We start from the raw sequence: 89,622 nt of genomic DNA, 5'->3' as shown, positions 1-89,622 counted from the left end.
TACCGCACCGCACTGCGCAACGTGCTGGCCCACAAGGGCCGACTCCTGATGACGGCCCTCGCCGTCATGCTCGGCACCGCCTTCGTCGCCGGCACGCTCGTCTTCACCGACACCCTCGGCAACGCGCTGCGCTCCCAGAGCACCAAGAGCTACACCGACATAGCCGTCACCATCAGTGACCGCAGCGCCGTCGACCGGGGGTACGACCTCAGCGGCGGGAGCACCACCGCCCCCACCCTGACCGAGTCCACCCGCAAGGCGGTCGCCCTGCTGCCCGGCGCCGCCGAGGCCCGCGGCGTGGTCACCGGCTTCGCCGGCATCGCCGACCGCAAGGGCGCGCTGATCGGCGACGGCTTCTCGACCACCGGCACCAACTACGTGCCGGGCGCCGACGGCACCGACCCGCGCTACCCGCTCGTCGACGGCCGCGGCCCGCGCGGCTCCGGCGAGGTGGCGCTGGACGTGAAGACCGCCGACAAGGGCGGCTACAAGGTCGGCGACACCGTCCGGGTGGCCGTCAACGGCCCGGTCATGGAGCTGAAGCTCACCGGCACCCTGCACACCAACGACCCGCGCGTCGTCTCCGGCGGCTCGCTCGCCGCCTTCGACACCGCCACCGCCCAGCAGCTCTACCTCAGCCCGGGCCGCTTCGCCGAGATCGACGTCAAGGGCCGGCCCGGCGCCGACGACCGCGCGCTGCTCACAGCCGTCCGGCAGGCCGTCCCGCAGGACGACTCGATCGAGGCGAGGACCGGCCGCGAGCTGGCCGACGAGCAGGACCGGATGATCCAGGAGGGCACCAAGGGCATGAGCGGCGTGCTGCTCGGCTTCGCCGCGATCGCGCTGTTCGTCGGCATCTTCATCATCGCCAACACCTTCACCATGCTGGTCGCCCAACGCACCAAGGAGCTCGCCCTGCTGCGCGCCGTCGGCGCCAACCGCAGGCAGGTCACCCTCTCCGTGCTGGTCGAGGCGCTGCTGGTCGGCCTGACCGCCTCGGTGGCCGGACTGCTCGCCGGCATCGGCATCGCCACCGGCCTGCGCTCGCTGCTGAACGGACCGATGGAGGCCAACCTGCCGGACGGCCCGCTGGTGGTCGCCCCGTCCACGGTGCTCGTCTCGGTCGCCATCGGAGTGCTGGTGACGGTGCTCGCCGCCTGGCTGCCCGCCCTCCGCGCCTCCCGGATCGCCCCGGTCGCCGCGATGAGCTCGGTCGAGCAGCCGGCCACCCAGAAGAGCCTGCGGGTGCGCAACACGATCGGCCTGCTGTTCGCCGCGGCCGGCGTCGGCGGCCTGCTGGCCGGCGCCGCCGGCAAGGAGGGCAAGCTGGTCGGCGCCGGCGCGGGCGCGCTGCTGATCGGCGTGTTCGTGCTGACCCCGCTGCTGGCCCGGCCGCTGATCGCGCTGTTCGCCCCGCTGCTGCGCAGGCTGTACGGGACGCCGGGCAAGCTGGCCCGCGAGAACGCCGTGCGCAACCCGCGCCGCACCGCCGCCACCGCCTCGGCCCTCACCATCGGCGTCACCCTGATCACCGCGCTGACCGTGATCGGTGCCTCGGTGAACAAGGCCGTGGACGAGGAGACCGAGAACGACACCAAGGCCGACTACACCGTCGCCATGCAGAACTCCTCGATGCTGTCCCCCGAGGTCGCGACGCAGGTCGCCCGGACTCCGGGCGTGAGCGCGATGAGCGTGGTGCGCACCGTCCTGGTCGGGACCGGCGCCGGCGACGCGGCCGGCACCGGCGACCGCGACGACCGCGAGGTGGTCACCTCGGTGGACGCCGCGACCATCGACCAGCTGGCCACCATCACGGTGAAGGCCGGTAGCGCGGACGCGTTGAGGCGGGGCGAGCTACTGGTCGGCTCCGGCACCGCCGACCGCCTGCGCCTGAAGCCCGGTGACCCGCTGGCCTTCACCTACCCGGACGGCGCCAAGGGCTCGCTGACCGTCGGCGGCGTGCTGGAGGCCGGCACCGCGCTGGCCGGTCTGGTCGCCCCGGACTCCGTGGTCGGCCCGCACGCCGCACCCGGCACCGGGCCGCAGAAGGTCCTGGTCAAGGGCGTGAACGGCGCCGACGCCAAGCTGAAGCAGGCCCTGCGCGACGCCACCGGCGGCAACCCGCTGATCGCCGTCAAGGGCGAGAAGGACATCAAGGCGGAGAACCGCCAGCTGGTCACCGCGGTGCTGAACATCATGTACGGCCTGCTGGGGATGTCCGTGGTGATCGCCGTCCTGGGCGTCGTCAACACCATGGCGATGTCGGTGTTCGAGCGCCGCCGGGAGATCGGCATGCTGCGGGCGATCGGCCTGGACCGGCGCGGCATCGGCCGGATGGTCCGGCTGGAGTCGCTGATGATCGCGCTCTTCGGCGGCGTGGTCGGCGTGCTGCTCGGCATCGTGACCGCCTGGGCGGGCACCCGCACGATGGCGGACACCTTCAAGGGCATCACCACGGTGGTGCCGCCGGTCCAGATCCTGGGCTTCCTGGTCGCCGCCGCCGTGATCGGCCTGCTCGCCGCCCTCTGGCCGGCCCGCCGGGCCGCCCGGATGGACATCCTGGGGGCGATCAAGAGCGAGTAGCGCCCCGGGAGGGCCACCGACACCGAAGAGCTCCGCCCGCCGGGAAGGACACCGGCGGGCGGAGCTCTGTGCATGAACGATTCGTCAGCGGTGGGTCCGGTCAGCAGCCGTTGAGGATCGAGGAGAGGGTGCTCTTCTCGGCGGTGTCCACGGAGAGGCCGTAGAAGTACTTCACCTGCACCCAGGCGCGGGCGTAGGTGCAGCGGTAGGAGGTCTGCGGCAGCCAGTGGGCCGGGTCCTGGTCGCCCTTGGAGCGGTTGGAGCTCGCGGAGACGGCCAGCAGCTGCGGGCGGGTCAGGTCGTTGGCGAAGGCCTTGCGCTGGTCCGTCGTCCACGCCCAGGCACCGGAGCGCCAGGCCTCGGCCAGCGGCACCAGGTGGTCGATGTCGAAGGAGGAGGCGTTGGTGGTGGTCGCGTTGTCGTAGACCGAGGACCAGGTGCCGCTGACGGAGGCACAGGCGGAGTCGGTGACCACGCCGCTGCCGTCGCGCTTGAGGACGGTCTCCCGGGTGTTGCAGGTGCCGGCGATGGTGATCCAGTGCGGGAACAGCGTCCGGTCGTAGGTGTCGTCGTGGGTCTCGGCGCCCGTCGCGATGGAGGCCAGGTAGGTGCGGGCCGTCGCGGCCGAGACCGGGGTGGGCAGGGCGGCCTGGGCGGTGCCGGCGCCGGCCAGCAGCGCGGTGAGGGCGAGCAGCAGGGCGCCGAGGGCGGCCGGCAGGGCGCGGTGCGGCGTGCGTATCGCAGGCATACGGGGACTCCAGGGTCGGTGTGAGGGCAGGCGGAAGCCCCCGGGCGGAAGCGGCCCGGGCTGGCAACCAGCATGGCGCGTCGGGGGTTTACGCGGGTAGACCCTGGGATGAACTTTTTGACCGGTGGTCAGCTCGGCGCGGGGTACCACGCGGGCGCCGCGCGGCGCGGGGCGCGGCCGCACGGCGCTGTGCGGTGCCGTACGCGGTGGGAGCACCGGGCGGCCGGCACGCCGGGCGGCGCCCCCGGGGGTGATGACGGGGATCGGTCCCGCCGCCCTCGCGGTCCTCCTCCTGGCGTACGGGCCGCCGCGGTAGCGCGGCAGTCCGCGGCACCGTGGCCGGACGGGACCCCGGACATGCCGAACCGCCCCGCCCGGCGGGGGCCGGGCGGGGCGGTTCGGGTGCTGTGCGGTTGCTGTGCGGGTGGCCGCCGGTGGGCCGTCAGGCGGCGGTCTTCGCCGGTCCGGCGTTCGCGAGCGGCTTGGCCGGGCGGCCGCCGAAGAGACCGAAGAAGATCGCCAGGGTCGGGATCAGGTAGGCCGCCCAGACGACCAGCTGGAGGACGGTCGGGTCGGGCTGGAAGTTGAAGACGCCCTTCAGCAGGGTGCCGTACCAGCTGTCCTTGGGGATGGTGCTGCTGATGTCGAAGGCCTGGCTGTGCAGGCCGCCGAGCCAGCCGGCCTCCTGGAGGTCGTGCACGCCGTAGGCGAGCACGCCGGCCGCGACGACGACCAGCATGGCGCCGGTCCAGGTGAAGAACTTCGCCAGGTTGATCCTCAGCGCGCCCCGGTAGAACAGCCAGCCGAGCACCACCGCGGTGGCCAGGCCCAGGGCCGCGCCGATCACGGGGTTGTAGCCGTCGTCGGTGGCCTGCACCGCCGACCAGATGAACAGCGCGGTCTCCAGCCCCTCCCGGCCCACGGCCAGGAAGGAGGTGACCACCAGCGCGAAGGTGCCCATCGCCATCGCCGCGTCCAGCTTGCCGTGCAGCTCGGCCTTCAGGTGCCGGGCGGTGCGCCGCATCCAGAACACCATCCAGGTGACCAGACCGACCGAGATGATCGACAGCGAGCCGCCGAGCGCCTCCTGCGCCTCGAAGCTCAGCTGCGAGGAGCCGAACTGCAGGACGGCGCCGAAGGCCATGCTGAGGACGACGGCCGCCACCACGCCCGACCAGACCGGCAGGAGCTTGTCCTTGCGGCCGGTCTTGACCAGATAGGCGATCAGGATGCAGACGACGAGGCTCGCTTCGAGGCCCTCGCGCAGGCCGATCAGGTAGTTGCCGAACACGCTGGCTCCTGGGGGTGAAGAGGTGGTACGCGGGTGGGCGGGAGCGCCAGGTCAGCCGAAGAGGGCCTGGCCCCACCACTCGCCGGGCTTGCGGACGCCCGCCGGGCAGGCGAAGTGGGCGGAGCCGACGTGCTGGATGTACTCGTTGAGCTTGTCGCTGGAGGCGAGGCGCTGCTGGAGGGGGACGAACGCCTTGCGGCTGTCCCGCTGGTAGGCGAGGAAGAACAGGCCGGCGTCCAGGCGGCCGAGGCCGTCGGTGCCGTCGGTGAAGGAGAAGCCGCGGCGCAGGATCATCAGGCCGCTGTTGCTGTCCGGGTGGGCCAGGCGCACGTGGGAGTCCTCGGGCATCGCCTTGAGGTCCGGCGCGTCGTGCTCCTTGGGCTTGCCGTACGGCGCGCCCTCGCCCTTGGTGCGGCCGAAGACGTCCTCCTGCTCCTTGAGCGAGGTACGGTCCCAGGTCTCGATGTGCATCCGGATCCGGCGGGCGACCAGGTAGGAGCCGCCGGTCATCCAGTCCGGGCCCTCGCCGGGGGCGACCCAGACGTGCTCGGCGAGCTTCGCCGTGTCGCTGCCGGCGATGTTGTGGGTGCCGTCCTTGAACCCCATCATGTTGCGCGGGGTCTGCGCGTCCGGGGTGGTCGAGGACGTCTTGCCGAAACCGAGCTGCGACCAGCGGATGTTGACCGTGCCCATGCCGATCCGGGCCAGGTTGCGGATCGCGTGCACGGCGACCTGCGGGTCGTCGGCGCAGGCCTGGACGCAGAGGTCGCCGCCGCTGCGCTGCGGGTCGAGCTTGTCGCCCTTGAAGTTCGGCAGGTCGATCAGGGCCTCGGGGCGCCGGGCCTTGAGGCCGAACCGGTCCACGCCGTCCTTCTCGAACAGGCCGGGGCCGAAGCCGATGGTGAGGGTGAGCCGGGAGGCGGGCAGGCCCAGGGCCTCGCCGGTGTCGTCCGGCGGTGCCTCGGGCAGGCCGCTGGCGGCGCCGGTGCCGACCTCGCGCCCGCCCGTCATCGCGGCGGCCGCCTTGGACCACTCCTTGAGCATCTTGACCAGCGACTCGCGGGTGGCGGTCGCCGAGACGTCGAACGCGGCGAAGTGCAGCCGGTCCTGGACGGGCGTGGCGATGCCCGACTGGTGCTCGCCGTAGAAGGGGATGTTCGCGGGGGTGGCCGCCGGCGCGGGGGTGTCGTCGTCCTGCCGGGTGGCGGCGGCCACCGAGCCGACCCCGGCGGCGCCGATCGCGACGCCCGCGCCCGCCCAGCCGATCACGGCCCGGCGGCTGATCGGGCCGCGGTCGGCGCCGCCCCGCCCACTCGCGGCGGCGTCGGCGTCGCTGCCGGCCGGCGTCCCGCTCTGCTGCTGGTTCTCGGCGTCCATCGACGGGCGGCCCTTCTCTGCGCTGACTCACGGATGCCGTGGCGGCCACGGGGGCCGCCACGGCGATGTGGTGGAGGCTAACCCGGCTACGGGAGCCGACACCTCCTGGGGTCCTGCTTGTCGACCGGTACTGCGTGTCGACCGTTACTTGACGACGACCGCGGCGGCCAGCTTCGACAGCGGCTCGCCCAGCGAGTTCACCGCGTCGGAGAAGGTCTTGCGCTCGGCCTCGGTGACCTTGTCGTAGGAGGTGTAACCGCCGTCGGCCTGCTTGTACTTGGCCAGCAGCGCCTGGATCGCGGTGAACTCCGCGTCCAGGGTCTTGGCCAGCTCGGCGTCCTTCTCCGAGGCGACCGGCTTGAGCAGCTCGTAGGCCTTCTGCGCACCCTCGACGTTGGCGGCGAAGTCCGCCAGGTCGGTGTGGCTGTAGCGGTCCTCCTCGCCGGTGATCTTGCCGGTGGCGACCTCGTCCAGCAGCTCCTTGGCGCCGTTGGCCATGCTGGTCGCGGTGATCTCGGCCGCCGGGATCTTCGTCTGCCAGTCCTTCAGGTCCGTCACCAGCTGGTCGGCGAGCTTCTTCTCGTCGTCGCCGATCCTGGCGTCGGCCCAGAGCGACTTCTCCAGCTTGTGCCAGCCGGTCCACTCCTGGCCGGGCTCCAGGCCGTCCTCGCGGGTGTCGGTCTTCGGGTCGATGTCGCCGAAGCTCTCGGCGACCGGCTCGGTGCGCTCCCAGCCGGTGCGCGACGGCGCGAAGAGCGACTTGGCCTTCTCCAGGTCCCCGGCCTTGATCGCGTCGGCGAACTGCGTGACCACCGGGATGGTGGCGTCGGCCTGCTCCTGGGCGTACGTGCGGTACGCGTCCACGGCGGCGGTCAGCCGCGGGTCGGTCGAGGCGCCGGAGGCGGCGGCGTCACCGGTGACGGTGATCTTCTGGCGGATGCCGTCGCCGACCATGCCCGGCTTGCAGGCGATCTCGTACGAGCCGGCCTTGATCTCGGCGGTGATCGACGCCTTGGTGCCGGGGCCGATGTTCTCGCGCTCGGTGATGATCTTGTCACCGTCGCCGTAGACGTAGACCTCGGTGGTCTTCGAGCCCTTGTTCGCGATGTCGATCACGACGTGGCCGGCCGGGAAGCTGGTCTTGGAGACCTCGCAGGCGCTGTCGGTGGCGTTCACCTTGACGGCGTCGGCAGAGGCCTTGTCGTCCTTCTTCTGCGAGCAACCGGCCAGCGCGGCGGTCGCCACAGCGAGGGTGAGCAGCGCGGCTGCGGTGGAACGACGGGCGGACATGAGGGCTCCAGCGGGGAGGACAGGCGGTTCCGGGCATGGCTGAGCGTGGGTACGGGAACCGGGGCCACCGGTGCCCCCCACCCACTTAGCTAAGGCATACCTTAGGGATATCTGATTTTGCCGTCTACACCGGGGCCGCCTTCGATCCGCGCAGGTGGGGGCGGGCCAGGCGGCCACGGTGCCGTCAGCCCACCGACCAATTCCGGCCACCGCCGGTGGCCCGTCCCACGCCCCGCCCCGCCCGGGAGCCGCCCGGCGCGCGGGCTCAGCGGCCGGGTGCCCGGGGCACCGAGGTGCTCAGCGGCCGGGGGTCCGGCGGGCGGCCGCGCGGGCGCTCCAGCGGCCCTCGTGCCGGCTGATCCGGATCGGGTGGCCGAAGCAGGCGCTCACCAGCTCGGTGGTCATCACCTCGTCCACCGGCCCGGCCCCGACGCACTCGCCGTCACGCAGCAGCAGCGCGTGCGTGGTGCTCTCCGGCAGCTCCTCCAGGTGGTGCGTGACCAGCACGCTGGCCAGCTCGGGGTGCTGATGGCGCAGCAGGTCCAGGCTGCCGAGCAGCAGCTCGCGGGCCGTGAGGTCGAGCCCGGTGGCGGGCTCGTCGAGCAGCAGCAGCCGGGGGCTGGGCATCAGGGCGCGGGCGATCAGGGCCCGGCCGCGCTCCCCCTGGGAGAGGGTGGGCCACGGGGACTCCGCCATGGCCGTCATGCCGAGGGTCTCGATCAGTCGCTCACAGCGGTCGAGCTCCTCGGGGGACGGCTTGCGGTGCAGGTCCGGTTCGATGGTGTTGGTGAGGCCGGTCAGCACCACCTCGCGGACGGAGAGCGGCGAACGCAGCGGGTGGCGCGGGTTGACGTGACCGAGGTGGGCGCGCAGCTCGCGGATGTCGACCCGGCCGAGCCGGCGGCCCAGCACGTCCACCGTGCCCCGGGTGGGGTGGGAGACCGCGCCGAGCAGCGCCAGCAGCGTGGACTTGCCGGCGCCGTTGGCACCGAGCAGCGCCCAGTGTTCGCCGGGCTCGATGGTGAGGTCGATCCCGCGCAGCAGGTAGCGGCCGTCCCGGACGACGTCGACGTCCCGGGTGCGCAGCAGCGGGCCGGCGGGCAGCGGTTCGGACGTGCTCATGGCGGGCGGGCCTCCGTGGGATCGGCGCCGGACAGGGTGCGGGCGCGGCGCCGCACCGGGCGGGCTGGCACCGGCCGTCCGCGTGCAGAGTACAACCGTCGGAGCGGCGGCGGCCCGGGGTGTCCGAGGTGTGGACCGGCTCCGGCGGTCGCCCCGTTCCGGGGCGCGCGGGGGCGGGCCGGGGCGCGGACCGACCGGCCGGTCCGCACGCCCCTGTTGGTGGCGGGCAGTTGGCGGGAGGATCGGAGCGGAGCACGATGCGAAGGGGGCTGGACGGATGGGGTGGGACGCGGAACCGGCGGGGCGTGCCGGAACGCTGCACGGGCGGTTCGAGGAGCAGGCGCGGCAGACGCCCGACGCGGTCGCCGTCCGCTGCGGCGCGCGGGAACTGACCTACGGTGAGCTGGACGCGCGGGCGGACCGGCTGGCCCGCCACCTGGCGGCGGCCGGGCTGGAGCCCGGCGGCCGGGCCGCGGTGGCGCTGGGCCGGGGCACCGAGGTGTTCGTCGCCCTGCTCGCCGTGCTGAAGGCCGGTGGCGCGTACGTACCGCTGGAGCCGGGGGCGCCCGACCCGCTGCTGCGCCATGTGCTCGCGGAGGCCGATCCGGCCGTGGTGGTGACCGAGGAGAGCCACCGGGTCCGGCTGACGGACGCCGGCGGGCGGGCCGTCGTCTGCGTGGACGCGCCGGCCGGGGCGGGCGAGGCGGCGACGGTCGGAGCGGGCGAGAAGCTCGGAGCCGTCGGGGCTGTCGGGGCCGTCGCCGCAACCGAGGCGGTCACCGCGCTGCCCACCGGCCCGCCGGTGGTGGCCACCGGCCCGGACGACCTCGCCTGCGTCTTCTTCACCTCCGGCTCGACCGGACTGCCCCGGGGCGTGCTGATCGAGCACCGCAACCTGCTGGCCGCCTACCGCGGCTGGCGCTCGGTCTACGGGCTCCGCGCCTCCGACCGGATCCTGCAGACGGCGAGCCTGGAGTTCGACGTCTTCACCGCGGACTGGGTGCGCGCGCTCTGCACCGGCGCCACCCTGGTGGTCGCACCGCGCAACCTCACCCTGGACCGCAGCGCCGACATCGCCGACCTGCCGGCCCTGGTCACCGCCGAGGGCATCACCGTGCTGGAGCTCAACGTCCGCACGGCGCGCCGCCTGCGGGCGCACCTCACGGCCTCGGGCGGGTCGCTGACCGGTGTTCGGCTGCTCACCGTGGGCGCCGAGAAGTGGTACCTGGACGAGCAGTTGGGCCTGCAGGGGCTGCTCGGCGCGGACGTCCGGGTGCTGAACGTGTACGGCCTCGCCGAGGCCTCCGTGGACAGCAGCTACTTCGACGCGGCCGGGGCGACCGGCGGCGAGGGCAGCGAGCGGGTCTCGCTGGTCGGCCGGCCGTTCCCCGGCGCCCGGGTCCATGTGCTCGGCCCGGACGGCGAGCCCGCCCCGAGCGGGACGGTCGGCGAGATCGCGGTCGCCGGCGCGGGCCTGGGCCGGGGCTACCTCAACCGGCCCGAGGAGACGGACCGCCGGTTCCGGCCCGCGGCCTTCGACCCGGACGGCCGGGTCCTGCTGACCGGCGACCTCGGGCGGATCCGCGCGGACGGCGTACTGGAGTTCACGGCCCGCGCCGAGGCCGTGGTGGGGCCGGTCGACTCCGCCCGGGCCACCGCCGTGGTCGAGCGGGTCACCACGGCCGCGGCCGCCGAGGGCGTACTGCGCTCGCACCCGGCGGTCCGGGAGGCCACCGTCGCCGAGGTGGAGCCGGAGCCCGGGCGGCGGGCGCTGGTCGGGTACGCGGTGACCGACCCGGAGGCCGAAGGGGCGGACGCGTGGTCGCTCTCCGCCTACCTGACGAAGCGCCTGCCCGCCGGCGACCTGCCCACCGCGGTGGTGCCGCTGTCGGCGCTCCCCCGCACCAGGGCCGGCAAGCTCGACCGCGGCTCCCTGCCGCTGCCGGCGCCGCGCGACTCCACCGGCCCCCGGGCCGGGAAGGCCGGCACGGGCGGCTCGGCCGGTCACAAGGGCGCCGGCTTCAAGGGCGCGGGCGGGGGGACCGGCTCCGGCCGGGCGGCCGGCGCCGGCGGGCCCGGCCTGTCCGGCTGCGGCTGGCTCCTCATCGCCCTGCCCTTCGCCTTCGCGGCCTGGCTGCTCACCGACTCGCTCTGGCCGGGCTCCACCGACCTGTCCCGGGTGCCGGACCCCTTCGCCTCCTACTTCCACGCCCTGTACATCGCCGAGTGGCTCTCGTTCGGGCTGGGCGCGGCGTTCCTGCTGGCCGGATGGCCGATGCTCACCGCGCACGGCAGGCCGCGGGGACTCACGCTCGCCACCCACCTGTCGGTGTTCTGGCTGCTGGCCTCCTGGTGGCCGCAGGACAACCTGTACCGGACCAGCTCACCGGTGGACTGGTCGCGGCAGTCGCTCCTGGTCTACGTCTTCAACGTCGCGCTGATGATCGCGGCCGTGGTCGTGGTCCGCTTCCTCGCCTGGCACCCGCCGTCCGCGCGGAGGTGAGGCGGCGGCGGGTCGAGGCACGCGGGCCCAGCCGGTCCGGCACCCCTCAGCGCAGGGCCTCGAACATCCGGCCCAGCGCGTGGTTCCCGGCTCCGATCAGCGCCTGCGCGGCCTCCAGCGCCTCGGCCTCGCGCGCGGCGAGGGCCAGTCCGACGGCGGGCTCCCGCTCGTAGCCCGCCGTCGCGACCAGCGGCAGGACGGTCACGCCGAGGCGGGCGCAGCGCGGGCGCAGCCGGTCCAGGTGGTCGTGGAGCGCCTCCTGGGAGATCCGGGCGCCGAGCGGCAGCGCGTCCAGGGTGCGGACCAGGTGGCCGGGGCCGCGGACCAGGTCCAGCCGGGCCCGCAGCACGAAGGCGATCGCCGGGCCGGTGAGCCGCAGGTTGATCTCGGTGGGGGCGAGCCGGCGGTCCCGGTCGGTGACGAAGTCGACGTCGTACCAGCCCCGGTGGCCCTCGGCGGCGAGCCGCTCGCCGACCGCGAGGCCGAACCGTTCGGCGATCGCCGCCGCGCCGGCCGGCACCACCCCCGGGCCGACCGTCACCCCCTGGTAGCGGGTGCCGTGCACCGCCATCTCGCCGACGCCGACCGGGTGGACGCGGCCGTCGTCGCCGACCACCGCGTCGAAGGTGAGGTCGCGCAGCCGGTCGGCACGGCCGCCGTCGATGTACTCCTCCAGCAGCACGTCCCCACCGGGCGCCGGCAGTTCGGCCCCGGTCAGCCGGCGCAGCAGGGCCCGGCCGCCGCCGGCCGTGAACACGTCCTGCGGGGTCACCACGACCGTCCCGTAGCCGCCGACGCCGTGCGGGCTCTTCAGCACGGTGGTGAGGCCGCGGCTCGCGCGGGCGGTCAGCCGACGGGCGGCGCGGCGCCGGGAGCCCGGCTGCTCCTGGTGGGGGACGACGATCCCGTGGTGTTCCGGGGCCAGTTCGGTGAACAGGGCGTGCGCGGCGGCCTTGGACTCGTAGCGCCGGACGGCCGCGAGCTCCGCGCCGTCACCCTGGGCCGCCGTCCGTCCCCACGGCAGCACCGGGAGACCGGCGGTGGCGATCCGCTCCGCCAGGGCCGGCCGGTCGGCGAGGGCCTGGGCGAGCGTCCGATCCGGCGCGATCCCGCTGTACAGCTCGACCGGCCCCCACTCCAACTCCCGGGCGAGCCAGTCGATCCAGGCCCGCTCGACCTCCCCCGGCAGGACCAGCAGCGCGGGCTCGGGGCTGTAGCAGCTCGCCATCCCGGCGTAGTGGTGTGCCTGCCGCAGGCGCCGGGACCGCTGGTCGGGGTCCGTCCCCGGCGCGAGGAACTGTTCGTTGAAGTCGGCGACGTTCCCGAGGTGCACCGCCCGCCGCCCGCCCGTCCAGGCGCCCAGCCATCCGTCCATCCCGCGAGCGTACGGGCCGGCGGGACCGCCCGCAGGGGATCGGCGACACCGGGCGACGGCGCTCGCGCCCGGTCCCGCGCGGAGGGGCAGTCGGAGGGGCGGGTCAGGGGCACTGGCCGGAGGCACCGGTCAGAGGCGCCGGTCAGAGGCACGGGTCAGCGGCACCGGTCAGCGGCGCGGGAGGCCGGTGCCGGCGGGGGGCCGAACCCCTCCGCATGCAGAGCGGCCAGTTCACCGTTGGTGAAGGCGCGGCGCCAGAGGTACCGGGTCGTCACGGTGGGCTCCTGCGGCATTTGTTCACTACCTATCAAGTTCGATCAGGATAGAACACGGAATGGTCAAGGTCTCTTCAAATATCTAGCCAACGTTGTCAGTTCACCGTCAAACTCTGACCCAGCTCGTATCCCTGCAGCTACCCCCGACTGGAGTCAGAGTGAGCCCCATCTCCTCTCACCGCCGCAACCTCGCGGCCGGAGCCATAGCGGTCACCGCCGCACTCGTGGCCGCCACCTTCCAGACCGCCACGGCGTCGGCCGCCCCCACCGACCACGCCGCCGCGATCGCCCAGGCCAGGGCCAACGTCACCCGCAACGCAGGGGTGTTCGGCTTCGGCGACGGCCAGGACCTCCAGGTCAAGGACGTCATCATCGACGCCGACGGCACCCAGCACGTCCGCTTCGACCGCACCTTCCAGGGCCTGCCCGTGGTCGGCGGCGACCTGGTCGTGCACCAGGACGCGCGCGGCCGGCTCAAGGACTCCTCCCGCGCCGCCGCGCACGAGGCCGCGGTGGCGTCCATCGTCCCGAAGGTCCCGGCGCAGACCTCCGCGAGCCGCGCCCTCCAGTCCGCGCCGTCCATCGGCTCCGCGACCAGCTCCCCCGAACTGGTCGTCTGGGCCGCCGACGGCACGCCCCGCCTCGCCTGGAAGACCACCGTCGCCGGTGTCGGCGACCACGGCCAGCCCGCCGGGAAGGTCGTCGTCACCGACGCCTCCACCGGCGAGCAGATCGAGAGCTACGACTCCGAGCACCAGGCCAGCGGCACCGGCCACTCCGAGTACACCGGCGACATCACCATCGACACCACCGCGCAGTCCGGTGGCTTCGCGCTGATCGACCCGGTGCGCAAGCACACCACCAGGGACGCGCACAACGTCTCCGCGGGCTCGCTCAAGGCGAGCTCCGGCACGCTGTTCACCGACACGGACAACACCTGGGGCGACGGGAAGAAGTTCTCCACCGACCGGGCCACCGCCGCCGTCGACGCCCACGCCAACACCGCCTGGACGTACGACTACTACAAGAACACCTTCGGCCGCAGCGGCATCAAGAACGACGGCAAGGGCGCCACCGTCTTCGTGCACGTCGGCACCGACTGGGACAACGCCCAGTGGTCCGACAGCTGCTTCTGCATGATGACCGGTGACGGCGACGGCTCCAAGGACCCGGAGCAGGTCGACCTCGACACCATGGGCCACGAGATGACCCACGGCGTCACCAGCGCGACCGCCAACCTGCGCTACAGCGGCGAGTCCGGCGGCCTCAACGAGTCCACCAGTGACATCTTCGGCACCATGGTCGAGTGGTACGCCAACAGCAAGGTGGACACCCCCGACTACCTGTTCAGCGACCAGTCCACCCCGCCGTGGCTGCGCCGGATGGACAAGCCCTCGCTGGACGGCGGGTCCGCCGACTGCTGGACCAGCAAGGTCGGGCAGCTCGACGTGCACAACTCCTCGGGCGTCGGCAACCACTTCTTCTACCTCGCCAGCGAGGGCAGCGGCAGCAAGACCATCAACGGGTTCACCTACAACAGCCCCACCTGCAACCAGTCCACGGTGACCGGCATCGGCAACCAGAAGGTCGCCAAGATCTGGTACCGCGCGCTGACCGTCTACATGACCTCCACCACCAACTACAAGGCCGCCCGCACCGCGACCCTGAGTGCGGCGAAGGACCTGTACGGCGCGACCAGCACCGAGTACAAGGCCGTCGCGGCCGCCTGGAGCGCCGTCTCGGTCAGCTGACGACCCGCTCCGCGCACCAACGGCGGCCCGTCGCCCCGGGGTTTCCCGGGGCGACGGGCCGCCCCGGCGTGCCCGGGCCGGCGTTCCGGACCCGCCGGGGTCTCAGCCCAGGACGCGGACCGGGGAGCCGGCCAGGAACGCCGCGATGTCCTCCACCGCCTGGCCGTAGAACGTCCGGTAGGTGTCGCCCGACACATAGCCGAGGTGCGGGGTCGCCAGCAGCCGCGGCGCGGTGCGCAACGGGTGGTCCGCGGGCAGCGGTTCGACGTCGAAGACGTCCACCGCCGCACCCGCGATCCGGCCCTCGGCCAGGGCGGCGAGCAGCGCGTCCTGGTCGACGATCGCCGCCCGCGAGGTGTTCACCAGGTACGCCCGCGGCTTCATCGACGCGAACTCGGCCTTGCCCAGCAGGCCCCGGCTGCGGTCGCCCAGCACCAGGTGGACGGAGACGAAGTCGCTCTCCCGCAGCAGCTCCTCCTTGGTGGCGGCGCGCCGGACGCCGACCTCGGCGGCCCGCTCCTCGGTGAGGTTCGGGCTCCAGGCGACCACGTCCATGCCGAAGGCGAGGCCGACCCGGGCCACCAGCGCCCCGATCTTGCCCAGCCCGAGCAATCCCAGCCGCCGCCCGGCCAGGTCCGCGCCGAGGGTGCTCTGCCACGGGCCGCCCGTGCGCAGCGCGTCGTTCTCGGTGACGATCCCCCGGGCGAGCCCGAGCAGCAGCGCCCAGGTCAGCTCCACCGGCGGCGTGGACGAACTCGCCGTCCCGCAGACCGTCACCCCGTGCGCGCGGGCGGCCGCGTAGTCGATCACCGTGTTCCGCATCCCGGAGGCCACCAGCAGCCGCAGCCGGGGCAGCCGGGCGAACACGGCCGCCGGGAACGCCACCCGTTCGCGCAAGGTCACGATGATGTCGAAGTCGGCGACGGCGTCGACCAGTTCGTCCTCCGAGCCGAAGTGTCCTGGGAAGGAGGTCAGTTCAACCCGGTCGGTGACCGGTGACCAGTCGACGATGCTCGTCGCGACACCCTGGTAGTCGTCGAGTACGGCGCAGCGAAGTTTCATACCGGCACTCTCGCAGACCCGTTGGGCCGGGGGGACAGGGGCCGGGCCGTCCACCCGACCGGGGCCCGCGTCAGACCCCCCCCAGCACCGTCCGGATCACGTGCCGGGCGTTGCGTGCCATCGCCGGATTGGTGCTCCGGTAGTACGGCAGCGCGATCAGCGCCTGCGAGAGGGTCCGCCCGCGGCCGCGGATCCAGGTCGCGTCGTCCACGCCCAGCGCCTCGCGGAAGACCTCCCGCGCCCGGGCGGGCAGGAGATTCCACGCCGGGAACAGGTCGCAGGCGGGATCACCCGTCCCCAGGCAGCCGAAATCGATGACCGAGGTCAGCCTGCCGGCTTCCACCAGCAGGTTGCCCGGCATGAGATCGGCATGCAGCCACACCGGCGGCCCGTCCCAGCCCGGGGTCCGCAACGCCTCCTCCCACACGGCCGTGGCGGCATCGCAGTCGACACCCTCCTGCGGGATCCCGCGCAGCTCCTCGATCGCCGCCCTGGTCTCCACGTCGAGCGAGGCGACCGGCCCGCCGCGGTGGGCCGGTGGCGCACCGGGCAGGGTGATGCTCCGCATCGCCGCCACGAACCCGGCCAGGTCCTCGGCCAGCAGCACCGGTTCGCTCAGGGCCTCCACCTCCGGGTTCTCCCCCGCCAGCCACCGGTAGACCGACCACGGCCAGGGGAAGCCCTCGGCGGGCACCCCGTCACCGAGCGCCTCGGGGACGGGCCGGGGCAGCTGGGGCGCGAGCCGGGGCAGCCAGGCCCGCTCCAGCAGCACGTCGCCGGCCCCGCCCCGCGTCAGCGGCAGCCGGACGACCATGTCGTCGCCCAGCCGGTACATCGCGTTGACCGTCCCGCCGGACGGGAACCGCTCGACCGCCAGCCCCGCCCACTGCGGGAACTGCCCGGCGATCAGCCGCCGTACGAGGTCGACGTCCGTGGGGTAGGTGCCGGGATGCATCTGCCCTGTACTCATGTTCATGGCAGGTAATCGAACGGCCTGACGCCGGCGGACGTCAACCGCTTTCCGGCGACCGCGGCTGCGCGGCACACCCAGCGGGGGTCCGCTCCACTGTCGGCCTCGCCGCTCCCAGCCGCCGCACCCAGCCGCCGCCCGGCCGGTCGCGCCGGCGTCCCTGCCGACCTGCCGACCTGCCCGGGCAGCGGGGCCTCGGGGTGTACTGCGGCTCAGCCCCGTTCGAGGGCCGTGGCGCCGGCGACGATCAGCCGAGCGCGGTCGCCCGGACGGACCGGCCGCAGGCGCGGCGTCGGGGTGAGGGGCGTCGGGGTGAGGGGCGTCGGGGTGAGGGGCGTCGGGGTGAGGGGCGACTGTCCGGTGGACATCCGGGCCGGCCTGGTGCTGGTGACCGTGTGTCATGCCCGACAGGCTGGGAACGTAACCGGACCGGAAGCCACGGATCCGTCAATCGCCCATGACCATGGGGCGTGCGATTGCCACCCATGGTGGATTCCTTGCGCGCAATGGCCGGTTCGCCTCCGCACGGCACCGGTTCACATGGCGGCGGGGTACGCGCCCCCGAGGGCGCCCGGGCCCCGGTGCCCGGTGCTCGGTGCCCGGTGCCCGGTGCCCGGTGCCCAACAGGGCGTCAACGCCCGATCCCCCGATGAACCGGTCACCCGGCTCGAAGGTCGACAGGAATATACAGACCGGTCTACTGTTTCCACATGGGAGTCAAGGGAGAAGAGACCCGCGCCCGGCTGATCGCCGGCACGCGCAACCTGATCGAGGCGCAGGGCTACTTCGGTACCGGCCTCAACCAGATCGTGGCGGAGAGCGGCGCACCGCGCGGCTCGCTCTACTTCCACTTCCCCGAGGGCAAGGACCAACTGGTCGCCGCCGCCCTCGTCCAGGCCGGGCAGGAGGTCGAGGAACTCCTCCGGACGCCCGTCGGCCGCAGCCCGGAAGCGACGGCATTGGTCGACCGGCTCGTCGAGGTCTTCATCGCCCGCCTGGAGGAGTCCGACTACAGCAAGGGCTGCCCCGTCGCGACCGTGGGCCTGGAGGTGGCGGGAAGCAACGAGCCTCTGCGCCGCGTCTGCGCCGAGGTGTACGCGAGCTGGCAGCTCGTGCTCACCGAACGCCTCACCGCCCAGGGCTTCGGCCCCGCCGAGGCGGAGACCGCTTCGGGCCAGGCGCTCGCCGTACTGGAGGGCGCCGTACTGCTCGCCCGGGTGCGTCGCGACCGCCGCCCCCTGGAGGACGCCCGGCACGCCGTCCGCCACCTGCTCGGCGCGAAGAAGAAGTGACCGACCGGCCGCGCCCGTCCTGCCCTCAGGTGCGCGGCCCACCGGACCACCGGACCCCGCAGTCGGCCGAGCTCCGATCGGCTCCGCTTGATCGTCGCCTGAAAATATACCGACCGGTCTACCGAATCTCAGCTGACGCATTGATTCCACCCCAGGCCACCGAGGAAATCAACCGACCGGTCTATCGACTCTGAGCCCTCAGCCTCCCGCCACCGTAGGCCGCGCCTGGAAATCTGCCGACCGGTCTACATACTCATCTGCCCTCCCCGCCTCCTCACTCCCACCCAGGCATCTCCCAAAAATATGCAGACCGGTCTACAGAAAAGGACCTCCAGATGAACTCCACCACCCCGCCGCAGCACCGGCTACCCCAGCCCCTGCCGCGCACCCTGGTCCTCGGCGCGACCGGTTTCCTGGGCCGCTGGCTGGTTCTCGAACTCCTCGACCGCGGCGAGCCGGTGGCCGCCGGCATCCGGGGCGGGCACGGATCCGCACGGGACGGGCAACTGCGCCACTGGCTCCGCGAGCACGGCGCCGACGACACCGCACTGACCACCGTCGCCGCCGACCTCACCCGCCCCGGCCTCGGCCTCGGCCCGACGGCCGAAGCCCGGCTGACGGACATCCGCGACATCCACAACCTCGCCGCCCTCTACCGGTTCGGCCTGGAGCGCACCGAGGCGGACGCCGCCAACGTCGACGGCGCGCTGCACGTGCTGCAGTGGGCCGCCACCCGTCCGGGGCTCCGGCGGCTCATCCACCTCTCGGGCTACCGGGTCGGCCGGGACACCACGCCGCGCTACCCACTCCCGGCCGCCGAGACCGACGCGCTCTACACCCGCCTCGGCGCCTACGAGGCCTCCAAACTGGTGGGCGACGCCGCCGTCCGCGTCACGGCCGCCCGCCTCGGCGTACCGCTCACCACGGTCAACCCGAGCAGCGTGGTCGGTCATTCGGTCACCGGCGAGGCCGGACAGTACCTCGGCCTGGCCGAGCTGGTCCGCCAACTCGCCCATCGGCGCCTGCCGTTGCTCCCGGGTTCGGCGCGGACCTTCCTGCCGGTGGTCGCGGTCGACCACCTGGCCCGGTTCCTCGCCGCCGTACCGGAGTTCGACGACGGTCCGGCGCACTCCCACACCGTGCTCGACCCCGCGACGCCTCCGCTGCCCGAGCTGATCGGTCTGCTGGCCGACCACCTCGGAGTGCCCGCACCCCGCGCCCTCGTCCCGGTCGGCCTGGTCCGCCGGTTGCCCCGCGCGCTGACCGGCGCCGACCCCGAGACGCTCAGCTTCCTCTCGGAGGACGGCTACGACACCACGTCAGCCGACCGCCTGGCCCGCGCCGCCGGTCTTCACCACCCACCCGTCGCCGACGTCCTGCGCCGCTGGGCGACCCGCCTGGTCGCCGACGGCTTCGGCACCACCGCCACCGCCACGGACCCCCTCGCACCAGGCCGACCGAACCCGGATCGCGCCGCTTCCCGAACCGGCCGGTCCGCCAGGTTCGGCCGGTTCGCCAGGTTCGCCCGGTTCGGCGCCCGGCGCCGCTGACCGGGTCGGCGGCACGGTTCACCCCCGGCTCGGGCCGCATCGGGGGGTGAACCGTGCTGCCGCCGTCCGAGCAGCGGACGCCCGGCGGCCTCAGCCCTCCCCGGCGCCTGTCCGTTCGAAGGCGAGCAGGGTCCAGGTCACGCCCGGGCGGGCGTGGAGGTCGGGACGGGTGACGTGGGTCAGCAGGGTCAGGCCGTGCCGGTCGGCGAGCGCGACGGTCTCGTCGGCCTGGACGTCGAACATCCGGCGGCCGGGCGGGACGGGGCCGTGGCGGAGGGAGAGCATCACCCGACCGGCGGGCGCGAGCAGACGGGCGAGCGCTGCCATCGCCAACACACGCTCCCGGTCGGCCAGATGCATCCAGACGGCGGTCAGCAGGACCAGGTCGAAGCGCTCCTCCGAGGCGGTGACGGCAGCCGCTTCGGGCAGCGCGTCGTCCACCCAGCGGATGTCGCTGTCGGCGTGGATCCGCTGCCCGATCCGGCGCAGCTCCTCGGTGGGCTCGGCGGCGACGACCCGGTGGCCGAGGGCCGCGAGGGCGGCCGCGTCCCGGCCGGTGCCGGCACCGAAGTCCAGGACGGTGCTCGGCGCCCCGGGGAAGAGGTGCAGCAGTTCGCGGTGGACCTGCTCGAAGGTCACCTCCTCGTACTGCACGGCCAGTTCAGCCGCCGCCTCGGCGTAACCTGCGGTGCCGGCCGGTCGGTTCACGTGCCCCCCTGGTGTGTCGGACGGCTCCGGTCAGGCCGGATCGCCCGCCACCGCCGGGACGATCTTCCCCCGATTGCCGCAGCGCTCCAAACCGCGCTTCTTCGCTTCGGCGGCCACCACCGGCGCGAACGCCCGGCAGCCCCGAAGCAGGTGGCGGCCCGCATGCCCTCACGCCCCAGCGCCGGTCACCCGGAGCGCCCCACACCTGGAGCACCCCCAGCCGGAGCACCCCACGGCCGGAGCACCTCCTCCACCGCGGCGTCCTCCGAATGGACGGCTGATCCGACGACAGCGCGCGCCCCTCCCCCACCGCTCACTCCACCCTGCTGCCGCCTCCGCACCGCCGACCCCGCCGCCGGCCGCCCGCCGGCCCGCCCGCCGCCCGGTGACGCCCGTTCCTCAGGCCTCGCCGGCGTGCCAGGCCGGCCACTGCCAGGGCCGGTCCACCCAGTGCACACGGGACTCGTCGCGTGGATCGAGGTCGGGGAAGAGCTGGTGGATCCGTGGCTCGAACTCCTCCGGGGCCAGCGGCTCCCAGCCGTGGCCCTCGAAGTGGACCAGGCGGTAGCGGCTGTCGGTACGGAACTCGGCGACCTCGACCAGGGGCTTTGACGTGCTGTTCGTTTCCATGCCCCCAGCATGTGGCGGACCTCCGCCGCCCGCACCCGGGGTACGGCCGGCAGCGTACAGCCGGGAACGGAGTGCGGAGCGAAGTGCGGAACGGACGGCGCGACAGACCCTCTTCCGAGTCATGTCCCGCCGTCGGCGCGCTCGTTGAGTACGGCGAACGGGTCGCCGGACGAGGCGGACGGACTGCACCGGGATCGAGGTCGACCCGGGCGGTGGACCCGGCAGTGGCGCAGCGGCGATTCGGCGGCGGCGGATTCGGCAGCAGGAGGACGACGGCATGAGCGGGCAACCCGGCGATGGACAGTGGCAGTGGCCGACGCAGGCGTGGGAGCCACCACCGGTACCCGTCGCACCCCCGGTCGCGTCGCCCGTCGCGCCCCCGCCCGCCGCACCCGTGCCGCCCCCGGCCAGGCCGCAGCGCCGGGCGTGGGCGGCAGCGGCCGCCGGGATCGTCGCCGTGCTGGCGTCCGTCCTGGTGATGTGCGGCCCCGGATCGGGCGAGGAGTCGTCCGGCGTGGTGGCCTTCCCCGGCACGTCCCCGTCGCCCTCACCCTCGCCGTCGGTGCCCTCGGTCCCCGACCTGCTGCCGGCACCGGCGCCGCCGACCACCACCGCCCCGGCCTCGGCGGACGCGGCTCCGGGCGGCGCCGCGGGCCCGACGGCCGGCCCCGGCACGGCGTCCGAGGCCTCGCCGGGGGCGGAGCGGTCGGGCGTGGACGGCTCGCCGGGCGCGGCACGCTCCGCTGCCGCCCGGGCGAGGCAGAGCCGGACGCCCCGCCCGGCACCGGCCCGGAGCCCGGAGGCCCCGGGGGCCGGCGTGTCGGCGCCCCCGGGGCCGTCGGCCGCCACGGGGACCCCGGGTGCGACGGGCGGCGGACCGGCCACGACCGGCGGCGGCTCGATCTGCGACCAGGCCGAGCGCTTCGGCCGCTGGCCCGCCGGCTCGGAGCAGGCCAGGCTCTGCCACAACATCTACGGCTGACCGGTCGCCCCAACGATCTTTCCCCGACAGCCCGGCCCGCCACCACCCCCGGGGCCGGGCCGGGTGCCTCACCCCGCCGGCAGCAGCCCCTTGTCCAACCGGGGCGCCAGCACCTTCGCCAGCGTGTCGGTGATGTGCCCCGCGTCCCGGTAGAGCACCACCCCCTCCAGGACCGCCGGGCAGTCCGGACCGGTCCCGGGGCAGAGCAGCGGCCCGAGGTCCAGCACCCGGACGCGGTAGCGCTCGGCGAGCCCGCCGGCGAGCAGCGGGTCCTGCTCGAAGGCCGTCTCCCGGGGGAAGAAGCAGGCGTCCGAGCGGCCGTCCGAGGCTGCCAGGCAGGTCGGGATGTCCTTGCCGGGCATCGGCGTGTCGCCGAGGTAGGCGAGCGGCGCGCCGATGGCCGAGAGGCGGTCCAGCGTGCGGCTCCAGCCCTCGGCGCGCTCCGGCCCGCTGCCGTACCGGTTGAGGCCGGCCATCACGATCAGCCGTGGCTTGGGACCGGTGGCCAGCCGGGTGAAGGTGTTCTCGCGCCAGCGGTCGCACTCGTCGAAGGTCCGGCCGAGGACGTTGTTGCGCACGGTCAGGGTGGCCAGCGGGCAGCCCGGCTTGACGAGCACCTCCAGGGCCCAGTTCCGCTGCCCGGCCAGGGCGAGCGCGCCCGAGATCCACTGGCCCGCGTGCGAGTCGCCGATCAGCACGATCCGGTCGGGGCTGTCCTCGGCGCCGAACAGGCAGCGCGGGCTGTTCTCGGCGCCGAGCGGGATCTCGCAGCCGTGCCCCGGGGGGAAGTCCTCGCGGGCCCGGGCCAGCGAGGGAGTCAGGCTCAGGACCCGGCTGCCGGGGGCGAGCAGGGCGGGGCCGTCGACCGCGCCGGCCGGGACGGCGATCGGCCCGGTGGTGTCGCCGAGGGCCCGGACGGTTCCGCCGCCCAGGGTCAGCCCGGCGATCAGCGGGATCACCAGCGCGCTGGCACCGACCGCCAGACCCCGGCGGGGGGCCGGGCTGCTGCCGTAGCGCAGCGGCTGTTCGACCAGCCGCATGGTCAGCCAGGCCGGGACGGCGCTCGCCGCCGTGAGCGCGACCAGGGTGGTCCAGGGCAGCGCGCCGTAGCGGGCCTGGGCGATGGTCAGCACCGGCCAGTGCCAGAGGTACCAGACGTAGGAGAGCCGGCCGGCGGCTCGCAGCGGACGGGCCGCGAGCAGCCGGCCGACGTCGGTGGCGCCGAGCGCGCGGTGCGCGGGTCCGGCGAGCAGCACGGCGGCGGTGCCGAGGACGGGCAGCAGGGCGGCGCTGCCGGGGAAGGGGGTGTTGCGGTCGTACCGGAGGACGGCGACCACGACCGCCGCCGCACCGGCCCAGCCGAGCAGACGCAGGGCCCGGCCGACCGGCCGTCCGGAGCGGCCGGCCCGGGGCAGCCACCCGGCGAGGGCCGAGCCGAGCATGGCGGCGCAGGCACCGGCGGCGAACTCCCAGAGCCGGCTGGCGGTCGAGAAGTAGCCGAGCGGCGCGGAGCCGGCCGTCCAGCGGATGCAGAGCAGGAGCGAGACGCCACCGATCGCGGTGGTCGCGACGGCGGTCGCGGCGGTGCGCCGGCGGCCCCTCAGGTAGCGGGCGAGGCCGAGCAGCAGCACGCCCCAGAGCAGGTAGAACTGGTTCTCCACGCCGAGCGACCAGAAGTGCTGGAGCGGGCTCGGGTCGCGCTCGGCGCCGAGGTAGGCGGTCTGCTGGCCGACGAACCGCCAGTTGGCGAACTGGCCGGCCGAGGCGATCAGGTCCCGGGCCAGGTCGGTGCCCCGCAGCGGGTCGAGCAGCGCGCCGCCGGCCAGTGCGGTGGCGACCAGGACGACCGCGGCGGCGGGCAGGATCCGGCGGGCGCGGCGGGCGGCGAAGTCCCGGAGGCCGATCGGTCGGGCCAGCAGCAGGCCGGTGATGAGGAATCCGGAGATGACGAAGAAGATGTCGACGCCGACGTAGCCGCCGGTGAAGGCCGGCACGGCGGCGTGGAAGGCGAGGACGGCGAGCACGGCGACGCCGCGCAGTCCTTCGATGTCGGGGCGGAAGGCCGCCCGCTCCCGGGGCTCCTCGGCCGGCTGCGCCTGCGCCGCCACGGCGGTGCCGGCTGCCGTCAGCAGCACGAGGTCGGCCGCAGGGTCGGGGTCGGCGGCCGCACCGCCGGCACTCGGCGCGGCGGCGGTGGCGGCGGTGGCGGTGGCGGTGGCGGCGAACACCGTAACCGCACCCGGCTCACGAACACGATCCGGGACAGCAACAGGAACAGGGACAGGAGCGGTAACGGGAACAGCAACAGGGACAGGAACGGGAACGGCGCGCGGCGGTTCGGCGTTCGGTGGTACGGCCGTTGACACGGCGGGGCTCCTTGCAGGGCTGGCAGCGGCGGTTCGGGGGCCGCGCGGCCGAGTGGGGCGGCCTGGCGGGTGAGGTCGTTCCGCGCCGGTGGGGCGACGCGCAAGGGCAAAGAGAGATCAACTAACAGACGAACTAAGCTCATTGATGGAGCATCAGAAGAGCAGCGGGTCCGCCCAGCCGGAGGCCAGCAGGCCGCAGAGCAGCAGGACGGCGGTGACGGCGACGGCCTCGGCGCGCCCGAAGCGCAGATCGGCGGCCGCCCGCTCGGCGGCGGTTCCCCGGACGGTGCCCCCGTCCGCGCCGGTGGCGCGCCGGACGGGGGCGGCGACGTCGCCGCCCTTGCCGCCGCGCAGCAGCGGCCAGAGGGACCGGACGAGCGGGATCATCGTGTGGCCGGTGAGCCCGAGCAGCCCCACCAGCGCCCAGTACGGCTGCCAGCCGTGCAGCGCGACGGCCCGGCCGAGACCCACGGCCCCGGCGACCACGACCAGGCCGAGCCAGCCGACCCCGATCCGGGCGACCGTGCGGGCCAGCGAGCTGCCGCCGGAGACGGCACCGGTGGGCACCCAGTCGGCGCTGCGGCGGCGCAGCGCGTGCGCGATGGCGACCACGTGGCAGAGCCCGCCGAGGAGTTGGACCCGGGTGACCTCGAAGCGCCAGCGGGTGCGGGACATCGCGGGCAGCAGGACGAGGGCGACCCAGATCGGCGGCAGGAACGGCAGGACCTGCCAGGGCTCGATCTCGTCGGGCGCGAAGAACAGCATGATCAGGGCCGGCAGCGGGATGGCGAAGACGTTCACCGCGCTGGTCAGGTAGCCGAGGATGCCGTTCCAGAAGCAGAGCCGGGCCGAGCGGCTGAGCGGCCCGCTGCGGAAGCCGGGATCGCCGACCAGGGCGAGCGAGCCGAGGCACCAGCGGTACTGCTGGCTGATGAAGGCGGGCAGGCCGGTGGGCGACATGCCCTTGGCGACCAGCGCGGGGACGTAGCGGGTGGTCCACCCGGCGCGTGCCAGCGAGAGGCCGGTGTAGAGGTCCTCGCTGTGGTCGATCTCGGCGAAGCCGCCGACCCGCTCCAGCGCGGCGCGCCGGTAGAGCGCGTTGGTGCCGCAGCAGACGGTGCCGTCCTGGGCGTCGCGGGAGGGCTGGATCCAGCGGTAGAAGATCTCCTGGGTCGCGCCGGCCGCCCGCTCCAGCCACGACATGTCCGGGTCGGTGTCGAAGCACTGGGGGCTCTGCACGATGCCGACCTCGGGGGTGTCGAGGTAGGGCACCAGGTGGTGCAGGAAGTCGGGGCGCGGGCAGAAGTCGGCGTCGAGGACGGCGATGATGTCGCCGTTGCCCTCGGCCAGGCCGTGGTTGAGGTTGCCGGCCTTCTTGAACCGGCCCCGGTCGGGCCGGGCCCGGTACTGGAAGCCGTAGGACTCGGCGAGTTCGCGCACTTCGGGACGGGCGGCGTCGTCCAGGACGAGGACGGTCAGCGCGCCCGGCCAGCGGACGGCGGCGGTGTGGCGGTAGGCGTTGTCCAGCACGGCCAGCGGCTCGCCGGCGGTGGGCAGCAGCAGGTCGACGCCGGGGTGGCGGGCGGGCTGCCAGGCGCGCAGCAGCAGGTCGTGCGAGTCACGGGTGAACCGGCGCGCCCGCTGGCCGTCGGCCAGGGAGAGCACCCAGGTCACGGCGTTGAGGACGGTCAGCACCAGGAAGGGCCAGAGCAGCGGCCGGCTGAGTGCGAAGAGGCCGAGCGTGACGGTCGCGCCGGTGTAGGAGAGGGTGGCGCAGAGCAGCACCCAGCGGCGCTGCGGGCCGAAGTACCAGTAGAGCTCCTGATCGTCGGGTGGGCTGGGCAGTCGCAGCGAGTCGTCCGCGACGGCGAGGCGCGGACCGGTGTCGGATGCGGGCATGGCGGTGCCATGGAGTACGGGCATGCGGAGATGGCCCCCCTGGGCTCGGACGGAACGTGGCCGTTCGTTCCGCCAGCCTCTCACATTGGCCTAGACCAATAATGAACGAGGTGTGACATCTCCACATCGCCGCTGGTCAGGACTTTGACATTGCGTCACCGCACTGATGGAACGTCATCATTACTGCTCGGTAAGGTCCTTCACCAGCTTCTCGAACCGCAGGTCGGGGCGGCGCGGGACGCCGAAACGCTCGTCGCCGTAGGGGAACGGCGAGTAGACGCCGGTGCGGTGGAAGCCCCGGCGCTCGTACCAGGCGATCAGGTCGGCACGCTGCTCGATCACCGTCATCTCCAGCTCGACGGCGCCCCACTCCCGCGCGACGAACCGCGCGGCCTCCTCCAGCACGGCCCGCCCGACGCCGCCGCCCTGCCGGCCGGGGCTCACCGAGAACATGCCGAAGTAGGCGGTCGGGCCCCGGCGTTCGAGCTGGCAGCAGGCGACCAGCTCGCCGGCGCGCTCGACGAGCAGCACCACGCCGTCGGGGTGGGTGACGGCGGCGGTGACGCCCTCGACATCGGTGCGCTGGCCGTCCAGCAGATCGGCCTCGGTGGTCCAGCCCGCCCGGCTGGCGTCGCCGCGGTAGGCGGACTCGACGAGGGCGAGCAGCGCGGGCACGTCGGCCACGGTCGCGGTACGGAAGTCGAGGCTGTCCGCCTCGGGCCGGGCGGTGTCCGGGGTGGTCGCGGGCACGGTGGTCCTCTTCTCATCGGTAGGGCGGCGGCCGTTCGGGTGCCGACTCAGGCATCGTGCCACAACGGCACCGCACCCCCTGGTGGCCGAGGCCGCCGCCGCAGCCCGGCCCCGACGGAGGCGCCCCCGCCTCACCCGGGCCCACCGCGCGTCACGGCGCGCAGGGCGGCCCGGGCCGCGTTGGCACCGCACATGCCGTGCACCCCGGCGCCCGGCGGGGTCGCCGCCGAGCAGAGGTAGACGCCCGGAATGCCCGTGTCGTACGGGTGCGGCGTGGTTCTCGGACGCAGCACCGTCCGGACCGGGCCGTTGGCGCCGGTGCAGATGTCCCCGCCGACGTCGTTCGGGTTGCGGCGCTCCAGCTCACCGGGGCCGGTGGCGACGGAAGCGAGGATCCGGTGCCGGAAACCCGGTGCGAACCGCTCGATCCCGGCGACGAGCAGGCCCTCGACGTCACCGGGGTAGCCGTGCGGCACGTGCGCGTAGGCATGGACGGGGTGGACGTCGCCGGCCGAGCGGCCGGGGTCGGCGAGGTACTGCTGGGCCACCACCAGGAACGGGCGCTGCGGCATCCTCCCCCTCGGCGAACGCCACCTCCTCCAGCGTGCCGCCCACGTGGACGGTGCCGGCCCGGCGGCAGTCCGCGTTTCGCCACGGGATGCCGCCCGCCACCGCGAAGTCCACCTTGAAGGCCGCCGGCCCGTGCCGGTAGCGCAGGTACGCGCGCCGGACGGGGCGCGGCAGGGCGGGCCCGCAGATCGCCGCGGCCGCGCGGGGGGCCACGTCGAGCAGGACGACCGGGCACGGGCGCAGCTCGGCCAGCGAGGTCACCCGCACCCCGGTCTCGATCCGGCCGCCCAACTCGCGCAGCCGCCCGGCCAGGGCCGCCGTGATCGCGCCCGAGCCGCCCTCGGCGACCGGCCAGCCGCGGTGGTGCGCGGCGGCGATCAGCAGCAGTCCGGCCGCGGAGGTCAGCGGCCGGTCCAGTGGCTGGAAGCTGTGCGCCGCGGCCCCGGCGAACAGGGCCCGGGCCCGTTCGGTGTGCCAGCGGCGGGCGAGCACGGTCGCCGGCAGGAGGGCCCGGCTGCCGAACCGGGCGAGCCGCACCGGGTGGGCGGGTACCCGGACGATCGGGCGCAGGGTGTCCTCGGCCAGCTCGTCGAAGCCTTCCGACAGCTCCCCGAACAGGCGCAGCCAGGCCGCGCCGTCCGGCCCCAGGGCGCGGGCGGTGACGCGTACGGACCGTCCGGCGGTGACGGCGTCGCCGCCGTCCAGCGGGTGGGCCAGGTCGACCTCGGGCAGCCGCCAGCGCAGGCCGTGGCGGGCGAGGTCGGCGGAGCGCAGGAACGGCGAGGCGATCCCGAAGGGGTGCACGGCGGAGCAGTGGTCGTGCAGCACCCCGGGGAGGGTGGCCTCACCGCTCCGGGCGCCGCCGCCGATCTCCGCCGCCGCCTCCAGGACGGTGACGGCGAGGCCGCGTTCGGCCAGGGTGACGGCGGCGGCGAGGCCGTTGGGGCCGGAGCCGACCACGATCGCGTCGCTCATCACCGGGCCTCCCGTCGAGGTGCCGCCGCGCCCTCCGGGTCACGGGACGGCGGTTCGCGAACCCACGATGCCAGCCTGGCGGACGGCCCGGTCCGGCGCACCCGCTGGCGTAACCGCCGGGCCGGGCCCGACGGTGCCACGGCCACCCGGGGGCCGCCCCCACGAGGTGTCCGGACCTCTGGCCACCCTGGCGGGTACATGGCTACTCTGCTCTCCGTCCGGGTCAACTCCCGGGCACCAGAGGCCTCATGGGCCCTCACCGGACCATGACCGGATCAGAGGAGTGTTCATGCTCAGCACGTCCCGCTCCGCAGGCCCCACCGGTACCGCCGCACCCTCGAAATCCCGCCGTCTACCGCTCCTGGGCGCACTCGCCGCAGCCGTCGCACTGGTCACCGGCGTGACCGCGCCGGCCTACGCGGCCGAGCCCGCGCCCGCCCCGACCACCGGCGGGCAGGCGGACCGCCACCTGCCCGCCCTCCACCCCGAGCTCGACTTCGCCGGCTCCACCGTGGCCGCCCACGAAGGAAGAGCGAGCACTGCGGGCGTCGCCGCCCTCGCCGCCACCCAGACCCCCGGGCTGGACGTCTCCAGCTACCAGGGCAACGTCAACTGGGCGTCGGTGAAGGCGAACGGCGCCCGCTTCGGCTACGTCAAGGCCACCGAGGGCACCACCTACACCAATCCGTACTTCGCCCAGCAGTACAACGGCTCCTACAACGCCGGCCTGATCCGCGGCGCCTACCACTTCGCCCTGCCGGACCGTTCCTCCGGCTCCGCCCAGGCCACCTGGTTCGTCAACCACGGCGGCGGCTGGTCCCGCGACGGCAGGACCCTGCCGCCCGCCCTCGACATCGAGTACAACCCCTACGGCGCCACCTGCTACGGCCTCGGCCAGAGCGCCATGGTCAGCTGGATCCGCTCCTTCAGCGACACCGTCCACGCCCGCACCGGCCGCTACCCGACGATCTACACCACCACCAACTGGTGGTCCCAGTGCACCGGAAACAACGGCGGCTTCGGCACCACCAACCCGCTCTGGCTCGCCCGCTACGGCTCCACCGTCGGCACCCTCCCGAACGGCTGGGGCTACCAGACCTTCTGGCAGTACGCCGACTCCGGCACGTTCCCCGGCGACCAGAACCTCTTCAACGGCGCCTACGACCGCCTCCAGGCCCTCGCCAACGGCTGACCCACCGGCGCCCCACCGCGGGTTCCCGCCACTTCACCGCGGCGGGAGCCCGCTGCCCCTCCCGGGCGGTTTCCTCTGATTTCTCCCCCACCCCGCATGAACCCGGCGAGGCGGGGCAGTCGGGGTGGCGAGCGCCGCCGGGGCATTCCCGGCGCAGCACACCGTGCGGAAGGGAGAGAGTCGTGAGCAACGACGTCAACATCTGGGAGTTCCGCTCCACCTCCGGCTACGTCACCGGGTCCGACCTCGTCGACTTCCGGGTGGAGGCCGTGGACGGCCACATCGGCAAGATCGACAAGCTGTCCGAGCAGGCCGACGCCCGGTACCTGGTGGTCGACACCGGGCCGTGGATCTTCGGCAAGCACGTCCTGCTGCCCGCCGGCACCGTAGTCCAGGTCGATTTCGAGGAGCGCAAGGCGTACGTCGACCGGACGAAGGACGAGATCAAGAACGGGCCGGAGTTCGACCGGGACCGACACGACCACGGCGACACCGACTACCAGGAGAAGTACGCCGGGTACTACGGTCCCTTCTACGGCGGACCGGCGATCTGACCCGCCCGCCCGTACCCGCGGGTCGACCCGGCCGCGAAGCCCGGCCGGCACGGACGAGCCCGGGCGGCCGCCCCCGACACCAGGGGGCGGCCGCCCGGCTGTACAAGGGGAGGCAGGAATGGCGGAGATCCTCGGGGCGGACGGGCACACCGTGGACCTGACGGGCTACCGGGTCGAGGGGCCCGACGGGAAGATCGGCCGGGTGGACCGGCACTCGGACTACGTCGACGAGCGGCACCTGGTCGTCGACACCGGCTTCTGGGTGTTCGGCCGGGAGGTGATGGTCCCGATGAGCGCGGTCACCGCCGTCGACGAGGACCGCCACACCGTGCTGCTCTCCCTCTTGCACGCCGAGATCGACCGCCTCTACCGCACCGAGACCTCCGGCTGACCCGGCCGGCGGGCCCGGGGCCCAGGGCGGGCGGCGGCGCTCCCCCGAACGGGGGCGGCCCGAGCGGGGGATCTCCCGGGGGCACGGCGGCGCAGCACCGGGGGCGGGCCACCGGGCGTGCTCTGCTGGCGGCAGGACCGCGAGGTCCGTCCCCGCCGCACTCCCGAACGTTCGAGGAGAACCCCATGCCCCGCCGCCTCGCCGGACTGCTCGGCACGGCCACGGCCGCCTCCGCCGCCCTCGCCCTGCTGGCCGCCACCCCGGCCGTCGCCGTGGCGCCGCCGCTCACCGCGCCCCGGATCATCGCCCACTTCGACCTGGCCCAGGGCCTCCAGCCGGAGAACATCGCCCTCGAACCGGACGGCTCCGCCGACCTCACCTTCTCCTTCGCCCGCGCGATCGGCCGCGTCGACCCCGACGGGAACCTCACCCTCCTCGCCACCCTGCCCGCCCCCGCGGACCCGAACACCCCGGTGCTCGGCGCCGCCGTCGTCAGCGGTATCGCCCGCGCCCACGACGGCACCCTCTACTTCGGGTACGCGACCGGCACCGCCGATCTGACCGGGATCTGGCGGCTCTGCCCCGGCGGCGCACCCGAGCGGATCTCCGCCTTCCCGGCGGACAGCCTCCCCAACGGCCTCGCCCTCGACGAGCGCGCGGGCCTCCTCTACTCGGCCGACTCGGCGCTCGGCGTGATCCGCACCGCCCCCGTGGCAGGCGGCGACCCGACGGTCTGGTCCGACGACGCGCGGCTCAGGCCCACCGCGGCCTTCGGCGCCAACGGCCTCAAGCTCCACCACCACGCCGTCTGGGTCGGCAACACCGACACCGGCACCCTTCTGCGCATCCCGCTCGGCCGGAACGGGACCGCGGGCCCGGCCGAGGTCCGCGCGACCGGTCTCCCCGGGCTGGACGACTTCGACTTCGCGGGGCACGGCGACGACGTGATCGCGGCCCTCAACAGCGGCAGCGAGGCCGCCCACATCGCGGCGGACGGGACTCATCACACCGTCCTCACCGGTGCGGACGGCCTCTCCAACCCCACCTCGGTGGCCGTCCGCGGGGACACCGTCTACGTCCCGAGCGCGGCCTACTTCACCCGGACCGACCCGAACCTGCTGCTCGCCACGGTGGAACGGTAGCGGTCGGCCGGCGGCCCGGACAGGCCCCGGCACGCCCCGCACGGACCCCGCACAGCACCGCCGGAAGACGGCTCAGCCGGGAGACGGCTCACCCGGAAGTAGCTCGCGCGGGGGATGCCGATCGTCTCCGGGGAGGACGCCTCCTCGCCCCGGCCGCGCCACGGTGGAGCCATGACGATCAAGCACTGCGGGCCCGGCCCGACCCGGCCGGACCTGCGTCGGACGCCCCTACCGACCCCGGGCGGGAGGCCGGCCACCGGCCGGCGGCCCACCCCGGACGGGTGGCCCGGGGCGGTCGCCGCGGCATGGGGGCTGCTGTTCGCGGTACCCAGCTTCGTCTGGGCTGCGGGCAGCACCCTCGGTGCCCGGTCGACGGTGTCGCCGTCCCTGCTGAAGCTGGCCGACGACCGGGTCACCTGGTTCGTGGCCGTCCTGTGGGTGACCGGATTCCTGAAGCTCTTCGGGGCGCTGCTGGGCGTCGGCCTGACCCGCCGCCGGCGCGGCGGGCGGACCAGCCGCCCCCTGGTGCTCTGCGGCGGCGGAGCGGCGGTGCTGCTCCTCTGGCACGGCGCTCTGTTCGTGGGCCACGGCGTGCTGGTGGAGGCCGGGGCGCTCACCCCCGCACCCGACCTGGTCGGGCTGACCCGCTGGTACCTCTATCTGTGGGGGCCGTGGTTCGTCGGCGGAGGCCTGGCCTTCGCCGCCGCCACCACCCGGTACGTCCGCCGCCACGAGGACCGGCGCGGGCTGCGGCGCTACGGCGCCGCGGGGGCGCTGGGCGCGCTGCTCCTGTCGTTGGCGTCGACCGTCACCGGGATCGGATGACGACCGTCGCGCGGCCACCGGCCACGCGACGGTCCACGACGGCTCGGCGGGGGCGAGCCCCCGCCCGCCGGTCACAGCAGGCGCTTGATGTCGCCGCGCGCCCGGTAGAACCCGCCGTTGCCCGACTCCAGCACCTCCGCCACCACGTAGCGGGCCCCCGGCACCCGGATGTCCTTGGGGAACTGCACCCGGCGGTTCCGGTCGAACCCGGCCGACACCACCCGCACCCGCACCCGGGTGCCCTCCTGGACGCACTCCACCTCGATGCCCCCGTCCGCACCGGCCGAGCCGGCCACCACTACCTCCAGCTCGGCGCCCGCCACCGCCGCCTGCCACCCGCTGCCGTCCACCTCGGCGGCCTGCGGCACCTGGCCGCCCTCGGCCGCCTGGACCGCCTGCTCGCTCGCGTCCAGGCAGGCCAGCGAGCCGTCGGTGGTCACGATGTAGAGCCGGCCGTCGCGGTACTGCATGCTGTAGGCCGAACCGCAGCCCGTGCCGAGCTTCCACAGGCGGGTGCCGTCCGCGGCGAAGCAGTAGACCGAGGAGTGGTTGTCCCCGGCGAAGACGTACCGGCCGTCGGGCGAGGACGCGCAGGAGAACACCGCGGCGTCGCAGCGGTAGCGGGCGGCCTCGGAGCCGTCCGCCTTGCGCAGCCGGTGCACCCAGCCGCGCGAGGTGCCGGCGAACACCTCGTCGCGCTCCTGCCAGCCGAACAGCACCTCGCCCTCGGTCGGCGTGTGCCAGACCGGGTCGCCGCTGCGGGCCGCGTAGCGGGCGACGCCGCGCGAGTGACCGTGGAAGACGCCGTCGTCGTCGCAGCGCACCATCCAGCCGTCGGAGCCGGTGGCCTTGCGGCGCCACTGGAACTCGTCCTCGTGGTCGACGGTGGTGATGCCGCCGCGCGCGTCGGCCACGCCGAGCACCCCGTCGTGGATGTCCAGCCAGTAGATGTCCACGTCCTCGGCGATCTCGTACGCCACCCGCGGCACCTTGCCGCCCAGGTCGTACACCTTGCCGTCGTCGCACCCGGCGTAGATCCACCAGTCGTCGGCCACGATGCACTTGACCCCGTCCGGCAGCCCGTACCGGCCGGTGACCAGCCCGTCGTGGGTGAGGGTGTAGACGTCGCCGCGCTCGTTGCCGACCCAGGCGTGCTCCTCCCCGACGAAGATCCCGAACGCCGCGGCGCCCGAGCTGAAGCGCCACAGGACCGGCGCCTGACGGGCCGTCGACCCGCTGCTGACGATCGCCCGGCGGGTGACCGCCCGTCGCTGCCGCACCCCGCGCACCGCCGGGGCGTAGCCCTTGCGGACCTTCTCCCCCAGCTTCTTCGCCGCGGCGGCGGCCGCCTTCTCCACCGTCGGGTAGGAGGTGCTCTTCTCCTGGCCGCTCTCACCGATCCGCCCGTACCTGACCGTCACGACCACGCCGGCGACCCGGACCTCGTAGAACTTGTGCGCGCTGCCCGCGTCCTCGGACAGCTCCAGATAGGTGACCTGCTCGTCGGCGGCGACTGGCATGGCAAGGGCCCCTTTCGGGCGACGTCGGAAGCGTCGTCGCACGGGCCGTACCCGCCGACACCGCACAAGCTAGCCATTGCCACCGACAACGCGACGGGCACCCCCGCCCACGGCCCCGCGGCCGGGCTCCACGGGCGGCGGCCGTACCGACGGACGGCCGCCGCCCGGGTCGTCCGGCGGCTCAGCCCAGCCGGGCGGCCAGCCGGCGCAGGGCCGAGGAGAGGGCGGACGGCCGGGTCGACGAGCGGGCCGACGGCCCGCGCCGCGCCCGGTCGGTGTCGCACGCGGTCGGACCGCCGCCGAACTCCTCCGCAACGGGGGGCAGTTGCTCGGCGGACGAGGCGGGCGGGGCGGTCGCTGTCGGCGTGGCGGGCAGGGCAGGCGTGGTGGTGCGGCAGGCCTCGGCGCGCACCAGCGCGCCCATGGCGGTGTAGACGTCGAAGGGCATGGTGGATCTCCTGCGGTGTGAACCCGACGGTGGACACGGGCGGGACCGCGCGGGGGCCCAGGACCCCCGAGCACGGCCCCGGGGCCGGTCAGCAGCGCAGGACGGTCCCTCGCCCGGCCCCGTCGGGGCGGGCGGGATCGGTGCCGGGGCGGCCCGCGGCGCGACCGGGCGGGGCGCCGGCCACGAGGCCGGCCACCGTCCGTGGCGCCGGGGGCAGCAGGCCCGGCAGCGGAGCCCGGGTGTGGTGACCCGCCCGGTGGGTGGAGGCGGTGCCCGAGGTGCTCCCGTGGTCGCGCCGGCGTTCGCCGGGCTCGGGGCAGGTGTCCGGGTCGAGCGGCACGGCGGGCGCGGCGGGCGTCTCCTGGACCGTCACACAGCGCTCCAGGGCGAGGCGGTGGAGGGAGTCGACGGTCCCGGCCCCGGTCAGCAGGGCGAGGACGGCGGCCAGCAGGACCGCGAGCACGCAGCGGGTCGCGACGTCACCGTGCCGAACCGTACGCCCCATCCGCGCCCTTCCGAACGACCCCCGTCGTCCAGCTAACCGCCGCCTCCGCCCGACACCCGCCCGCCCCCACCCGATGGAGTGAAGGACTTCACTCACCCGGCGGATCCGGAAGGCGGGCGGGGCGCGAACCCGGCGGCGGACGGATCGGTCGGCGGCGGACGGACCGGCCCGGGAGTGCCCGGAGGCGCCGGACCGCGCGTGCCTACCCGATCTGCACCACGGCGGCCCACTCCGGCGGGGCCTCCGGTTCGTAGTCCGGGTCCTCCTCGTCCAGGTGCGAGTCGGTCCGCGCCCGGGGGAACAGCCCGACCACCGTCCGGCACGGCGGCCGCGACTCCGGCCAGGGCGTCTGCCCGTCCGTCAGCACCACGACGACGTCCGGCCGGGACGGGCCCCGCAGCGCCCGGGCGAAACCCGTCCGCAGGTCGGTGCCGCCACCGCCCACCAGCGGGATCCCCTCGGCCCGGCAGAGCGGGTGCGCGACCCGGGCCGCCGCGTCGCACGGGAGCACGGTGACCAGGTCTCGGCGGCCGCCCACGGCCCGGGCGATCGCGGCCACTTCGAGCAGCGCGCTGCCCAGTTCGGCGTCGCTGACCGAGCCGGAGGTGTCGATCACCACGGCGACCCGGGGCGGTCTGCGCCGCAGGCTCGGCAGCACGACGCCGGGCAGCCCGGCCGAGCGCCGCGACGGCCGGCCGTAGGTGTAGTCCTCGCCCGCGCCCGAGCCGGCCGCCGCCGTGCGGACCGCCGCGCCCAGCAACTCCCGCCACCGCTGCGGCGGGTGGAAGGCCTCCTCGGCCCACCGCTGCCACGCCTGCGGCGCGCTGCCCGGCCGGGCGGTGATGCCCTGCGCCACCCGGAACCGCACCGCGTCTCGCTCCTGGGCGCTCAGCCCGTGCGCGCCGTCCGGCCCGAACTCCCACTCCCGCTCCAGTCCGTCGGCGCCGCTGCCGCAGTCCAGCCAGATCAGGCTCTCGGTCAGCGGCCCGAGGCTGAACAGGGGCAGGTAGTCCTCCATCAGACCCCCGTCGGGGAGCCCGAGGGAGGTCGGGCGGACGGCGCCCTCGGGCTCGACCAGCCCGTCGCCGAAGGCATCGTCGTTGATCTCGCAGTCGGCCGCGATGTTCATCCGCAGCCGCTCCCCCGGGCCGGTCAGCCCGCGCTCCTCGGCGACCCGGTCGCTGCGCCCGTGGTGGTCCCGCAGCAGGTGCGAGACCTCGTGCACCCAGACCGCGGCCAGTTCCTCCACCGGCGTGCGGTCCACGAAGACCGGTGAGACGTAGCACCGCCAGTGCCGGTCCACCGCCATCGTCGGCACGCGCCGCGACTCCACGGTGTGCAGCGCGAACAGAGCCGTCGCCAGGTAGGGCCGGACCTTCGCCGCGTGCAGCCGGGCGGCGAACAGCTTGTCGAGGTCCAGCCCCCGGGGCCCGTCCGGCACCGCCACCCGGCCCGCACTCATCGAACTCCCCGGACTCATCCGGCTGATCGGGCTCCCCTGACTCCCCTGACTCATCGGCCCGCCTTGGCGGCGACCCGGGCCACCGACCGGTCGGCCCGGTTCGACAGCGAGACCACCCCGGCCAGCCGCTCGATCGCGGCCGGGACGTCCCAGTCCGGCCGGCGCAGCGAGGCGAGCGTGGTCGCCGGGACGACCACCAGGTCCGGGGCGCCGGTCTCGGTCGCCCGGACGAGCAGCGTCCACGCCGCGTCCCAGCGGTCCTTCTCCGGCCGCTTGCGGACGGCGGCCACCACCCCGTCGAGCACGGCCTGGCGGAGGTCCCCGCGCTCGGGCAGTTCGGCGCCGGCCGGATCGGCCAGCAGCTCCTCCGGGTCCGGGAGGTCCATCCGGTCCAGGCTCGCCAGCAGCTCCAGCCCGGGTCCGTCCCCCACCGTGCCCCTGACCAGCAGGGAGAGGACGTCCCGGGAGGAGCCGGCCGCGGTGGCGAAGGCGACCAGGCAGAGCGCCGTCTCCCAGCTCCGGGGCGACGGCCAGGCGCCGCCCCGGCGGGTCTCGTTGGCGGGCAGCCGGTGGACGAGCGCGGGGCGGGCGGCGAGCAGGCCGCAGACGGCGCGCCGGGCGAAGGCGACCGACTCCGCCAGCCGCCGCGGGTCGAGCCGCGGCAGGGTGGCCCGGGGCCACGTCCCGCCGAGACCGCGGACCACCACGTCGTGGTCGTGCACCCACTGGAGGTGGACGAAGCGGTTGGCCAGCGGCGGGCTCAGCTCCCAGCCGTCGGCCGCCGAGGCGCGCGGGTTGGCGGCGGCCACGATGCGGACCTCGGGCGGCAGTTGCAGCGCGCCGATCCGCCGCTCCAGGACGAGCCGGAGCAGGGCGGCCTGGACGGCCGGCGGCGCGGTGGACAGCTCGTCGAGGAAGAGCAGCCCCCGGCCGGCCCGGACCAGGCGCACGGCCCAGTCCGGCGGGGCCATCGGGACGCCCTGCTGCGCCGGATCGGAGCCGAGGACGGGCAGGCCGGAGAAGTCGGACGGCTCGTGCACGCTGGCGATCACGGTGGTCAGCGGCAGGTCCAGGGTCTCGGCCAGCTGGGTCAGGGCGGCGGTCTTGCCGATGCCCGGCTCGCCCCACAGCAGGACGGGGCGGTCGGCGGCCACCGCCAGGGTGAGCGCCTCCAGTTGGTCGTCGGGGCGCGGTTCGGTACCGGTCTCGCGCAGCAGGGCGAGCAGTGCGTCGGCGACGTCGAGCTGGGAGGCCCGGTCCGGGTCGGCGAGGGTGGCGGCCGCCGAGAACGGGACGGCCGGGGAGTCGGACAGGGACGTGGACAGGGACGTGGACATGGGCATGTTCGATCACCTCGGAGTCTGGGGGGAGTACGTGAATGTGGGGAAAGGGCGGCGGGCGAGGCCCGGGATCAGCGCGCGGTCGCCCCGAGGGCCCCGGAACGGCGGTCGCGCGGGCGGCGGCGGTCCGGGCTCGGGCTGTGCTCGACCAGGCCGGCCCGGAACAGCCCGTAGCTGATCCGTCGCCGCGCGGCCGACTCCAGCTCGTCCCGCAGCGCGCCGCCGCGCAGCGGGGCGTCGGGGCCGAGCAGCCCCTCGACGACCGCCAGCGCACCGGCGGTGTCCCCGTGGTCGAGCCGCTCACGGACACCGTGGAGGCCGGCGGGGCGCCGGTGCGCCTCGTCGATGGCCTGCAGGCAGGGCAGCGGTGTGCCGGTCAGCGCGACCAGCAGCTCCTCCCGGCGGATCTCCGCCGGGTCGTGGTCCAGCGCCGTCAGCACGCCGTCGACCAGGCCGATCCGGTGCCGGGCCCCGCGACAGTCCACCGGGCGCGGCTGCCCGGGCCGGTCCTGGAGCGGGGCCGGTCCGGCCGGCGCGTGGCCGGGCGCGAGCGCCGCGGCGACCAGCGGGTGCAGCCGGTCGGCCCCGATCGCACCGGTGCGGAGCAGATCGAGGTCGGGGAGCACCCAGGTCGCCGCGTCGGGCAGCACCGGCAGGACCGGGCCGGCGCCGCCGACGGGCGCGGCGACGATCCGCCGGGCGGGCGGCCCCGGGCCGTCCCGGTCCGCGACCGGCTCCAGGAGCAGCCGCCGCCGCGCTCCCAGGCGGACGCCCACCGGCCCGGCGGCGCGCCCCTCGGCGGCGAGCAGGATGTCGGCCTCGGCGGCCCAGCGGTCGACGGCGCAGCGGAGCCCCGGTGCGTCCGGCAGGGGCGGCGGCTCGCCCCGCGGACCGGGCTCCCGGTCCGGCCGGGAGCGGCCGTCGGCGCCGGACCGGTGGCGCAGTTCGCCGCTGCGGTGGGCGTCCCACAGGTGGCGGTGCAGGTCGAGACGGAACCGCCGGTCGGGGCGGGGGTGGGGGTAGCGGGAGGCACCGGCCGCGCGGTGGGAGCCGTCCCAGAGGGCGAGGCTGATCCGCTGGCCGGCGTCCGCCCAGGCGGGCGGCGTCCGGGCGACGAGCCGCACCGGGGGCCCGCCGTCGGGCCGGTGGGCGTCGTAGCGGGCCAGGGCGACCGTCAGGCCCGGGCGCAGCAGACCGTCCGGGGCGATCCTCGGCAGATGCCAGCGGAGCAGGTCGGGGGCCAGTCGGCGCAGGTCGGCGCGGAGTTCGGCGGCGAGGGCCCGGCCGTGGGTGCGCGTGACGGTGCGCAGGTCGAGGTCGACGTCGATGTTCGCGGCGGCGCAGGCTCCGGCCCAGTCGCCGGCCTGCCGGCGGGCCGTCGCGGTCTCGATCATGGACGGCGGCACGGCGAACTCGCGCACGCGCAGCCAGAGGGAAAGGCGGGAAGGCCTGTTCGCGGGCGAGGTGAGCATCAGCACTCACCTTGCGCGGACGGGGCCCCCAATCCGAATGCGGAAGGAGTAGTCATCGCGGGGAGCGTAGCGCTGGTGCCGTCGGGCTGTCAGCCGCTTTTCCGCAGGCTTGCCCCGACGGACCGGGCGCGACCCGACAGACCGGGCGCCCCGACAGACCGGGCGTGCCCCGGACCAACCGGTCCGGGGCACGCCGTCGGCTCGGCTACGGCACCTTGGCGTCGGGCAGCCGGACGCCCTTCACCAGGCAGTCGCGGAACTCGTACCAGGGCGCGGGGCCCGTCCAGCGCAGGAAGCCGGCGGCCCCGGTGCCCTCCGACCGGTTGGCGAACCGGCTGCCGTCGTACAGCAGCTTGCCGGCGGTGGTCGCGGTGCCGGAGGTCACCTGGTGCGACCCGAGCAGGGCGCAGTCCTGGTAGCGGATCACCGGCCCGCGCGAGGGGTTGACGGCGTCGAAGCGGTACACGTGGGGGACGACGGTGTCGTCCACCCAGGACTCGAACGAGCGGGCCGTGTCGTCGCAGGACACGAAGGTGATGCTGCCCTTGTACCAGGAGGAGTCGATCACCTTGTGGCCCGGGCCGCGGATCTCGAAGCGGATGCCCTGGGCGTACAGGCGCATCACCGAGTCGGCGCGCGGCGAGTTGGCGCCGAGCTTGAAGAAGGTGCCGGTCGACTTGGCGTCGACCAGGATGTACGACCCGCCGATGAAGTTCATCGAGCCGCCGCGCTCGTTGCGCACGAAGACGCCGGACTGGAACTCCACCTTGCAGTCACGGAAGGAGAAGTTGAGGAACTGGTCCTGCTGCTGCTCGGTCGGTGTCCCGCCCATCACCAGGAAGGCGTCCGCGTAGCTGCCGCTGATCTGGCAGTGGTCCCAGCCCATCTCGCTGTTGAGGTTGGAGTTGGCGGTGGGGCCGTCGAGGACGATGCCGGCCTTCCAGGTGCCGCGCCAGTCGACGTCGGTGTACCAGGTGTCCTGCACGCCGAAGGTCTTGGAGGAGTACGAGTAGTTGAACGTCGCGGTGGCGTCCTGGCTCTCGAAGGTCAGACCGCTGATCCGGATGTTCCGGTAGCGGTCCATGTTCCGCCAGAACACGGTGTCGCGGACCGTCGGCGCGTACACGATGCGGGAGAGGCGCTTGCCGAACCCCGTGATCGAGATGCCGTCGATGACGCTCTGCTTGGTGCGGTCGGTGTTCTGGGTGGCCGGCAGCAGGCTGTCGGGCTGGGTGAGCAGGTAGGTGCCCGGCGGGATCAGCAGGACCTTCTTCGGGGTGACGCCGGTCTCCGGCGCACCGGCGAGGACCTCGGCCACGGCCTCCCGGAAGGCGGTGTCGCTGGGCGTGGCCCCGGTCGGGTCGGCGCCCTTGGCGACCACGTCGACCACGTACCCGCCCGCACCGGCCGCCACCGCGGCGGGCGCGGCGAGGGCGCTCCGGCCGCCGAGCGCCAGGCTCCCGGCCACGGCGCCCGCGCCGGTCAGCCCGGCGAGCAGGGCGCGCCGGCCCGGACGGCGCCCCGGGCCGCCCTCGTCCTCGGGCCCGGAGGCCCCGGACCGCGTGCCCTGCGTGGAATGTGTGGACATCGCCAACCCCCGTCGATCAGAACTGTCGGGGCCACGACCCTTGAGTGGATCATGACCGAACACCGTGATCATCTGGCATGTCCCGGCCCCGGCACAAGACTCCGGACCGCCCGGATCGGCCCGCCCGGCCCGCCCCGGCCGTCCGGGGCCCGGACCCGGGCCACCCGGGCGGGCGCACCGGACGGCGGGCCCAGTGCCGCGTCGGTAGCTTGGGCGGGACAGCCGCGGCACGGAGCAGCTGGGCCGCGCAGCAGCGCAAGACCGGGCAGGTTCAGATGGTCAGTGGCGAACTCGATCTCACCGGGCTCCGGCGGGTGTACGGGCGCCCGGGGAGCAGGCTCTTCTACACGCTCGTCTGTCGCAACGCCCGGCACTGGGGGTGGACCGAACCGGGCCAGTCGAAGTGGCGGTGCTGGCAGGCGCAGCGCCGGCTGGAGGGCGTCCTCGGCCGGAAGCTGTCGCTGCCCGCCGGGTCACGGGTGCTGGACGCCGGCTGCGGCGCCGGGGTGGTGGCGCGGCAGATGGCCTCCCGGTTCGGCCTGCGGGTCACCGGCGTCGACGTGCTGGACTTCCACGTCCGCGAGGCCCGCCGGCTCAGCGCCCGCGCGGCGCTGGAGGAGCGGACGAGCTTCCTCTGGGGCGACTACCACGACCTGGAGTTCCCGGACGGCTCCTTCGACGGCGTCTACTCGATGGAGACCCTGGTGCACGCCTACGACCCCGAGCGGGCGCTGGCGGAGTTCCACCGGGTGCTGCGGCCGGGCGGGCGCCTGGTGCTGCTCGGCCCGGTGGGCGCGCCGCCGGAGGAGATCAGCCCCGAGGGGCACGCGGTGCTGGACCCGTTCATGGACGCGATGGTCTTCCCCGGGGCCAAGCGGTACGACTCCCGCAGCCTGAGCGTGCTGCTCGCCCGGGCGGGCTTCCGGGTCGAGGAGGCCCTGGACGCCACCGCCCGCTACCGGCCGACCTCCGACGCGCTCTACGCCTACTTCCGGCTGCCGTACGCCCTGCTGCGGCTGTTCGGGCCGGCCGAGAAGTGGCTCAACCTGCGGTCGGTGGTGGAGATGTACCAGGTGCGGGAGTACGTCTCGTGGTTCGTGCACACCGCCGTGAAGCCTTAGTCCCGCGCACCCGACCCGCGCACCCGACCCGCGCCCCGCCCTCAGCCGACCCGGGCGCCGAGCATCCGCAGCACCAGCTCGCCGTAGCGGCGCCCGAGTTCCTCCGGGCTCTCGCTGCTGCGGTCGGTGTACCAGCGGGACACGTCGATGCCCAGCGAGGTGACGGCGCGGGCCGCCGTGCGGACCTCGGCGACCTCGAAGGCGCCGGCCGCGACGCCCGCCGCGATGAGGGAGCTGACCTCGCGCTCGATGTCCAGCCGCAGCGCGGCGACCACCGTGTAGGCGTCCTCGGGCAGTGCGTGCAGCTCGTAGTTGACCACCCGGCCGACCGTCCGCGCCCGGGCGTGCCAGGCCGTGAACTCCTCCACCAGGCGCCGCATCCGGGCCACCGGCTCGCCCTCGCCGGCCACCGCGTCGCGGACCAGGGTGAGGGTGGCCGCGTGGCCCGCCCGGCTGATCTCGGCCAGCAGGGCGGCCTTGGACGGGTAGTGGATGTAGAGCGCGGCCGGGCTCATCCCGGCGGCGGTGGCGATGTCCCGGGTGGTGGTGGCGTGGAAGCCGCGCTCCGCGAAGGACTCGACGGCGGCCTGGAGCAGCCGGAACGCCGCCTCGGGGCGGGCGTCGGCGGCGCCGGGCAGGGCCGGCCAGAGCTCGGCGATGGGCGTGCTGGTCATGGCGCCATCCTCGCAGATGAGTCGTACCGGAATTCCGGCTGCGCCGGCCGGGAGGCCCGGCCGACTGTTGACAGGGTCCCGCACCGACAGCATGCTAAGCAAGCGCTTAGTCACGAGCCCGGTCGGGTGGTCCGTCCGGCCGGCCCGGCAACCCTTGGCGGCCGGGCCGGCCGGACGGCGCGGGACCCGACAACTCCGCAGAACCGTGCGAAAGGACCCTCCGTGGTGCACTCCTTCAAGGGCCAGGTGGCCGTCGTCACCGGATCCAGCCGGGGCATCGGCCTCGGGATCGCGCGCGAGCTGGTCGCCCGCGGGGCCCGGGTCTGCCTGACCGCCCGCACCGCCGAGCCGCTCGCCGAGGCCGTCCGCGACCTGGGCGGCCCCGAGGTCGCCATCGGCGTCGCGGGGAAGGCGGACGACCCGGCCCACCAGGACGAAGCGGTGGCCCGCACGATGGAGGCCTTCGGCCGGCTGGACCACCTGGTCAACAACACAGGCATCAACCCGGTCTTCGGCCCGGTCCTGGACACCGACGAGGCGGCCGCCGCCAAGATCCTGGCCGTCAACGTGCTCGCCCCGCTCGGCTGGACCCGCCGCGCGCACGCCGCCTGGATGGGCGAGCACGGCGGCTCGGTGGTCAACGTCGCCTCGATCACCGGTATCCGCGCCTCCCTGGGCATCGGCATGTACGGCGTCTCCAAGGCCGCCCTGATGCGGCTGACCACCGAGCTGGCCGCCGAACTCGGTCCCTGGGGCATCCGGGTGAACGCCGTGGCGCCGGCCGTGGTCAAGACGAAGTTCGCCGCGGCGCTCTACGAGGGCCGCGAGGAGCAGGTCGCCGCCGCGTACCCGCTGGGCCGCCTCGGCGTCCCGGAGGACGTCGCGGGCGCGGTCGCCTTCCTGCTCTCCTCCGACGCCGCCTGGATCACCGGCCAGACCCTGGTCGTCGACGGCGGCGTCACCCTCGGCGGCGGGATGTGACCGCCGTGACGGACGAACACGGGAGCCCGGCCGCCGAGTACGCGGGCCAGGGCGTGGTGGTCACCGGCGCCGGGCGGGGGATCGGGGCCGCGCTGGCCCGCGCCTTCGCCGCGGCCGGTGCCCGGGTGGTCGTCAACGACCTCGACGCCGCGGCCGCCCGGAAGGTGGCCGCGGACTGCGGCGCCGCCGCGGTGCCCGGCGACGCGGCCTCCGCCGAGGGTGTCGCCGCGCTGGTCAGCGCCGCCCGGGCGGCGCTCGGCGACATCGACGTCTGGTGCGCCAACGCCGGCGTCGCCCCGGTGGGCGGGGCCGGCGCGCCGGCCGCCGCCTGGGCGAGCGCCTGGGAGGTCAACGTGCTCGCCCACGTACGCGCCGCCGACCTGCTGCTCCCCCGCTGGCTGGAGCGCGGCGGCGGACGGTTCGTGGCCACCGTCTCGGCCGCCGGGCTGCTCACCATGCTCGGCTCGGCCCCGTACGCCGTCACCAAGCACGGCGCGCTCGCGTTCGCCGAGTGGCTCGCCGCCACCTACCGCCACCGGGGCGTGCGGGTGCACGCCCTCTGCCCGCAAGGGGTGCGCACCGACATGCTGGCCTCGACCGGCGCGGTCGGCGAGGCCCTGCTGGCACCGACCGCGCTGGACCCGGAGGACGTCGCCGGGGCCCTGCTGACCGCGCTGCGCGAGGACCGCTTCCTCGTCCTGCCGCACCCCGAGGTCGCCGAGTACTACGCAGCCCGCGCCACCGAGCCGGACCGCTGGCTCGGCGGCATGAACCGGCTCCAGCGGGAGCTCGAAAGGAACGAGGCGCTGTGAGGGCCTGGCAGGTCACCGAGCTGGGCGAGCCGCGCGAGGTGCTGCGGCTGGCCGAGGACGTACCGCGCCCGGCTCCCGGGCCCGGGCAGCTGCTGGTCCGGGTGAAGGCCGCCGCGGTCAACTTCCCGGACGCGCTGATGGTGCGCGGCCAGTACCAGGTCCGCCCGCCGCTGCCGTTCACCCCCGGCGTCGAGCTCTGCGGCGAGGTGGTCGCGGGCGAGCGCGCCGGGGAGCGGCTGATCGGCACCCCGCTGCTGCCCGCCGGCGCCTTCGCCGAGTACGCCCTGCTGGACGCCGCGGCGGCCTTCCCGGCCCCGGCGGCGCTGGACGACGCGGAGGCCGCCGCCCTGCACATCGGCTACCAGACCGCCTGGTTCGCGCTGCACCGGCGGGCCGCCCTGCGGGCCGGCGAGACGCTGCTGGTGCACGCGGCGGCGGGCGGGGTCGGCAGCGCCGCCGTCCAGCTCGGCCGGGCGGCCGGCGCGCGGGTGATCGCCGTGGTCGGCGGCCCCGCGAAGGCGGCCGTCGCCCGCGAGCTCGGCGCCGACCTGGTGGTGGACCGGACCGCCGAGGACTTCACCGCGGCGGTCAAGGAGGCCACCGGCGGACACGGCGCGGACGTGGTCTTCGACCCGGTCGGCGGCGCGGCCTACACCGGCTCCACCCGGTGCGTCGCCTTCGAGGGCCGGATCGTGGTGGTCGGCTTCGCCGCCGGCGAGATCCCGGCGCCCGCGCTGAACCACGCGCTGGTGAAGAACTACAGCATCCTCGGCCTGCACTGGGGCCTCTACAACACCCGTGACCCGCAGGCCGTGCTGGCCGCCCACGAGGAGCTGACCCGGCTGGCCCGGGCCGGTGTGGTGCGACCGCTGGTGAGCGGGCGCCTCCCGCTCTCCGGGGCGGCCGAGGCCGTCCAGCGGGTCGCCGACGGCCGCAGCACCGGCCGGCTGGTGGTGCTCGGGGAGTAGCACCGGCGGGGCCGCGCCCCGGTCACCCGGCCGAGTCCGCGGCCGCTCCCGCGCCCTGCGCGATCACGTCCAGGGCCGGGCGCGGCGGGCGGCCGAGCAGGGCGGCGAGGTCCCCCGGCTTGCCCGGCCCGGCCAGGAAGCCGTGGGCGATCGCCGAGTACGTCCCGGCCACCATCGGCACCCGGAAGTCCGCGGCGCCCGAGGCCGCCACGGCCGCCCGCGCCCCGGCCAGCGTGCCGGGCCGGTACTCGACCGTCCGTCCGCCGGCCCGGGACAGCGCCGCCGCGACGTCCGCGCCGCCCACCGCCTCCTCGCCGACCAGCTCGTAGACCCGCCCGGCGTGCCCGGCCGGGGCCAGCGCCACGGTGGCCGCGACCTCGGCCAGGTCCGCGCGGGCGACCGCCGCCAGCCGGCCGTCGCCGAGCGGCGCGGTGATCACACCGTCCCGGTCCGGCGTGGCCAGCGAGCCCAGCAGTTCGGCGTAGAGCCCGTTGCGCAGGATCGTCCAGCGCAGCGAGGCGGACTCGCGCAGTCGCCGCTCGGTCCAGCGGTGCGCCAGCGCGTAGGCCAGGTGGTCGCCGTCGCCGGAGAGGCTGGTGTAGACCACGTGCTCGACGCCCGCCCGCTCGGCGGCCTCGATCGCGGCCCGGTGACGGGCGGTCACCACGTCGTCCTCGCCGTAGCCGGCCGAGATCAGCAGCAGCGTCCGCACCCCGGCGAAGGCGGCCGCCAGGGTCCGCGGCCGGTCGAAGTCCACCGTCCGGACGGGTACGCCGGCCGCCGGGGTCCGCTCCGGGGTGCGGCTGCCGGCCAGCACCCCGTCGAGCCCGCCCGGCAGCGCGGCCAGCCGCTCCAGCACCAGAGCGCCGAGTCCTCCGTTGACACCGGTGACGAGAAGCACCACGACCTCCAAGATCGGTTCCGGGCCCGCGGCTCTCCGCGCCGCCCGGTGACCATCCTCGGTAACCTGACCGTTCGGCGTAAGGAGGCACTTCGATGTCAGTGGGGCACACCGCGGTAACCACCCCCCGGCCGGTGGTCTGGTGCGAGGACGGCGTGGACTGCGGGATCCGCGGGCTGCTGGACCGGCTCGGCGACAAGTGGTCCGTCCTGGTGGTGGTCGAACTCGCCCAGGGCGTCCGGCGGTTCCGCGAACTCCAGCGCGCCGTGCCGGGCATCTCGCAGCGGATGCTGACCCTGACGGTACGCCGGCTGGAGCGGGACGGGCTGGTGTCGCGGACCGTCCACCCGACCGTCCCGCCGCAGGTGGACTACGAGCTGACCGCGGTCGGCCACAGCCTGACCCATCTGATCCGGGCCATGGTGGACTGGTCCTACGACCACCACGACGCGATCCTCGACTCCCGGCGCGACTGGGACGCCGCCAACCCGGACTCCGAGATCCGCTGACCGCGCCCGGGGCCGGTGCCGCCCCGGGCCGGCCCGGGCCCGTGTCAGCGGGCGAACTCCATCTCCGGGAAGCGCGGCGAGGGCCCGTCCAGCAGGTGGTCGTCGTGCCCGCGCAGCCACCGGTCGAAGAACGAGGCCACGTACGCCCGGGTGGCGAGCACGGCCCGCTCCGGGCGGACGTCACCGACGTCGGCCCGCAGCGCCTCGCCGTCCACCGCGCCCTGCCGGGCGAGTTGGGGCAGCAGCGACTGCGCGTCGGTGTACGAGCCGTGCTGCGAACCGGCCAGTGTGACGTCGGCGCGCCAGCCCCGGCTGTGCTGCCAGAGGGCGTCCCAGCCGGGCTGGTGGTGGTGGTCGCCGGAGTCCGCGCTGTGGGTGCCCATCAGCAGGAACGGGCGGTCCAGACCGTCCTCGGCGACGCTGCTCAGGAAGACGCCCTCGCCGGTCGGCCCGGGGAAGTGCAGCTGGCCGTCCATGTTGACGCCGGCGGTGACGCGCGGGTCGTCGTGCATGGTCTGGACGGCGGTGAAACCGCCGGCCGAGTGGCCCACCATGCCGATCCGGGTCAGGTCCAGCGAGCTCCCGAGACCGGCCGGGAGCCGCCGGTCGGTGCGCAGCGCGGCCAGTTCGTCCAGGACGAAGCGGGTGTCGTCGACCCGGGCCCGCATCGCCTTGCGCAGCAGGGCGCCGATGTCGAGGTCGGGCGTGCCGAGCATGCCGGGGAAGACCGACGTGGCCAGGCCGCCGTCCGGGAAGGCCACCTCGGAGGCGTCGTAGGTGTGGTCGACGGTGACCACCACGTAGCCGCGCGAGGCGAGGTCCTCGACCAGGCCGGTGCCCCAGGTGCGGGGGTCGCCGAGCCCGGCCGAGTAGAGCACCACCGGGCGCGGGCGGCCGCCGCCGGGCAGGGCGGGCGCGTCCTGGCGGGCGTGCGTGCGGATCGCCGACCAGTCCGTCCGCCCGCTCGCCGCGCGGTAGTTGAAGACGGCGGCGCCGCCGTCGCCGCCGAAGTGCTCGGCGGCGCCCGGCTCCATGGAGCGGGCCCGTTCGTCGCCGACCGCGGGGCGCGCGGTCGGGTACCAGAGGCTGATCATCAGTTCCCGGGCCCGCCCGGGCTGCCACGGGTCCGCCCGTCCGGCGTCGGTGAGGTGCAGCGAGGTGGTGCCGACCGGGTACGGCCCGGTGGGCTGCGGCAGCCAGGCGCGGGCCAGGCGCTCCGGCACGGTCGGCGCGTCCCGCGCCGCCGCCGGCGCGACCGCCGTGCCCAGCACCGCCGTGGCCGCCAGCAGCGCGGCGATCCCGGTCCGCCTGCCCTGCCCCGAGCCCCGCCTGCGCGTGACACCCCGCACGACTTCCCTCGTCACTCCCCGCATGGCTCCCCCAGCTCCTCACCGTCGACGGCCGCCGCCCACCGGCCCGGCCCGTACCGTGACCGTACGGGCCGGGGTGGTGCACGAACGTCATACCGCGGAGCCAATTGCCGCCGTGCTACCGCGGTATGACACGCCGGGCGCGGTGCCCGACGGTCACCCGCCCGGCGGCCCGCGCCCAGGGGGTGTTGGCAAAGTCGCGTCGCGGACCCGGCGGGACTCTGCCGACACCCCTTAGCGGTCGGCCGCCCGGTGGCGCTTGAGCTCGCGCCGGGCCAGCGAGCGCTTGTGCACCTCGTCCGGTCCGTCGGCCAGGCGCAGTGTGCGGTTGCCGGCCCAGAGCTGGGCGAGCGGGGTGTCCTGGCTGACGCCGGCCGCGCCGTGGGCCTGGACGGCCTTGTCGAGGATCCATTCGACGGTGCGCGGGGTGGCGATCTTGATGGCCTGGATCTCGGCGTGCGCGCCGCGGTTGCCGACGGTGTCCATCAGCCAGGCGGTCTTCAGCACCAGCAGCCTCAACTGCTCGATCCGGACCCGGGATTCGGCGATCCAGTCCTGCACCACGCCCTGCTCCGCGAGCGGGCGCCCGAAGGCCACCCGGTCCAGCGTCCGGCGGCACATCAGCTCGACGGCGCGTTCGGCGATGCCGATGGCCCGCATGCAGTGGTGGATCCGGCCGGGTCCGAGCCTGGCCTGGGCGATCGCGAAGCCGGAGCCCTCGGCGCCGATCAGGTGGCCGGCCGGGACCCGGACGCCGTCGAAGTGGACCTCGGCGTGGCCGCCGTGGTCGGCGTCGTCGTAGCCGAACACCTTCATGCCCCGCCGGACGGTGACCCCGGGGGTGTCGCGTGGGACGAGGATCATGCTCTGCTGACGGTGCGGCTCGGCGCCGGGGTCGGTCTTGCCCATCACGATGAAGATCCGGCAGCGCGGGTTCATCGCGCCGGTGATGTACCACTTGCGCCCGGTCACGACGTACTCGTCGCCGTCGCGCTCGATCCGGGTGGCGATGTTGGTGGCGTCCGAGGAGGCGACGTCGGGCTCGGTCATCGCGAAGGCGGAGCGGATCTCGGCGTCCAGCAGGGGCCGCAGCCACCGCTCGCGCTGCTCGGCGGAGCCGAACTGGGCGAGCAGCTCCATGTTGCCGGTGTCCGGGGCGGCGCAGTTGAGGGCGGGCGGCGCGAGCTGCGGGCTGCGCCCGGTGATCTCGGCGAGCGGCGCGTACTGGAGGTTGGTCAGGCCGGCGCCGCCCTGCCCCGGCCGGTCCGGGTGGTCCGGGTGGTCCGGGTGGTCCGGCAGGAAGAGGTTCCACAGGCCCTGCTCGCGGGCCTCGGCCTGCAGCTCGGCGACGATCGGCGGCACGTTCCAGACGGGCCGGCCGGGGTCGGCCAGCTGGGCCTCCAGGACGGCTTCGGCCGGGTACACGTGCCGGTCCATGAAGGCCAGCAGGCGCTCGCGCAGCTCTTCGGTCCGGGCGTCGTAGGCGAAATCCATCGGTCGGTGCTCCTACCGGGCGGTGAGGGTGGTCAGGCCGTGTTCGGCGAGGACGGGTGCGATCTCGGCGGCCCGCTCGAAGCCGGCGCCGAGGGTGCGGCCCTGCCGGAAGCGGAAGTGGATGCCCTCGGCGACGACGGCGAGCTTGAAGGAGGCGAAGGCCACGTACCAGTCGAGGTCGGCGGCGGCGCGTCCGGTGAGTTCGGCGTAGCGGGCGACGAGTTCGGCGGCGGCGGGGAAGCCGGGGGCGGTGGCGGCGGAGGGGATGATGCCGCCGCCGACACCGGCGAGTTCGGTGTACATCACCAGCAGGCCGACGTCGGTGAGCGGGTCGCCGAGGGTGGACATCTCCCAGTCCAGGACGGCGCTGATGGCGTCGTGCCCGTCGACGAGCACGTTGTCCAGCCGGTAGTCGCCGTGGACGAGCGCGGGCGCCGGGGAGTCGGGCAGCCGGGCGGCGAGCAGCTCGTGCAGCCGGTCGACGCCGGGCAGGTCCCGGCTGCGGGAGGCGGCGAGCTGGGTGGACCAGCGGCGCAGCTGGCGCTCCAGGAAGCCCTCGGGGCGGCCGAAGTCGGCGAGGCCGACGGCGGCCGGGTCGATCCGGTGCAGGGCGGCGAGGGTGTCGACCAACCGCTCGCCGAGGGCGTGGACGCGCTTCTCGCCGAGGGCGGCGAGCGGGCCGGCGTCGCGGTGCGCGGTGCCGGGGACGTACTCCATCAGGTACCAGGGCGCGCCGAGGACGTCCGCGCCGGTGTCCAGCAGCAGGGTGGCGGGGACGGGGACGCCGGTGCCGCGCAGGGCGGTCATCACCCGGTGCTCGCGGCCCATGTCGTGGGCGGTGGCCAGCACGTGCCCGAGCGGCGGGCGGCGCAGCACCCAGCGGGAGGTGCCGTCGGTCAGCAGGTAGGTGAGGTTGGAGCGGCCGCCCTCGATCAGCTCGGCCCGCAGCGCGCCCCGGACGGTGCCGGGCAGTTCGCGGTCCAGATGGCCGCGGAGCCGGTCGAGGTCCAGGCCGGGCGGGTCGGCGGGGGTGTCGGGCATGGGCTCACTCTCCTGGTCAGCGTTTCTGACTAAGCGCTTGCTTAGCATTCAGCGGAGGGCTGTGCGCTGTCAATGCCGCCGTACCGCCACAATGTCGCCATGAGGTTGATCCACACCCTGGCCGGCGCGCTGATCCTGGTGCTCACCGTCGCGAGCATCCTGCGCACCCTGGTCGTGCCGCGCGGCCTGTACTCCTCCCTGGTGCACCGGCTCTGGCGGGGCCTGCGGGCGCTGCTGCGGCTGTCCGCCACGCCCTTCGGCGGCTACCGCGCCCAGGACCGGGCGCAGACCTGGCTGGCGCCGCTGATCCTGCTGGGCATGCTCGGGGTGTGGCTCGGCAGCATGCTGCTCGCGTACACCCTGCTGCTGCACGGCACCTCGCGGCTGAACTGGGCGGTCTCCTTCCGGGAGGCCGGCTCCAGCCTCTTCACCCTCGGCTTCGCCAGCGGGGACCGGCTCCACCTCTCGGTCATCGACTTCATGGCCGCCGCCAGCGGCCCGCTGGTGATCGCCCTGCAGATCGCCTACCTGCCGACCCTGTACGGCGCCTACAACCGCCGCGAGGTGGAGGTGACGCTCCTCAAGTCCCGGGCCGGCGAACCCGCCTGGGGCCCGGAGCTGCTGGCCCGGCAGTCCCTCGTGGACACCGAGACCGCGCTCCCCCAGCTCTACCGCGACTGGGAGCGGCTCGCCGCCGACATCGGCGAGAGCCACTCCAACTACCCCGTACTGCTGTCGTTCCGCTCCCCGCAGCCGAACCGCAGCTGGGTGGTGGGCCTGATCGCCGTCATGGACGCCGCCGCGATCCACCTGGCGATCAACCCGCGCTCGGCGCCGCCCGAGGCCCGCCTCGTCCTGCGGGCCGGCTTCACCGCGCTGCGGGACGTCGGCAGCTCGCTGCGCGTCGCCTTCGACCCGGACCCGGCGCCGGACAGCCCGATCCGCCTCAGCTTCACCGAGTTCGACGCGGCGGTGGCGATGATCACCGCCGCCGGGTTCCCCCGCGAACGCTCCGCCTCCGACGCCTGGCCGCACTTCCACGGCTGGCGCGTCAACTACGAGGCCCTGGCCTACGAACTGGCCCGCCGCAGCGACGCCGTGCCCGCCCTGTGGACCGGCCCGCGCGACTTCACCGCCCCGCCCATCCCCCCGGCCCGCCCCGCCGACCGCCGACCGGAGGCACCGCCCCAGGGCTGGTAGGCCGGCGGCCACCCGGCCGGACGTCAGTACCCGGGTGCGCCGCCGTCGGGCCACCGGCACGCCCGGGCCATCGCCACCAACGGCGGCGCCTCGGCGGTGGGCGGGACCTCGTTCACGACCTGGTAGCCCCACGCCTCGTACAGGGCGAGCACCTTGCCGCCCCCGGCCGCCGGGTTGACCATCAGCATGACGCACCCCTCGCCACGGCCGCCCGTGAGCCCCTCGTGGATCCGGCGCGCGGCACCGGTGCCGCGCCAGCGTGCGCGCACCCCCAGCTCCCTGAGCGCGAAGGTCGGCGCGGCCGTCAGCTCCGGAGGTGTCGCCCTGGCCAGCCGGGCCCACCAGCGGTCGCCGGACTCCACGGTGTTGCCGTACGCATACCCGACCGGCTCGGTGCCGTCGTACCCGAGGACGGCCTCGAACCCCGGCTGCCCGCTGTGCAGCTCCAGGCGCTCGACGAAGGCCGCGACGGCGTAGTTCGGCAGGTGCAGCAACGGCGCCCGCACCTCCGCGTACAGCGCGACCAGCGCCCGGCGCAGGGCCGCCGTCAGTTCCCGGTGGTGGCGCAGCACCGTCTCCGTCATGGGGCAGCCCTCTCCGGCTCGCGAACGTCCTGCTCCCACGGTTCCGCACGAACACCGCCCGCCGCCAGAGGGGGTTCGGCACGCCGCCGAACCGGCCGAGCACGTCGGCCGCGCTCCGGGGCCGGGTATCGCGGCCCCGGCCGTGGGGCGGCGGTCGCGTCGGGCGGCCGCCGCACGGGCGCGGCGCGTCAGACGTCGACCGGGGCGGCGGTGGCCAGCGAGCGCTCGGCGGCGGAGAGGATCTCGACCACCCGCAGGCCGAAGGCCGCGCCGCAGGGGTGTGGCTCGCCGGTGCGGGCGGAGTCGCGCAGGGCGTCCAGGGCGCGGTGGAGCGCGGCCAGCGGGCCCTCGCCGCGCTCGGGGAGGTGGACGACGCCCGACTCGCCGCGCAGCTCCATGCCCGTGCCGCCGGCCGCGAGCGGGGCGGTCAGGCTGAGCGCGAGGGTGCTGGACGCGCCACCGGCGTGCAGCAGCACGAGGTGGACGGTGTCCCGGGGGCCGGCGACCGCGGTCACCCGGACCGCGTCGCCCAGCACCGGGAGCAGCACCGAGAGCGCGTGGGGGCCGACGTCCCAGAGCGCGCCCTTCTCCTGCCGCCAGGGCGAGGCCGCGTACGGGCTGGTGCTGTCGGGTGCGAAGACCGAGCCGAGCCAGTCGGAGCGGCCGGTGAACCAGCCGCCGGTGGCGGCCTGCTTCTCGATCCACGGCAGCTGCTCGCCGCCGAAGCGGACGGTGAAGAAGACCACCGTGGCGACGCCGTGCGCCTCGGTGGCCTGGACGACACGCCGGGCGTCCGGGACGGTCAGCGCGACCGGCTTGTCCAGCAGCAGGTGGCAGCCAGCCTCGGCGGCGCGTACCGCGAGGTCCGCCTGGACGGTCGGCGGCAGCGCGATGGAGACGGCGTCCACCTCGGCGAGCAGCCGGTCGAGGTCCTGGTGGCCGGGCACGCCGTGCGCCTCGCCGAGCGCGGCGGCCGCCTCGGGCCGGCGGCCCCAGACGCCCGCGAGCTCGAAGTCGGGGTGCTCCGCCAGTACGGGCGCGTGCACCCGCTCCGCCCAGGGGCCGGTGCCCAGCAGTCCGATCCGCATGCTCTCTCTTCTCCCTCGCTCGTCCCTGCCCGGCGCCGTCGCGCGCTGCTCAGCGCTGGACGCGGGCCAGGGTGAAACCGTCGTGGCCCTTGCTGCCGACCGTCTGTACGGAGGTCGCGGACACCCGCGGCTCGGCGGCGATCAGGTCGTGCAGCCGGCGGATCGCGACCACCGCCGGGTCGTCGCTGTCCGGGTCGGCGACGGCGCCGCGGCGCACCACGTTGTCGACCACGATCAGCGAGCCCGGGGCGGTGAGCTCCAGCGCCCGGGCGAAGTACTCGGGGTTGCTCTGCTTGTCCGCGTCGATGAAGACCAGGTCGAACGGCTCGGCGCCGTCCGCCACCAGCGCGGCCAGCGAGTCGGCGGCGCGGCCGAGCCGGACCTCGGCGACCTTCTCCAGGCCCGCCCGCGCGAGGTTCGCCCGGGCGACCTCGGCGTGCGCCGGGTCGATCTCCAGGGTGATCAGGGTGCCGTCGGCGGGCAGTGCCCGGGCCAGCCAGATCGCGCTGTAGCCGCCGAGCGTGCCGACCTCCAGGATGCGCCGCGCGCCCTGGGTGAGGGCCAGCAGGTGCAGCAGCTTGCCCTGGTTGGGCGCCACCGCGATGGGCGGCAGCCCCGCGGCTTCGGCGGCGGCCGTCGCGGCCTCCAGCACCGGGTCGTGCCCGACCAGCCGCTCGGAGAAGTAGGCATCCACCGCGTCCCACGTCTGCTCCGCCACAACGCCCTCCACCTGCTGCTTTACATGCCACCGCCGGGGTAGCCCGATGCTACCCCGGCGGGAGGACAGCTCTGCTGGAACGCTCCGGTGACGATCAGTCCACCGCGGGAGCGCCCACCGCGGGCTCGGCGGCGGCGGCCGCCGCCTCCTCGGCCTCCCGGGCCCGGGCGGCCTTGCCGGCCCGGCGCTTCATCAGCCAGGCCGAGAGGGCGCCGCCGGCCGCGGCCAGCAGCAGACCCACCCAGGAGAAGCGCGACAGCCACTGCTCGGCGACCTTGCCGACCTGGTACACCAGCAGGGTGGTGCCGCCGGCCCAGACCACGCCGCCCAGCACGTTGGCGATCAGGAACTTCCAGTACGGCATCTTCAGCGCGCCCGCGAGCGGGCCGGCGAAGATCCGCAGCAGCGCGATGAAGCGGCCGAAGAAGACCGCCCACATGCCCCACTTCTGGAACGAGCGCTCGGCACTGGCCAGGTGGTCCGGCCCGAAGTGCTTGGGGAACTTCCGTCCGAGCTTCTCGAACAGCGGCTTGCCGCCCTTGCGCCCGATCGAGTAGCCGATCGAGTCGCCGATGATCGCCCCGAGGATCGCGCAGACCGCGACCCAGACCGGGCTGACCACACCGCGGGCGGACAGCAGGGCCGCCGACACCAGGGCGATCTCGCCGGGCAGCGGGATGCCCAGGGACTCCAGCCCGATGATCAGCGCGACCAGGGCGTACACCGCACCCGGTGGGACGCTCTCGATCCAGGCGTCGATGTGCAAGGCCGTACCTCCGTGGCAGGACGAGATCCGTTCGTGGGACGGGCCGTGCCCGGTCCGGCGGGTCTCGACGACGATCCGATGGCGGCACCAGGCCGCTCCCCGAAAGGTGCAGCCTAACGTGCCGGGCGGCCTGTCCCCCCGGCCGATCACCCCCGATTACGACGTACGACACACCTCCGTGGTTCCGGATGGCGGCACCCGGCGTAGGGAAGCGGGGCCGGGCCCGCACGCCCCGGCGGACGGTGGCCCGGTGGTCGGTGTCGGAGCGCGGGCGGCGTCCGGGGTCAGACGCGGTACGCGGCGACGTAGCGGGCGGGGTCCCGGTGGAGGTCGCCGCGCCAGCGTCGCAGGCACCGGTCGGCGAACGTGCTGCCGGTCTCGACGAGGTCGTCCAGCGGGTCGAGGCAGGCGGGGACGTGCGGAGGCTCGACGCCGGCGGCGACACGGGCGGACAGGCCGGCCCGGGCGAGGCGGAGGAGTTCGGCGGCGAGGGGTCGGCCGGGGTCGCCACCGAGCTTGGCGGAGAGGCCCAGGGCGGGGAGCGCGGCGAGTGCGGCGTGATGGTCCCGCGGGGTGTAGTGCCCGAGCAACTCCCAGGCTGCGACTCGGGATTCGGGGTGCTACGTCAGACCGGTCCACAGGGGACGGCGACCCGGCCCCGCGCTCCGGGCACCGGGTGCGGGAGGGAACGCGGGAACGCAAAGCTCGTATCGAACATCGACACCGCACCTCTCCGCCGCGGGACTCCCGCCCAGCCTCGACGAGGCATCGTTCGCATGCCACCCAGCGGCACCCATCCGGCGACCGCCCGGTGGCGCCGGGCCGGCCCCCGCCGGCGACGGATCAGCGCGCGCCGGCCCTGGAACGGCGGTGGTAGTCCACGGTGACGATCGCGAGCAACGGGCCCCAGAGCAGCAGCGGGGCGTAGCAGAGGGTCATGGCCAGACCGGCCAGGCCGTGCGGGGCCTCCGGGTTGCCCATGGCGTTCGGGCCGTACCACCCGCCGAAGCCGGCGGCGAAGGTGAGCGCGGTGACCGCCACCGCCCCCACTCCGGCGGGGACCACGGCGGCCCACGGACGCACCCGGCGGCCGCCGATCAGCGGCAGCCAGCTGGGGGTGACCCGGCCCCAGGGGCGGACCAGGCCCAGGGAGAGGAAGGCCAGCGTCTCGGCGAGCGCGCTCAGGGCGAGCACGTAGAGGGTGGCCCAGCCCGGCATGTGGGCCGTCATCTGCCGTTCCATCGCCCCGGAGAATCCGACCGGGATGCCGACGCCCAGGGCGACCCGCCAGAGCCCGGACGGGACGGCGGTCAGCGCCGCGACCTTGGCCACCCGGACCGCCCACGGCGCGGCGGGCCGGTACGGGAGCGGGGTGGCGACGGCACTGGTGGTGGGGGTGACCGCGGTGTCCAGCATCGGAGTTCCTCTCGTCGTTCGGTGTGCCTCCAGCCTGGCGGCGGGGCCGGTACCGGCGGCAGATGCCGATCGGGAGGTCCGCGGGCGCCCCGCCGCCCCGGCATGTGCCGTTCGGCACGGGTGGCGGCGCCGCCCGGTGCATAGGCTGGGCGCATGATCGGGGAATGGGGGAGCATCGTGCCGGTGCTCGCGGTGGCGGCCGCAGTGCGGATCGGACGGCCACGGCCGACGGCGGCGGCGGGGGTGGTCTCGCTCGCGCTGACCGCCGTCGGGGCGGCGCTGGGCGGCTTCGGCGAGGACGGCCCGGCGGGGCCGGTCGGGGTGGCCGAACTGATCGGGCTGCTGGTCCTGGTGACGATGACGGTGCGCACCGGCCGGGGCCGGGTGGCCGTCGGGGTCCTGGCGGCGGCGCTGCTCTGCTGGCCGCTGCGCTATGCCGCGCCGGTCGAGGGCTGGCAGCAGGTCGGACTCCTCGGCTTCGGCGCGGTCGGGGCCCTGGGGGCGGCGCTGGTCGGCTTCTACCTCTGGTCGCTGGACGGCCTCCGGCGCCGCGAGGTGGCGGCCGCACGCCGGGCCGAACAGCTGGAACTCGCCCACGACCTGCACGGCTTCGTGGCTCACGACGTCAGCGGGATGGTCGCGCTGGCCCAGGCCGGCGGCTTCCTGGCGGAGCCGCACCCCGAACTGGCCGGGGTGTTCCGGCGGATCGAGCAGTCCGGCCAGCAGGCGCTCTCCTCGCTGGACCGGACGGTCGCCCTGCTGCGCACCCCGGACGAGGACGCCGCCGGCCGCCGGGCCCCGCAGCCCGGCCTGGCCGAACTCCCCGCGCTGGCCGCACGGTTCACCGCCTCCGGGGCCGCCGAGGTCCGGCTCGACCTGCCGGAGCGGCCGGTCGGCCGGGAGGCCGGGGCCACCGTCCACCGGATCGTGGTCGAGGCGCTGACCAATGTCCGGCGGCACGCCCCCGCCGCCCGATCGGTCACCGTGTCCGTCCGCCGACTCGACGGGCAGCGGCTGGAGTTGACCGTCGCCGACGACGGCGGAGCGGTGGAGAGCCCGCCCCGGCACCGGGGCGGGCACGGCCTGAGCGCCCTGGCCGCCCGGGTCGAGGCGCTCGGCGGTACGCTCGACGCCGGGCGCGCCGGGCAGGGCTGGCTGGTCACCGCCACGTTTCCGCTGCCGGCCGAAGGGGCCTCATGAGCATCCGCGTCCTCCTGGCCGACGACCACGACGACATCCGCGCGGCCTACCGGATGATCCTGGACGCCCAGCCCGACCTCACCGTGGTGGCGGAGGCCGCCGACGGCCTCGCCGCGGTCGAACAGGCCCGCCTGCTCCGCCCCGACGTGGTGCTGGCGGACATCCGGATGCCGAAGCTGGACGGCCTGGAACTGACCCGGCGGCTGGCCGGGCCCGAGGTGGCCGACCCGCTGCGGGTGGTCGTGGTGACCACCTTCGACCTGGACGAGTACGTGCACGCCGCGCTCCGGCACGGCGCGGCCGGCTTCCTGCTCAAGCGGTCCAGCCCCGCCCTGCTGGTCGAGGCGGTCCGGGCGGCGGTGGCCGGTGACACCCTGATCAGCCCGCAGGTCACCGTCCGGCTGCTGCGTCAACTGGCCGCCCCCGCCCCGGCGTCGCCGCAGGCGGAGCCCGTCGAGCCGCTGACCCCGCGGGAGACCGAGATCGCCGGGCTGGTCTCGGGCGGGGCAACCAACGCGGAGATCGCCGAGCAGTTGTTCATCTCGGCCGGCACGGTCAAGAACCACCTGGCGAACATCCAGCGCAAGCTCGGCGTGCGGAACCGGGTCGGCATCGCCGCCTCGGTCTGGGGCGACCGCCGATAGCGGGAGGACCGTCGACGGCCGGACGGCCGCCGACGGCGGGGGCCGCCGATAGCGGGACGGCCGGTGAGGCCGGGGTCCGCCTACGGGGGCGGCAGGAGGCTTCCCAGCGGGCCGAGGTCGAGGTTCAGGTCGGCGCGGTTCAGGCCGTAGCGGGCGCAGAGGTCGTCCATCCTGTCGTGAAGCGCCATCAGGGTCGCACCGAGTCGCTCCTCCTGCTCCGCGCTGAGGTCCCCGGCGTCGACCCGGCGCAGCGCCTGGCGCTCCATGAGCTGCCGCAGGAGTTCGACCAGGGTGAGCACGAGCTGGACCAGGTCCCGTTCGACGTCCTCGGGGTCGGTGCCGTCGGTGTTGATCCTGCGGGCCGGGTGGGGCTGCCGGTCCCGCACCCGACGGCCGTCCTCGGGGGACGCGGGCAGCAGGCGGAACGCGCGATCGGCGGCCGCGGCGACCTCCGCGTAGCGACGGTCCCGGCCATCACGCTCGGCGCGGTCGGCACCGCCGGTCCGACCGGCGTCCGAGGGGCTCACGGCCCATCACCGCCGAGCCGCCTGCCGTCCTGCCACGGAGAGAGCTCCGGGCCGCTGATCGAGACGATCAGGGCCCGCAGCGAGATGCGCACGAGGTCGACGTCGGCGACGGACAGCACGATGTCGCCGGTGAGGACGACACCCCCGCCCAGCAGCCGGTCCAGGAGGTCGACGAGGGCGATCCGGCGGTCCGGCAGCGGCTCCTGCCCGCCGTACCGGTCGCCCGGCCCGGGCTGCTGACCGTTCATACCGGCCGTTCACCACCCGTCGGCTCGTCCTGGGGCAGGACGGCGAAGGAGTAGGGCGCCCACGGGCCGGTGACCTCGACGCGGACCCCGTTCAGCCCCTGCCCCGCCCGCAGGACGTCCTCGCGGAACACCCCGGCCCGCTCCACGGGCACCAGGTAGGCGTCGTTGAGCACGTTCTCGCCCTGCTCCCCCACCGGCTCCCCGCTGTGGACGCGGTGGCGCGCCCGGGCCACCGCCAGTCGGGCCGCGGCGGCCTCCACCCGGGCCGCCGCCTGTTCCGCGGCGCGGTAGCGCTCCGCGTGCCGGTCGCGCACGGCCCTCCGGGCGTGCAGGTAGGCCCGGCCCGGCCCGACGTCCGCGGGCGGCGGACCCTCGGGCACCGGATCCGGTGCCGGAGCCTCGACATAGATCTTCACGCCCCACTCGACCTGCGCCGCGAGCCGGTCGAGCGCCGCCGTGAACTCGTCCTGCCGGGCGTCGAGGGCGCTGCGCACGCCGTCGTCGTCGAAGTACACCGTCGCGAGGCGCAGCGGGAGGACGGTGGTGACCGCGGCGAGCGCGGCGACCACGGCGTGGTGGGCCCGGGCCGCGGTTTCGAGCCACTGGAGGTCCTCCAGGTGCTCGGCGAGGGCGTCCTGCCGGAAGTCCTCGGCGGGGACGCGGCTGACGGCCGCCGCGAGCCCGGGGTCGTCGGCGTGCAGGAGCAGCACCGGGGCGCCGGCGATCCCGTGCGCGCCGGCGGCGGCGGGCCCGAGGGCTTCGGTGCTCCTGGCGATGGCGTAGGCGTAGACGACGGTGCCGGCCATCACTCCTCCCGGGTGCGTCGCGTGCGGGGCGCCGGGGCGGCGCGCTTCGCGCGTGCGGGGCGGCGGACGGGGGGCTCCTCGGCGGCCGGTGGCAGGCCCGGCTCCGCCCGCAGCCGGGCGAGTTCGCCGCGCAGGCGCTCGTTCTCGGCCTCCAGTTCCCGTGCCGGCTCCCGGTCGGCGGCCGGCAGGCGGTCGCCCCGGGCGCGCGAGGAGAGCGAGGGATCGTGCTCCCACCAGTCGATGCCCATCTCCTTGGCCTTGTCCACCGAGGCGACCAGCAGGCGCAGTTTGATGGTGAGCAGTTCGATGTCGAGCAGGTTGATCTGGATGTCACCGGCGATGACGATGCCCTTGTCGAGGACGCGTTCGAGGATGTCGGCGAGGTTGGCGGAGGAGCCCTGGGCGTAGGGCGGTGCGGCTCGGGAGGAGGTGGAGCCGAACCTGTCGGCGATGGGTTGTGTCACGACCGTTCGGCCTTCCTCTCCTGGTTCGGGCCCCTGGCCGGGGCCGGACGCATCACGGCTCCCCGCGCTGCCATGCCCTGATCTCGTCCAGCCGGTCGAGGAGTTCGTCCTCCCGCCGGTCGAAGGTCTCCTCGTCGATGTCGCCGGCGAGCAGGGCCTGCTCCAGTTCGGCCAGTTCGCGTTCGACGGGGGCGGGATCGTAGTACTGCTGCTCGGCTGCTTCCTGGATGCGTTCGGCCACCCACACGGCGCCGCGGACGGGTGCCAGCGGCAGGGTGAGGATCTGCGTGATCAGACCCATGGCTTCCTCGCTTCCTCCGCATCATCATCTTCTCCGCGTGGTCTTCTCCGCGTCCTCGGACTCAGACGAAGCTGTACGCGGGCAACGGACCGTGCAGGCGCAGGTCCACGCCGTCACCGAGTTCGGCGGCGAGGCCCTTCTCGGCCGTCAGGAAGGCGTCCTCGGCGTCACGGGCGACGAGGAACGAGATGCTCAGGAAGACGTCGCCGGACGGCGGGGAGGATCGCTCGTCGCGCGCATGGGGCCGCAGTGCCTGGGTGATGCCGGCGGCGAGGGCCTCCTGGCGGGCGCGCACCTCCTGGGAGACGAGTTCGCCGAGCACCACCGGGGCGTCGGGGGCGGCGCGCCCGCCGCGGATCTCGTCGTTGAGGCGCCGGGCCTCCGGCGACTCCGCCAGGATCCGGCGCAACAGGCTCTCCTCGTCCTCGGTGGCCTTGAGGTGGAACTCGGCGCACCCGTCGAGTTCGCTCAGCCGGGCCGCATACTGCTCGGCGTTTTCGGTGAGGGCCGCGCGGACGGCGTCGTCGTCGGGGGCGGTCAGGCCGAAGCGCAGCGGGAGAACCGTGCCGCCGGCCATGAGGCGCTCCTGCACCGCCTGGTGGGCGGCGAGGTCGCGGCGTTTGGCGCGCAGGCCGGGCGGCGCGTCGCTGACGACCGCGGTAAGCCGTCCGCCGTCGACGGTCCGCAGGGCGGCGGGGTCCGCTCCGACGCCCGCGAGGCCGCTCAGGTCGAGCGGATGCGTGCCGGCGACGATGGAGTAGACGTAGACGGCCATGGTTCACTCCTCGCGGTGCCGGGCCGGTCGGCGGGCCGGGCGCTCGCGCTTCTCGGCGGGCTCCTTCTCCTCGTCGCGGCCGCCGCGCACGGCGTCGGTGACGGCCTCGACGGCGCCGGTCAGCGCACCCTTGCTCTTGCCCTTGGCCCCGCCCTCGGTGACCTCGCCGACGATGTCGGTCAGCTGGGCGGGTGCCTTGCGCCCGGACTCCAGGTCCAGACGGTTGCAGGCCTCCGCGAAACGGAGATAGGTGTCCACGCTGGCGACCACGATGCGGGCGTCGATCTTGAGTATCTCGATCCCGACCAGGGAGACCCGGACGAAGACGTCGATGACCAGGCCACGGTCCAGGATGAGTTCGAGGATGTCGTACAGGTTGCCGGACCCGGCGCCGCCGGGCCCCGCACCGCGGGAGGCCACGCCCCCGCCTGCTGACTGCGGTACGACTGTCACGCTGGGCTCCGTTCCCGGTCGCTCGCAGCGATGTGCGGGTGGCCGTTCCTCTCGTGTCGGTCGGGCGTTCCGGCCGCCGCGGTACGGCGGACCGGCCGGGACGGCGTTTCGGGCGACGGCGAGCCTTCGGGCGACGACGCGTCTTCGGACGACCGCGCGGTCTTCGGGCGCCGCCGAGTCAGAGCCGGTCGATCTGGCCCCGGCTGTACCGTCGCGTGCGCTCGTAGGCGACCAGTTCACCCTCTGCGTCCAGGGTGACCCGGTAGGTGGCCATCACACTGGTGGTGGGAGGAATCCGCTCCAGCTCCAGCACTTCGACGTCCGCCTGCCAGCCGTCCTCGACGGGCTTCACCGCGGAGACCGACTCCGGGGCCCGGCCCAGCAGTTCTTCGAGCTGCCGGGCCGCACACCGGATGGCCTGCGGCGCGGACACCTTGCGTGGCCGCCGCCGTGGGGCCGCCGCGGCCCGCCGGGCCGTAGGAGTACGGGCCGGTGGGCTGTCCTCGTCGGAAGGACGCCGCGTCCTGCGCGCGGGCCCCTCGGGATCTGCGGCCATGACCATCTCCGGGCTGTTGTCCCGGCCGCACGCCTGCCCCGAGCCGGGATCAGGCAAACGCGCGCGCCCCGAATAGGAACATCCCAGCTGGGAACACGCGTCGGTGGGGCGGGGTGCGGCGACCCGGACCGCGACATGTGCACGAAGTGCTGCCCTCCGCGCGATGCTCCTCGGCCCTTTGGCCATGCCGCCTGAAGGGAAGACCTCATGAACGACACCACCAAGATCGCCCTCGCCGCCGCGGTCGCCGGCGGGTACGTCCTCGGTCGAGCGAAGAAGGGCAGGATGGCCTTCGCCGCAGCCACCTACCTGGCCGGCCGCCGCTTCGGCCTGGACCCGCGTCAGCTGGCGACCGAAGGGTTGCGCAAGCTCGCCGACACCCCCCAGGTGGCGGAACTCAACGAACAGGTCCGCGGCGAGCTGCTCTCGGCCGGACGCAAGGCGGTCGCCGCCGCTGCCGACCGCCAGCTGGCCAACCTCGCCGACACCCTGCGCGACCGGACCAGGAACATCGGCGCGAAGAAGCAGGAGGAACCGCCGGACGAGGACGAGGAGGAGTACGGGCCGGAGGAGGACGAAGAGGAGCCCGAGGAGCCGGCCGACTACGAGGAGGAGGACGCCGAGGAGGACGAGGCGGAGGAGGACGAGGCCGAGGACACGGGGGACGACCAGGACGACGAGGCCGGTGACGACCGGGACGAGACCGAGGACCGGGAGCCGGAGGACGAACAGGGCGAGGACGAGGAGCCGCCACCGGAGCCCCCGAAGCGCCGACGCAGCGCCCGCAAGGCGGACGCGGAGGAGGAGCCCGAGCCCGAGCGGCCCCGGCGCCGTCGCCCGAGCGCGAGCGCCGCACCCCGCTCCCGGAGGCGGCCGCCGAAGGAGACGGACTCCGCCGAACCGGCCGCCGAGAAGCCCGCCCGGAAGAAGCCGGCTTCGGCCACAGCGCGCGAGAGCCGCCCCGCGGCCAAGAGGAGCGCGCCCGCCGGGAAGACGACCGCCGAGAAGACGGCGCCTGCCCGGAAGACGGCACCGGCCCGGAAGGCCGCAGCGAAGAAGACGGCGCCCGCCAAGAAGACGACGACCGCGGCCCGGGCGAAGCCCGCCGACAAGGCGGCCACGACCGCGAAACGGGCTCCCGCGAAGAAGGCCCCGGCCAAGAAGGCCACCGCCAAGAAGACCGCCGGGACGAAGCCGGCGGCCCGGTCCGGGCGCGGGAGGGCATCATGACCACCACGCAGCGCGGCGCCCCCGACACGGACGACGTCTCGGGCCTGGACAAGCTTCGCGAAGAGGTCGTCCACTACCTCGGCGCGCAGGCCGAACACCTCGCCGAGAAGGCCGGGGGCAAGCTCACCGAGGTGACCGACCAGCTCAGCGACGTCGCGGCGAACGGCGGGACCCTCCCCGCGGTCGGCGCCCGCGTCCTCCAGGGCGACTCCCCGGTGAAGGCCTTCGTCGGGGAGAAGGCCAAGAGCCTCAAGGACAACGTCGTCGGCAAGTTCAAGGAAGCCTTCGGCAAGGGCGGCAAGGGCGGCAAGAAGGCCGGCAGCACCAAGGTGATGAACATCGTCGAGGTGCTCGACATCGGTGTCCCGCTGCGCCTCGCGTACGACCGGTGGACCCAGTACGAGCAGTTCAGCGGGTTCACCAAGGGCGTGCGCAGCGTCAACAAGGGCGATGACGTCAGCAGCGACTGGAAGGTCAAGGTGGGTCCCTCCACCCGCAGCTGGAAGGCGACGGTCCAGGAGCAGGTGCCGGACGAGCGGATCGTCTGGAGTTCGGAGGGCGCCAAGGGCACGACGCACGGCGCCGTCAGCTTCCACGAGCTGACCCCGACCCTGACCAGGATCGTCCTGGTCGTCGAGTACTTCCCCTCGGGGCTCTTCGAGAAGACCGGCAACCTGTGGCGCGCCCAGGGCCGCCGGTTGCGCCTGGACTTCAAGAACTTCCAGCGTTACGTCACTTTCGGTGACGACGAGGTCGACGGCTGGCGCGGGGAGATCCGCGACGGCGAGGTCGTCCGCACCCACGAGGAGGCCATGGAGGACGAGGAGGCGGCCGACCAGGACACCGAGGACGGCGAGGAGGACACCGAGGACGCCGAGGACGACGAGGCGACCGGCCAGGACGCCGAGGACGACGAGGGGTACGACGACGAGGACGAGGACGAGGAGCCGGAGGACGAGTACGCGGACGACGACTACGCCGAGGACGAGGACGAGGACGAAGGGGAAGAGGAAGAAGCGGAGGAGGACGACGGCCCCTACGCGGAGGACGAGGAGTACGGCGAGGAAGGCGAGTACGAGGAGGAGGACGAGGAGGCCGAGGACGACCGGCCGGCAGGCCGCGGCGGCCGCTGAGACGCGGCCGCCCGCGCGGGCACGGCCCCGCTACGGGCCGTCCCCCGGCTGGGCGAACGATCGGTCGCGCTGCCGCGCCGCACCCCGTCCGGCGCGGCAAGGTGGTTCGAGTGCGCGTGCAGAGCGCACAGTCCGCCGAGTCCGCGAGGTGATCCGCATGTCCGAGGACGGGAGAGAGGCGTTCATCGCCGTCCGGCCCCGCCACGTCGTCCAGGCCACCGCGGACCGGCTGGTCCAGCACGCCGACGCCGCCGCCCGGGGAGCGCTGCGCGCCTACCGCTGGGCCCTGGATCCCCACCGGCCCGCGCCGGTCACCGGCCGGGCCGTCGCCCTGCCGCTCGCCGAACTCGACCTCGCCGTGGAGGAGCGCGCCGCCATCGACGCCGCCCGCGACCCCGCGCTCCCCGAACCCGAACGCGCCCGGGCCCGCGGCGCGGCCCACGCGCTGGGCTGGCTCCTCGGCTTCCGGCCGCTCACGGGGTGACCCCGATGACCATCTCCCCCGGCAGCGCCTACGCCCTGCGCTTGCGCGACGCGGTCGGCACGGTCCGCCCCGCCGTCGTGACGGCGAGCACCCGCACCGGTCCGGCCGGGCACCGCGTCTTCGCCGACAGCGACGGCGCCCTCCAGGTGGAGATCGCCTGCACCGGTGAGCACCGCATCCTGCGGAGCGCGCGAGGGCTGCGCATCATCTCCGCCGCCTGCCTGTCCTGACCGCGGGGCCGCCTCCGGGCGGGGTCAGCCGTCACCGGGCGCGGTCAGGGGCCGGACGACGGCTCCGGCCCCTGGCGGATGAACGGCTCCGACCCGACGGCCGGCTGCCACTGCGCGTCTACCCGCCCGGCGGACATGCACGCCGCCCGGCCGGGTCGGCGCAGCGCGCCCGCGACACCTCGTGCAGCGCCCGCCGGGGTCGACGCCGCCGGCGTCCGGCCCGCTACGCCGTGCGCGAGTCCTGGCCGCTCTCCCGGTTGAGGAGGTGGCCGATACAAGCGTCCCAGTCGATGTGCCGGCCCTCGGTGCCCCCGGGTACGGCCCGGTAGGTGCGGGCCAGGAAGTCGGCCAGGTCGCGGGTGCGGGCGAGCAGCAGGGCCACGCCACGGCTGTCCCCGTCGGAGATGGCGATCCAGGTGTGCTGCCGGTCGGCCGGTTCGATCCGGACGTCGCCCTCGCCGCAGACGCGCTCCAGCCCGGCGGCCAGCAGGTCACGGCCGAAGGTCCAGGACACGGGTACCGGTTCATCGGGGAAGAAGCAGTGGACGGCGTACGGGTCGTCGCTGCTGTAGGACAGCTCCACGGCTACCGACACGAGCGTGTCCGGGTCGGTCTGCAGGCACATCGTGGTGCGGGTCGGGAACACATCCATCCCTCTGGTCTCCCCAGTTTCGTCACGGCGGGTCTGCCGTCTGCCCCGCCGGAGCAATGTCACGCACCCCCATCCCGGTCAAGTTCGGCCGGACCCGACCCACGGGGCCCGGCACCCCTGCTCCGCGACCGCACCTCCCGACGCGCCATCCGTCCACCGCCGCACATCGAGCCCTACCGTCGATCAATCACCCGACGACGGGTGTGCCGGCGGTCCAGGAGAGCCTGACCAACGCCCGCAAGCACGCGCCCGGCGCCACCGTGTCCATCCGCCTCGACCGCGACCGCACGCTCCTGCGCCTCCGCGTCCACAACGGGCCCCCGACCCGACCACCCGGCCACCGCTCCGCCTGCCCAGCAGCGGCCACGGCCTGACCGGCCTGCGCGAGCGCGCCTCGATGCTGCGGGGCGACCTCACCACCGGCCCGGCCGCCGACGGCGGCTTCCAGGTGAGTCCCACCCTCCCCTGGGCTTCCGGGGAGGACTTCCCCTCGCTCGGCCAGGAACACGGTGGGCGGCGCCGACGGGGGTGACGTGGCGGGTCCGGTGGATGGCCGTCCGGACCGGGCCGTGGTTCGGCTTTCCGGTCCGGTCTTGGCCGGTGTCGCTGTAACGAGTGGTAGGTACACTGAGCGCATGACGAAGAAGGAGGCGCTGACCCGCGCCGCGGCCGAACTCCTCTGGGAACGCGGGTACACCGGCACCAGTCCGGCCAGGGTCCTGGAGCGCGCGCAGGCCGGGCAGGGCAGTATGTACCACCACTTCTCCGGCAAGGCGGAGCTGGCACTGGCGGCCATGGCGCGGATGAGCGAGGAGCTCCGCACCCGGGCCGAGACCGCGCTGGGCGGCGAGGGCGGGGCCGTCGACCGGGTCAACGCGTTCCTCGACCTCGAACGCGACCCGCTGGCGGGCTGCCGGATGGGGCGACTGACCCAGGACTACGACATCGTCACCGACGAGCGCCTCCGCGCCCCGCTGGCCGAGTTCTTCGGCTGGCTCGACGAACGGCTGACCGCGGTGCTCGCCGACGGGGTGCGCACGGGCGAGTTGCGGCCCGGCACCGATCCCGCGGCGACGGCCTCGCTGGTCATGGCGGCCGTGCAGGGCGGGTACGTCCTGGCCCGGGCCCAGCAGCGGCCCGCGGCCTTCGACCGCACGGTCGAGGGGCTCAGGCAGGTCCTCGCCGACCTCCGGACCCACTCGGGCGAGAACTGACGACGAGGTGCGCGCCGGGCGTGCGGGCGCCCCGGGGAGCCGGTGACGGGGGCGCCCGCACGGTGGTCAGGCGGTGGGGAGCAGGAGGAGTTTGCCGGTGGTGTGGCCGGACTGGAGGGCGGTGTGGGCCGCGGCGGCATCGGCGAGGGGGTGCCGTGCGGCGATGGTGAGGGTGAGGCGGCCCTCGCGCAGCCAGTCGAAGACCTCGGCCGCGCGGGCGCGCAGTTCGGTGGGGTCGGTGGCGTGATCGACCAGGGTGGGGCGGGTCAGGAAGACGGAGCCGTGGCCGGCGAGGGACTGGGGGTCGAGGGCGGGGGCGGGGCCCGAGGCGGCACCGGCCAGGACGAAGGTGGCGCGGCGCGCCAGGCAGGTCAGGCCGGCGCCGAAGGTGTCGCGGCCGATGCCGTCGAAGACGACGTCCACGCCGCGGCCGCCGGTCAGCTCGCGCGCCCGGGCGGCGAACTCCTGCTGGGTGCGGACGATCACCTCCTCGGCACCGGCCGCGGCGGCGGCAGCAGCCTTGGCCGGGCTGGAGACCGTGCCGATCACCCGGACCCCGGCGGCGGCGAGCAGGCGCGTCAGGTGGGAACCCAGGCCGCCGGCGGCGGAGTGCACCAGCGCGGTGGCGCCCTTGCGGGCGGGCCAGGTGCTGGTGGTCAGGTAGTGGGCGGTGAGGCCCTGGAGGAGGACGGCAGCGGCATCGGTGTCGGGGATGTCGTCGGGCACCGGCACGGTGGCGTCGGCCCGCACAACGACGAGTTCGGCGTAGCTGGCGGGGGCGGCCCACCAGGCGACGCGGTCGCCGACGGCGGGTGTGGTGACGCCGGGGCCGGTGGCGACGACGGTGCCGGCGCCCTCGCAGCCGGGGGTGAAGGGGGCGGTCGCGCCGGTACGCCCCTCGCGTTCGTAGACGTCCTTGAAGTTGACGCCGATGGCACCGGTACGGACCAGGACCTCGCCGGGGCCCGGCACCGGGTCGGGGAGGTCGACGGGGGTGAGGGCCTCGGGGCCGCCGGGCTGGTGGACCACCACTGCACGCATGGGTGTTCGTTCTCCTCGGATCGTCGGTCGGGGTGGGAGGGGGAAGGCCGGGAGGCCGGAGCTGCTCGGGGTCAGCGCACGCTGCGGTGCACCGCCCAGCTGACGGCCACGAAGCCGGCCGCGACCAGCGCCAGGCAGATGCGCAGGCCGCCGGCGCCGGTGCCGGCCAGGACCGGGCCGAACAGGGCGATCGCGACCGCTCCACCGATCTGGCGGAAGGCGTTGAGGGAGCCGGAGGCGAGCCCGGAACGGTCGGGGGGCAGGGCCCGCAGCGCCAGGGTGGGCAGCGAGGGGCCCATCAGGCCGGCGCCGAGCCCGAGCAGGCAGCTGCCGGCCGTGAACAGCCACCAGTCGGGGGTGGCGGCCAGCGGCAGCAGGGTGAGGGCGCCGACGGCGGCGGTGGCCGCGCCGATGATCAGCAGGACCCGCACCCCGGTGCGCTGGACGGCGCGGGCCAGGACGAAGGAGGCCAGGCTCCAGCAGAGCGCGAAGGGGACGAAGGCGAGGCCGGCCCCGAGCGCGTCCCGCCCCCAATGGCGTTGCAGGTGCAGGGAGATGGCGAACTGAGCGCCGTAGGCACCGAACTGGTACAGCGCGCCGACGGTGAGGGCGGGGGTGAAGCCGGGGCGGCGGAAGGCGTCCAGGGGCAGGACGGGGTGGGCGGCGCGGCGCTCGGCGACGACGAAGGCGACGGCGGCGGCGAGGGTGGCGGTGGCAAGGACCAGGGTCAGGGGCGCGCTCCAGCCCAGCGCTCCGGCCTGGACCAGGGTGCCGATGCCGGAGCCGACCAGGGCCGCGGTGGCGAGCTGGCCCGGCACGTCCAGCCGGACGGCGCGCACCGGCGAGGGGGCGACCTTGCGCCCGCAGACCACGGCTGCGGCCAGTCCGATCGGGACGTTGACCAGGAAGATCGCCCGCCAGCCGACGCCCGCGGTCAGCGCACCACCCGCCACCGGACCGGCCACCAGGGCCAGCGAGCTGACGCCGCCCCAGATGGTGAAGGCCCGGGCACGGGCGGCGCTCTCGGGGTACATGTGCGCGATGACCGCCAGGGAGGCGGGCAGCAGGCCGCCCGCGGCCACGCCCTGGACGGCGCGGGCGGCGATCAGGGCCCCGATGCCGGGGGCGGCCGCGCAGGCGGCCGAGGCGGCGACGAAGAGCAGCAGGCTGACCTGGAACAGGCGGCGGGCACCGAGCTTGTCGGCGAGGGCGCCGCCGCCGAGCAGACAGGCGGCCATGGCGACGGTGTAGGCGTTGACCGTCCACTCCAACGCGGCCAGGGAGCCGCCGAGTTCGGCGCTGAGGTCGGGCAGGGCGACGTTGAGCGCGCTCCCGTCCAGCAGGACCATGAAGAAGCCGAGGCAGACCGAGCCGAGGGCGCCCGCGCCGGGGCCGGAGGTGCCGGCCGGCCCGCCGGCGCCGGGGCGGCGGCGCGGGAGCAGGGCGCGCCCGGGGGTCTCGATGGCCTCGCTCATCGGGCGGCCCTCCTTCGGATGGGAAGTCGTCGGTCCTGGTCCGCGAGAGGCGTTCGCGGTCTATAGTGTTCGATGGAGGTCGATCACCATGAATGAAAGTCGCAGCCGTGACGGTTCGTCAAGTGCGATGACTCCGGCGGGTGACAGCCTCTCCCGACGGGCGCGCGGCCTGGAGCACACGGACCCGGCGGAGGTGACGCTGCACGAGGTGCTGCAGGTGCTCGCCGATCCGGTGCGGCGTACGATCGTGCGCGAGCTGGCCGGCAGTGCGGACTGGAGTCGCGCCTGCGGCACGTTCGAGCTGGGCGTCAGCAAGGCCACCCGCAGTCACCACTTCACGGTGTTGCGCCAGAGCGGCCTGGTCGAGCAGCGCGACGCCGGCGCCCGGCGCTACAACCGGCTGCGCCGAGCCGAGTTCGACGCGCGCTTCCCCGGCCTGCTCGCCCTCGTCCTGGCGGAGGACACGACCGGCACCGGCAGACCCTCCGACGACGCCGACTGCGCTCCGGGCATTGCCAGTTGACAAACCCTGTCATAGCTTTGTCGCAAACAACGGACGCGCGGGGACGGCCGCGGGCAGCACCGGCCACCCCTCGCGGGGTACGCCGGGGGGCGGGCCTGGGCCGTTCCAGGTCGCCGGAGCCCGACCGCCGGCCGCGGGACTTCCCCGCGGTCGCCCTCGGGGCCGCGCCACGCGGGCCCGAGACCCTTCGGCGAACGGAGCCGGAATGCGAGTGGCGAACGCGTCCGACAGCACCGGCATCGAGGGTCCCTCCTCTCGGGGGCGATCGGCGCACCGGGACGGCGGCGGTGGCGGGAGCGGTGACGGTGGCGGAGCAGCAGCGGGAGCGGTGACGGCGACCGAGCGGTGACGGAACGGCGGCAGTAGCGGTGACGGTGACGGAGCGGGAACGGCGGTGACATGGTGACGACAGTGGAGCAGCCGGCGACGGGCCGGCGACCGAGGCGCTTCCACCCGGAGCGGCGCGCCGAGCAGACCCGGCCGGCCGTCGGCCAAGTGTCGCCCGACCACCGCTCACGCCTGGAGACGGACAACCCCCGCCGCTCGCCGCGGATACTCGGCCCGCTCGCCGCAGGCCCGGCCGTACCACCGGCCGTACCACCGGCCGAGCGCGGCGCCGACCGGGCGCGGGCCGGTTCCGCGCGGGCGCAGGCCGCCACCGCACAGACCGGGCCGCCCGGGGAGCCCCGGGCGATGGCGCGCACGCCCGGACGCCCGTCGGCGGGAGTCGGGAGCCGACAGGAGGCCCGGCAGGCACCCGCGGCCCAGCGGTCGCGAATCTCGACGACGCGGGCGGCGGTCGGGACGGGGAGCGGGGCGAAGGACGGACCGCACTGCCGAGCCGTCGAACGGTCACGAGAACTGCCTTCCGGCGCCGATCACTTGGCACCCGTACCGACGACTCCGACACACCGGGCGGGCGCGGGGGTGCGGGGCCGGCAGGGGCGCACCGCGAAGACCGACCGACCGGCGGGCCGGGCTCTGGACAGCCTGGACACCCCGAACAGCCCTGACGAGCCGGCGGGCCGGACGCGACCGAGGACGGCAAGGGGCGCGCTGCGACGGCACAGCGGGTGCGCCGTGCGGTCCGGCGCGCCGACCGCCGAGGCGCAGCAGGCAGTCGGCCTGGTGCGCGGTACGGGCCGGCGGGCGGTGCCGCTGCCCCTGCGGTCCGGGTCGTGCCGGATGGACGGTGACCACGAGCGCGCGCCGTCCTTCGTCGAGGAGGCGCGCAACAGGGACCTGCTGACCCTTCATGACCACTGGTGCGCGCAGATGTCGTGCAGCCGCCGTCTGCCGCCGGGCGCGCAGGCGCGGGGCCGGGCAAGGCCGCCGAAGGTGCGGGCGGAGAGCGCTGGGTTCGCGAGGTGTCTGGATCTGGTGACCGGCGCACGGAAGGCGCCGGCCGCGGCCGTGGATCCGGTTCGACCACAGGGCTGTCGCATGGTCTGCACTGTGAGTTCCTTCCCCCTATGGAAACCCCCAGGTGGGGGCACCTTGCGTACCACCAGGCATCAGAATGGACCCCGTCGCGTTCCCTCGGCCGCCGGCGGAGTCACTCCCTGATTGCCAGTCAGGTTCGTTCACCAGTTCTGGCGAGCGTAACCCATTCGCGTTCGCACTGACCAGAGCTGACGGGATGTCACTCGCCACTCGGATGCCGCTTGACTTGATCCGAGAGCCGTGGTTAGCGTAAAGCCGCACTGACCGCAGGCGACATGACAAGGTTGCGCCACTATGGCGCCGCGCCGCCCGCCGCCCGCCGCCTGGGACGTCCACCCTCGGGCCGCCCCCGCGTTCCTCCCGGTTCATCCGGCCCTACCGGCCGTGGGCCGGGCATTTCCTCGCGCCATCCCGTTGTCCAGACCTGTGTGCTGTTCGAACAGCGGTTTCACGACCATCGCCATGCCCCGCTCCGCCATGCCCGTGCGCACCACGGGGTGGAGCGGGCGAAGCGTCATGCCGCCGCCCGGCAGAAAGGCACGCCCGCCATGAGACCTGGCAACACCGCGTCGCACTCTCCGACGACGCGCCACACCGACTCCGACGACGCGCCGCAGACCACCACCGCACCACCGAGCACCACCGCACCGCGCACCACCGCCGCACCACAGGGCACCACCGCACCGCGCACCACCGCCGCGGCGAAGGCGGCCGCCGCAGCACGCCCGGCCGGCGACGAGACGGCCGCCGACCCGGTGCGCGAGAGCATGCGGCGCCTGCCCGGCCCGCTCCAGCTGCCGCTCACCTTCCTGACCGGGCGCCCGCTGGCCGGCCAACGCCCGGTGGCCCTGTCACCCGGCTTCCACCTGGCCACCGCCTCGCTGTCCGTGCTGGCCGGCGCCGCGGTCTCGGCCACCGGCTTCGTCCTGGGCACCTGGTTCCTGCTCCTGCTGCTTCCCGGCTGGGCGATGACCCTGCACGGCCAGCGGAACCTGCGGATGATGATCTACCACCAGTGCTCGCACCGGAACATGTTCGGACACCGCCGGCTGGACACCGTCATCGGCAACGTCATCTCAGCCCTCCTGGTGATCCAGAACTTCGAGCGCTACAGCCGCGAACATGTCGCCGACCACCATGCCGTGCACCACATGACGTTGCGCGACCCCACCGTCCAGGCCTTCCTCATCAGCCTCGACCTGCACCCGGGCATGACCCGGCGCCGGATGTGGCGCAGGGTGCTGCTCAAGGCCGTCTCGCCCCGGTTCCACCTGGCCTTCGCGATCTCCCGGGTGCGCTCCTTCTGGCACAACGGCGCCGCCGCCGAGAAGGCCGTCGCCGTCGCCCTGTACGGCGGCGGCGGGGTCGCGGCCGTGCTGCTGGGGGCCTGGCCGGCCGTGCTGGTGGTCTGGTTCGTGCCGGTCGGCGTGCTCTACCAGATCAGCAACACGCTGCGGCTGTGCGTGAAGCACACCTTCCCCGCGCCCGGAACCACGGTGCGCCGCGGCCGCGAGTACTTCGGGAGCCTGACCAACGCGATCTTCATCGGTGAGGCGGCGCCCGCCCCCGGCCTGCCCGCGGCCACCGCCGCGCTGCGCTGGCTGCGCTGGAGCGGCCGGATGGCGCTGGTGCACTTCCCGACCCGCTACCTGGTGTTGACGGGCGACACCGTCGTGCACGACTACCACCACCGCTACCCCGCCAGCCGGCAGTGGCACGACTACATCTTCGCCCGCCAGCAGGACCTCGTCGGCGGCCACCGCAACTGGCCGGCCTACACGGCCGAGTGGGGCCTGGTCGCCGCGATCAACCGGGTCTTCGACTCGCTCTCGGCGGCCGACCCGGAGGAGTTCGACGTCGCCCGCATCCGCTCGGTCAGCAAGCGCGAGCTGTTCGCCGCCTTCGACGACTGACCGGGCGCCCGCACCCGACGACCGTCAGGCCCTCGGGTCGGTCCGCCCCACACACCACCCCGTACCCGCCCGCACTCCACGGATAGGCGGTTCCCCATGCCCACGCCCATGCCCCTGCCCACCCGTCCGACCGGCGCCCCCGAACGCGGCGGCCGCCTGGTGATCCTCGGCGTCGCGGCCAGCGACAGCCACGCCGTCGCCAACCACCTGATCGCCCACGCCCTGCGCGCCGACGGCTTCACCGTCGTCAACCTCGGCACCTGCACCCCGGTCGACGAGTTCGCCGACGCGTGCGAGCGCCACCCGCAGGCCGAGGCCGTCCTCATCGGCAGCCTCAACGGACAGATCCACGAGGACCTGCACGGCCTCGCCGAGGCCAAGCGCTCCGGCCGCATCCACTGCCCGGTCGTGGTCGGCGGCAACCTCTCGGTCGGCAGCGTCAAGGACGAGTCCTCCGTCACCCGCCTCTACGACCTGGGCGTCGACCGCGTGCTCGCCAGCGCCGCCGACCTCGTCCCCACCCTCGACGCCCTGCACGCCCCCACCGCGTCCGACCGCGTCCCGGCCGCCGCCGCCCGGTGACCCCCGTGCCCACCGCCCCCGCGCCGCCCACCCTGGAGGAGTCGGCGGCCTACATCACCCGACTCGGCAAGCCCACCGCCGCCGAGGTGCTGGCCCGCGCCCGGACCAGCGGACGCACCGCCCTGCAGCCGCGCTGCGGGGTCGGCGGGCACCGCGAAATGGCCGTCCTGCTCAAGGAGCTGGAGACCGAAGGCCGCCCCGACCTGCTCACCCTCACCATCGACTCGCACACCCGGCTGCGCCGCTTCGAGCAGGCCGCCCGGGCCCTGCGCACCGACCACCGCACCCTCAACGGCTATCCGCTGGTCACCCACGGCTGGCAGCGCGGACGGGAGCTGAACGAACTGGTCGCCGTCCCGCTGGAGATCCGGCACGGCTCCCCCGACCCACGCGAACTCTTCGCCACCGCCGTGGCCTGCGGCATCACCTCCTTCGAGGGCGGCGGCATCTCCTACAACCTGCCCTACTCCAAGGACGTGCCCCTCGCCGACTCGCTGGCCGCCTGGACCGAGGTCGACCAGCTCTGCGGCGAACTCGCGCACCTGGGCGTGGTCATGGACCGGGAGCTGTTCGGCACCCTCACCGCGGTCCTGATCCCGCCGTCCATCAGCCTGGCCATCAGCGTGCTGGAGGCCGTCGCCGCGGCCGCGGCGGGCGTGCGGTGCGTCAGCGTCTCCTACCCGCAGAGCGGCCACCTCGCCCAGGACATCGCCGCCCTGCGCGCCGTGCCCGTCCTGGCCGCCCGCTACCTGCCCGCCGGCCTCGACGTCCACGCCGTGCTCCACGAGTTCATGGGCGTCTTCCCCCGCCGGCGCCACCACGCCGACGACCTCATCTTCTACGGCGCCATCACCGCCCGCCTGGGCGGCGCCTCCAAGCTCATCACCAAGACCTACCAGGAGGCCCACGGCATCCCCGACGCCGCCGCCAACGCCGCCGGGCTTCGCCTGGCCGCCGTCGCCCGCTCCCCCCTGCTCGACTTCATCACCGTCGACGAGGGCGCCGTCGACGAGGAACTGGAGTGGATCCTGCGCGAGACCGCCGAGATCGTGGAACCCGTCCTGGCCGCCCCGCGGTTGGACAGCGCGATCGTCACCGCCTTCGCCGCCGGCCGCCTCGACATCCCCTTCAGCGCCAGCCGCCACGCCCGCTCCGAGGTCATCCCGCGCCGCGACCGCGACGGCGCCGTGCGCTACCACTCCCCCGGCCGCCTGCCGCTCTCCCGCGCCAGCACCGAACGCAACCGCCGGCTGCTCGACGGCCCCGCCCGCCCCGGCGCCGGCACCACCGAGCTGCCCGGCTCGGAGCTCTTCCAGGCCCTGCGCCGCGACATCGACTACTTCCCCCTGCTGTTCGGCGAACTCCCCCAGGACACCGCCGCCCCGGGCGGCTCCGCCGCCGACAGCGCCACCTCCACCCCGGGAAAGGAACCCGCCCTGTGACCACCAGCCAAGCCATCCTCCGTGTCGGGATCGTGGGCGCCGGACCGCGCGGCGTCGTCGCCCTGGAGCGGCTGTGCGCCAACGCCGCGCTGGTGGCGCCCACGGTCCCCGTCGAGGTGCACCTCATCGACCCTTACCCCGCCGGCGGCGGCCGCGTCTGGCGACGCGACCAGGACCGCTCCCTGCTGATGAACACCGTCGCCTCCGACGTCACCGTCTTCACCGACGAGTCCGTCCCCTGCGAGGGCCCCATCCTGCCCGGCCCCACCCAGTACCAGTTCGCCCGCCTGGTCGCCGAGGGCCGCGTCACCGACGTCACCGACGCCGAACGCCAGGAGGCCTCCGGCATGCTGCCCTGGTCCTACGGCAGCCGCGCCTTCAACGGCGCCTACCTGCGCTGGGCCCTGCAGGAGATCATCCGCACCGCCCCCGCCCAGGTCACCGTCCACGTCCACGCCACCCGCGCCACCGCCGTCGACGACACCGACCGCGGCACCCAACTCCTGCACCTGGACGGCGAGGAGCAGCCCCTGGAGTGCGACGCCGTCGTCCTCGCCCAGGGCCACTTCGACGTCGCCCCGACCAAGGGCCAGCAGGACCTGAAGGACTTCGCCGACCGCCACGGCCTGCTCTACCGCGAACCCCTCAGCCCCGCCGAATGCGACCTCGACGCCATCCCGGCCGGCCGGCCCCTGGTGCTACGCGGCCTGGGTCTCAGCTTCTACGACTACGTCACCCTCTTCACCCAGGGCCGCGGCGGACGCTTCGAGCGCGACGGGGACGGCGTGCTCCAGTACCACCCGTCCGGCCGCGAACCGCTGCTGTACGCCGGCTCGGGGCGGGGCGTGCCCTACCTCGCCCGCGCCGAGGTGCACCTGGAGGTCGTCCCCCGCTACCAGCCGCGCTTCCTCACCGGCGAGGTCATCACCCGCCTGCGCCGCGCCGCCGGCCGGGGCGAACTGGACTTCCGCGCCGACCTGTGGCCCTACATCGCCAAGGAGGTCGGCTACGTCTACTACCGCAGCCGCCTCGCCGACGCGCCCGAGGCCGAGCGCGAGGGCTTCCTGGCCGCCTACGCCGACCTGGACTGGGACACCCCCGCCATGCGGCAGCTGATCACCGACCGGTTCGAGGACCCCGACCAGCACTGGGACTGGGACCAGGTCGACCGCCCCAGCCTGGAGCGCCGCTTCGCCGACCGCGCCGCCTACCGGGACTGGATCACCGGCCGCCTGGGCTGGGACCTCGAACAGTCCGCCATGGGCCCGGCCCGCAGCCCCTTCAAGGCCACCGCCGCCATCATGCGCGACCTGCGGGACGAGATCCGCCAGGTGATATCCCACCAGGGCCTGCGCGGCGGCTCCTACCGCGACCACGTGGACCGCTGGTTCAGCGGGCTCAACAACTACATCGCCAGCGGCCCGCCCACCGCCCGCGTCGAGGAGCTCGACGCCCTCGTGCGCGCCGGAACCGTCCACCTGGTCGGCCCGCGCATGAAGGTCGAGGCCGACGAGGCCACCGGGCGCTTCCTCGTCTCCTCCCCCTTCGTCGACGAGGCTCCGCTGGCCACCGAGGCCCTCCTGGAGGCCCACCTCGCCCTCACCGACGTGCGCCGCGCCACCGATCCGCTGCTGCGCCGCCTGATCGAGACCGGCGGGGCCCGCCCCCACGTCATCCCCGACGCGCAGGGCGAGCCCTACACCACCGGCGGCCTCGACGTCGCCGAGGTCTCCTTCCGCCTGCTCGACTCCGGGGGCACCGCCCACCGCGGCCGCTTCTCCTACGGCCCCCCGGTCGAGTCCGTCCAGTGGGTCACCGCCATCGGCGCCCGGCCCCACGTCGGTTCCCGCACCCTCATCCAGGGCGACGCCATCGCCCGCGGCTGCCTGCACACCGGCGTGGAGAACCTGCGCCGCCGTGCTCTCGCCCTCGCCTGACCGCACGTCCCTCCGGCCCCCCTTACCCCGATCGCAGGAGAGTCCCCACGATGACCGACACCGCCGCCCGCCGCATGATGGACCTGCTCATCGGCCCATGGGCCACCCAGGCCGTGCACACCGCCGCCACCCTGGGCCTGGCCGACCTCCTGGCCGCCGAGCCCGCCACCGCCGCCGAACTCGCCGAGCGCACCGACACCCACCAGCCCTCGCTGACCCGGCTGCTGCGCTTCCTCGTCGAGCTCGACGTGCTGGCCACCGACGCCGACGGCCGCTACCGGACCACCGACCTGGGCCGCACCCTGCGCACCGAGGAGCACGGCTCCATGCGCGACCTCGCCCTGCTCTACGGCGACGAGTTCTACGCCGGCTGGGGCCAGTTGCTGCACACCGTGCGCACCGGCGAGAACGCCTTCGAACACGTCCACGGCGCCGCCATGTACCCCTACTTCGCCCGCACCCCCGAGCTCACCGCCCGCTTCGACCGGGCGATGGCCGCCAGCTCCTCCTTCTTCGAGCCCGTCCCCGGTCTCTACGACTTCTCCCGCGCCCGTACCGTCGTCGACATAGCCGGCGGCAACGGCGCCCTGCTCACCACCGTGCTGCGCGCCCACCCCGCCCTGACCGGCGTCCTGTTCGACACCGCGCACGTCATCGAAGCCGCCCGTACGGAGCTCGCCGACTCCCCCGACGCCGACCGCATCGGCTTCGAGAGCGGCGACTACTACGAGAAGGTCCCCGCCGGCAGTGACGTCTACCTGCTCTCGCGCGTCCTGCACGGACGCGACGACGAGGCGTGCGTCCGGGTGCTGGAGCGCATCCGCGAGGCCGTCACCGCCGACGGCGCCCTGTTGATCATCGAGCGCGTCATCCCCGAGGACGGGACCCCGTCCCTGGCCGCCTGGTTCGACGTCCACATGCTCGCCATCGCCGGCGGCTTCGAGCGCAGCACCGCGGAGTACTCCGGCCTGCTGGAGCGGGCCGGCTTCACCCTCGCGGCGGTCCACGACCTGCCGCTGGACAGCCGGCTGCTGGTCGCCGAGCCGCGCTGACCCCGTACCCCGGACCCAGGACCTCGCCGTTGCCACTCTGCCGGGCCACGCGGGCGCGGCCGGCGCCGGACGGACCCGCCTGCCCAGCCCTCCGGGGCCGGGCGGGCGGGCGTTCGCGCGTGCGCCGGGCCGGCGGGTCAGTCCGCGTCGGGCGACACCAGCGTCAACAGCCGGTGCGGCTTGGCCAGCGCGCGCGAGACCGGGTCCTGGCGCAGCCGGGCCTGTGCGCTCGGGCCCGGCTGCATCGTGATGTGCTCGGGAGCGACCACTCCGCCGCACACCGGGCAGGCGCCCAGCGGGTCGAGCCGCGTCCCGCAGGCCGCGTGGCTGAAGACCGTGCGCGGCCCGCCGCTGGAGGCGTTGCGCTCCCCCCACTGCGCCAGCCCGTAGATCGGCTGCCACAGCTCGCGCCCGGCCGCCGTCAGGACGTAGCCGTAGCGCACCGGGGAGCTCTGGTAGGGCTCCTTGTGCAGCACGCCCGCGGCCACCAGGGCCTGCAGACGGCTGGTGAGGACCGCACGCGGGATGTCGAGGTGAGCGAGGAAGTCGTTGAAGCGGTGGACCCCGTAGAAGGCGTCGCGGACGATCAGCAGACTCCAGCGCTCCCCCACCACCTCCAGCGCCCGGGCGAGCGAGCAGTCCTGCTGTGCGTAATCGGTTCCGAGCGCCATGCGGACCAGTCTAGCCGAAGGTTCCTTCACCGAACCCGGCGTGATAGATTCAGTTGAGTTCAATGAACAGACCTTAGATCGGACCCTCTCCCACCTCCCATCGCAGCGAGGACCACCCCGATGACGCCCAGCCCGCCGCCCCAGGGCCGCCGCCCGGCCCTCACCCTCTCGATCGCCGCCTTCGGCACCCTCCTCGTCCTCGTCGACTACACCTCCCCGCTCACCACCCTGTCGCCCACCGCCGCCGACCTCGGCCTCGGCTCCTCCGCCCAGACCTGGGTGCTCACCGGCACCCTGGTCGGCCTGGCCGCCCTGCTCCTCACCATGGGCAGTGCCGCCGACGACTACGGCCGCAAGCGGGTCTTCGGCGCCGGCGCGGTGCTGCTCCTGATCTCCACCGCCGTCTCCGCGGCCGCCACCGGCCCCACCCAGTTCCTGATCGGCCGCGTCCTCCAGGGCTGTGCCGCGGCGGCCGTGCTCGCCCCCACCCTCGGCCTGATCGGCCACGTCTACCCGGTCGGCCCCGGCCGGGTGCGGGCGCTCGGCATGTGGGGCGCCTCGGTGGGCCTGGGCATCGCCGTCGGCCCGGTCTACGCGGCGCTGCTGGAGCGCGCCGGCGGCTGGCGCTCGGTGTACTGGGTGCTCTCGGTGCTGTCCGCCCTGCTGATCGCGCTCACCGCGTACGGCTTGCAGGAGTCCCGCAACGACCGGCCCCGCAAGCTCGACCTGCTGGGCGTCGCCACCCTCGGCGCCGGTGCCTCCTGCCTCATCGCCGGCCTCGCCGAGGGCCGGCACGGCTGGGGCCGCACCCCCGTCCTGCTCCTGCTCGGCCTCGGCGTGCTGCTGCTCGTGCTGTTCGTCCTGGTCGAGGCCAGGATCGCCGAACCGATGCTCGACCTCGCGCTGTTCCGCAGCCCCGGCTTCATCGCCTCCAGCGGCGGCGCGCTGTTCACCGGCCTGGCCATCGTCGGCCTGATGAGCTACCTGCCGATGGCCCTCCAGAAGTCCGCCGGGGAGACCCCCCTGGTGGCCTCCCTGGTGCTCGCGATCTGGTCCGGCCTGTCCGTCGTCTCCGCCCTCCAGGCCCGCCGCCTCGCCAACCGGATGTCCGCCACCACCCAGGTCGCCGCCTCCCTGCTGCTGTGCGGCATCGGCGAGGCCGCCCTCTACGGCATGACCCCCGACGGCTCCTGGACGCACTTCGCCCCCGGCCTGGTGCTCGCCGGCGTCGGCAGCGGCGTCCTCAACGCGGCCCTCGCCCGGCTGGCCGTCAGCAGCGTGCCCGCCGACCGCGCGGCCATGGGTTCGGGCGCCAACAACACCGCCCGCTACCTGGGTTCGGCCCTAGGCGTCGCCATCACGCTGACCGTCGCCGGCCAGGCCACCGACGACCGCGGGCCGCGCTACGCGATGGCCGCCGGGACCGACCACGCCGTCCTGGTCGCCGCGGTGCTGTGCGCGGTCGGGGCGGGCGTGGCCCTGTGGGCGCGCTTCGCCGAAGCCCGCACCCCCGCCGCCGCGCCGCCACCCGGCGGCACCGCGGGCGGCGCGGGCACGGCGGGCACGGTCCAGAGCCCGGCGGTGTCCCGTGGCTGACCAGCGCTCCGACCACGGCACCCGGCCCGGCGCCGCCCCGGACCTCTCCGCCGCCGGCTCCGTGCACCACATCAACGCCGGCATCCTGGTGGAGCCCGGACGCGGCCGGATCGTCGTGCGCGCCGGTGACACCGTGCTCGCCGACAGCCAGCGGCCGATCGTGGTCCTGGAGGGCCGCTACCCCGTCCGCTACTACATCCCGCCCGAGGACGTGCGCCGCGAACTGCTCGCCCCCTCCTGGGAGAGCACCTACTGCCCCTACAAGGGCAACGCCGTGCACTACGCGCTCGCCTCCCACGGCGAGGGCGGCTCCATCGCCTGGTCCTACCCCGTCCCGCTGAGCGGCATGGAGGCCCTGACCGGGCTGATCGCCTTCTACCAGGAACGCGTCGACATCGACGTCGAGCCCTCCGACTGACCCCGGGTCACCCCGGCGCCGTCAGGCCCGCCCCACCCGGGGGCGGGCCTGACGGCGTCTCACACCGGGGACGGCGCTGGGCCAGGGCGCCTCGCTGGTGCCGAGGCCCCCTCCTGATCCACCGGGGGATCCCGCCGGCTACGGCTGCCCGGCGAAGTCCAGGACGGTGACCGAGGGGCGGTGGGTGGCCAGCGGTGGGACGGTGAGGGCGAGCGGGAGGAGGACCCCGAGCAGGCCTCGGGCGCCGACCGGCCGGACGTCGCGCACCGCGGCCACCGCCGGACTCGCGGTGCGCAGCCCGCCCCGCTCGCGGGCGTCCATCGCCCACGGCATCGGCGGCGGCTCGTAGTCGTGGGAGCGCATCCTCCCGGTCAGGGTGAGCCGGCTGAACCAGCGCGGTACGGCGTCCAGCACCAGCGAGCCGCCGGCGAAGCGTTCGGCGCAGCCCGCGATCAGGGCCTTCACCCGGGGCGGCGGGAGGTACATCAGCAGGCCCTGGGTGGTGATCAGGACCGCCTGGTCGCGGTCCACCTCCTCGGTCCAGCCCAGCTCGGTGGCATCGGCGGCCAGGTAGCGCTGGCGCGGGCCGGGCGGGAGCAGTTGCTCGCGCAGGGCCACCGACTCGGGCAGGTCCACGGTGAGCCACCGGGCCCGCCCGTTGTCGACCCGCCAGTACTGGGTCTCCAGCCCCTCGCCCAGGCAGACCACGGTGCCGCGCGGCTCCCGGGCCAGGAAGTCGGCGACCTCGCGGTCGAAGCAGGCCGCCCGGAGCGCCTGGAGCTGGGCGGACAGGGCGCTCGCGCCGAAGCGCTCGGCGAAGGGGAAGTCGATCCGCTCGACCAGCTGGACGGCCTTCGGGTCGTCGAGCACGGTGTCCGGCCGCCGGGCCTCCACCGCCCGGTGCCAGAGCGTCCACAGGGCCGTCTCCGGCACTTCCCCCAGCTCGGGCCGCTCGCCGCTGCTCATCACGCGCTCCCTCGGACTCTCGGACGTGCTCCTGGCTCGGACCCGCCGATTCTGACACCGCGGGGCGTGAACCAGGGCGCGCGGCGCTCCGGCGCGCCGGGCGCGCGGCAGCCCGTCAGCCGACGCTGAAGGCGCCGTCCGGGGGCGGCGGGGAGTCCGTCGCCGCCGCGTCGGTGACCGCCGCCGTGCGGCCGGTGAAGGCGGCCAGGTCGGCGCCCTCGGTGAGCCGGGCGGGGAAGATGTCCGCGGCGAGACGGCGCGAGAGGTCGGCCACCGGGAGCGGACCGGTGGAGCCGGCCAGCAGGATGTTGCCGTAGCGGCGGCCGCGCAGCACCGGCGCCTCGGCGATCAGGCAGGCCTCCGGGAAGACGGCGCGCACCGTCGCCGCCTGGGCGCGGGCGAAGGCGAGCGGCGGGCCGTCCGCGAGGTTGGCGGCGTAGCAGCCGCCGGGGCGCAGCGCGGCGGCCGCCAGCCGGAGGAACTCCACCGAGGTGAGGTGCGCCGGGGTGCGCGACCCGTGGAAGACGTCGGCGACGACGAGGTCCAGCGAGCCGGCCGGGACGGCCGCCAGGGCCGCCCGCGCGTCGCCGACCGTCGTCGTGATGTCCGCCCCCGGGCCCTGCCACGGCAGGTGCTCCTCGACGAACGCGAGCAGCGGGCCGTCGACCTCGGCCACCCGCTGGCGCGAGCCGGGGCGGGTGGCGGCGAGGTAGCGGGGCAGGGTGAGGGCGCCGCCGCCCAGGTGGAGCACGTCGACCGGCCGCCCGGCGGGGGCGAGGGCGTCGACCAGGTGGCCGATCCGCCGGGTGTACTCGAACTCCAGGTGGGTCGGGTCGCCGAGGTCGACGTAGGACTGCGGGGTGCCGTCGAGGGTCAGCAGCCAGCCGCCGTCGCGGTCGATGTCGGGCATGAGCTTGGCGTACCCGAGGTCGGTCGGCCGCCCGACCGGGACCGCCTCCTCCTCGTGCGGGCCCGGCGGGTTCATCCGGACGCCGGCAGGTAGGCGCCGAGCCAGCGGTCGAGCTCGGTGAAGACCTGGGTGCGGGCGGACTCGCCGGACAGCACGAGGTCGTGCATGCCGTCCTCGATCCGCACGATCGTGACGTGCCGGCCCAGGCGCGGGCCCTGGGCGGCGATGTCGTCGGCCCGCAGCACGGCGTCGGCGTGGTGCAGCCCGGCCTGCCAGGTGGTGGTGGCGATCGAGGCGGTGGAGGCCATCAGCAGCACGGGGACGTCGATGCCGAGCCCGCGCCGGACGCGGCGCTGGCCGCGGTCGATGGCGGCCAGCCAGCCGGCGTAGAGCGGGAAGCCCTCGGCCGGCTTGAGGCCCAGGTCGAAGTCCCATTCGCCGCGGTGGTCGCGGTGCAGGCTGTGCACGTAGTGCGGGTTGAGCGTGGAGGGCAGCTTGCGGGTGGCGGCGAGGCGGCCGAGGGCCTGCACGGCGGGGCCGCCGAGGGTGCGGACGGCCGGGGCGGCGGGCATCGAGAGGAACGGGCTGTTGAGGAAGAGTCCGTCGACCACGCCCCGCCCGGCGCGGCGCCCGGCCCACAGGGCGGTCACCAGGCCGCCGGTGGAGTGGCCGTTGACCAGCAGTTCGCGGTGCCCGTCGGTCTCCCGGACGACCCGCACCGCGGCGTCGAGTTCCTCGTCGTAGGCGGCGAGGTCGCGGACGAAGTTCGGCGACTGGTGCGGGCGCAGCGAGCGGCCGTACTTGCGCAGGTCGAGGGCGTAGAAGGAGAAGCCGCGCTCGACGAAGTGGTCGGCGAGGTGGGTCTGGAAGAAGTAGTCCACGTACCCGTGGACGTAGAGCACCGCGCGGTCGCTGCCCGGGACGAGCCGGCGTACCAGGGTGGCGCTGACGGCGCCCTCCTCGTCGGGGGCGAGCGGCAGCTCGACCGCCTCGTAGGGGGCACCCAGGATGTCTTCTCGGAACTCCATGTCCGCCGTACCCGTTCTCTGCTCCGCCTGCCGTGGCAGGACCGCCCATCCGGAGCACCGACGATACCGGCCGGTAGCTCCGCCCTGCTCGGCGGGCGCCGCCCCCGGGCGCGGCGAAAGGTCCGGCGGACCGCGCCGGCGGGCCGCGCGGCGGGGCCGGACCGGACTGCTCCGCCCCCGATGCGCCTGCTGTGCGCCCGCGGTTCTGTGACACGCTGCCCGGGCCACTGTCACCTTCCTTGCCCGCGAGGCGAGTTGAGGAGCGAACATGCCGCACGGAGACCATCCGCAGCCGGGCCACCGCGACCCCTCCCTCTACCGCACAGCGGCGGAGGCGATCGCCGCACCGCCGGAGCGGCTGGCCTACGTCGCCGGATTCGACCGGTCGGCGCAGCGGCCGGACGCGCTGATCACCGTGGACACCGATCCGGCCTCGCCGAGCTACGGCCGGGTGCTGAACTTCGCCGAGCTGCCGGGGCTCGGTGACGAGCTGCACCACTTCGGCTGGAACGCCTGCTCCAGCGCGCTCGCGCACGCCTGCCACCGGAACCCGGAGCGGCGCTACCTGCTGCTGCCCGGGCTGCGCTCCTCCCGGCTGCACGTGATGGACACCCGGCCGGACCCGGTGCGGCCGCGGCTGGTGAAGACCGTCCCGGCCGAGGAGCTGGCGGCCAGAGCGGGGTACTCCCGCCCGCACACGCTGCACTGCGGGCCGGACGGCGTCTTCCTGTCCTGCCTCGGCAGCGGGGACGGCGCCGACGGGCCGGGCGGGGTGGCGCTGCTCGACCACACCACCTTCGACGTCCTGCGGGCCTGGGAGACGGAGCGCGGACCACAGCACTTCGCCTACGACGTCTGGTGGCACCTGGGGACCAACGTGGGCGTCACGAGCGAGTGGGGCACGCCGTGGATGGTCGAGGACGGCGTGGTGCCGGAGCTGCTGCTGGGCCGCAAGTACGGGCACGCGCTGCACTTCTGGGAGCTCGACTCGGGGCGGCACCTGCAGCGGGTCGACCTCGGCGACCAGTACCAGATGGTGCTGGAGCTGCGGCCGGCGCACGACCCGCAGGCGGAGTGGGGCTTCGTCGGCGTGGTGGCCAACGTCGAGGACCTCTCCTCCTCGGTCTGGCTCTGGTACCGGGAGGGGGCGGCCTTCACCGCGCGCAAGGTGATCGAGATACCGGCCGAGCCGGCGAAGCCGGAGGACCTGCCGCCGGCGCTGCAACCGTTCGGCGCGGTGCCGCCGCTGGTGACGGACCTCAACCTGTCGGTGGACGACCGCTGGTTGTACGTATCCGCCTGGGGCACCGGGGAGTTGTTCCAGTTCGACGTCTCGGACCCGTTCCACCCGCGCCCGGCGGGCTCGGTGCGGCTCGGCGGGGTGGCCGCGCGGACGCCGCACCCGGCCGAGCCCGGCCGACCGCTGAGCGGTGGCCCGCAGATGGTCGAGATCAGCCGGGACGGCCGGCGGCTCTACCTCACCAACTCGCTGTACGGCGCCTGGGACGACCAGTTCTACCCGGACGGCATCGAGCCCTGGATCATCAAGCTGGACGCGGACACCGAGGCGGGCGGACTCAGCGTCGACCCGCACTTCTACCCGCACGGCGCGGAGTTCGGCGGTCTGCGGGTGCACCAGACCCACCTGGCGGGCGGCGACGCCTCCTCGGACTCGTACTGCTTCCGCTGAGGTCGGGGCCGGGGCTCAGCGCCGCGCCTGGAGCGGGCCATGGCGGTCGCGGGCGGGCGGCAGACCGGTGGCGACCGGCCGCGGGTCGCGTGGGTCCTCCCCGGGCAGCGGCGGGCCGAGCCGCAGTGCGTCGCCGACGGCGGTGTGCTCGACCAGGGCCTCGCCGACGCCGCCCGGACCACTGCGGCGCACCTCGAACCCCACCTCGTTGTCCGCTTCCTCCGGCGGGCAGCGCATCGCGTACTGCCGCCAGCTGTGCGGCAGCCGCGGGTGTTCCACGGTGCCGTACTGGCCGGCCCGGCCGGACCGGCCCACCGGCCTCGTCGGGCCCCCGTGTTCAGGACTTCCGACCCCGCCGTCCGCACCAGGGGCGGCACCCTGACGGGCGCGGTGTCCCGCCTCCGGTGCTCTCCCTTCACCGCAGGCGGGACGCCGCGCCGTCGCCGGCCCGGCTCAGGCTCCGGCCGGGCCGGCCGCTTCGCCCCCGGTCGCGCGGCGCAGCCGGCGCCGGCGTGGGGGCTGGTCGGGCAGCCATCCGAAGGTCAGGCAGGCACCCACCACTCCGAGGATCATGCCGATCAGGAAGCCCCCCAGGTTGGAGGTGACCCAGCTGGCCAGCGAGCTGATCACCGCGAGCACGGAGTAGAACAACCGCTGGGCCGGGTTGAACAGGATCAGCACGCCGCAGATCGCCATCACGGCCGGTACCAGGTAGCCGGCCATCCCCTGCATCCCGATGTGCAGGATGACCGGCAGCGGTGCCTTCAGCGTGAAGAGGACCTCGGCGCCGCCCAGCAGCACCAGCAGACCGCCCCAGAACGGCCGCCGGCCCCGCCAGGCGCGCCAGCCACGCCCGGTGAGCGACGGCCCGGCGGGACCGGCGGACGCCACGGGCGTCGACGGCGGTGCGGGCGCGACGGCCACCGTGCTCGCGGCAGCGTCGGCGCCGGAAGCACCGGAAGCACTGGAAGCGCCCGGAGCAGCGGAGCCACCGCCGGCACCGGACACCCCGGCGCCGACGGCCGCCCCGGCCTCCGCGGCATCGGCGCCCCGCCCGGCCGGGCCGGCGCCGTCGGGTACAGGATCGGTCACCGTCAGCAGCCCTCCGAGCTGAAGCTCAGCCGCAGGTGGGGGAGCTTGAACGCACCCGCGGTGGTGGCGTAGTTGTGCTGCCGCAGGTTGTTGATGGTGACGGTGTCGGCCTGTTGCCCGAACACGCCCGGCAGGCCCTGGACGCCCGCCTTGGTGTAGGTGCTGGCGTCCCCGCCGATCTCGATGTTCTTGAAGGACGCGTCACCGGAGAGCATGTCCGAGTCGGTGGTCAGGTCGGTGGCGGTGACGGGGGTGCCGTCGTCGCCGGCCTTGATCAGCAGATTGATGCCGCCGAGGTCGACGCTCTGGCAGAGCTTGGTGAGCTGGGCCTGCTTGATCGCCGAGACGGCGACCAGGACCTGCCCGCCGGTGTCACCCTCGTTGGGGCTGCCCTCGATCATGTGGTCCAGGCTGCCGAACTGTTCGAAGCCGACGCCCTCCAGACTGTCCGCCGTGACGGTGAACGGCATGCCGGAGATGGCGAACTGGGCGGCGAGGACACCCTGCGCGGTGAGGGTCATCAGGACGGCGCCGGCGACGACGGCCGGTACCGCCATCAGGGCGGTGCGCCGGAGGCGGACCCGCCCTCTCGACTCGACGGGCGCGTCGGTGCTTTCGGGCGTGGGGGCGGCGTCATCGGACGTGGCCATGTGTGCTCCCTAGGGTGGTGGGATGTGCAGGCACTGGCACGTTGTCCTGGCGCGGACAGCGTTCTGCGGTCCGGCCGGGTGGGCCGCCCCTCGGCAGCGGGGCGGGCCCGGTCGGACCGCAGATGGATTACTGGGAAGCTACTGCTCAGTAGACGGCGGGTCAATACGGGTGCACGAAGGATCATCGTCCGCGACCGAAGGGCCCGCTTCCAGGGCCGGTTCCGAAGCCGGAACGGGAGCCGGGACGGGAGCCAAGGCAGGCGCCGGCACCAGGTCCTGAGCCGCGGCCAGCCGCCGGGCGGCCTCCTCCGGACCGAGGAAGGGCGCCAGGCAGAACAGGCTCAACATCGGCAGTTCGGCCGGGAGTTCGCCGGTCCGACCGGCGTCGACACAGCGGTAGAGGGTGCTGTAGACGCCACCGACCACCGCGTCCACCAGCGGCTGCGCCTCGATGCCGCACGGCAGTGGGGGCACTTCGGCGAAGAACGCCCGGAACCGGGTGAGGAGTTGCTCGCGCTCACGGCGGCCGGCCGGGCCGACCGACTCCACCTCGATCACCGCCATGGTGGCGAAGGCGGGGACGCGGGCCAGCAGGTCGAGCATCGCGCGCAGGGCGTCGTGGATCCCGGCGCACCAGTTCGGGGCCGCCGCGAAGGCCGCCGCCATCCGCCGGATCACCACGCCGGTGCCGTGCCGGTGGGTGGCCAGGAAGGCGTCCTCCTTGCCGCTGAACAGCTCGTAGAAGACCGGCCTGGTCACCCCGGCCGCGCGGCAGATGTCGCTCACCGTCGCCCGCTGGTAGCCGTGCTCGGCCACGGTGTGGACCAGCCCGTCGAGCAGGCGTTCCCGCTGGGTGGCGGCGACCACGCCGGGGGGCAGCCGGCTCGGGCCGCGCTTGATCGACCGCGCCGGGTCACGGCCGGTCCGCGCCCCGGGCAGCAGCAGTGCCTCGGCACCGTGAACGGCATCCAGGTCCATCGCCAACTCCTGTGCTCAGTATTGACATTGACGCAAGGGCTGGTTTACAACACTCGCAGGTTTCCAATCGAACGGCGCTGAGCCGACGGAAACCTCCACGCGTTCCGACTGTTCAGTATGGCGAACGCATGCCCGGCGGTGGCAGCCGTCGACGTGCACCACTCAGGCACCTCATCGCACGGCCCGCACCGCCGCGGTCCCCCGCACCACCGCACCTCCCGCACCTCCTCGCCGGACGGCGGGGCCCGTGGCGCCGGGCCCGCCGACGGCACCGGACGCGTGTCCGCAGGTTCTCAGCACCCCCACTCCGCTCCACCCTGCCGCGTGCACCGCGGCAGCTCCCGCCGCGCGATCCCAGCGCGAATCCGCGGGCTCGCCCACCCAGCTCGTACGGAGAGAGGCACCCTCATGCGCATCAGCCGCACCCTCGGCGCCGCGGCCCTGGCCGCCGTCGCCCTGGCGACCGCAGCCGTCACCCCGGCCCAGGCCGCCGGTTCAGCCGTGCTGACCCACACCTCCGTCGGCGGCCCCGCCGTCGCCGTCGGCGACGTCCTGACCGCCAACCTGGTCCCCGGCAGCTACGCCACCTTCTACTCCAGTGCCACCGGCACGAGCGGCATCAAGTGCGCCGTCTCCGCCTTCTCCGCCACGGTGACCAGCAACCCGGCGGCCCCGGGCGTGGCCACCGAGAGCCTCAACAGCCACACCTTCAGCTCCTGCACCGCGAACGTCATCGGTGTCACCGGCGTCAAGAGCATCACGGTCAACAACCTGCCGTACACCAACTCGGTCAGCGACGCGGCCGGCAACCCCGTGACGCTCAGCCCGACGGCGGCCGGTCCGCTGCAGACCACGGTCGTGCTGAACACCATCCTCGGTACCACCACCTGCGTCTACCGCGCGCCCGGCAGCATCTCCGGCACCACCGACAACGCCGGCCAGACCATCGGGTTCGCCTCCCAGGCGTTCGCCAAGGTGTCCGGCCCGAGCACCTGCTTCGCCACCGGCTACTTCACCGCCACCTACGGGCCGGTGATCGACAGCTCGGTCGCGGGCAACCCGCACGTCTACATCAACTGACCCTCTGCGCAGAGCAGTAGGCGGAAGACGACGGGGAGCGGCGTGCGGCAGTCATGACTGCCGCACG

The 89,622-nt window shown here is 74.7% G+C and carries 84 protein-coding genes and 1 pseudogene; 34 read left to right on the top strand and 51 right to left on the bottom strand.

Annotated elements, in window-relative coordinates:
- A partial coding sequence (locus ACZ34W_RS29555; RefSeq protein WP_465608429.1) for an ABC transporter permease occupies nucleotides 1-2,583 on the top strand: 2,583 nt, incomplete at its 5' end.
- 100 nt (nucleotides 2,584-2,683) lie between these two features.
- Here the strand turns inward: ACZ34W_RS29555 and ACZ34W_RS29550 are convergent.
- The 5 genes from ACZ34W_RS29550 to ACZ34W_RS29530 form a co-directional block, all read right to left on the bottom strand.
- Nucleotides 2,684-3,331 (bottom strand): HNH endonuclease family protein, encoded by a 648-nt coding sequence (locus tag ACZ34W_RS29550; protein ID WP_329486012.1) that lies wholly within the window; start codon nucleotides 3,329-3,331, stop codon nucleotides 2,684-2,686.
- 442 nt (nucleotides 3,332-3,773) lie between these two features.
- Nucleotides 3,774-4,622 (bottom strand): iron uptake transporter permease EfeU, encoded by an 849-nt coding sequence (gene efeU, locus ACZ34W_RS29545; protein WP_465608427.1) that lies wholly within the window; start codon nucleotides 4,620-4,622, stop codon nucleotides 3,774-3,776.
- A gap of 51 nt (nucleotides 4,623-4,673) precedes the next feature.
- On the bottom strand, nucleotides 4,674-5,999 hold the full coding sequence (gene efeB / locus ACZ34W_RS29540) for an iron uptake transporter deferrochelatase/peroxidase subunit (protein ID WP_465608425.1): 1,326 nt from the start codon (nucleotides 5,997-5,999) through the stop codon (nucleotides 4,674-4,676).
- A gap of 144 nt (nucleotides 6,000-6,143) precedes the next feature.
- Nucleotides 6,144-7,289 (bottom strand): iron uptake system protein EfeO, encoded by a 1,146-nt coding sequence (efeO, locus tag ACZ34W_RS29535; protein ID WP_465608423.1) that lies wholly within the window; start codon nucleotides 7,287-7,289, stop codon nucleotides 6,144-6,146.
- Nucleotides 7,290-7,586: 297 nt separating this feature from the next.
- Complete coding sequence (locus tag ACZ34W_RS29530; protein ID WP_465608422.1) at nucleotides 7,587-8,411, bottom strand: ABC transporter ATP-binding protein; 825 nt, start codon at nucleotides 8,409-8,411, stop codon at nucleotides 7,587-7,589.
- 277 nt (nucleotides 8,412-8,688) lie between these two features.
- Between ACZ34W_RS29530 and ACZ34W_RS29525 the strand changes: the two genes are divergently transcribed.
- A complete protein-coding gene (locus tag ACZ34W_RS29525) occupies nucleotides 8,689-10,914 on the top strand; it encodes an amino acid adenylation domain-containing protein (RefSeq protein WP_465608420.1) in 2,226 nt (741 codons plus the stop codon).
- Between the two features lie 46 nt (nucleotides 10,915-10,960).
- On the opposite strand, the gene ACZ34W_RS29520 is transcribed toward ACZ34W_RS29525, so the two are convergent.
- Nucleotides 10,961-12,289 (bottom strand): hypothetical protein, encoded by a 1,329-nt coding sequence (locus ACZ34W_RS29520; protein WP_465608418.1) that lies wholly within the window; start codon nucleotides 12,287-12,289, stop codon nucleotides 10,961-10,963.
- A 433-nt stretch (nucleotides 12,290-12,722) separates the two neighbouring features.
- On the opposite strand from ACZ34W_RS29520, the gene ACZ34W_RS29515 reads away from it, so the two are divergent.
- Nucleotides 12,723-14,315, top strand: a complete 1,593-nt coding sequence (locus ACZ34W_RS29515) for a M4 family metallopeptidase (RefSeq protein WP_465608416.1) — start codon at nucleotides 12,723-12,725, stop codon at nucleotides 14,313-14,315.
- A gap of 102 nt (nucleotides 14,316-14,417) precedes the next feature.
- Here the strand turns inward: ACZ34W_RS29515 and ACZ34W_RS29510 are convergent, their stop codons facing one another.
- Nucleotides 14,418-15,377: a D-2-hydroxyacid dehydrogenase family protein gene (locus ACZ34W_RS29510; RefSeq protein ID WP_465608414.1), complete on the bottom strand. Its 960-nt coding sequence runs from the start codon at nucleotides 15,375-15,377 to the stop codon at nucleotides 14,418-14,420.
- Between the two features lie 70 nt (nucleotides 15,378-15,447).
- Complete coding sequence (locus tag ACZ34W_RS29505; protein WP_465608433.1) at nucleotides 15,448-16,347, bottom strand: aminoglycoside phosphotransferase family protein; 900 nt, start codon at nucleotides 16,345-16,347, stop codon at nucleotides 15,448-15,450.
- 710 nt (nucleotides 16,348-17,057) lie between these two features.
- Between ACZ34W_RS29505 and ACZ34W_RS29500 the strand changes: the two genes are divergently transcribed.
- On the top strand, nucleotides 17,058-17,639 hold the full coding sequence (locus ACZ34W_RS29500) for a TetR/AcrR family transcriptional regulator (protein WP_359807916.1): 582 nt from the start codon (nucleotides 17,058-17,060) through the stop codon (nucleotides 17,637-17,639).
- Nucleotides 17,640-17,974: 335 nt separating this feature from the next.
- Nucleotides 17,975-19,189 (top strand): SDR family oxidoreductase, encoded by a 1,215-nt coding sequence (locus ACZ34W_RS29495; RefSeq protein ID WP_465608412.1) that lies wholly within the window; start codon nucleotides 17,975-17,977, stop codon nucleotides 19,187-19,189.
- Between the two features lie 90 nt (nucleotides 19,190-19,279).
- On the opposite strand, the gene ACZ34W_RS29490 is transcribed toward ACZ34W_RS29495, so the two are convergent.
- Nucleotides 19,280-19,897 carry a class I SAM-dependent methyltransferase gene (locus tag ACZ34W_RS29490; protein WP_465608410.1) on the bottom strand — a complete coding sequence of 206 codons (618 nt, stop codon included), beginning with the start codon at nucleotides 19,895-19,897 and terminating at the stop codon, nucleotides 19,280-19,282.
- A 399-nt stretch (nucleotides 19,898-20,296) separates the two neighbouring features.
- Nucleotides 20,297-20,527, bottom strand: a complete 231-nt coding sequence (locus ACZ34W_RS29485) for a hypothetical protein (protein ID WP_329486024.1) — start codon at nucleotides 20,525-20,527, stop codon at nucleotides 20,297-20,299.
- 277 nt (nucleotides 20,528-20,804) lie between these two features.
- Here ACZ34W_RS29485 and ACZ34W_RS29480 point away from each other — a divergent pair, with 277 nt between their 5' ends.
- Nucleotides 20,805-21,509 carry a hypothetical protein gene (locus ACZ34W_RS29480; RefSeq protein WP_465608408.1) on the top strand — a complete coding sequence of 235 codons (705 nt, stop codon included), beginning with the start codon at nucleotides 20,805-20,807 and terminating at the stop codon, nucleotides 21,507-21,509.
- A gap of 68 nt (nucleotides 21,510-21,577) precedes the next feature.
- Here the strand turns inward: ACZ34W_RS29480 and ACZ34W_RS29475 are convergent, their stop codons facing one another.
- The 4 genes and pseudogenes from ACZ34W_RS29475 to ACZ34W_RS29460 all read right to left on the bottom strand — a co-directional run bounded on the left by ACZ34W_RS29475 (nucleotide 21,578) and on the right by ACZ34W_RS29460 (nucleotide 28,069).
- Nucleotides 21,578-23,737: an acyltransferase family protein gene (locus tag ACZ34W_RS29475; protein ID WP_465608406.1), complete on the bottom strand. Its 2,160-nt coding sequence runs from the start codon at nucleotides 23,735-23,737 to the stop codon at nucleotides 21,578-21,580.
- Between the two features lie 291 nt (nucleotides 23,738-24,028).
- Complete coding sequence (locus tag ACZ34W_RS29470; RefSeq protein ID WP_465608404.1) at nucleotides 24,029-25,798, bottom strand: glycosyltransferase family 2 protein; 1,770 nt, start codon at nucleotides 25,796-25,798, stop codon at nucleotides 24,029-24,031.
- A gap of 156 nt (nucleotides 25,799-25,954) precedes the next feature.
- Nucleotides 25,955-26,524, bottom strand: coding sequence for a GNAT family N-acetyltransferase (locus tag ACZ34W_RS29465; RefSeq protein WP_329486028.1), 570 nt, complete (start codon nucleotides 26,522-26,524; stop codon nucleotides 25,955-25,957).
- 131 nt (nucleotides 26,525-26,655) lie between these two features.
- A pseudogene (locus ACZ34W_RS29460) lies at nucleotides 26,656-28,069 on the bottom strand (phytoene desaturase family protein).
- A gap of 289 nt (nucleotides 28,070-28,358) precedes the next feature.
- Here ACZ34W_RS29460 and ACZ34W_RS29455 point away from each other — a divergent pair.
- From ACZ34W_RS29455 to ACZ34W_RS29435, 5 genes are all read left to right on the top strand, one after another.
- The gene (locus ACZ34W_RS29455) at nucleotides 28,359-29,261 is read left to right on the top strand and encodes a lysozyme (RefSeq protein WP_465608402.1); all 903 of its coding nucleotides are present in this window, start codon (nucleotides 28,359-28,361) and stop codon (nucleotides 29,259-29,261) included.
- Between the two features lie 182 nt (nucleotides 29,262-29,443).
- Nucleotides 29,444-29,815, top strand: coding sequence for a PRC-barrel domain-containing protein (locus tag ACZ34W_RS29450; protein WP_465608400.1), 372 nt, complete (start codon nucleotides 29,444-29,446; stop codon nucleotides 29,813-29,815).
- Nucleotides 29,816-29,933: 118 nt separating this feature from the next.
- A complete protein-coding gene (locus ACZ34W_RS29445) occupies nucleotides 29,934-30,206 on the top strand; it encodes a hypothetical protein (protein ID WP_465608398.1) in 273 nt (90 codons plus the stop codon).
- 185 nt (nucleotides 30,207-30,391) lie between these two features.
- Nucleotides 30,392-31,348, top strand: a complete 957-nt coding sequence (locus ACZ34W_RS29440; RefSeq protein ID WP_329486034.1) for an NHL repeat-containing protein — start codon at nucleotides 30,392-30,394, stop codon at nucleotides 31,346-31,348.
- A 171-nt stretch (nucleotides 31,349-31,519) separates the two neighbouring features.
- On the top strand, nucleotides 31,520-32,173 hold the full coding sequence (locus tag ACZ34W_RS29435; protein ID WP_465608396.1) for a DUF3995 domain-containing protein: 654 nt from the start codon (nucleotides 31,520-31,522) through the stop codon (nucleotides 32,171-32,173).
- A 71-nt stretch (nucleotides 32,174-32,244) separates the two neighbouring features.
- Here the strand turns inward: ACZ34W_RS29435 and ACZ34W_RS29430 are convergent, their stop codons facing one another.
- The 7 genes from ACZ34W_RS29430 to ACZ34W_RS29400 all read right to left on the bottom strand — a co-directional run bounded on the left by ACZ34W_RS29430 (nucleotide 32,245) and on the right by ACZ34W_RS29400 (nucleotide 40,508).
- Complete coding sequence (locus ACZ34W_RS29430; RefSeq protein WP_465608394.1) at nucleotides 32,245-33,693, bottom strand: WGR domain-containing protein; 1,449 nt, start codon at nucleotides 33,691-33,693, stop codon at nucleotides 32,245-32,247.
- 181 nt (nucleotides 33,694-33,874) lie between these two features.
- On the bottom strand, nucleotides 33,875-34,141 hold the full coding sequence (locus ACZ34W_RS29425) for a hypothetical protein (RefSeq protein ID WP_465608392.1): 267 nt from the start codon (nucleotides 34,139-34,141) through the stop codon (nucleotides 33,875-33,877).
- 88 nt (nucleotides 34,142-34,229) lie between these two features.
- Complete coding sequence (locus ACZ34W_RS29420; protein WP_465608390.1) at nucleotides 34,230-34,646, bottom strand: hypothetical protein; 417 nt, start codon at nucleotides 34,644-34,646, stop codon at nucleotides 34,230-34,232.
- Between the two features lie 202 nt (nucleotides 34,647-34,848).
- Entirely contained in the window at nucleotides 34,849-36,108 is a 1,260-nt protein-coding gene (locus ACZ34W_RS29415; RefSeq protein WP_465608388.1) for a vWA domain-containing protein, read from the bottom strand.
- Nucleotides 36,109-36,158: 50 nt separating this feature from the next.
- Entirely contained in the window at nucleotides 36,159-37,445 is a 1,287-nt protein-coding gene (locus ACZ34W_RS29410) for an AAA family ATPase (protein ID WP_329486041.1), read from the bottom strand.
- Between the two features lie 74 nt (nucleotides 37,446-37,519).
- Nucleotides 37,520-38,920 carry a hypothetical protein gene (locus tag ACZ34W_RS29405; protein ID WP_465608386.1) on the bottom strand — a complete coding sequence of 467 codons (1,401 nt, stop codon included), beginning with the start codon at nucleotides 38,918-38,920 and terminating at the stop codon, nucleotides 37,520-37,522.
- A gap of 205 nt (nucleotides 38,921-39,125) precedes the next feature.
- Complete coding sequence (locus tag ACZ34W_RS29400; RefSeq protein ID WP_465608384.1) at nucleotides 39,126-40,508, bottom strand: hypothetical protein; 1,383 nt, start codon at nucleotides 40,506-40,508, stop codon at nucleotides 39,126-39,128.
- 209 nt (nucleotides 40,509-40,717) lie between these two features.
- Here ACZ34W_RS29400 and ACZ34W_RS29395 point away from each other — a divergent pair, with 209 nt between their 5' ends.
- Nucleotides 40,718-41,629 carry a class I SAM-dependent methyltransferase gene (locus tag ACZ34W_RS29395; RefSeq protein WP_329486044.1) on the top strand — a complete coding sequence of 304 codons (912 nt, stop codon included), beginning with the start codon at nucleotides 40,718-40,720 and terminating at the stop codon, nucleotides 41,627-41,629.
- A 41-nt stretch (nucleotides 41,630-41,670) separates the two neighbouring features.
- Here ACZ34W_RS29395 and ACZ34W_RS29390 read toward each other — a convergent pair whose 3' ends face one another.
- On the bottom strand, nucleotides 41,671-42,303 hold the full coding sequence (locus ACZ34W_RS29390) for a TetR/AcrR family transcriptional regulator (RefSeq protein WP_329486045.1): 633 nt from the start codon (nucleotides 42,301-42,303) through the stop codon (nucleotides 41,671-41,673).
- Nucleotides 42,304-42,525: 222 nt separating this feature from the next.
- On the opposite strand from ACZ34W_RS29390, the gene ACZ34W_RS29385 reads away from it, so the two are divergent.
- The 3 genes from ACZ34W_RS29385 to ACZ34W_RS29375 are packed head-to-tail and all read left to right on the top strand — an operon-like array spanning nucleotide 42,526 to nucleotide 45,064.
- On the top strand, nucleotides 42,526-43,284 hold the full coding sequence (locus ACZ34W_RS29385) for an SDR family oxidoreductase (protein WP_465608381.1): 759 nt from the start codon (nucleotides 42,526-42,528) through the stop codon (nucleotides 43,282-43,284).
- 5 nt (nucleotides 43,285-43,289) lie between these two features.
- Nucleotides 43,290-44,096 carry an SDR family NAD(P)-dependent oxidoreductase gene (locus ACZ34W_RS29380; RefSeq protein ID WP_465608379.1) on the top strand — a complete coding sequence of 269 codons (807 nt, stop codon included), beginning with the start codon at nucleotides 43,290-43,292 and terminating at the stop codon, nucleotides 44,094-44,096.
- On the top strand, nucleotides 44,093-45,064 hold the full coding sequence (locus ACZ34W_RS29375) for an NADPH:quinone oxidoreductase family protein (RefSeq protein ID WP_465608377.1): 972 nt from the start codon (nucleotides 44,093-44,095) through the stop codon (nucleotides 45,062-45,064). The genes ACZ34W_RS29380 and ACZ34W_RS29375 overlap by 4 nt, the downstream gene beginning before the upstream one ends.
- Nucleotides 45,065-45,086: 22 nt before the next feature.
- Here ACZ34W_RS29375 and ACZ34W_RS29370 read toward each other — a convergent pair whose 3' ends face one another.
- Nucleotides 45,087-45,965: an NAD(P)H-binding protein gene (locus tag ACZ34W_RS29370; protein ID WP_465608431.1), complete on the bottom strand. Its 879-nt coding sequence runs from the start codon at nucleotides 45,963-45,965 to the stop codon at nucleotides 45,087-45,089.
- A gap of 95 nt (nucleotides 45,966-46,060) precedes the next feature.
- Between ACZ34W_RS29370 and ACZ34W_RS29365 the strand changes: the two genes are divergently transcribed.
- A complete protein-coding gene (locus tag ACZ34W_RS29365) occupies nucleotides 46,061-46,474 on the top strand; it encodes a winged helix-turn-helix transcriptional regulator (RefSeq protein ID WP_329486049.1) in 414 nt (137 codons plus the stop codon).
- Between the two features lie 44 nt (nucleotides 46,475-46,518).
- On the opposite strand, the gene ACZ34W_RS29360 is transcribed toward ACZ34W_RS29365, so the two are convergent.
- The 3 genes from ACZ34W_RS29360 to ACZ34W_RS29350 all read right to left on the bottom strand — a co-directional run bounded on the left by ACZ34W_RS29360 (nucleotide 46,519) and on the right by ACZ34W_RS29350 (nucleotide 50,379).
- On the bottom strand, nucleotides 46,519-47,823 hold the full coding sequence (locus ACZ34W_RS29360) for an alpha/beta hydrolase family protein (protein WP_465608375.1): 1,305 nt from the start codon (nucleotides 47,821-47,823) through the stop codon (nucleotides 46,519-46,521).
- Between the two features lie 255 nt (nucleotides 47,824-48,078).
- Nucleotides 48,079-49,338 carry an acyl-CoA dehydrogenase family protein gene (locus ACZ34W_RS29355; RefSeq protein ID WP_465608373.1) on the bottom strand — a complete coding sequence of 420 codons (1,260 nt, stop codon included), beginning with the start codon at nucleotides 49,336-49,338 and terminating at the stop codon, nucleotides 48,079-48,081.
- 12 nt (nucleotides 49,339-49,350) lie between these two features.
- Nucleotides 49,351-50,379 (bottom strand): phosphotransferase family protein, encoded by a 1,029-nt coding sequence (locus ACZ34W_RS29350; RefSeq protein ID WP_465608371.1) that lies wholly within the window; start codon nucleotides 50,377-50,379, stop codon nucleotides 49,351-49,353.
- Nucleotides 50,380-50,478: 99 nt separating this feature from the next.
- On the opposite strand from ACZ34W_RS29350, the gene ACZ34W_RS29345 reads away from it, so the two are divergent.
- A complete protein-coding gene (locus ACZ34W_RS29345; RefSeq protein ID WP_329486053.1) occupies nucleotides 50,479-51,579 on the top strand; it encodes a hypothetical protein in 1,101 nt (366 codons plus the stop codon).
- A 23-nt stretch (nucleotides 51,580-51,602) separates the two neighbouring features.
- On the opposite strand, the gene ACZ34W_RS29340 is transcribed toward ACZ34W_RS29345, so the two are convergent.
- The 6 genes from ACZ34W_RS29340 to ACZ34W_RS29315 form a co-directional block, all read right to left on the bottom strand.
- Nucleotides 51,603-52,163 (bottom strand): GNAT family N-acetyltransferase, encoded by a 561-nt coding sequence (locus ACZ34W_RS29340; protein ID WP_465608368.1) that lies wholly within the window; start codon nucleotides 52,161-52,163, stop codon nucleotides 51,603-51,605.
- A gap of 188 nt (nucleotides 52,164-52,351) precedes the next feature.
- Nucleotides 52,352-53,251: a Gfo/Idh/MocA family protein gene (locus tag ACZ34W_RS29335; RefSeq protein ID WP_329486056.1), complete on the bottom strand. Its 900-nt coding sequence runs from the start codon at nucleotides 53,249-53,251 to the stop codon at nucleotides 52,352-52,354.
- Between the two features lie 49 nt (nucleotides 53,252-53,300).
- Nucleotides 53,301-53,969, bottom strand: coding sequence for an O-methyltransferase (locus tag ACZ34W_RS29330; protein WP_465608367.1), 669 nt, complete (start codon nucleotides 53,967-53,969; stop codon nucleotides 53,301-53,303).
- A gap of 94 nt (nucleotides 53,970-54,063) precedes the next feature.
- Nucleotides 54,064-54,735 carry a DedA family protein gene (locus ACZ34W_RS29325; RefSeq protein WP_329486058.1) on the bottom strand — a complete coding sequence of 224 codons (672 nt, stop codon included), beginning with the start codon at nucleotides 54,733-54,735 and terminating at the stop codon, nucleotides 54,064-54,066.
- A 284-nt stretch (nucleotides 54,736-55,019) separates the two neighbouring features.
- Nucleotides 55,020-55,325: a hypothetical protein gene (locus tag ACZ34W_RS29320; RefSeq protein WP_465608364.1), complete on the bottom strand. Its 306-nt coding sequence runs from the start codon at nucleotides 55,323-55,325 to the stop codon at nucleotides 55,020-55,022.
- Between the two features lie 253 nt (nucleotides 55,326-55,578).
- Complete coding sequence (locus ACZ34W_RS29315) at nucleotides 55,579-56,151, bottom strand: hypothetical protein (protein WP_465608362.1); 573 nt, start codon at nucleotides 56,149-56,151, stop codon at nucleotides 55,579-55,581.
- A gap of 153 nt (nucleotides 56,152-56,304) precedes the next feature.
- On the opposite strand from ACZ34W_RS29315, the gene ACZ34W_RS29310 reads away from it, so the two are divergent.
- Together ACZ34W_RS29310 and ACZ34W_RS29305 are read left to right on the top strand one after the other, a co-directional pair.
- Complete coding sequence (locus ACZ34W_RS29310; protein WP_465608360.1) at nucleotides 56,305-57,351, top strand: sensor histidine kinase; 1,047 nt, start codon at nucleotides 56,305-56,307, stop codon at nucleotides 57,349-57,351.
- Nucleotides 57,348-57,995 carry a response regulator gene (locus tag ACZ34W_RS29305; RefSeq protein WP_465608358.1) on the top strand — a complete coding sequence of 216 codons (648 nt, stop codon included), beginning with the start codon at nucleotides 57,348-57,350 and terminating at the stop codon, nucleotides 57,993-57,995. Before ACZ34W_RS29310 ends, ACZ34W_RS29305 begins: the two co-directional genes overlap by 4 nt.
- An 80-nt stretch (nucleotides 57,996-58,075) precedes the next feature.
- Here ACZ34W_RS29305 and ACZ34W_RS29300 read toward each other — a convergent pair whose 3' ends face one another.
- The 8 genes from ACZ34W_RS29300 to ACZ34W_RS29265 all read right to left on the bottom strand — a co-directional run bounded on the left by ACZ34W_RS29300 (nucleotide 58,076) and on the right by ACZ34W_RS29265 (nucleotide 62,125).
- Nucleotides 58,076-58,522: a gas vesicle protein K gene (locus ACZ34W_RS29300; RefSeq protein ID WP_465608356.1), complete on the bottom strand. Its 447-nt coding sequence runs from the start codon at nucleotides 58,520-58,522 to the stop codon at nucleotides 58,076-58,078.
- A complete protein-coding gene (locus ACZ34W_RS29295; RefSeq protein WP_329486065.1) occupies nucleotides 58,519-58,770 on the bottom strand; it encodes a gas vesicle protein in 252 nt (83 codons plus the stop codon). Before ACZ34W_RS29295 ends, ACZ34W_RS29300 begins: the two co-directional genes overlap by 4 nt.
- Complete coding sequence (locus ACZ34W_RS29290; protein WP_465608354.1) at nucleotides 58,767-59,576, bottom strand: GvpL/GvpF family gas vesicle protein; 810 nt, start codon at nucleotides 59,574-59,576, stop codon at nucleotides 58,767-58,769. Before ACZ34W_RS29290 ends, ACZ34W_RS29295 begins: the two co-directional genes overlap by 4 nt.
- Nucleotides 59,576-60,040, bottom strand: coding sequence for a gas vesicle protein (locus ACZ34W_RS29285; protein ID WP_329486067.1), 465 nt, complete (start codon nucleotides 60,038-60,040; stop codon nucleotides 59,576-59,578). The genes ACZ34W_RS29290 and ACZ34W_RS29285 overlap by 1 nt, the downstream gene beginning before the upstream one ends.
- Nucleotides 60,041-60,092: 52 nt before the next feature.
- Nucleotides 60,093-60,341 (bottom strand): gas vesicle protein GvpG, encoded by a 249-nt coding sequence (locus tag ACZ34W_RS29280; RefSeq protein ID WP_329486068.1) that lies wholly within the window; start codon nucleotides 60,339-60,341, stop codon nucleotides 60,093-60,095.
- Nucleotides 60,342-60,402: 61 nt separating this feature from the next.
- Nucleotides 60,403-61,116, bottom strand: coding sequence for a GvpL/GvpF family gas vesicle protein (locus ACZ34W_RS29275; RefSeq protein WP_465608351.1), 714 nt, complete (start codon nucleotides 61,114-61,116; stop codon nucleotides 60,403-60,405).
- A gap of 3 nt (nucleotides 61,117-61,119) precedes the next feature.
- Nucleotides 61,120-61,569, bottom strand: a complete 450-nt coding sequence (locus ACZ34W_RS29270) for a gas vesicle structural protein GvpA (RefSeq protein WP_329486070.1) — start codon at nucleotides 61,567-61,569, stop codon at nucleotides 61,120-61,122.
- Nucleotides 61,570-61,747: 178 nt separating this feature from the next.
- Complete coding sequence (locus ACZ34W_RS29265; protein ID WP_329486072.1) at nucleotides 61,748-62,125, bottom strand: gas vesicle protein GvpO; 378 nt, start codon at nucleotides 62,123-62,125, stop codon at nucleotides 61,748-61,750.
- 207 nt (nucleotides 62,126-62,332) lie between these two features.
- Between ACZ34W_RS29265 and ACZ34W_RS29260 the strand changes: the two genes are divergently transcribed.
- From ACZ34W_RS29260 to ACZ34W_RS29245, 4 genes are all read left to right on the top strand, one after another.
- Nucleotides 62,333-63,355 carry a histone protein gene (locus tag ACZ34W_RS29260; protein WP_465608348.1) on the top strand — a complete coding sequence of 341 codons (1,023 nt, stop codon included), beginning with the start codon at nucleotides 62,333-62,335 and terminating at the stop codon, nucleotides 63,353-63,355.
- Complete coding sequence (locus tag ACZ34W_RS29255) at nucleotides 63,352-64,488, top strand: SRPBCC family protein (protein WP_465608346.1); 1,137 nt, start codon at nucleotides 63,352-63,354, stop codon at nucleotides 64,486-64,488. Before ACZ34W_RS29260 ends, ACZ34W_RS29255 begins: the two co-directional genes overlap by 4 nt.
- Nucleotides 64,489-64,645: 157 nt before the next feature.
- Nucleotides 64,646-64,972, top strand: coding sequence for a hypothetical protein (locus ACZ34W_RS29250; RefSeq protein WP_465608344.1), 327 nt, complete (start codon nucleotides 64,646-64,648; stop codon nucleotides 64,970-64,972).
- 5 nt (nucleotides 64,973-64,977) lie between these two features.
- A complete protein-coding gene (locus ACZ34W_RS29245; protein ID WP_329486077.1) occupies nucleotides 64,978-65,202 on the top strand; it encodes a DUF6296 family protein in 225 nt (74 codons plus the stop codon).
- Between the two features lie 223 nt (nucleotides 65,203-65,425).
- On the opposite strand, the gene ACZ34W_RS29240 is transcribed toward ACZ34W_RS29245, so the two are convergent.
- A complete protein-coding gene (locus ACZ34W_RS29240) occupies nucleotides 65,426-65,854 on the bottom strand; it encodes an SsgA family sporulation/cell division regulator (protein WP_329486078.1) in 429 nt (142 codons plus the stop codon).
- A gap of 635 nt (nucleotides 65,855-66,489) precedes the next feature.
- Between ACZ34W_RS29240 and ACZ34W_RS29235 the strand changes: the two genes are divergently transcribed.
- Nucleotides 66,490-67,068, top strand: a complete 579-nt coding sequence (locus ACZ34W_RS29235) for a TetR family transcriptional regulator (protein WP_465608342.1) — start codon at nucleotides 66,490-66,492, stop codon at nucleotides 67,066-67,068.
- Nucleotides 67,069-67,134: 66 nt separating this feature from the next.
- On the opposite strand, the gene ACZ34W_RS29230 is transcribed toward ACZ34W_RS29235, so the two are convergent.
- Both ACZ34W_RS29230 and ACZ34W_RS29225 read right to left on the bottom strand, forming a co-directional pair.
- Nucleotides 67,135-68,109 (bottom strand): quinone oxidoreductase family protein, encoded by a 975-nt coding sequence (locus ACZ34W_RS29230; RefSeq protein WP_329486082.1) that lies wholly within the window; start codon nucleotides 68,107-68,109, stop codon nucleotides 67,135-67,137.
- A 71-nt stretch (nucleotides 68,110-68,180) separates the two neighbouring features.
- Nucleotides 68,181-69,584, bottom strand: a complete 1,404-nt coding sequence (locus tag ACZ34W_RS29225) for an MFS transporter (RefSeq protein WP_465608339.1) — start codon at nucleotides 69,582-69,584, stop codon at nucleotides 68,181-68,183.
- 127 nt (nucleotides 69,585-69,711) lie between these two features.
- On the opposite strand from ACZ34W_RS29225, the gene ACZ34W_RS29220 reads away from it, so the two are divergent.
- From ACZ34W_RS29220 to ACZ34W_RS29195, 6 genes are all read left to right on the top strand, one after another.
- Entirely contained in the window at nucleotides 69,712-70,107 is a 396-nt protein-coding gene (locus ACZ34W_RS29220; RefSeq protein WP_465608337.1) for an ArsR/SmtB family transcription factor, read from the top strand.
- Between the two features lie 1,991 nt (nucleotides 70,108-72,098).
- Nucleotides 72,099-73,463, top strand: a complete 1,365-nt coding sequence (locus tag ACZ34W_RS29215) for a fatty acid desaturase (RefSeq protein ID WP_465608335.1) — start codon at nucleotides 72,099-72,101, stop codon at nucleotides 73,461-73,463.
- A gap of 96 nt (nucleotides 73,464-73,559) precedes the next feature.
- A complete protein-coding gene (locus tag ACZ34W_RS29210; protein ID WP_329486088.1) occupies nucleotides 73,560-74,045 on the top strand; it encodes a cobalamin-dependent protein in 486 nt (161 codons plus the stop codon).
- A 5-nt stretch (nucleotides 74,046-74,050) separates the two neighbouring features.
- A complete protein-coding gene (locus ACZ34W_RS29205) occupies nucleotides 74,051-75,487 on the top strand; it encodes a methylaspartate mutase (protein WP_465608333.1) in 1,437 nt (478 codons plus the stop codon).
- Entirely contained in the window at nucleotides 75,484-77,424 is a 1,941-nt protein-coding gene (locus ACZ34W_RS29200) for an FAD/NAD(P)-binding protein (RefSeq protein WP_465608331.1), read from the top strand. Before ACZ34W_RS29205 ends, ACZ34W_RS29200 begins: the two co-directional genes overlap by 4 nt.
- A 50-nt stretch (nucleotides 77,425-77,474) precedes the next feature.
- Complete coding sequence (locus ACZ34W_RS29195) at nucleotides 77,475-78,476, top strand: methyltransferase (RefSeq protein ID WP_329486092.1); 1,002 nt, start codon at nucleotides 77,475-77,477, stop codon at nucleotides 78,474-78,476.
- Between the two features lie 137 nt (nucleotides 78,477-78,613).
- Here ACZ34W_RS29195 and ACZ34W_RS29190 read toward each other — a convergent pair whose 3' ends face one another.
- A complete protein-coding gene (locus ACZ34W_RS29190; protein ID WP_329486093.1) occupies nucleotides 78,614-79,147 on the bottom strand; it encodes a winged helix-turn-helix transcriptional regulator in 534 nt (177 codons plus the stop codon).
- Nucleotides 79,148-79,267: 120 nt separating this feature from the next.
- Here ACZ34W_RS29190 and ACZ34W_RS29185 point away from each other — a divergent pair, with 120 nt between their 5' ends.
- The gene (locus ACZ34W_RS29185) at nucleotides 79,268-80,743 is read left to right on the top strand and encodes an MFS transporter (RefSeq protein WP_465608329.1); all 1,476 of its coding nucleotides are present in this window, start codon (nucleotides 79,268-79,270) and stop codon (nucleotides 80,741-80,743) included.
- Nucleotides 80,736-81,161, top strand: a complete 426-nt coding sequence (locus ACZ34W_RS29180; RefSeq protein WP_359837582.1) for a DUF427 domain-containing protein — start codon at nucleotides 80,736-80,738, stop codon at nucleotides 81,159-81,161. The genes ACZ34W_RS29185 and ACZ34W_RS29180 overlap by 8 nt, the downstream gene beginning before the upstream one ends.
- 138 nt (nucleotides 81,162-81,299) lie before the next feature.
- On the opposite strand, the gene ACZ34W_RS29175 is transcribed toward ACZ34W_RS29180, so the two are convergent.
- The 3 genes from ACZ34W_RS29175 to ACZ34W_RS29165 form a co-directional block, all read right to left on the bottom strand.
- Entirely contained in the window at nucleotides 81,300-82,127 is an 828-nt protein-coding gene (locus tag ACZ34W_RS29175; protein ID WP_465608326.1) for a class I SAM-dependent methyltransferase, read from the bottom strand.
- Between the two features lie 115 nt (nucleotides 82,128-82,242).
- Nucleotides 82,243-83,112: a spermidine synthase gene (locus tag ACZ34W_RS29170; protein ID WP_465608323.1), complete on the bottom strand. Its 870-nt coding sequence runs from the start codon at nucleotides 83,110-83,112 to the stop codon at nucleotides 82,243-82,245.
- Nucleotides 83,109-84,065, bottom strand: coding sequence for an alpha/beta hydrolase (locus ACZ34W_RS29165; protein ID WP_465608321.1), 957 nt, complete (start codon nucleotides 84,063-84,065; stop codon nucleotides 83,109-83,111). Before ACZ34W_RS29165 ends, ACZ34W_RS29170 begins: the two co-directional genes overlap by 4 nt.
- 268 nt (nucleotides 84,066-84,333) lie before the next feature.
- Here ACZ34W_RS29165 and ACZ34W_RS29160 point away from each other — a divergent pair, with 268 nt between their 5' ends.
- The gene (locus tag ACZ34W_RS29160; protein ID WP_465608319.1) at nucleotides 84,334-85,755 is read left to right on the top strand and encodes a selenium-binding protein SBP56-related protein; all 1,422 of its coding nucleotides are present in this window, start codon (nucleotides 84,334-84,336) and stop codon (nucleotides 85,753-85,755) included.
- A gap of 15 nt (nucleotides 85,756-85,770) precedes the next feature.
- Here the strand turns inward: ACZ34W_RS29160 and ACZ34W_RS29155 are convergent, their stop codons facing one another.
- The 4 genes from ACZ34W_RS29155 to ACZ34W_RS29140 all read right to left on the bottom strand — a co-directional run bounded on the left by ACZ34W_RS29155 (nucleotide 85,771) and on the right by ACZ34W_RS29140 (nucleotide 88,475).
- Nucleotides 85,771-86,034 carry a hypothetical protein gene (locus tag ACZ34W_RS29155; protein WP_465608317.1) on the bottom strand — a complete coding sequence of 88 codons (264 nt, stop codon included), beginning with the start codon at nucleotides 86,032-86,034 and terminating at the stop codon, nucleotides 85,771-85,773.
- Nucleotides 86,035-86,208: 174 nt separating this feature from the next.
- Nucleotides 86,209-86,646 (bottom strand): DUF6114 domain-containing protein, encoded by a 438-nt coding sequence (locus tag ACZ34W_RS29150; RefSeq protein WP_329492020.1) that lies wholly within the window; start codon nucleotides 86,644-86,646, stop codon nucleotides 86,209-86,211.
- A 203-nt stretch (nucleotides 86,647-86,849) separates the two neighbouring features.
- Nucleotides 86,850-87,497, bottom strand: a complete 648-nt coding sequence (locus ACZ34W_RS29145; protein WP_329486101.1) for a DUF6230 family protein — start codon at nucleotides 87,495-87,497, stop codon at nucleotides 86,850-86,852.
- Between the two features lie 138 nt (nucleotides 87,498-87,635).
- Complete coding sequence (locus tag ACZ34W_RS29140; RefSeq protein ID WP_465608315.1) at nucleotides 87,636-88,475, bottom strand: TetR/AcrR family transcriptional regulator; 840 nt, start codon at nucleotides 88,473-88,475, stop codon at nucleotides 87,636-87,638.
- A gap of 408 nt (nucleotides 88,476-88,883) precedes the next feature.
- Here ACZ34W_RS29140 and ACZ34W_RS29135 point away from each other — a divergent pair, with 408 nt between their 5' ends.
- Complete coding sequence (locus ACZ34W_RS29135) at nucleotides 88,884-89,555, top strand: Tat pathway signal sequence domain protein (protein ID WP_329486103.1); 672 nt, start codon at nucleotides 88,884-88,886, stop codon at nucleotides 89,553-89,555.
- Nucleotides 89,556-89,622 lie beyond the last annotated feature (67 nt).

The sequence above is a fragment of the Kitasatospora sp. NPDC022856 genome, from assembly GCF_055561235.1.
This window is presented reverse-complemented; position numbering and strand designations above follow the sequence as displayed.

Bases quoted from the DNA above. Each gene is read 5' to 3' on its own strand.
- ACZ34W_RS29265 (WP_329486072.1), bottom strand. From the start codon at position 62,125: ATGGCCGCAGATCCCGAGGGGCCCGCGCGCAGGACGCGGCGTCCTTCC.
- ACZ34W_RS29315 (WP_465608362.1), bottom strand. From the start codon at position 56,151: ATGCTGGACACCGCGGTCACCCCCACCACCAGTGCCGTCGCCACCCCG.
- ACZ34W_RS29310 (WP_465608360.1), top strand. From the start codon at position 56,305: ATGATCGGGGAATGGGGGAGCATCGTGCCGGTGCTCGCGGTGGCGGCC.
- ACZ34W_RS29245 (WP_329486077.1), top strand. From the start codon at position 64,978: ATGACCATCTCCCCCGGCAGCGCCTACGCCCTGCGCTTGCGCGACGCG.
- ACZ34W_RS29400 (WP_465608384.1), bottom strand. From the start codon at position 40,508: ATGTCCACACATTCCACGCAGGGCACGCGGTCCGGGGCCTCCGGGCCC.
- ACZ34W_RS29365 (WP_329486049.1), top strand. From the start codon at position 46,061: ATGTCAGTGGGGCACACCGCGGTAACCACCCCCCGGCCGGTGGTCTGG.
- ACZ34W_RS29160 (WP_465608319.1), top strand. From the start codon at position 84,334: ATGCCGCACGGAGACCATCCGCAGCCGGGCCACCGCGACCCCTCCCTC.
- ACZ34W_RS29505 (WP_465608433.1), bottom strand. From the start codon at position 16,347: ATGAGTACAGGGCAGATGCATCCCGGCACCTACCCCACGGACGTCGAC.
- ACZ34W_RS29520 (WP_465608418.1), bottom strand. From the start codon at position 12,289: ATGGACGGATGGCTGGGCGCCTGGACGGGCGGGCGGCGGGCGGTGCAC.
- ACZ34W_RS29530 (WP_465608422.1), bottom strand. From the start codon at position 8,411: ATGAGCACGTCCGAACCGCTGCCCGCCGGCCCGCTGCTGCGCACCCGG.
- ACZ34W_RS29215 (WP_465608335.1), top strand. From the start codon at position 72,099: ATGAGACCTGGCAACACCGCGTCGCACTCTCCGACGACGCGCCACACC.
- ACZ34W_RS29165 (WP_465608321.1), bottom strand. From the start codon at position 84,065: ATGGAGTTCCGAGAAGACATCCTGGGTGCCCCCTACGAGGCGGTCGAG.
- ACZ34W_RS29190 (WP_329486093.1), bottom strand. From the start codon at position 79,147: ATGGCGCTCGGAACCGATTACGCACAGCAGGACTGCTCGCTCGCCCGG.
- ACZ34W_RS29350 (WP_465608371.1), bottom strand. From the start codon at position 50,379: ATGCCCGACACCCCCGCCGACCCGCCCGGCCTGGACCTCGACCGGCTC.
- ACZ34W_RS29195 (WP_329486092.1), top strand. From the start codon at position 77,475: ATGACCGACACCGCCGCCCGCCGCATGATGGACCTGCTCATCGGCCCA.
- ACZ34W_RS29480 (WP_465608408.1), top strand. From the start codon at position 20,805: ATGAGCGGGCAACCCGGCGATGGACAGTGGCAGTGGCCGACGCAGGCG.
- ACZ34W_RS29210 (WP_329486088.1), top strand. From the start codon at position 73,560: ATGCCCACGCCCATGCCCCTGCCCACCCGTCCGACCGGCGCCCCCGAA.
- ACZ34W_RS29275 (WP_465608351.1), bottom strand. From the start codon at position 61,116: ATGGCCGTCTACGTCTACTCCATCGTCGCCGGCACGCATCCGCTCGAC.
- ACZ34W_RS29340 (WP_465608368.1), bottom strand. From the start codon at position 52,163: ATGACGGAGACGGTGCTGCGCCACCACCGGGAACTGACGGCGGCCCTG.
- ACZ34W_RS29415 (WP_465608388.1), bottom strand. From the start codon at position 36,108: ATGAGTGCGGGCCGGGTGGCGGTGCCGGACGGGCCCCGGGGGCTGGAC.
- ACZ34W_RS29345 (WP_329486053.1), top strand. From the start codon at position 50,479: ATGAGGTTGATCCACACCCTGGCCGGCGCGCTGATCCTGGTGCTCACC.
- ACZ34W_RS29185 (WP_465608329.1), top strand. From the start codon at position 79,268: ATGACGCCCAGCCCGCCGCCCCAGGGCCGCCGCCCGGCCCTCACCCTC.
- ACZ34W_RS29295 (WP_329486065.1), bottom strand. From the start codon at position 58,770: ATGAACGGTCAGCAGCCCGGGCCGGGCGACCGGTACGGCGGGCAGGAG.
- ACZ34W_RS29255 (WP_465608346.1), top strand. From the start codon at position 63,352: ATGACCACCACGCAGCGCGGCGCCCCCGACACGGACGACGTCTCGGGC.
- ACZ34W_RS29510 (WP_465608414.1), bottom strand. From the start codon at position 15,377: ATGAAACTTCGCTGCGCCGTACTCGACGACTACCAGGGTGTCGCGACG.
- ACZ34W_RS29225 (WP_465608339.1), bottom strand. From the start codon at position 69,584: ATGAGCGAGGCCATCGAGACCCCCGGGCGCGCCCTGCTCCCGCGCCGC.
- ACZ34W_RS29305 (WP_465608358.1), top strand. From the start codon at position 57,348: ATGAGCATCCGCGTCCTCCTGGCCGACGACCACGACGACATCCGCGCG.
- ACZ34W_RS29230 (WP_329486082.1), bottom strand. From the start codon at position 68,109: ATGCGTGCAGTGGTGGTCCACCAGCCCGGCGGCCCCGAGGCCCTCACC.
- ACZ34W_RS29175 (WP_465608326.1), bottom strand. From the start codon at position 82,127: ATGAGCAGCGGCGAGCGGCCCGAGCTGGGGGAAGTGCCGGAGACGGCC.
- ACZ34W_RS29440 (WP_329486034.1), top strand. From the start codon at position 30,392: ATGCCCCGCCGCCTCGCCGGACTGCTCGGCACGGCCACGGCCGCCTCC.
- ACZ34W_RS29140 (WP_465608315.1), bottom strand. From the start codon at position 88,475: ATGGACCTGGATGCCGTTCACGGTGCCGAGGCACTGCTGCTGCCCGGG.
- ACZ34W_RS29335 (WP_329486056.1), bottom strand. From the start codon at position 53,251: ATGCGGATCGGACTGCTGGGCACCGGCCCCTGGGCGGAGCGGGTGCAC.
- ACZ34W_RS29290 (WP_465608354.1), bottom strand. From the start codon at position 59,576: ATGGCCGGCACCGTCGTCTACGCCTACGCCATCGCCAGGAGCACCGAA.
- ACZ34W_RS29425 (WP_465608392.1), bottom strand. From the start codon at position 34,141: ATGCCCTTCGACGTCTACACCGCCATGGGCGCGCTGGTGCGCGCCGAG.
- ACZ34W_RS29470 (WP_465608404.1), bottom strand. From the start codon at position 25,798: ATGCCCGTACTCCATGGCACCGCCATGCCCGCATCCGACACCGGTCCG.
- ACZ34W_RS29525 (WP_465608420.1), top strand. From the start codon at position 8,689: ATGGGGTGGGACGCGGAACCGGCGGGGCGTGCCGGAACGCTGCACGGG.
- ACZ34W_RS29135 (WP_329486103.1), top strand. From the start codon at position 88,884: ATGCGCATCAGCCGCACCCTCGGCGCCGCGGCCCTGGCCGCCGTCGCC.
- ACZ34W_RS29260 (WP_465608348.1), top strand. From the start codon at position 62,333: ATGAACGACACCACCAAGATCGCCCTCGCCGCCGCGGTCGCCGGCGGG.
- ACZ34W_RS29500 (WP_359807916.1), top strand. From the start codon at position 17,058: ATGGGAGTCAAGGGAGAAGAGACCCGCGCCCGGCTGATCGCCGGCACG.
- efeO (WP_465608423.1), bottom strand. From the start codon at position 7,289: ATGTCCGCCCGTCGTTCCACCGCAGCCGCGCTGCTCACCCTCGCTGTG.
- ACZ34W_RS29390 (WP_329486045.1), bottom strand. From the start codon at position 42,303: ATGACCAGCACGCCCATCGCCGAGCTCTGGCCGGCCCTGCCCGGCGCC.
- ACZ34W_RS29240 (WP_329486078.1), bottom strand. From the start codon at position 65,854: ATGGATGTGTTCCCGACCCGCACCACGATGTGCCTGCAGACCGACCCG.
- ACZ34W_RS29405 (WP_465608386.1), bottom strand. From the start codon at position 38,920: ATGCTCACCTCGCCCGCGAACAGGCCTTCCCGCCTTTCCCTCTGGCTG.
- ACZ34W_RS29220 (WP_465608337.1), top strand. From the start codon at position 69,712: ATGACTCCGGCGGGTGACAGCCTCTCCCGACGGGCGCGCGGCCTGGAG.
- ACZ34W_RS29550 (WP_329486012.1), bottom strand. From the start codon at position 3,331: ATGCCTGCGATACGCACGCCGCACCGCGCCCTGCCGGCCGCCCTCGGC.
- ACZ34W_RS29445 (WP_465608398.1), top strand. From the start codon at position 29,934: ATGGCGGAGATCCTCGGGGCGGACGGGCACACCGTGGACCTGACGGGC.
- ACZ34W_RS29250 (WP_465608344.1), top strand. From the start codon at position 64,646: ATGTCCGAGGACGGGAGAGAGGCGTTCATCGCCGTCCGGCCCCGCCAC.
- ACZ34W_RS29430 (WP_465608394.1), bottom strand. From the start codon at position 33,693: ATGCCAGTCGCCGCCGACGAGCAGGTCACCTATCTGGAGCTGTCCGAG.
- ACZ34W_RS29495 (WP_465608412.1), top strand. From the start codon at position 17,975: ATGAACTCCACCACCCCGCCGCAGCACCGGCTACCCCAGCCCCTGCCG.
- ACZ34W_RS29420 (WP_465608390.1), bottom strand. From the start codon at position 34,646: ATGGGGCGTACGGTTCGGCACGGTGACGTCGCGACCCGCTGCGTGCTC.
- ACZ34W_RS29280 (WP_329486068.1), bottom strand. From the start codon at position 60,341: ATGGGTCTGATCACGCAGATCCTCACCCTGCCGCTGGCACCCGTCCGC.
- ACZ34W_RS29170 (WP_465608323.1), bottom strand. From the start codon at position 83,112: ATGAACCCGCCGGGCCCGCACGAGGAGGAGGCGGTCCCGGTCGGGCGG.
- ACZ34W_RS29485 (WP_329486024.1), bottom strand. From the start codon at position 20,527: ATGGAAACGAACAGCACGTCAAAGCCCCTGGTCGAGGTCGCCGAGTTC.
- ACZ34W_RS29145 (WP_329486101.1), bottom strand. From the start codon at position 87,497: ATGGCCACGTCCGATGACGCCGCCCCCACGCCCGAAAGCACCGACGCG.
- efeB (WP_465608425.1), bottom strand. From the start codon at position 5,999: ATGGACGCCGAGAACCAGCAGCAGAGCGGGACGCCGGCCGGCAGCGAC.
- ACZ34W_RS29235 (WP_465608342.1), top strand. From the start codon at position 66,490: ATGACGAAGAAGGAGGCGCTGACCCGCGCCGCGGCCGAACTCCTCTGG.
- ACZ34W_RS29455 (WP_465608402.1), top strand. From the start codon at position 28,359: ATGCTCAGCACGTCCCGCTCCGCAGGCCCCACCGGTACCGCCGCACCC.
- ACZ34W_RS29355 (WP_465608373.1), bottom strand. From the start codon at position 49,338: ATGGATTTCGCCTACGACGCCCGGACCGAAGAGCTGCGCGAGCGCCTG.
- ACZ34W_RS29435 (WP_465608396.1), top strand. From the start codon at position 31,520: ATGACGATCAAGCACTGCGGGCCCGGCCCGACCCGGCCGGACCTGCGT.
- ACZ34W_RS29410 (WP_329486041.1), bottom strand. From the start codon at position 37,445: ATGTCCACGTCCCTGTCCACGTCCCTGTCCGACTCCCCGGCCGTCCCG.